Consider the following 115,343-nt stretch of genomic DNA (forward strand, 5'->3'; position numbering starts at 1 on the left):
TCCTCGACCGCGCAGACCGTCCAGCCGGTGCTCGGCGACGCCGGCGTCGTGCAGGTCTCCCCGGGCAACACGAACGTCTCGCTGACCCGCGGCGCGAACCCGGTGACCGCCCCGCTGCGGCAGTACCAGACGTACTTCCGCGTGGTGGCCTCGGACGCCGTGCAGGGCCCGGCCGCGGCCGACCACCTCGCGGCGCTGGGCCGCACCCGCGTCGCCGTGGTCAGCGACGGTCAGACCTACGGCGAGGGCATCGCCGACGAGTTCACCAAGCAGTTCGCGACCCGCGGGGGAGACGTCGTCCTCCGGACGACGCTGCCCGCGGGGTCGTCGCCCACGGCCGCCGTCGCCGCCATCGGGCGCAGCAACCCGCAGGCGGTCTTCTACGGCGGTGAGTACCCCGACGGCGCACCCCTCTCGCGGGCGCTGGCCGGCCTCGGCGTCCCGCTCATGGGCGGGGACGGCATCGTCGACCCGGACTACGCCACGGAGGGGGGTCGCGACGGCGATCTCGGCACCTCCGTCGGGCCCCCGACCGAGACGCTGCCCGGCGCGAAGGCCTTCCTCGACGCCTACCGCGCGGCCGGCTACCGCGAGGGGTACGGCCAGTACGGGGCGTTCAGCTTCGACGCCGCCAACGTCGTGCTCGGGTCGGCCGGCACCGTCGTGGCCAACCGCGGTGGCGGAGAGTGGTCGACGGCGCTGCGACCGGCCGTCGTCCAGGCGGTCCAGGCGTACGACGCCGACGGGATCACCGGGCCCATCTCGTTCGACCGGTTCGGCGACGTCGGTTCGGACGCGGTGACCATGTATCGCCTGGTCGGCGGCCGTTGGATCCCCGACCGCGCGCAGCCCTGACACCACCTCGCCAACCCGGTCCCGTCGTGACCGGACGGTGACGACACACCGCGCACTCCCACTGGACTGCACCTGTTCATGGCAGGGATTTGGGTCTATCTTTCCCACCCGACCGGACGAGTTTGGAACTTCGTCGGTCGCTCTGCGAGCACATGCACAGGAGGTTCGTTCAGTGGTCCGACGTCGGCTCGCCGCCGCGGGTGCCCTGGTCGCGGCAGCGGCCCTGGTGCTCTCCGGCTGCGCCAACCAGGGCGGAGGTGGCGCTGCGCAGACGAGCCAGGCCCCCGCCCCCGCCCAGCCCAACAATGCCGCCCTCCCCGCGGGCAACGGCCAGGGCAAGTGCGCGCCCGGCACCTCGATCGCCTACGTCGGCACCCTGGCCGGCCAGAACGCCGCCCTCGGGCAGGCGATCGCGAACGCCACCGAGCTGGCGGTCAACCAGCACAACCAGGCCAACCCGGGCTGCCAGGTCACGCTGGTCAAGTCCGACTCGGGCGGCACGCCCGACACGGCCGTCGGCCCGACGCAGGCCGTGATCAACAACCCGGCCGTCCTCGGCATCGTCGGGCTGCCGTTCTCCGGCGAGTCGAAGGCCGTCGGCCCGGCGCTCAACGCCGCGGGCCTGGTCAACATCACCCCGTCGGCCACGAACCCGAGCCTGACCACCAACGGCTGGACGAACTTCTTCCGCGGTCTGGGCAACGACGCGGTGCAGGGTCCGGCCGCGGCCAAGTGGATCAAGACGAAGTTCAACCCGCAGTCGGTCTGCGTCATCAAGGACGACTCGGACTACGGCATCGGGCTCGCGACGGCCGTGACCCAGGCGCTCGGCCCGGCCGCGGCGTGCCAGGGCAACGTCAAGACGAACCAGAAGGAGTTCTCCGCGACGGTCGGCCAGGTCCAGCAGGCCAACCCGCAGGTGATCTTCTACGCGGGCTACTACAACGAGGCCTCGCCGCTGGTCCAGCAGCTGCGTGACGCCGGCGTACAGACCACGTTCGTCGCGCCGGACGGCGTCAAGGACCCCGAGTTCGTCAAGAACGCCGCCGGGGCCGCCAACGGCGCGTACCTGACCTGCCCGTGCGTGCCGCAGGAGGGCTTCACCGCCTTCACCCAGGCCTACCAGCAGGCCTACGGCACCCCGCCGCAGACCTACTCGGCCGAGGCCTACGACGCCACGACGATCCTGCTGTCCGGGATCGACAAGGGGATCAACAGCCGGCCGGCGCTGCTGAACTACGTCAAGACCTACAACGGCCAGGGTCTGACGAAGAAGTTCGCGTGGCAGCCCAACGGGGAGCTCACCGACACCCCGGTCTACGTCTACCGCGTGGACGGGCAGAACATCGTCACGGACTCGCCGATCTAGCCGATCTCCCACGACGACGGCCGCGCCCGGTCACCCCGGGCGCGGCCGTCGTACGTCATCCCGGTCCGCACCGACCGCCCGGCCCGGCCGCCCACCCCCGCGGCCCCCGGCGCCCCCAGGGAGCGCGTCATCCACACCGTCATCGCCGTCACGGACCTGCTCACGCAGGACACCGGGCCGTGGATCAACTTCGACGTCGGGTTGTTCCTCGACCGGTTCTGGGCCAACACGATCAACGGCCTGGCCTACGGGAGCATCTACGCCCTCATCGCGATCGGCTACACCCTCGTCTACGGGGTCCTGCAGCTGATCAACTTCGCCCACTCCGAGATCTTCGTGATCGGGGTGTTCGGCGTGTACTTCACGTTCCTCGCCCTGGGCTTCCAGCCCGGCGCGGCACCGAACCTCCCGATCGGCGGCATCATCGCCGACCTCCTCCTCGCCGGCGTCGTGGGCATGGTCCTCGCGGGCGCGGCGGCGGTGGTGCTCGAGCGCGTCGCCTACCGCCCGCTGCGGCGGCGCAACGCGCCCCGCCTGGCGTTCCTGATCACCGCGATCGGGGCGTCGTTCGTCGTCCAGCAGCTCTTCCGGATCTTCCGCGGGTCCAACCCCGAGGGCACCATCCGGCTCCTCCAGCCCGAGCCGGTGTTCCGGGTCTTCGACGCGCCGGTGACCAACCTGCAGATCATCATCGTGCTCGCGTCGATCGCGATGTTCTTCGCCGCCGACGGGTTCGTGAACCGCACCCGCCTCGGCCGGGGCGTGCGCGCCGTGGCGCAGGACCCGGCGACGGCGACGCTCATGGGCGTCAACCGCGAGCGGGTCATCGTCATCACGTTCCTGCTCGGCGGCGTGCTCGCCGGCGCGGCCGCGCTGTTCTACCTCATGACGATCCCGCAGGGCGCCGTGTTCAACGGCGGCTTCCTGCTCGGGATCAAGGCCTTCGCGGCCGCCGTCCTCGGCGGGATCGGCAACCTGCGGGGCGCCCTGCTCGGCGGGCTGATCCTCGGGGTCGTGGAGAACTACGGTCAGTCGCTGTTCGGGGGCGACTGGCGCGACGTCGTCGCGTTCGTCCTGCTGGTCGGCGTCCTGATGTTCCGTCCCACGGGGATCCTGGGCGAGTCGCTCGGGAAGGCGCGGGTATGACGACGACCATCCGGACCCGCCGTGGCCCGTCGTCGGGATCCTCCGGGTCGACGATGCGGGACCGCTGGGCGGAGGTCTCCCGCTGGTGGAACGCCCGCAGCCGCCCCGAGCAGTGGGGCCTGCTCGTGCCGGTCGTGGTGCTCATCTACTTCCTGCCGGTGATCAACCCGCCGATCATCACGACGGAGCCGGCCACCGACTTCTCCATCGCGCTCTTCAACGCGGCGGTGTTCGCCCTGATCGCGATCGGGCTGAACGTGGTCATCGGCCAGGCGGGCCTGCTGGACCTCGGCTACGTCGGGTTCTTCGCGATCGGGGCCTACTGCGCGGCGCTGCTGTCCTCGCCGGACTCCGAGCTCGGCGTCCGGTTCCCGTGGCTGGCCATCGTCCCGATCGCCATGGTCATCACGATGATCTCCGGGGTCATCCTGGGGACGCCGACGCTGCGCCTGCGCGGCGACTACCTCGCGATCGTCACCCTCGGGTTCGGTGAGCTCGTCCGGCTGCTGGCCGACAACATCGACCCGCTGCGCGGCAACCGCGGCTTCCAGGACATCGCCCGGCCCGGCGGCAGCTACCCCGACGGCACCCCGCTCTTCACCCAGACCGACGCCCAGGGCTTCTACTGGCTCGCCGTCACGATCATCATCATCGTGCTGTTCCTCATGGGGAACCTCGAGCGGTCCCGGGTGGGGCGCGCCTGGATCGCGGTGCGCGAGGACGAGGACGCCGCCGAGCTCACCGGCGTCCCGACCTATCGCTTCAAGATCTGGGCGTTCGCGATCGGGGCCGCGGTGGGCGGACTCTCGGGCACGCTCTTCGCCGCGCAGGTCGGCTTCGTCAACAACCAGCGCTTCGACGTCACCACCTCGATCCTCTACCTCGCGGCGGTCGTCCTCGGCGGGCAGGGGAACAAGGTCGGCGTCATCGTCGGCGCCTTCCTCGTCTCCTACATCCCGGACCGGTTCCAGTTCGAGCCCGAGTACCGTTTCCTGGTCTTCGGGCTCGCGCTGATCATCCTGATGATCTTCCGGCCGCAGGGGCTCCTCGGGATGCGCCAGCACCTGCTGGCCTACGGTCGGCAGGCCTACCAGAAGCTGTTCGGGGCCGGCACCGGCGTCGCGCCGACCGGGCTCACGGCCTCGTCCCGTGGTCGGGGCGACCCGTCGGAGACGACGCCCGACGACCACGCCGGCACCTCGCCGCGGGGAGGTGGCGAATGACGACGCCCGACGAGGGCCTGCTCGAGGCCCTCGACCAGATGGACGAGTCGGCGCGGGCCGAGCACGAGGCCGCCGTCGAGGCGACCGTCGCGCCCGACCGGGAGTTCGCGGCGTCGGCCGGCGAGACGCTGCTCTCCGTCGACCACCTGACGGTGCGCTTCGGTGGGCTGACCGCGCTCGACGACGTCTCCTTCGACGTCCGGCGAGGCGAGATCCTCGGCCTGATCGGCCCGAACGGGGCGGGGAAGACGACCTGCTTCAACATCATGACCGGGGTGTACCGCCCGTCCGAGGGCGACGTCCGCCTCGACGGCGAGTCGCTCGCGCGCATGAAGCGCTACCGCATCATCCGCGCCGGTGTCGCCCGGACCTTCCAGAACATCCGGCTCTTCGGCGCCATGACCGCGCTGGAGAACGTCGTCGTCGGCGCCGACGCGCGGCACCGCACCTCGGTGCCCGGCGCGCTGCTGCGGTTGCCGCGGCACCGTCGGGAGGAGCGCGAGGCGACCGACAAGGCCATGGCCCTGCTCGAGTTCGTCGGGATCGCCCACCGCGCCGCGGACAAGGCGACGGCCCTGCCCTACGGCGACCAGCGCCGGCTCGAGATCGCCCGCGCGCTCGCGACGGAGCCCAAGCTGCTCTGCCTCGACGAGCCCGCGGCCGGGTTCTCGGCCGTGGAGAAGGACGCGCTGTCCGAGCTCATCCTCAAGATCCGCGACGACGGCTACACGGTGGTGCTCGTCGAGCACGACATGCGGGTGGTGCTCGGGGTGACCGACCGGCTCGTCGTGCTGGACTTCGGTCGCAAGATCGCCGACGGCGAGCCCGACGTGGTGCGCCGGGACCCCGCCGTCGTCGCGGCCTACCTGGGAGGGGCGGTGGAGGAGTGAGCCTGCTCGAGCTCTCCGACGTCAACGTCGCCTACGGGCGCATCCAGGCGCTGCGCGGGATCACGCTCTCGGTCCAGGAGGGCCAGATCGTCTCGCTGATCGGGGCCAACGGCGCCGGCAAGACGACGACGATGAAGACGATCTCCGGGCTGCTGGGCCTGCAGTCCGGGCGCATGACCTTCGACGGCGAGGACCTGACGAAGGTCCGGGCCGACCTGCGCGTGCGCCGCGGCATCTGCCAGGTGCCAGAGGGCCGGGGGATCTTCCCGGGCATGACGGTGCTCGAGAACCTGGACATGGGCGGGTTCGTGCGCAGCGACCGGCGCTCGCCGGAGTTCGCCGCGGACCTGGAGCGGGCGTTCACGCTCTTCCCGCGGCTCGCGGAGCGGCGCACCCAGGTCGGGGGGACGCTCTCCGGCGGCGAGCAGCAGATGCTGGCCATCGGGCGGGCCCTCATGGCCCGGCCCCGGCTACTGCTGCTCGACGAGCCCTCCATGGGGCTCGCGCCGCAGTTCATCGCGCAGATCTTCCGGGTGATCGAGGAGATCAACGCGGAGGGCGTGACGGTGCTGCTCGTGGAGCAGAACGCCACCCAGGCCCTCGGGCTGGCCCACCAGGCCTACGTGCTCGAGACCGGGGAGGTCACCCGCTCCGGGCCGGGCTCGGAGCTGCTGGCGGACCCGTCGATCCAGGACGCGTACCTCGGCGTCTCGTAGGGCGGGTCGGGGGAGCGAGGCAATGGCACGTTCCTGTCATGGGACGCGAGGACGGTGCCGTTCGCTCGTGGCGGTGCGGCCGGCCCCGGGCGGAGGCAATGGCACGTTCCTGTCATGGGACGCGAGGACGGCGCCGTTCGCCCGTCGCGGTACGGCCGGCCCCGGGCGGGGGCAATGGCACGTTCCTGTCATGGGACGCGAGGACGGTGCCGCTCGCCCGTCGCGGTGCGGCTCCGTCCGGCCGAGCGCGGCACGTCGGGCGGCCACCCTCCGAGCCGCGACCCTGGGGGTCCGATCGCCCGGGCTCGAGTGGACCTCCGCGGTCGTTGCGGCAGCCCTGAGGGTCCACTGGGTGGGCGCCGGGTTCGGCACCCGCGTCGAGTGGGCTCCGGTGGTCGTTGCGACAGCCCTGGAGGTCCACTGGGTGGGCGCGGGGTTCGGCCCCGGTGTCGACTGGGCTCCCACGGCTGCGGCCACAGCCCTCTGGGTCCACTCGGCGAAGGCCCCTACGTCAGCGGCGTGCTCGACCGGTAGAGACAGGTGAGCTTGGCCGTGCAGACGCGCCGCCCGTCGTCGTCGGAGATCACGATCTCGAAGGTCCCGACGGTCCGGCCCACCGACAGCGGCGTGCACACCGCGGTGACGTGGCCCGAGGTCGCGGAGCGGTGGTGGGTGCAGGAGAGCTCGAGCCCGACGGGGCGCAGGTCGTCCTTGCGGTTCAGGTAGGCCGCGGTGGAGCCCAGGGTCTCGGCCAATACCCCGTTGGCCCCGCCGTGCAGCAGGCCGAACGGCTGCCGGTTCCCGGCGACGGGCATCGTCGCGACCATCCGCTCCGGCGCCCACTCGGTGACCTCGATGCCCATCCGCACCGCGAGCTGCTCGTCGGGGTAGGCCACCGAGAGATCGGGGACCGCGGTCTGCTCGGGTGCGTCTGCCACGGCGATCATGCTAGGGGACCGGCCCGGAAGCGCCGGGGAGACTGTCGGACCCCCCTGGCAGACTCGGGTCCGTGGTGGCGACGACGCAGGACCGGTCGGCTGGAAGCAAGCGGAAGACCCAGGGTGCTCCCGGTGAGGAGGCCGGCGGCGCGCGCCTGCTGCTGCTCGACGGGCACTCGCTCGCGTACCGGGCGTTCTTCGCGCTGCCCACCGAGAACTTCACGACGACGTCGGGCCAGACCACCAACGCCGTCTACGGCTTCACGTCGATGCTGATCAACCTGCTGCGCGACGAGGCGCCCACGCACGTCTGCGTGGCCTTCGACGTGTCCCGGCAGAGCTTCCGCGCGGAGACCTACGCGGCGTACAAGGCGAACCGCAGCTCCACGCCCGACGAGTTCCGCGGCCAGATCGACCTCATCAAGGACATCCTGGCCACGCTGAACATCCCGGTGGTCAGCCGCGAGGGCTTCGAGGCGGACGACGTCATCGCCACCCTCACCACGCAGGCCACCGCGGAGGGCATGCAGGTCTCGATCTGCACCGGGGACCGTGACGCCTTCCAGCTCGTCACCGACCAGGTGACGGTGCTCTACCCGCGCAAAGGCGTGTCGGACCTCGTGCGCTACACCCCCGAGGCGGTCGAGGAGCGCTACACCCTCACCCCGGAGCAGTACCCGGACTTCGCGGCGCTGCGGGGCGACCCCAGCGACAACCTGCCCAGCATCCCGGGGGTCGGGGAGAAGACCGCGCAGAAGTGGATCCGTGAGTTCGGCTCCCTCGACGCGCTGGTCGAGCGGGTCGACGAGGTCCGCGGCAAGGCCGGGGACGCGCTGCGCGAGCACCTGTCCTCGGTGGTGCTCAACCGGCAGCTCACCGAGCTGGTGCGCGACGTCGAGCTCGAGGTCGCGCCCGCCGAGCTCGAGGTCCGCTCCTGGGACCGCGACGCGGTGCACCGGCTGTTCGACGAGCTCGAGTTCCGGGTCCTGCGCGAGCGCCTCTTCTCCACCCTCACCGCCGCCGAGCCCGAGGCCGAGGAGGGCTTCGAGCTGCACGGGGTGGTGCTGGAGCCCGGCTCGGTCGGCGACTGGCTCGACGCGCACGCCCGCGACGGCGGCCGGGTCGGCATCTCCTTCCGCGGCACGTGGGGGCAGGGCACCGGCGACCTGGCGGGGGTGGCGCTCGCGGCGGCCGACGGCGAGGCGGCGTCGGTGGACGTGCGCGCGCTCAGCCCGGAGGACGAGACCGCGCTCGCGGCCTGGCTCGCCGACCCCGAGCTGCCCAAGGCCGGCCACGAGGTCAAGGGCCCGAGCCACGCGGTGCGTGCCCGGGGCTGGCAGCTCGAGGGCGTCACCAGCGACACCGCGCTCGCGGCCTACCTGGCCCGCCCGGGCGAGCGCAGCTTCGACCTCGCCGACCTCGTGCTGCGCTACCTGCGCCGCGAGCTGCGGGCCGAGGAGGCCGACGCCGGCGGGGAGCAGCTCACCCTCGACGGCGGCGAGGAGGAGGCCGACGAGACGGCGGCGCAGACCGAGATGCTGCGGGCCCGGGCCGTGGCCGACCTCGCGGACGCCCTCGACGCCGACCTCGCCGAGCGCGGCGGCACCGCGCTGCTGACCGAGCTCGAGCTGCCGCTCCTGCGCGTGCTGGCCGACCTCGAGGCCGCGGGCGTGGCGGTCGACATCAGCGCGCTGCACGAGCTCGAGGCGGAGTTCGGCGGGCGGGTGTCCTCGGCGGCGCAGTCGGCGTACGACGTGATCGGCAAGGAGATCAACCTCGGGTCGCCGAAGCAGCTGCAGGTCGTGCTGTTCGACGAGCTGCAGATGCCGAAGACCAAGCGCACGAAGACCGGCTACACCACCGACGCCGACGCGCTGCAGACGCTGAACGAGTCCAACCCGCACCCCTTCCTCGAGCACCTGCTCGAGCACCGCGACGCCACGCGGCTGCGGGTCACGGTGAAGGGGCTGCTCGACAGCGTCACCGACGACGGGCGCATCCACACCACCTTCAACCAGACGATCGCGCGCACCGGCCGGCTCTCGTCCACCGAGCCGAACCTGCAGAACATCCCGGTCCGCACCGAGGCCGGGCGGCGGATCCGCGACACCTTCGTCGTCGGGGCCGACTCCGCGGACGGCGCCTACGCCGAGCTGATGACCGCGGACTACTCGCAGATCGAGATGCGGATCATGGCCCACCTCTCGGTGGACGCCGAGCTCATCGACGCCTTCAAGAGCGGCGTCGACTTCCACTCCGCCACGGCGGCCCGGGTGTTCGGGTGCGCCGAGAACGAGGTCAGCCAGGGGCAGCGCGCCAAGATCAAGGCGATGAACTACGGCCTGGCCTACGGCCTGTCCGCCTACGGGCTCTCCGCGCAGCTGCGCACCTCCACCGAGGAGGCGAAGGAGCTCATGGAGGAGTACTTCGCCCGGTTCGGCGGGGTGCGGGACTACCTGCGGCAGGTCGTCGACCAGGCCCGCAAGGACGGCTACACCAGCTCGATCCTCGGCCGCCGCCGCTACCTGCCGGACCTCACCACCGACAACCGGCAGCGGCGCGAGATGGCGGAGCGGATGGCGCTCAACGCGCCGATCCAGGGCAGCGCCGCCGACATCGTCAAGGTCGCGATGCTCGGGGTGCACGCCGCGCTGCGCGAGGAGGGGCTGCGCAGCCGGATGCTGCTCCAGGTGCACGACGAGCTGGTGCTCGAGCTAGCCCCGGGCGAGCGGGAGCAGGTGACCGAGCTGGTGCGCCGTGAGATGGGGGCGGCGTTCGCGCTCGACGTGCCGCTCGAGGTCTCCGTGGGGTACGGCCGCTCCTGGGACCAGGCGGCGCACTGACGCCCGAGCCGGTGACACCCACGACGAGGGCTGGTACGTCGCGGTACCGGACGGTAGGCTGGTACGTATGAGTACCGATGTGGGCGTGCCGGCCGGGGCGACGGGGACCGACCACGGGGGCGAGCCGGAGCACCTCGACGTCGTCATCGTCGGAGCCGGGCTGTCGGGCATCGGCACCGCCTGCCACCTCGAGCGGGAGCAGCCGGGGCACTCCTACGCGCTCCTCGAGGCCCGCGACGACCTCGGCGGCACCTGGAGTCTGTTCCGCTACCCGGGCATCCGCTCCGACTCCGACATGCACACGCTCGGGTTCGCCTTCCGGCCGTGGCCGGACACCGTCGCGCTCGCCGACGGGCCGTCCATCCTGGAGTACGTGCGCGACACCGCGCGGGAGTACGGCGTCGACCAGCACATCCGCTACGGCACCCGCGTGACCCACGCCGCCTGGTCGAGCGAGGACCAGCGCTGGACGCTCACCCTCACCACGGCGGCGGGAGAGCGGCACCTGACCTGCTCGTTCCTGCTCTGGTGCTCCGGCTACTACCGCTACGACGAGGGCTACACCCCGCAGCTGCCCGGGATCGAGCAGTACGGCGGCACCGTCGTGCACCCGCAGCACTGGGACCCCGAGCTCGACTACGCCGGCAAGCGCGTGGTGGTCATCGGCTCCGGGGCCACCGCGGTCACGCTCGTCCCGGCCATGACCCAGGGCGAGGGTCGCGCCGCCCACGTCACCCAGCTGCAGCGCACGCCGAGCTACGTGCTCTCGATCGGGCGCACCGACCCGGTCGCGGAGTTCCTCGGCCGGTTCCTCCCGGCCCGCGTGGCCGACCCGATCGTCCGCGCCAAGAACATCACCCAGCTCATCGCGCTCTACCAGATCTCGCAGCGGTTCCCGCGCTTCATGAAGGGCGTCCTGCGCAAGGCCGCAGCCGCGCAGCTGCCCGAGGGCTACGAGGTCGACACCCACTTCAACCCGCCGTACGACCCGTGGGACCAGCGCATGTGCATGGTCCCCGACGGCGACCTCTTCAAGGCCATCCGCCGCGGCGACGCCGACATCGTCACCGACGGCATCGAGACCTTCACCGAGACCGGCATCCGGCTGCGGTCGGGTCGGGAGCTCGAGGCCGACATCGTGGTCACGGCGACGGGGCTCAACCTGCAGATGTTCGGTGGGGCCGGCCTGGAGGTCGACGGCGAGCCCGTCCACCTGCCCGACACCATGGCCTACCGCGGCATGATGCTCTCGGGTGTGCCGAACCTGGTCTTCATGATCGGGTACACCAACGCCTCCTGGACGCTCAAGGTCGACCTGGTCGCCGAGTACTTCTGCCGGCTGCTCGGCTGGATGGAGGCCCACGGGCAGGGGGCTGCCGTGCCGCAGCGCGACCCGTCGGTGGGGGAGCGCCCGCTGCTCGACTTCGACGCCGGCTACGTGCAGCGCTCCATCCACGAGCTGCCCAAGGGCGGGGACCGCGCCCCGTGGACGCTCGCGATGAACTACGCCATCGACGCGGTCGCCCTGCGCCGCGCCAAGGTGGACGAGGGGATGCGGTTCGAGCCCGCCCGCACCCGCGCCCGGGCGTGACGTGACGACCGTCGGGGTCGTCGCCCCCGGCGCGATGGGTGTCGCCCTCGGGCGTTGCTTCGCCGCCGGGGGGCACGACGTGCTCATGACGGCGGCCGGTCGCTCGGCGGCGACGGCCCGTCGCCTCGCGGAGGCGGGGATCGACGACGCCGGGTCGATCGACGCGGTCACCGGGGGAGCATCGGTCGTCATCAGCGTCGTCCCGCCCGCGCAGGCCCGGGCGACCGCGGAGGACATCGCGGCCGGCGCCCGCCGCACCGGCGCCCACCCGCTCCTGCTGGAGGCGAACGCGGTCGCGCCGGCGACGGTGGCGGACGTCGCCGCGACCGTCGGGGCCGCTGATCTGGACGTGGTCGACGCCGCGATCTCGGGGCCGCCGCCCCGTCCCGACGCCGAGCAGCCCACGAGGATCTTCCTGGCCGGTCCGCGGGCGCACGAGATCGGCGCGCTCGGGGTCCCCGGGGTGCGCTGGGTCGGGCTCGCCGCCGACCTCGGCGCCGCGAGCGCTGCCAAGATGTGCACCGCCTCGGTGCGCAAGGGGCACCAGGCGCTGCTCGCGCACGCCCTGCTCACCGCCGAGCACCACGGCGTCCTCGCGACGGTGCTCACCGACCTCCAGCTCGACTTCCCGCACGACGACGTCCCGCACGCCGCCGCCGCGGCGACCAAGGCGTGGCGCTTCGTCGACGAGATGACCGAGATCGCCGCGACCCAGGCCGGCGCCGAGCTGACCCCGGAGCTGTTCGCCGCGATGGCCGAGGTCTACCGCCGCCTCGCGACGTCGGAGTGGGGGGCGCGGCGCCCGGAGGACGTGCCCGCCGACCTCGCCTCGCCCGCCGGGCTGCGTCCGCGTCCGGCCGGCGACTGACCCGCCGGACGCGGGACCCGTTCCCGCACGGAGCGCGAAATGCTCCGAACAGACAGCGTTCACGTCCGGACGGCCTATTCTTGGCGCCCGGGCCGCGCATTCATCCCACCCGGTATCGGCGACCTGCCGCGCCGGAGCACGGCCGTTTTCCGGTGATCGCCACCGGCTGATCACCGCCGTGACGGACGATGCGGCACGAATTGCCGACGGTCCCGTTCCCGGGCGGTGAGGGGTCTGCGGATGTCCTCCGAACGAGGTGTACGTTGCCGCTCGACCATTCCGGTGTGGGGGATTCCGCCGGTTTCGGCGAATGGTCCCGCGCGGGGTCCGCGTTCGGGGCAGGACGATGCAGAGGACGGTGTGATCCCCCGATGGACCGGGTGCTCGACCACCTGCCGCACGGAGATCTCGTCGACGACGAGCAGTGGGGCCGGCGCCACCAGTTCCTGCTCTGGGTGCTCGCGTCGCTGTGTCCCGCGCTCCTCGTCTTCGGGTTCGCGGTCGGCAACGGACCGGCGCTGACGCTCGGGGTCGCGCTGGTCCCGGCGCTCACGGCGCTGGGCGGCCGGCTCACGCGCGGGAACCGCACCGCGGGCTCACTGTTCGTCGCCGTCGGGCTCTCCGCGTCCAGCGCCGGTCTGGTGATCCTCTCCGGCGGCTACATCGAGGCGCACTTCGCGTTCTTCGTGATCATCGGGTTCCTGGCGCTCTACCAGAACTGGCTCCCGTTCGTCGTCACCATCGCCGTCACCACGCTGAGCCACGGCCTCGGCTCCCTGCTGGTGCCGGGCCTCATGTTCAACCACCACATGGGACAGGCCGACCCGTGGCTGTGGTCGTTCATCCACGGCGCGGCCGTACTCCTCGCCTGCGTCGGCGTGTCCGTCTTCTGTCGGATCACCGAGGACGAGCAGCGGGCCCGGGCCGAGCTGACGAAGGAGCTCGCGGCCGCCGAGGTGGAGCAGCAGCAGTTCACCTCGGACCTGCTGCTGAACCTGGCCCGCCGCAACCAGAGCATGTTCCACCGCCAGCTCGAGATCATCAACGACCTCGAGGAGCGCGAGCGCGACCCCGACGCGCTCGCCGACCTCTTCCGGCTCGACCACCTCGCCACGCGCGTGCGGCGCAACGCCGAGAGCCTCCTCGTGCTCTCCGGCGAGCAGCCGGCGCGCGTCTGGTCGGCGCCGGTGCCGCTGCGCGACGTCGTCCGCGCGGGCATCGCCGAGACCGAGGACCTCGAGCGGGTCTCCTTCGCGATCGACGAGGGCCCGCGGCTGGTCGGCGTCGTGGTCGCCGACCTCACGCACATGATCGCGGAGCTGACCGAGAACGCGGTGCGCTCGTCGCCGCCCACCACGACGGTCACCATCCACAGCCGCGCCTACCACCGCGCCCGCGGCGCCCACCTGCTGATCATCGAGGACAGCGGCGTCGGGATGCCCTACGACGAGCTCGGGGCCGCCAACCGGTTGCTGGCCGGCCCGCAGGAGGTCGACGTGTCGGCCTCCCGGCGCCTCGGCTTCCACGTGGTCGCGCGCCTCGCCGCGCGCCACGGCATCGGGGTGTCGCTGACCCCGACACCGGGCTGCGGCCTGACCGCGGTGATCGTCCTCCCGGCGGCGCTGTTCGCCGACCCGGTCGAGCCCGCGCCGGCGCCCGGGTCGCACCGCGGCCCCGTCCCGGCGCCCCGCGACTGCGCCCGGCCGCCGGTGGCGGGAGGCGCCGCCGACGGCCGCCACTCCTGGCCGGGGCGCGCCTCGGGCGGGGTCGAGGGCGGGGCCGGTGTCGAGGGCGGGGCCCGGGTCGAGATCGGGGCCGGACGGGCCGCCACCCTGGTCGACGAGACCGGTCCGGACACCGTGCCCGGCCTCGCGACGACGCCGCGCCACGCGGATCCGGACCCGGACCCGGCCCCCGCACCCGTCCCCGCCGCCCTCCGGCGGACTTCCACCCTCATCCACCCGACCGTCGTGCCTGCCCCCGGCGGCGCGGTGCCCTCGGCCATGCCCTCGCCGTCGCCTGCCACCCGCGCCGAGGGCGGCGCGCCCGCACCGCGCAGCCCCCACTCCTCGGAGCTGCCGGTGCTCACGCGCCGCGTCCCGCAGACCCACCTCGCGCGCGAGCTCGTCCGCCCCCGGCCCGCTCCCGACCCCGACGTCCCCGTGAGCAACGGCGACGTCGGGACCGGCGCCGGTGGGACGGCCGACGGCCACCCCGCCCCGGGAGCGGGGGGCGCGCCCAGTGCTGTCGGTGCCCTCGGGGCGCTCTCGCAGTACCAGGCGAGCCGGCGGGCCGCCCACGACGCCCTGGCCCGGGACCCCGTCGGGGACGCGAGCGCCCCCGACCACCCCGACCACCCCGACGGAGGACGCTCGTGACCGCTCCGACCGGAGCCCTCGACTGGCTCGTCTCCGACTTCGCCGCCTCGACGCCGGGGGTGCGTCACGTCCTGGTGGTGTCCGCCGACGGGCTGCGCCTCGCGGTCAGCCAGGGCGTCGGCCCGGAGCTCGCCGACCAGCTGTGCGCCGCCACCTCCGGGCTGGTCAGCCTGGCCCGCGGGACCGCGGCGCTGCTCGAGGCGGAGCCGGTGAGCCAGACCATCGTCGAGATGGCGGGCTGCTTCCTGTTCGCCACCGCGATCAGCCTGGGATCGACCCTCGCCGTCGTGACCGACCGGTCCGCCGACCTGGGGCTGGTCGGGTACGAGACGACCATGCTGGCCGCGCGGGTCGGCCACGCCCTGACCCCGGACGCCCGGGCGCGGGTCGAGGGATGACACCGGACCGCCGCGCGGGTCCATCCCCGAGGGACGGCGGACGGGTCGTGCCGAACTACGCGCTCACCGCCGGGCGCACCCGGTCCGCGCGGATGGATCTTCCGATCGAGGCGCTGGTGACGGTCACCGAGCTCGGCCTCGCGCAGCGCCCCGGCCTGTCACCGGAGCAGCGGACCATCCTCGACGCGGCCGCCGAACCGCTGTCGCTGGCCGAGATCGGCAGCCTGCTCGGCGTCCCGATCGGGGTGGCCCGCGTGCTGGTCGGCGACCTCGCCGCCGACGACTACCTCGCCGTCCACCTCCCGCTGGTGGGGACCGACGGCCGCCCCCGCCGCGAACTCCTGGAGAGGCTGCTCGATGGACTCCGCGCCCGCTGAGCGTGCGCCCGCCCCGGCCGCCGCCCGCGACGGGCTGCTCCCGCTGAAGATCCTCGTCTCCGGGGGGTTCGGCGTCGGCAAGACGACCCTGGTGCGCTCGCTGTCGGAGGTCGCGCCGCTGTCGACCGAGGAGGGCATGACCAGCCTGTCCGACGGCGTCGACGACACGCGCGTCGTCCCCGGGAAGTCGACGACCACCGTGGCCATGGACTTCGGTCGCATCACCGTCGACGACCGGATCGTGCTCTACCTCTTCGGCACGCCCGGCCAGTCCCGCTTCTGGTTCATGTGGGACGAGCTGGCCCGCGGCGCGGTGGGAGCGGTGATCCTGGTCGACCTGCGCCGGATCGGCGACTGCTTCGCCGCGATCGACTACTTCGAGAACCGCGGCCTGCCCTTCGTGGTCGCCGTGAACGACTTCCCGGGCACCGCCGGCGTCGACGACGACACGGTGCGGGACGCGCTGGCGCTCCCGGCGGACGCGCCGCTGACCCGGGTCGACGCCCGCGACGGCGGGTCGTGCACCGCCGCGCTGGTCACGCTCGTGGAGTACGCCCTGGCCCGCAGCGGCTGAGGCCGCCGGTCAGCGCAGCCCGCCGGCGGGACGGACCTCCCAGAGCGTCCACAGCGGCGCGTAGCCGGCCCGCGGCCAGAACACCGAGGACAGCGGGTTGGGCGGGTTGTAGTAGAGGTAGGTGCCGCGCACCGGCCCGCCCGACGTGCCCGCCTCGAGCGCCGCGATCGCGGTCGCCGCGAGGTGCGCGCCCACCCCGCTGCCGCGCTCGGCCGCCGTCACCGACGCGCAGTTGACGTACCCCCACCGCCCGGCCGGCAGGAGGTTCGCCAGCCACGTGCCCGGAGCGGCGTCCGCGTGGCCGCACTCGATCATCCCGACGACGGCCCCGTCCCGCTCGGCGAGCCACGTCGGCTCGCCGCGGCCCAGCCGGTCGCGCAACATCGTGCGCTTGACCGCCTCGGCGTCGGGCCGCACCAGGGAGCCCCCGACCTGGCTCGAGTAGGCCAGCTCCTCGAGCGCGAGCCGCACGCACGCGTCGAGGTCGGCCGGCTCGGCCCGCCGCAGCACGAGCCCCCGGTCCGGCGCGGGCGTGCGCACCGCGGCGAGGCCGCGCACCGCCAGCACGGCGAGGGGCAGCAGACCGTGGTCGAGGAAGACCCGGGTGGCGACGACGTCGCGGCTCGGCCAGGTCACGACGGCCGCGGAGTCGTCGTCGCGGAGCACGGCGGGCAGGACGTGGCCCCGCCACGCCTCGACGAGCGCGTGCAGCGGCCCGTGCCCGGCGGCGCCGACCACCGGGTGCAGCTCGGTGACCTGCGCGGCCGACCACAGCAGCGGGCCGCTGCCCGCCGGCCACGCGTGGTGGGTCACGACGCCGGCCGCGCGGTGCGGCGGGGTCCCGACGACGAGCACGTCGCCGGGCGGCGGGGCCGCGGCGGGCGGCAGGCGCGGGTCGAGGGCGGCGAACCGGCGACGCTGGACCTCCAGCAGGTCGGCGAGGACCTGCGCGGGGGAGTCCGGGAGCGCGGCCCGCGGCCCGCCGGTCACGGCCGGCGCCCCGCCCCGGCGACCGGGCCCCACCCGTCGTCGGGACCCGGTCCGGGCTTGCGGCACCGGAAGATCGCGGTCCCGGGGAACAGGGCGCCGCGCAGCGGCGACCACTGGCCCCACACGTCGTCGAGGTCCGGCGGCCACTCCGGCTCGACCAGGCCCTCGAGGACCAGCCCGGCCCCGACGACGTCGGCGACGCGGTCGCCGAGCGTGCGGTGGTGCTCGACGTAGGTGATGCGGCCCTCGTCGTCGGCCTCGGCGTAGGGCGACCGGTCGAAGTAGGACTGGGTGACGTGCAGGCCGTCCTCGCCGGGGTCGTCCGGGAAGATCCAGCGCATGGGGTGGTTCACCGCGAACACCCACCGCCCGCCCGGGCGCAGCACACGGGCGACCTCGGCGGTGAGCGCCGCGGTGTCGGCCACGAAGGGCACGGCGCCGAAGGCCGAGCAGGCGAGGTCGAAGGTCGCGTCGGGGAAGGGGAGCCGGGAGGCGTCGGCCTGGACGAGGGGGACGGCGACCCCGGAGCGGGCGTCGGCGGCGCGGGCCTCACGGAGCATGCCGGCGGAGAGGTCGAGGCCCACCGCGTCGGCGCCGCGGTCGACCAGCCAGCGTGAGCAGGACGCCGCGCCGCACCCGACCTCGAGCACGCGGGCGCCGACGAGCGCCGCCGGCGGGCCGAGCAGCGCGGCGTCGGCCTCCCGGAGCCGCTCCGGACACCAGACGAAGTCGACGTCGCCGAGGAAGGCCCCGTGCTCGGCCTGGTACCCGGCGGCCTCGTCGTCCCACCACGACCGCGAGGCGGCCACCGACTCCGCCGGCCCGACCGGCCACGCGACGGTGCCGGGGACGCCCGCCGGGCCCTCCGGCCCGGGCGGCGGCATCGCGGCGCCGGCGCTCATGCGGGGCATCCTGACACGCCGCGCGAGGAGGGCCGACAGCCGCCGACACGGTCCGCGACACGCCGGGCGAGGGCGCGGTCTGCCCCGTTTGCCGGACGCGATCGACGATGGATACGATGGAGGTCCACGTCAGTGGTCTCGCCCTGTCCGGATCTCCTCCGGTGGGCAGCGATCCCCTCGGTCCCCCCGGGTGCCGATCACGCGTCAGGACGACGTCCGCCCTCGTGGGAAGCGCCCACCCGACCGAGACCTGCCCATTCCCGGAGCCGTCCACCGTATGTCCATCGACACCCACACCGCCCCGAACACGACCAGCCCTCAGGTGGCTGTGAACGACATCGGGTCGGAAGAGGACTTCCTCGCTGCCATCGACAAGACGATCAAGTACTTCAACGATGGCGACATCGTCGAAGGCACCATCGTCAAGGTCGACCGCGACGAGGTCCTCCTCGACATCGGCTACAAGACCGAGGGCGTCATCCCCTCGCGTGAGCTGTCCATCAAGCACGATGTCGATCCCCACGAAGTCGTCGCCGTCGGCGACGAGGTCGAAGCCCTCGTCCTCCAGAAGGAGGACAAGGAGGGCCGGCTGATCCTGTCCAAGAAGCGCGCCCAGTACGAGCGCGCCTGGGGCACGATCGAGCAGCTCAAGGACAACGACGAGCCGGTCAAGGGCACCGTCATCGAGGTCGTCAAGGGTGGTCTCATCCTCGACATCGGCCTCCGCGGCTTCCTCCCCGCCTCCCTGGTCGAGATGCGCCGCGTCCGCGATCTCCAGCCGTACGTCGGCAAGGAGATCGAGGCCAAGATCATCGAGCTCGACAAGAACCGCAACAACGTGGTCCTGTCGCGTCGTGCCTGGCTGGAGCAGACCCAGTCGGCGGTCCGCAGCGAGTTCCTCAACCAGCTCGCGAAGGGCCAGATCCGCAAGGGTCAGGTCTCGTCGATCGTCAACTTCGGTGCGTTCGTCGACCTCGGCGGGGTCGACGGTCTGGTCCACGTCTCCGAGCTCTCCTGGAAGCACATCGACCACCCGAGCGAGGTCGTCGAGGTGGGCCAGGAGGTCACGGTCGAGGTCCTCGACGTCGACCTGGACCGCGAGCGGGTCTCGCTGTCGCTGAAGGCGACGCAGGAGGACCCGTGGCGCCAGTTCGCCCGGACCCACCAGATCGGCCAGATCGTGCCCGGCAAGGTCACCAAGCTGGTGCCGTTCGGTGCGTTCGTCCGCGTCGACGAGGGCATCGAGGGCCTGGTCCACATCTCGGAGCTGGCCGAGCGCCACGTCGAGGTGCCCGAGCAGGTCGTCCAGGTCGGCAACGACGTCATGGTCAAGGTCATCGACATCGACCTCGACCGTCGCCGCATCTCGCTCTCGCTGAAGCAGGCGAACGAGGGCATGACGCCGGAGACCGAGTTCGACCCGGCCCTGTACGGCATGGGCGCCGAGTACGACGACGCCGGCAACTACATCTACCCGGAGGGCTTCGACCCCGACTCCGGGGAGTGGCGCGAGGGCTTCGAGTCCCAGCGCGAGGAGTGGGAGCGCCAGTACCAGGCGGCCTACGCCCGCTACCAGCAGCACATCGCGCAGCTGCAGCGCACCGCGGAGCAGGAGGCGGAGGCCGCCGAGGCGGCCCCGGCCAACTACTCCTCGGGCGGTCCGGCCTCGGCCTCCGAGGACGGCGACGAGGACGACGAGGCCGCGGCCGCGTCGTCGAACGACCCGGGTCAGGGCCCGCCGTCCGCCTCCGGCGGCGGCGCGCTCGCCAGCGACGCCCAGCTCGCCGCGCTGCGGGAGAAGCTCTCGGGCAACTGAGTCCGGCACGTACCGACGGGCCCTCACCCCTCCCGGGGTGGGGGCCCGTCGTCGTTCCGGGCGGGACCGGCCCGACGCGCCGCGAGCCGCGTTGACCACAGACACCACATCGTTATCCTGCGTCACACCAGCACCACGGACGCGGGGGGATGAGATGGCCTGGGGACGACGTCGTCACGGGGGTCGGCACCGTCTGGGAGCCGCCGGACTGACCTGGTGCGGCGAGTACGTCACGGTAGCCACCACCCTCGGCGGTCCGGCGGTCGCTCGCCGGGGACTGTTCGAGACGCTCTTCGCGACCGCGCGGCACGCGGTCGGCGCCCCCGCCTGATCCGCGGCCCCGGTCGTCATCCGGCAGACTGCGCGCCGTGCTGCGCGTGGGACTGACCGGTGGGATCGGGGCGGGCAAGTCGACGGTCGCGGCGGAGCTCTCGCGGCTCGGCGCCGTCGTCGTGGACGCGGACGCGATCGCGCGCGAGGTCGTCGAGCCGGGGACCGACGGGCTCGCCGAGGTCGTGGCGGCGTTCGGCGAGGAGGTGCTCGACGACGAGGGCCGGCTGGACCGGCCCGCGCTCGGCCGGGTCGTGTTCGCCGACGACGAGGCCCGCACCCGCCTCAACGGCATCCTGCACCCGCGCATCGGCGCCCGGACCGCCGAGCTGATCGCGGGCGCGCCGGACGACGCCGTCGTCGTGCACGACGTCCCGCTGCTCGTCGAGAACGGCATGGGCGCGGCGTTCGCGCTGGTGGTGGTGGTCGACGCCCCCGAGGACGTGCGCGTGCAGCGGCTCGCCGAGACCCGCGGGATGGGCGAGGACGACGCCCGGGCCCGCATTCGCGCCCAGGCGAGCGAGGAGGACCGCCGGGCCGCCGCCGACGTGTGGATCGACAACGTCGGCGACGTCGAGGAGGTCCGCGACGAGGTGCGGGCGCTGTGGTCGGACCGGATCGTGCCGTTCGAGACCGGCGTGCGCGAGGGCCGGGCCGTGCCGTGGCCCGACGAGGACGTCGACCCGGACCCGACGTGGCCGGCGCAGGCGCAGCGGGTGGCGGCCCGGGTGGAGGTGGCGGGGGAGGGTCGCGTCACCGGGGTGGAGCACGTGGGGCCGACCGCCGAGGGGCGGCCCGCGCCCGATGTCCTGGACCTGGTGGTGCGCACCCGGCGCGGGGACCGGACCGGGGAGCTCGCGGCGGCACTGGCCGGGGCCGGGTTCCCGCGGGTGGACGACGGCCTGCACGGCAGCGCGGATCCGGGGCGGCCGGTGCGCCTGGAGATCTCCAAGGCCACCTAGATCCAGTCCAGCACCACCCCACGCGTGGCCAGCCAGGCGTCGAGGTCGTGCCCGTGCTCGGCGATGCCCGCGTGCACCGTCGACGCCGTCGTGAGGGCGCGCTCCGCGGCGTCCGGGGCGAGCACACCCGCGGCGACCGCCTCGACGTACTCGTCGACATCGAGCAGCTCGGTGCGCTGCCCGGTGTGCACCACGAGGTCGAGGTAGTGGTCGACGGTGGTCCAGACGGCGCCGTCGCGGTGCACGTCGGCGATGTCGACGTAGTAGTCCTGCCGCCGCTCGTGGCCGGGCCGGAACCGGAAGTCGGTGACGCGGATGCCGAGCCCCGGGAGCAGCCACGACCGCATGTGGTCGAGCGTCGGGTGGTTCGGCATCGGGCGGGACAGGTAGAGGCCGAACGGTTCCTCGCGGTAGAGGTCGACGGCCCGGACGAAGCCCTTCGGGTCGGTGTTCGTGCCCTCGTCCACGGCGAAGGTCTCGACCTTCGGGGGATGCAGCGCCACGGCCCGGGACCCTAACCAGCGGGGCCGCCCGCGGCCGAGGTGTCGGCGGGCGGCGCGCCGGGGTCGCTCCGGCAGGGACCGGTGGGGTAGCCCGAACGGCCGCTGGCCGGACACGGAGGGCGACGACGATCATGGCGCGGTGTTCGGGTTCCTCCGTCCTTGTCGGCATCACCTCGCCCCCGAGCTGCACGCGCGGTGGTCGGCGCACCTCTGCGGGCTGTGCCTCACCCTGCGTGACGAGGCCGGCCAGCTCGCCCGGACGACGACCCACGTCGACGCCCTCGTGGTGTCGGTCCTGGCCGAGGCCCAGGGGGTCGGCGGCCGGCGCCGGGCCGGGCCCTGTCCGCTGCGCGGGATGCGGCCGGCGGCGGTCGTCACCGGCGACGGTGCCCGGCTCGCCGCCTCCACCGCGCTGCTGCTGGCCGCGGACGCGGTGAGCGACCACGTCGAGGACGGCGACGGCGTGTTCGCCCGGCGCCCGGTGGCGTCCGCGGGGTCGCGGGTGGCGACGACGTGGGCCCGCGCCGGGAGCACGACGGCGTCCGTGGTCGGCTTCGACCCGGTCGACCTGCTCGCCGTGCCCGCCCGGCAGCGGGCGGCGGAGTCGGTGCCGGGCGCGTCGCTCACGGCGGCGACGGCGCCAACGGAGGCGGCGGTCGGCTCGGCGCTCGCCCACACCGCCGTGCTCGCGGGCCGGCCGGGCAACGTCGCGCCGCTCGACGAGGCGGGTCGCCTGCTGGGGCGCCTGGCGCACCTGCTCGACGCGGTCACCGACCTCGACGACGACGCCGCCCGCGGCCGGTGGAACCCGCTGACGGCGACCGGCACGGGCCGGGCGGGGGCGCTCGCGGCCTGCCGCGCCGCCGTGGCCGGAATCCGGGGGGCGCTGGGCCGGGTGTCGTTCGACGACGGGGCGGGGACCGCGCGCCGGCTGGTGCACCAGCTGCTGGTGCACGAGGCCGGGCGGGCGGTGGACCGGGCGGCGGGGACGGGCCCGGGGGAGCGGCCGCTGCCGCCGTGGGACCCGGCGACGCCGGTGGGGGACCCGGACGAGGACGAGGAGCCGGACGAGACCGAGCACGACGAGCCCGAGGACGACGGCCCGGCGCGGCCGTCGCACCCGTCCCGGGGGCTGCTCGGTGGGTGCGTCGCGGCCGTGGGGCTGTGCTGCACCGGCCAGGTGTGCTGCACCGACGAGTTCGTCGGGCCGTGGTCGGGGAAGCCGCGCCAGACCTGGTGCGGGACGTGCACCGACGGCTGCGAGTGCGGGTGCGACTGCTGTGACTGCTGCTCGGACTGTGACGGGTGCTGCGACTGCGGCTCCTGATCGCGGGCGGTCCTGAGCTGGGGATCCGCGACCGGGAACAGACTGTCGGGGGGTCGGGTTAGCCTCGGTGACATGGCGTTCGCGACCGAGGTCCCCGGTGCTGCCCGTGATGCCCACGAGGCCCACCCGGGCACGCTGCTGGACAACCCCGAGGGCCTCCCGGACGACGCGCTGGCCGAGTCCGAGTTCCGGCCGATCAGCGAGATCGAGCGCACGGGCGAGCCGTTCAAGGTCGTCAGCCCGTACCAGCCGGCGGGTGACCAGCCCGCGGCCATCGACGAGCTCGAGCGCCGGGTCAAGGCGGGGGAGCACGACATCGTGCTGCTCGGCGCCACCGGCACCGGCAAGTCGGCCACCGCGGCGTGGCTCATCGAGCGGGTGCAGCGGCCGACGCTCGTGATGGCCCCGAACAAGACGCTCGCCGCGCAGCTGGCCAACGAGCTGCGGGAGCTGCTGCCGAACAACTCCGTCGAGTACTTCGTCTCGTACTACGACTACTACCAGCCCGAGGCGTACATCGCGCAGACCGACACCTACATCGAGAAGGACTCCTCGATCAACGAGGACGTCGAGCGGCTGCGTCACTCGGCCACGTCGAACCTGCTGCTGCGCCGGGACACCGTCGTGGTCGCCTCGGTGTCGTGCATCTACGGCCTGGGTACGCCGCAGTCCTACCTCGACCGCTCGGTGAAGCTCGAGGTCGGCGAGGAGATCGACCGCGACCAGCTGCTGCGGGCGCTCGTCGACGTGCAGTACACCCGCAACGACATGGCGTTCGCCCGCGGCACGTTCCGGGTGCGCGGGGACACCGTCGAGATCATCCCGGCGTACGAGGAACTGGCGATCCGCATCGAGTTCTTCGGTGACGAGATCGAGGCGCTCTACTACCTGAACCCGCTCACCGGTGACGTGGTCAACCAGGTCGAGGACGTGCGCATCTTCCCGGCGACGCACTACGTGGCCGGCCCGGAGCGCATGGAGAAGGCGATCAAGGGCATCGAGCAGGAGCTCGAGGAGCGCCTCGCGGAGCTGGAGAACCAGGGCAAGCTGCTCGAGGCGCAGCGGCTGCGCATGCGCACGAGCTACGACATCGAGATGATGCGCCAGGTCGGGTTCTGCTCGGGCATCGAGAACTACTCGCGCCACATCGACGGCCGTGGCCCCGGCACCGCCCCGGCCACGCTGATCGACTACTTCCCGAACGACTTCCTGCTGGTCATCGACGAGTCGCACGTGACGGTGCCGCAGATCGGCGGCATGTACGAGGGCGACATGTCGCGCAAGCGCAACCTCGTCGAGTACGGCTTCCGGCTCCCGTCGGCCACCGACAACCGGCCGCTGACCTGGGAGGAGTTCGCCGACCGCATCGGGCAGACCGTGTACCTGTCGGCGACGCCGGGCGACTACGAGATGCGCCAGGCCGGCGGCGAGTTCGTCGAGCAGGTCATCCGGCCGACGGGCCTGGTCGACCCCGAGGTGGTCGTCAAGCCGACGAAGGGCCAGATCGACGACCTCGTCGCCGAGATCCGCGCCCGCGTCGAGAAGGACGAGCGCACGCTGGTCACCACGCTGACCAAGAAGATGGCCGAGGACCTCACCGACTACCTGCTCGAGCTCGGGATCAAGGTCCGCTACCTGCACTCCGAGGTCGACACCCTGCGCCGCGTCGAGCTGCTGCGCCAGCTGCGCTCGGGCGAGTACGACGTCCTGGTCGGCATCAACCTGCTCCGCGAGGGCCTCGACCTGCCCGAGGTGTCGCTGGTCGCGATCCTCGACGCGGACAAGGAGGGGTTCCTGCGCAGCGAGCGGTCGCTGATCCAGACGATCGGCCGCGCGGCCCGCAACGTGTCCGGTCAGGTGCACATGTACGCGGACACGGTCACCGAGTCGATGCAGTACGCCATCGACGAGACCAACCGGCGTCGCGAGAAGCAGATCGCGTACAACACCGAGCGCGGGGTCGACCCGCAGCCGCTGCGCAAGAACATCAACGACATCCTCGACCGCGTCTACCGCGAGGCCGAGGACACCGAGGTCGAGATCGCCGGTTCCGCGCGCAACGCCTCCCGCGGGCGCCGGGCCGCCGGCGAGGCGGGCGGCACCCGGGGCCACTCGGGTGTGGTGGAGCACCGCGACACCAGCGGCATGGCCCGCGCCGAGCTCGCCGACCTCATCCAGCAGCTCACCGACCAGATGATGGCCGCGGCCCGCGACCTGCAGTTCGAGCTCGCCGGGCGGCTGCGCGACGAGATCGCCGACCTCAAGAAGGAGATGCGCGGGATGGACGCGGCCGGCGTGAGCTGACTGCTCCGTCGAGGAGCTCAGTCGAGGAGCTGCGCGGCGGTGCGGAGGTCCTCGACGAAGCCGGCGCGCATCTCGTCGGCGTCCTGCCCGCGGTCGGGGTCGGCGCGCAGGATCGCCGACGGATGGATCGTCGGGACCAGCGTCGAGCCCTCCCACGGGCGGGGCTGGCCGCGCTCGGCGGTGATGCGGAACGACGAGCCGAGCAGCGCCTTGCCCGCGGTTGCCCCGAGAGTGACGAGCACGTGCGGGCGCACCAGGGCGAGCTCGCCGTCCAGCCACGGCCGGCAGGCGCGGATGTGCCCGGCCTTGGGCGTCTGGTGGATGCGGCGGTTGCCCTGCCGGCGGAACGAGAAGTGCTTGACGGCGTTCGTGACGTAGGCGTCCTCGCGGGCGATGCCCGCCTCCACCAGCGCCTCGTCGAGCAGGCGACCGGCCGGCCCCACGAACGGCTCCAGCTTCCGGTCCTCCTGGTCGCCGGGCTGCTCGCCGACGAACATGACGCGCGCGGTGGTCGGGCCGACCCCGAAGACCGTGCCGGTCGTGCCCTCGTGGAGCTCGCAGGCGGTGCACGCGGCGGCGCGCTCGCGCAGCGTCTCGAGGTCCGGGGCCTCGGTGGGGGCGGTGGCGTCGGCGACGGTGCCCGGGGTGTCGGCGTCGTCGGTGGTGGAGAAGAGGTCGAGCGGTTCGGTCACGGGCGGGGGTGCCCGGGAACCCGTCGAGCGACCCCACCTCGGACGGCGCTCGTGGCCCGGCGCCGAGTGGACCCGGACGGCTGCTCGGCCGACCGTAGGAGTCCACTCGGGGTTGGCCGAGACGTCGAGTGGACCCGGACGGCTGCTCGGCCGACCGTAGGAGTCCACTCGGAGTCGTGCGGGTCGAGGGTGAGCCCGCGAGGGGCACGTGGGGCAGAACCGCGCGACGCTGGGCTGCCTGCAGTGCTCGTGATCATGACCCGGCCACCCCGAGCCCTCCACGAGTTCTGCCGACGGCGGCCCTCCCCGCCGGGTTATGCTCCCGGTCACAGGGAGGGCGGCCCTGGCGGAGGTGCGCGTGGTGGACGACGACGTCTGCGCGGTGACGCGGACGACGGACCTGCGCCGACACGCGCGCCTGCTCCACCAGGCCCACGACGCGCGGCTGTCCGGCTCACGGCCCCAGGCGTCGCTGCGCCGCGTCGTCAGCCGCTCCTGGGACCGGGTCCTCTCCTACGGCGTCGCCCCGGACGGCCGCACCCTCGACGACCCGGCCCGGCCCGACGTCATCGAGCGCCGACGTGCGCAGTCGCCCATCGCCAACGTCCTGCCCCAGCTGCGGGCCAGCCTCACCGCGGTGGCCGAGGACGCCGAGCACATCATGGTGATCACCGCCGCCGACGGGTTCGTGCTGTGGCGCGAGGGTGCGGTCAGGGTCGGGCGGCTGGCCGACGACCTGGGGTTCCTCCCCGGCGCGGACTGGACCGAGGCCGCCGTCGGGACCAACGCCATCGGGACCGCCCTGGCCGAGCACGCCTCGGTCCAGCTCTTCTCCGCCGAGCACTTCGTGCGGGCCCAGCACCCGTGGACGTGCACGGCCAGCCCGATCCACGACCCACGCACCGGCGAGATGCTCGGCGTCGTCGACCTCTCCGGGCCCGCCCCGACGGTGCACCCGACCACCGTCGCGCTCGTCCAGACCGCGGTGCGGCTCGCCGAGTCCGGGCTGTGGACCCAGCACGAGGCCCGGCTCGACGGGCTGCGCGCGGTCGCCGCCCCGCTGCTGGCGCGCGAGCGCGGCCCGGCCCTCGTCGTGGACGACCACGGGTGGGTCGCCGCCCTGACCGGACTCGCGCCCCGCGAGCGGGTCGCGGTCCCGGCCGCGGGGGAGGCCCTCCTGGTGCACGGGCTCGGGGCCTGCCTGCCCGAGCGCGTGCCGGGCGGCTGGATGCTGCGCCCGAGCACCGCGGGCGAGGGTGTCACGCGACTGCGCCTGGACCCCGACGGCGACCCACCGGGCGCCGTCGTCGAGGCCCGCGAGCAGTGGCGCCACGCGCTCTCGCTGCGCCACCAGCAGATCCTCGCCCTGCTCCTGTGCGCCGGCTCCGCCGGGCTCGACGCCGCCTCGCTGTCCCGGGCGCTGTACGACGACGCCGACCACCTCGTCACCGTCCGGGCCGAGCTCTCCCGGATGCGGCGGGTGCTCGGCGGCCTGATCGCCGCCCGGCCCTACCGCATCGCCCCCGGCGTCGAGGCCGTCCCGCCGGACCGCGAGGTGCTCACGCGCCTCCTCGGCCCTGCAACACCGCTGCAACCCTGGCCGTGACCGGCCTCACTCCCGTGGGATGGGGTCCTCCGAGCCCAGGGAGGACCCATGAAGGCCGCGCGCTTCCACGGACGGGGTGACGTCCGCATCGAGGATCTCCCCGAGCCCCACCCGGGGCCGGGTCAGGTCCAGATCGCCGTGCAGTGGTGCGGCATCTGCGGCACCGACCTGCACGAGTTCCTCGACGGCCCGATCTTCGCGCCCACCCCCGCCAGCCCGCACCCGCTCACCGGCGGCGGCGTTCCCATCACCCTCGGGCACGAGTTCTCCGGGGTGGTCGCCGAGCTCGGCCAGGGGGTGACCGGGCTGTCCGAGGGCGACCGCGTGGTGGTCGAGCCCTACGACGTGTGCGGCGAGTGCACCGCCTGCCGCGACGGCCGCTACAACATCTGCCGCAAGCTCGGGTTCATCGGGCTGGACGGTGACCAGGGCGGCTTCGCCGAGCGGATGGTCGTCGACCAGCGCTGGGTCCACCGCATCGACGGCCTGACCCCGGAGCAGGGCGCGCTCGTCGAGCCGCTCGCCGTCGGCTACCACGCGACGAAGCTCTCGGGGCTGCCCGAGGGCGGGACGGCGGCCGTGTTCGGCTCCGGCCCGATCGGGCTCGTCACCGCGGCCGCGCTGCGGGCCACCGGGGCGGGCCAGGTGATCGTCGTCGAGCCCGCCGACGCCCGGAAGGCCAAGGCCCCCGGCGCCGGCGCCGACCACGTCCTCGACCCCACCGAGGTCGACGTGCCCGACGCCATCCGGGAGCTCACCGGCGGCCGCGGCGCCGACGTGACCTTCGAGTGCGCCGGGGTGGACGAGGTGCTCGCGGCTGCCGTGGCCAGCACCCGGCCCGGCGGCACCTGCGTCAACGTCTCGATCTGGGGCCACCCCGCGACCTTCGACGTCAACTCGCTCGTGTTCTCCGAGATCTTCCTCGTCGGGTCGCTCGCCTACGCGAACCGGCACGAGGAGGTGATCGAGCTGATCCGGTCCGGCACGGTCGACGTCGACCAGTTCATCACCGGCCGCATCGGGCTCGACGACATCGTGGACCGGGGCTTCCGCGAGCTCATCGACCACAAGGAGTCCAACGTCAAGATCCTGGTGCAGCCGTGAGCCGGACGGGTGGAGGGTCGACGCAGCGGCGGGATCGCCGTGGTCCGGGGGTGTCCGCTTGCGCTCCCGGGTGCCCTGGGTAACATCGTCGACATGATCGCGCGCCTCGGAGAGGTAGTACCCCGGCGCGTCGGGTGAGCCAGGCTCCCGGCGCGCAGCGGCACCTCGCGCGACCGTGGGCCACGCACGACCCCCGAGACCTGGCTCGGATTCCACCCCGCGGATCCAGTTCCACCAGGAGTACGTCGTGACCACGCTCGAGCCCGCCCGCACCGCCACCCCCTCGACGGCCGACGTCGAGCGCGCCGTCAACGGGCCGGGCCGCCGCCCCTCCCGCCTGCCCCGCCCGTGGACGATCGTCACCACCGGCGGTATGCCCGGCGTGATGACGCTGGCCTCGTCGCTGTGCGAGCTCGGCTACCGGGTCCCCGACTTCTCGGTCGACGTCCACGAGGGCGTCTCCTGCTCCAGCGTCTCCTGCACGGTCGCGCTCACGACGGGCGAGTGCAGCGAGTTCGCCGAGCAGCTCCGCCTGCTCCCGGGCGTCCTGTCCGTCGAGCCGTACTGACGGCGGCCGGACCGACCGAGACCGGAACGACCGAGACCGGAACGACCGACACCTCGGCGTCACGCCCCGGAAACCGGTCGCGCCGCCGCACGGCCGGCGCCTAGCGTCGGGCGCGTGATCCCACGCCCCGATTCTTGAGTCCCGCCGCGACAGGACCCGCGACGCCCCTACCCGGCGCCCTCGCTCCGCTTGCCCGCGCGACCGACGCCGGGCGGCTTCCTGCGCGCGATCCTGCGCGCGCGCCCGTGGCTCGCCACGGCCACCGTCGTCGTCGGGACGCTGTGGCTGGCGCCCGCCGCGGTGATCCCGCTGGTCGCCGGGGCGGCCGTCGACGCCGGGGTGTCGCGCGGCGACACCGGCGCGCTCCTGCGCGACGTCGCGGTGATCCTCGCCCTCGGCCTCGCGCAGATGGCGAGCGGTGGGCTGCTGGACTTCCTGGGGCACGCCCTGTGGCTGCACGCCGCGTCGGCGACCCAGCGGACCGTCAGCGCCCACGTGCTGGGCCTGGGCGCGTCGCTCGCGCCGCAGGCCGAGTCCGGCGACGTCACCGCGGTCACGACCTCGGACGTCGGCCGGATCGGCAACCTGTTCGAGACCGCCGGTCGCCTGGTCGGCTCCGTGGTCGCGTTCGGGGTGGTCGGGGCGGGCCTCGTGGCCCGGTCGCCGCTGCTCGGCGCGATCGCGCTCGTCGGGGTGCCGCTGGCGGTCGTCGGGATCGGCCCGCTGGTCGCGCCACTGCAGCGGCACCTCGACGACCAGCGCCGGGAGCTGACCGCGGTGAACGCGCTCGCGGCCGACATCGTCGCCGGGCTGCGGATCCTCCGCGGGGTCGGCGGCGAGGCCCGTTTCGCCGCCCGGGTCGGCGACGCCACCCAGCGCGTGCGCCGCGCGGGCGTCCGTGTCGCGCGCAGCACCGCCGCGCTCGCGGCCGCCGAGGTGCTGCTGCCCGGCGCGGTCCTGGTCACCCTGACCTGGCTGGGCGCGCGGCTCGCCGTCGCCGGCACCATCACCGCCGGCGAGCTGGTGGCGGTCTACGGGGCCTCGGCGTTCCTCGTCGTCCCGGTCAGCACCGCGACGGAGACGGTCGGGTCGCTCGCCGCGGCCCGGGCGGCCGCCCGCCGGGTGGTGCGGCTCCTCGCCCTGCGCCCGGTGCTGACCTCGCCGGCCGACCCGGTCCCGGTCCCGCCCGGCGCCCCGGACCTGCACGACCCGGTCACCGGCCTCCACGCGCCCGCGGGCGCGCTCACGGTGGTCGACGCCGGACCGGCCGCGTCCGCGCTGGCCGTGCGCCTGACGCGGTCGGTCGGTCCCGACGACGGCGAGGCGGTGCGGGTGGGCGGGGTCCCGGTCGACCGGGTCGAGCTCGCCGCGCTGCGCCGGCGGGTCGTCCACGCCCACCCCGAGGACCTGTGGTTCTCCGGCCGGCTGGGCGACGAGCTCGTGGTGCACGGCGCCCTCGACGTCGCCGCGGCCCTCGAGGCGGCGGCCGCCACCGAGATCGTCGACGGGTTCCCGGCCGGTCTCGACGAGGTGCTGGGGGAGCGCGGCCGGGAGGTCTCGGGCGGGCAGCGGCAGCGGCTGGGGCTGGCCCGGGTGCTGCTCACCGACGCCGACGTCCTGGTGCTCTCCGAGCCGACCTCCGCGGTGGACGCGCACACCGAGGCGTGGATCGCCGCCCGCGTCGCGGTGCTGCGCCGCGGCCGCACCACGGTCGTCCTGTCGCAGGGACCGCCGTGGCGCCACGTCGCCGACCACGTCGTCGACCTGACCCGGAGTCCCGAAGACAGCCTGGAGAGGAGCCCGTCGTGACCGCCGTCCTCGGCTACGCCACCCCGCGCGAGGCGTGGGCGTGGTCGCGGGGAGTGCTGCGCGCGCACCGCGGCCAGGTCGCGGTGACCTCGGCCTGCTTCCTCGCCGCCACCGGCGCGGGCCTGGTCGGGCCGCAGCTGCTCGGGATGCTCGTCGACGAGGTCGCGGGCGGCGGGCGCTCCACCACCCGCATCGACCTGCTCGCCCTCGCGTTCCTGGGCGCGCTCGTCGTGACGGCGGTCCTGCGCCGGTCCGCCCGGTGGCGGGCCGGGGTGCTGGGCGAGGAGCTGCTCGCCGCCAACCGCACCGGCCTCGTCACGCGGGCCCTGGCCCTGCCGCTCGCGACGGTCGAGGCGGTCGGCACCGGTCCGCTGCTCTCCCGCGCCACGACCGACCTCGACCGCGTCGACCACGCGCTGCGCCAGGGCGTCCCCGAGGTCCTCACCGCGGCGGTGACGGTCGCGCTCACCGTCGTCGCGATGGTGGTGACGTCGCCGCTGCTCGCGGCGGCGCTGCTGGTCGCGGTCCCGACGGTCGTCCTCCCCACCCGCTGGCTGTGGCGCCGGCTTCCGGGGGCGATGCAGCGCATGCTCGACGCCTGGGCCGCCCTCACCGCCCGGGTGCACGAGTCGACGGCGGGCGCCCGGACGCTCGAGTCGCTCGGCCTCGTCGAGCGCCGGACCGCGGGCGACGACGCGGCCCTCGTCGCCGCGGTGGACCGCGAACGGGACCTGCGCGCGCTGCACGTCCGCTGGACGCCGTGGCTGGAGATCTCCCACGTGCTGCCGGTGGCCGCGACCCTCCTGCTCGGGGCGTGGGCCCACGGCGCCGGGCTGGCCTCGCTGGGGGAGGTCACGACGATGGTCGTCTACGTCCAGGCCCTCGCCACCCCGGTGGACGAGGCGCTGTGGTGGGTGGAGGACCTCGTGGTCGCCGTCGTCGCGCTGCGCCGCGTGCTCGGGGTCCGGGCGCCCGACGGGGTCCGCGCCGAGCCGCTGCCCGCCGTCGCCGACGAGCGGGGACTGCACCTCGAGGCCGTCCGGTTCGCCTACCGCGCCGACCGGCCCGTGCTGCGCGGGGTCGACCTCCACGTCCCACCCGGCGAGCGGCTCGCCGTCGTCGGCGGATCGGGAGCCGGGAAGTCGACGCTGGCGCGGCTCGTCGCCGGGATCTCGGCGCCGTCGTCGGGGTCGGTCCGCCTCGACGGCCGCGAGGTCGGCACGCTCGACGACGACGTGCTGCGCGGCGAGGTGCTGCTGCTCACCCAGGAGCACCACGTGTTCACCGGCACCGTCCGCGACAACCTGCTGCTGCCCGCCGTCGACGTCGGCGACGACGACCTGCGGGGGGCGCTCGCGCTGGTCGGGCTCGGCGACTGGCTCGCGGGCCTGCCCGACGGGCTCGCGACGGCGGTCGGGTCCGGGGCGCTGACGGTGCCGGCGGCGGTGGCCCAGCAGCTCGCGCTCGCCCGCGTGGTGCTCGCCGACCCGGGCACCGTCGTGCTCGACGAGGCCACCTCGCTGCTCGACACCGCCGCGGCGCGGCGGGCCGAGGGCGCGCTCGACCGGGTGCTCGCGGGCCGGACCGTCATCGCGATCGCGCACCGGCTGCACACCGCGGCCGGGGCCGACCGGGTGGCGGTGATGGCGGACGGCGAGATCGTCGAGCTGGGGCCGCCGGCCGAGCTCCTGCGCGCCGGCGGGCCCTACGCGCGGTTGGTGGCGGCGGCGGCCTGACCGGACGGGCACGACCGGCGTCGCGCGGGCACTCTGGAGGACACCACTTCTCCAGGAGGTCACGTGCCCGACCCCCACGACGAGGACCGCGACCGGCCCGCGTCCTCCCTGCTCGACGGGATCGTCGGCCGGCTCGTCGACCTCGACCTCGGGCTGCTCTTCGGCGAGCCCGACGACGCCCGCCGCGACGAGCGGGACGCGCGCCGCGACCCGCCGTCGGGACCCGGTGAGGGACAGGGGCAGGGGCAGCGCACCGGCACCGCCTCGTCGTCGGGACCCTCCCGCCCGCCGCGGCGGACTCCGACCCTCGACCGCCACGGCCACGACCTCACCGCGGACGCCCGGGCGGGGCGGCTCGACCCGGTGATCGGGCGGGACCCGGAGATCGCGCAGGTCGTCGAGGTGCTCGCGCGCCGGAGCAAGAACAACCCGGTGCTGCTGGGCGAGCCCGGCGTCGGGAAGACCGCCGTGGTCGAGGGCATCGCGGCTCGCGTCGTCGAGGGGACGGTGCCCGAGGCGCTGCGCGGGGTGCGGGTCGTCGCGGTCGACCTGGCCGGGATGGTGGCGGGAACGAAGTACCGCGGCGAGTTCGAGGAGCGGCTGACCGCGGTGCTCCGGGAGGCGGCGCACCCCGACGTCGTGCTGTTCGTCGACGAGCTCCACCTGATCGTCGGGGCGGGCGCGGGCCACGAGGGCACGATGGACGCGGCGTCGATGCTCAAGCCGGCGCTCGCCCGCGGGGAGCTGCGGCTGGTCGGCGCGACGACCACGGCCGAGTACCGCCGCCACGTGGAGCCCGACGCCGCGCTCGCCCGCCGGCTGGCGCCGATCACCGTCGAGGAGCCGACACCGGAGCAGGCGCTCGCCGTGCTCGACGGGGTCGTGGGCCGGTACGAGGCGCACCACCGCGTCGTCCTCCCGCCGGCGACCCGCCGCGCGGCCGTCGACCTCACGTCCCGGCACGTCCACGACCGCCGGCTGCCCGACAAGGCGCTCGACGCGCTGGACCGGGCGGCGGCCCGGGTCCGGACCCGGATCTCGGGGGACGAGGCGGCCCCGACGGTGACCCCGGCCGACGTCGCGCAGGTGGTCGCCGACACCACCGGCATCCCGGTCGCCGACCTCACCGACGACGACCGCGCCCGCCTGGGGACCCTCGACGCGACGCTGCGGGCGCGGGTCGTCGGGCAGGACCCGGCGGTGGCGACGGTGGTCGACGCGGTCCTGGCCGGGCGGGCGGGCCTCGCCGACCCGGGCCGGCCGCTGGCGTCGTTGCTGTTCGTGGGCCCGACCGGGGTGGGGAAGACCGAGCTGGCGCGGGCGCTGGCGTCGGCGGTGCACGGGTCGGACGAGCACCTGGTGCGGTTCGACATGGCCGAGTTCGCCGAGGCGCACACGGTCTCGCGGCTCACCGGCGCGCCGCCGGGCTACGTCGGGCACGACCGGCCGGGGGAGCTCACCGAGGCGGTGCGGCGGCGGCCGTCGAGCGTGGTGCTGTTCGACGAGATCGAGAAGGCGCACGCCGACGTGGTGGCGGTGCTGCTCGGGGTCCTCGACGCGGGCCGGCTCACCGACACCCACGGCCGGACGGCGTCGTTCACCGACACCGTGGTGATCATGACGTCGAACCTGGCGGCGGCCGAGCTGAAGGTCGCGGGGGAGGACGTCGAGGCCGCGCGGGAGCCGGTGATGGCGGTGCTGCGGCGCGCGCTGCGCCCGGAGCTGCTGGGCCGCATCGACGATGTCGTGCTCTTCCGGCCGCTGTCGAGCGAGCGGCTCGGGGAGGTGGTGGAGCTGCAGCTGTCCGCGACGAGGCAGCGGCTGGCCGAGCGCGACGTCGCGCTGCGGGTGACTCCGGCCGCGGTGGCGCTGCTCGCGGGGCGGGCCGACCGGCGCTCCGGCGCGCGGGGCCTGCGCCAGGTGGTGGCCCGCGAGGTGGAGCGTCCGATCGCGCGGCGGATCGTGGCCGGGGCGGTGCCGAGCGGGTCGGAGGTCGTGGTGGACGCGCACGGCGAGACGGTGACGTTCGAGGTAGGTGGCTTCGCCTCGTGAGCAGAAAGTGCCGCTATAGTGGCATGTGCTGTCTCAGCACATCCAAGACAGGTCTGTCTCAGCGCATCGGAGACAGGTTGGTGGTCCGCTGGTAGCGGACGCTGCGGTCGAGGGTAAGGCTGGCGGCGACGGCGTCATCGATGAGAACGGTGACGCGGTCGCCTTGCCAGAACACCCCGGCGGTGGCGCCGGCGTGGCGTCGCCCGAGGCCGATGGAGGCGCCGCTGAAGCGGATCACGCCGGTGGCTGAGACGGTGCGGGTCAGGTGCCCGGCGATGCGCGGGGCGGGTCCGACGGGGCGGGCGCGGTCGCTGGCGTGGAAGCGCTGGTAGGGGGTGTCACCGCCGAGGGCCTGGTGGCGCCGGTGGTTGTAGCCCTGCCGGTAGGCATCGAGCAGCGTCTGCAGCTCGGCCAGGGTGCCCGGGGCGGGGCGGGCCGTGAGCCACTGCTGCAGGGTCAGGTGGGCGCGTTCGTTTTTCCCGCAGGTCTGGGGGTGTCCGATCGAGGACACGATGGTGGTGATCCCGAGCTGGGCCAGGCCTCGTTCCATCTCGACCAACGGCCAGTGGCGGCGCTTGCCGGAGAACGCGGTGCCGTTGTCGGAGAGCACGCAGGCCGGGTGGCCGTAGTCGGCGAAGCCGGCGCACAGCGCCGCCCACACGTCGTGGCTGTTCTCGCTGCGCGCTGCCCGGCAGGCGATATCGAGGCGGGAGTGGTCGTCGAGGATCTGCACGACGGTGACCCGGGTGCCATCGGCGAGCTCGAGGTCGGTGCCGTCGATCTGCCAGACCGCGTTCGGGGACGGGTGCACGAACCGTCGCCCGGGCTTGGGGCGCTTGCGCGGCTGCGGGGTGACCTGGCCGCGCGCGACGAGCAGGCGGTGGATGGTGGCCCGCGAGGGCACCACCGCCAGCTCGAGTACCGGCCCGCCGGTGGGGTGCACGCCGCTGCGGGCGATGTCGAGCAGCCGCCAACGGATCGACTGCGCCCCGTTGTCCCAGCCCTCATCGGCGAGCTCCTTGCGGGCCCGCACCACCGCCTCGCCGACATGGTCGGGGGTGCGGGTCGGGTGGGAGTGCGGGGCCCGCGAGCGCGGCGCCAGCCCCGCGCTGCCCTCGGCCTGGAACCGGGCGAGCTTGACGTAGAACCCAGCCCGGGACACCCCCGTCTCCCGGCACACCCGACTGACGTTGATCTTCTCGCCGGCGGCGGCCCGTGCGACCGCGGCAACCAGCACTGGATCCATCTCGAACCCTGTCCTGCCCACACCCGAGCAGGCTGGTCACCACCGTGACCAGCCCACCCGGCGGGCCTGCTCAGTGTCCGCGATGTGCTGAGACAGGAACTGTCTACGAAGTCCTGAGCACAGACATGCCGCTATAGCGGCACTTTCTGCTCACGAGGCCGCAGGCCACCTATTCGACCGTCACCGACTTCGCCAGGTTCCGCGGCTTGTCGATGTCGCGTCCGAGCGCGGCCGCGCAGTGGTAGGCCAGCATCTGCAGCGGGACGCCGAGCAGGATCGGGTCGAGCTCGGGCTCCAGGCGCGGCACCCGCAGCACGGCGTCGGCGAGGCCGTCGGGGAGGTCGGCGTTGGTCACCACGATCACCGGGCCGCCGCGGGCCTTGACCTGCTCGATCGTCGAGATGTTCTTCGCGACGAGCTCGTCGTCGGGCACCACCACCACGCAGGGCATGCTCGCGTCGACCAGCGCCAGCGGGCCGTGCTTGAGCTCGGCCGAGGGGTACGCCTCGGCGTGCACGTAGGAGATCTCCTTGAGCTTCTGCGCGCCCTCCCGCGCGACCGCCGACCCCCGCACCCGACCGAGGTAGAACATCGACCGCGCGTCGGCGTACTTCCGTGCGACCGCCGCCACCTCGTCCTCGCCGGCCAGGGTGTGCTCCACCGCGTCGGGCAGCCGCCGCAGCCCGTCGACCAGCCGCGTCCCGTGCGCCGCCGAGAGGTCCCGGACCCGTCCCAGCAGGAGGGCGAGCAGCGCGAACGAGGTCACCATCGAGCTGAACGCCTTGGTCGAGGCCACCGAGACCTCCGGCCCGGCGTGCAGGAACATGCCGGCCCCGCACTGGCGGGCGATCGCCGAGCCGATGACGTTGACGCAGCCGACCACCCGCCCGCCCTTGCGCTGCAGCTCCTCGACCGCCGCGAGCGTGTCGATGGTCTCGCCGGACTGGCTGACCGCGACGTAGAGCGTGTCCGGGTCGACCAGCGGGTTGCGGTAGCGGAACTCGCTGGCCTGCTCGGCGTCGGCGGGGACCCGGGCCAGCTCCTCCACCAGCGCCGCGCCCATCTGGCCGGCGTAGAGCGCGGAGCCGCAGCCCAGGAACGTCACCCGCCGGATGCTGCGCAGCTCGCGCGGGTCGAGGCGCAGCCCGTCCAGGCGCGCCGTCGCGAACCGGGTGTCGAGACGTCCGGCGAGCACCCGCCGCAGCGCCGCGGGCTGCTCGTGGATCTCCTTGGAGAGGAAGTCGGGGTGGCCGTCGAGGGCGTAGTCGTCGTCCTCGACGTCGACCGTAGTCGGCGGGCTGAGCCGGGACCCCTCGTAGCCGGTGGCGGTGATGGTGGCGAGCTCGCCGTCGGCGAGGAACACCACCTGGCGGGTGTGCCGGACCAGGGCGGCCACGTCGGAGGCGACGAACATCTCGCCGTCGCCGAGCCCGAGCACGATCGGGCTGCCGTTGCGGGCGACGACGAGCTCGTCCGGACGACGGGCGTCGAGCACGACGAGCCCGTAGGTCCCCTCGACCACTCGCAGCGCCTCGCGCACCGCCTCCTCCAGCGAGCGCGACTCGTCCTCGGCGGCCGCCCGGGCGATGAGGTGGGGGAGGACCTCGGTGTCGGTGTCGCTGGCGAAGGTCACGCCGTCCGCGGTCAGCTTGGCCCGCAGCTCCTCGGCGTTCTCGACGATGCCGTTGTGCACCACCGCGATCCGGCCGGCGGTGTCGGTGTGCGGGTGGGCGTTGCGCTCGCTGGGCTCGCCGTGGGTGGCCCAGCGGGTGTGGGCGATCCCGATCCGGCCGGCGCCGGGCTCGTCGCCGATCGCCGCCCGGAGGTCGTCGACGCGGCCCACGGCCCGCGTCGTGCGCAGCGCCTTGCGGTGCGCCACCGCGAGACCGGCGCTGTCGTACCCCCGGTACTCGAGCCTCGCGAGCCCCTCGACCAGGATCCTCGACGCCGGACGGTTCCCGACGTACCCCACGATGCCGCACATGGCCTGCCCCTTCAGCCGTAGACGATGCGTCGCAGGCGCCGCTCGCTGACCGGTCCGGACGCGACGGGTCGCCGGGTGAGCTCGTCGGCGATCACGGTCCAGATCTCGGCGTTGCGCTTCTCGCGGGCCTGCAGCTCCCGGTGGCGCCGGCGCACGTACTCCTCGGTGGTCTCGGAGAAGTACGCGACGACGTCGGCCACCACCCGCGCGGCGACCGGTCCGGGCAGACCCGTCGACGTCGCGACGTGGGCGACGAGCTCGGGGTCCATGACGGCGAGCCTGCCCGGCGGCGACGATTCGGGCCAGTTTCCTGCCCGCGGGCGGGCAGGATCGGCGGGTTGGAAGCGGCGAACGGCGCGTTCCGGGGGCTGCGGTCCTTCGTCGCACGAGGGGAACCCTCGGGTGCCTAGAGCGGCGACATCTTCCCCTCGCCGCGATCAGCGCGGTGCGCGAGGGGAACATCCGGTCGCTCTAGTGGCACGAGGGTTCCCCTCGCGCGGGGGATGGACGGTCCCTACGACGGCGACGGACCCACGTAGCGCGCCGAAGGCCGGATGATCGTCGACGAGCCCGCCTGCTCCAGCACGTGCGCGCACCACCCCACGACCCGGCTCACCGCGAACGTCGGCGTGAACATCTCCCGCGGGATGCCGGCGAGCAGCATCACCACGCCCGCCCAGAACTCGACGTTGACCCGCAGGTCGCGCCCGGGCCGGTACTCGGCGAGCAGGGCCTCGGTGCGCTCCTGCACGGTCTCGGCGAGCCCGACGATCTCCCCGCCCGGCCGGTCCCGCAGCTCCCGCGCCACCTCGCGCAGCAGGCCCGCGCGGGGGTCGGCGGTGCGGTACACCGCGTGCCCGAAGCCCATGATCCGGTCGCCGGCCGCGAGCTTGGCGCGGACGTAGTCGTCGACCCGCTCCGGCGAGCCGATCTCGTCGACCGCCTCCAGGGCGCGGTCGGGCGCTCCGCCGTGCAGCGGGCCGGCGAACGTGCCGAGTGCCGCGACGACCGCGGACGCCACGTCGGTGCCGGCCGAGGCCGCCACCCGCGCCGTGAAGGTCGAGGCGTTGAACCCGTGGTCGATGGTGGCGACGAGGTAGCGCTCGACGGCGGCCGCGGCCTGCGGCTCGGGCTCGGAGCCGGTGAGCAGGTGGAGCCAGGCGGCGCCGCCGTGCAGGTCGTCGCGGGGCGCCACCGGCTCCAGGCCGTGCCGCAACCGGTGGAGGGCGGCGAGGATCGTCGGGGTCGCGGCGACGACCCGCAGCGCGTCGGCCCGCCGGTCCCGCGGGGCGGCGCCCCAGGTCGGCGCGAAGCCGTCGGCGGCGCCCAGCGTGGACAGGGCGGCCCGGAGCCCGGCGAGCGCGGCGAACTCGGTGCCCGCCGTCGCGAGGGTGGGGAGCACGGCGTGCACGGCGGCGGGGAGCTCACGGCGGTCCGCGAGCTCGGCGCGGAACCGCGCCCGGCCGACGTCGTCGGGGAGCTCGCCGTCGAGGACGAGCGCGGCGGCGTCGTCGAACGTGGCGGTGCGGGCCAGCTCGACCGCCGAGCGACCCCGGTAGTGGTAGTAGCCCTCGGTCCCGAGGACGTCCCCGATGGCGGTGTCGCTGACGGCCACCCCGCGCAGGCCGGCGGGGACGGTGTCGATGGTCATGGCCCGACGATGCGCGCAGCCGATCAATGCAGTCAATCTTGATACAGTCAACCTCGTGCCACGACGGTCGAGCCGGATGACGACGGCGGAGGCGGCGGCGCGTCTCGGGGTGAAGGCGGAGACGCTCTACGCCTACGTGAGCCGCGGCCTGCTCACCTCCGAGCGCGGCACCGGCGGCCGGGCCAGCACCTTCGACGCCGCCGAGGTCGAGGCCCTCGTCGCGACCCGGGGCGCCACCCGGCGCCCGACCGGCGTCGCGGAGACGATCACGACGCGGCTCACGCTCCTGGCCGACGACGAGGTGTACTACCGCGGGCTCCGCGCGACCGACCTCGCGCGGACCGAGACCCCCGAGCGCGTCGCCGCGCTGCTCTGGCTCGGCGACCGCGACGCCGGCATCGACGAGCCGGACCTCGGGGGCGTCGTCGAGCCGGTCCGGGAGATCGTGGCGCACCTGCCCGGGCGACCGCGCCCCACCGACCGGCTCCGGGTCGCCGTCGCCACCCTCGCCGCCCTCGACCCGTGGCGGTTCGACCTCGAGCCCGCGGCCGTCGTCGCGACCGCGATGCGGTGCTGGCGGGGGATGGTCGGTGCCCTGGGCGAGGGTGGGCTGTGGCCGGCGCTCGCCGACGACCCGACGACACCCGAGCCGCCGGAGGTGCTGCGGACCGCCCTGGTGCTGCTCGCCGACCACGGGCTCGCGGCCTCCACGATGGCCGCGCGGGTGGCGGCGAGCGCGCGGGCCCATCCGTACGCGGTGGTGTCGGCGGGGCTGGGCGCCCTCGACGGGCCGGTGCACGGGACGGCGAGCACCGCGGCGCACCGGTTCCTCGGCGAGGCGCTGCGCGATCCCGAGGCCGCGGTGGCCGAGCGGCTGCGCGCCGGGGAGCGGCTGCCGGGCTTCGGGCACTCGATCTACCGCGAGCGCGATCCGCGCGCGGCGGTCCTGCTGGCGCTGATCCCGGGCAGCGAGGAGGCGGCCGTCGTCGAGCGGCTGGCGGCGGCGGTGGCGGGCCGGCCGGGCGTCTTCCCGAACGTCGACCTGGCCATGGCGGCGGTGCAGCGCGTGTACGGCCTCCGCGCCGAGGCGGGGGAGGCGATCTTCGCCGTGGCGCGCACCGTCGGATGGATCGCGCACGCGCTGGAGCAGTACGCGGACCCCGGGCTGCGGTTCCGGGTGGAGGGCGCCTATGTGGGCCTTCGGCCCTCGTGAGCACTAAGTGTCGCTATACCGACCTTTAGTGCTCACGAGGCCGAAGGCCACCTAGGAGATGTCCTTCCGCCGGAACCACCACACGGCCGTCACCCCGAACGCCGTCGCCCACACCAGACCGGCCAGCACGCCGCGCACCACGTCGGTCGCGTCGACGTCGACCGTGAGCAGGTCCGACCAGGCGAAGGCGTAGTGGGTCGGCAGCGCGTCGCGGACCGAGCCGAGCGCGTCGATCGAGTCGAGGATCTGCGACAGGATCGAGATCAGGACCGCCCCGCCGACGGCGCCGAGCGGCGCGTCGGTGGCCACCGAGAGCAGCGTCGAGACCCCCGCGACCCACGCCAGGTACAGCGCGAGGTAGACCACGCAGAGCAGCAGCCGCACGATCGCCGCGCCGTAGGGCAGCGTCTCCCCGGTCGGCGAGCTGTACGCCCCGTCGCCGTAGACCAGCGTCCCGAGCGCCAGCGACACCAGCGGCAGCACGACGAGCGCCGCGGCCGACAGGATGCCGGCGACGATCACCTTCTGGCGCAGCAGCCGCACCCGCGGCACGGGGATCGCGAGCAGGTAGCGCAGCGAGGACCACGACGCCTCGCTCGCGACGGTGTCGCCGAAGAACAGCGCCACGAGCACCACGAACAGGAAGCTCGCCGAGGAGAACAGCGCGAACGCGGTGAAGTTCGGCCCCGAGGTCTGCGCCAGGTCGGTCAGCGACACCCCGGCCTGCCCCGGTGGCGAGGACCGCCCGACGGAGAACGCGATCCACAGCACGAACGGGAGCACGACGGCGAGCCCGAGCGTGATATGCGTCCGACGGCGCCGCAGCTGGCGCAGCAGCTCGACCCGCACCGGCAGCGTCGCCCCGGGCGACGCGAGCCGCGGCCCGAGCCGGTGGTCCTGCAGGCTCACGACGGGCCCCCTTCCTCCCCGATCAGCGCCAGGAACGCGTCTTCCAGGCGGCGCCGCGGCCCGACCCCGACGACGTCGATCCCGGCGTCCACCAGCGCCCGCACCACCGCGGAGCGCTCGGCGGGCCCGGCGTCGCGGCCCACGTCGACCACGACGACGTCGTCGCGCTCGCGGTCGGCCTCGGCGGCGTGCTCACCGGCGGCGACCACCGCCACCGCCCGGTCCCGCTGCGCCGGCGGCACCGTGACCGCCAGCTGCCCGCCGGCGACCAGCTCCGCCACCTCGCCGGTGGCCACCACCTCGCCGTGGTGCATGACGACGACGTGGCTGCAGGTCTGCTCGACCTCGGCCAGCAGGTGGCTCGACACCAGGACGGTCCTGCGTGACCCACCGTCCGGGCTCTCCGCCGCGTACCGCCGCAGCACCTCCCGCATCGCGTGGATCTGCGGCGGGTCGAGCCCGTTGGTCGGCTCGTCGAGCACCAGCAGGTCGGGCATCCCCAGCATCGCCTGGGCGATCGCCAACCGCTGGCGCATCCCCTGCGAGTAGGTCTTCACCACCCGGTCGATCGCCGTCCCCAGCCCCGCGATCTCCATCGCCTCGTCCATCCGGGCCTCGGGCAGCGGCCGCCCGGTCGCGGCCCAGTACAGCTCCAGGTTGGACCGGCCGGACAGGTGCGGCAGGAACCCGGGGCCCTCGACGAACGACCCGAGCCGCCCCAGCACCGGCGCCCCCGGCACCACCCGCACCCCGAACACCCGCAGCTCGCCCGCGGTCGGGCGGACGAGGCCCATGAGCATCCGCAGCGTCGTCGTCTTCCCCGCCCCGTTGGGGCCGAGCAGCCCGAGCACCTGCCCGCGCTCGACGCGGAAGGACACGTCGCGGACCGCCACGAACCCGTTGCGGTAGGTCTTCGCGAGGTCGCGCACCACCAGCGGGACGTCGACGAGCTCCGGGTCCACCGCGAGGTCGCCGCCGGGTTCGAGGTCCCGACGACGACGGCGGGCGGCCACCAGCCGCCCGACGACCACCGCCACGACGACGGCCGCCAGCAGCAGCCCGATCGCGACGACCGGCCCGAGCGGCACGCTGGTCCCGCCCGTCTCGGTGCCGGCCACGGAGGGCAGCGAGAGCGCCGCCGGGACCGAGCGGTCGAGGTCCACGCGGTAGACGGCCGGGTCGGGCGGGGACGCGAAGCCCTGGTCGGTCGTCGCGAGCGCGACCTCGAGCCGGTGCCCGGCCGCGACCGTGGCGACGACGCCGGGCAGCGTCACCGTCACCGCGACCGGCGACCCGTCGCCGGGCAGCGCGGGCAGGCGCACCGGCGCGACGGCCGAGCCCAGCAGCGTCCGGGTGGGCGGGGCGCCGTTCTGCCCGGGCGCGACGTCGTAGACCTTGCCGAAGAGCACCGGCGACGTCGTCGGGCTCGTGACGCCGGGCTGCGTCGCCGTCGGGGGCGCGGCCACCGTCACGCGGACCTGCGGCGAGCCCGAGACGACGGTGCGGGTGGCCATCGGATCGGTGGTGAAGGTGGCGGCCTGGCCGGGCAGGTCGGAGGCCAGCCGGCCGAGCAGCGCCGACGCACCGCCGGACCCCGACCCGGAGGATCCCGAGGACCCGGACGATCCCGACGACCCCGAGGAGCCGGCCGCGCCCCCCGCGAGCGCGGTCAGCCCCGGCACGCTCGAGATCGACCCCGGCACCCCGCCGGCGGGGGAGACCACGGTCTGCGCGGCCCCCGAGAGCGGCAGCGACGTCCGCGGGGTGGGCGCGGCGCCGGACAGGCCGGGGTAGGCGGGGGCGGTCGCGAGCCGCGACGTGGGCGTGGCGCGGCTGCGCACCCCGGAGGGCAGCACGTAGGTGAAGGTGGTGGGCGGCACCGATCCGACGCCCTGCAGGTAGTGGTCCAGCCACCCCGCGATCCGCGCGTTCGTGCGCTGGTCCGGGGACCCGCCGTCGTGCCCGCCGTTGAACCAGGCGACGGCGACGGTGCCGCCCCCGGCCGCGATCTGCCGGGCGGTGGCGTCGGCCTGGTCCAGCCCGAAGAGGGTGTCGTTCTCGCCCTGCACGAGCAGCGTCGGGGCGGTGATGCGGGAGGCCACCGACGCGGGGGAGGCGCGCGCGAGGAACGCGGCGAGCGCCGGCGGTTCGCGCCCGGTGCGCACCGCGTCGACGTAGCCCGCGCAGACCTCGGGGAGGAACCGGCCGCACACGTCGGGACCCTGCCGGGGCGCGTTCTGCCCGATCCCGAAGAACAGCGAGGCCCAGGAGCGCTTGAACACCCCGTCGGCGCCGCCCGCGCCGGGGGCGGGGGTCCCCGCGCTCACCGGGGTCGCGGACCCGTCGTTCGGGAACAGCGCCTGGCCGAGGTCGTTCCAGGTGATCAGCGGGACGGTGGCGTCGACGCGGTGGTCGTAGGCCGCGAGCAGCAGGGACAGCGCCCCGCCGTAGGAGCCGCCGGTGACCCCGACGCGCGGGTCGCCGGGGCCGTCGAGGCGGACCTCGGGGCGGGTGGCGAGCCAGTCGACGAGCTGGGAGGCGTCGGCGACCTCGTAGTCCGGGCTGTCGAGCGCGATCTGCCCGGTGCTCGCCCCGAAGCCCCGCGCCGACCAGGCGAGCACCACGTACCCGCGGGCGGCGAACGAGCGAGCCTCGTCGGCCACCGAGTCCTTCGTCTGCCCGAACCCGTGCGCGAGCAGCACCGCCGGGGCCGGGGTGCGCGCGGGCAGGTAGAGCGTGGCGTCCAGCGACTGCGGCTGGGTGCGGCCCGGCCCGTCGCGGACGTCGATGCGCAGGGCCTGTTCGCGCGTGCCCCCGGAGTCCTGGGCGGACGCGGCCGGGGCGGCGGGGACCCCGAGCAGCAGCAGCGCCACGAGGGACACCACGGCGGCCGCGAGGGCACGGGGGCGCGTCACCCGCGAAACCCTAGGTCGGCGCGGTGTGCTCGGCGTGCGGAGCGGCCCGTGACCACGCTGGGGGTGGGATGGGACACGCGTAGTGAACGCCTGTGCCATGATGCCCCGCGGAGGGGAGTATCCCCAGACGGCCTGCGGGCGCCTCGTCAGCACGACAGCGGAAAGATGTCCGGGGCGCCCAGGCGCCACCGCCCGTTCCCGGGCCGGTGGCGCCGGGAGAGACCTCCGGTGTGGATGAGAGCTACCCACCGGAGGAGAAGTGCGCCTCGTGCTCCCCGCAGCGCCCCCCGTGCCCCCGCCGCCCCTGCCCGGTTCGGCCCTGCCCGCCCCGAGCCTGCCGACGTCCGGCGGCGAACCGTTCTGGCTGTGGGGGCTGACCCTCGTCGGCCTGGTCGCGATCTTCGCGGTCGACCTGTGGTCGGGACGACGACCCCGTGAGGTCACGCTGCGCGACGCCTGGCGGGGTGTGGCGATCTACGTCGGGCTCGCGGTGCTGTTCGCGGCGGGCCTGATGGTGTTCGGGGGACGGCACGAGGCGACGGCGTTCATCGCGGGCTACGTCACCGAGTACTCGCTCTCGGTCGACAACCTGTTCGTCTTCCTGCTGATCATGACGGCGTTCGCGGTGCCCAAGGAGTTCCAGCACCGCGTGCTGCTGGTCGGCATCCTCGTCGCGCTGGTGATGCGCGGCGGGTTCATCCTCGCCGGGGCGGCCGTCGTGTCCCGGTTCTCGTGGGTGTTCTACCTCTTCGGCGCGTTCCTGCTGCTCACCGCGTGGCGGGTGTTCCGGGGCGACGACGACGGCGAGTACCGCGAGAACGTCCTGGTGCGCGCGCTGCGCCGGGTCCTGCGCGTGACGGACGAGTTCCACGGGGAGCGCCTGACCGTCGTGCAGGGCGGCCGGCGGATGGTCACCCCGATGCTCATGGTGATGCTCGCGCTCGGCCTCACCGACCTGTTCTTCGCGCTCGACTCGATCCCCGCGATCCTCGGGCTGACCAAGGACGCGTACATCGTGTTCACCGCCAACGCGTTCGCGCTGCTGGGGCTGCGCCAGCTCTACTTCCTGCTCGACGGCCTGCTCTCGCGGCTGGTGTACCTGCAGTACGGCCTGGCGGTGATCCTCGGCTTCATCGGCCTCAAGCTGGTGCTCGAGGCGCTGCACACGAACACGGTGCCGTTCGTCAACGGCGGCGCCCCGGTGCCGGTGCCGTTGATCGGCATCGAGCTCTCGCTGGGGGTCATCGTGGGTGTGCTGGTGGTCACCACGGTGGCGAGCCTGCTGCGCACGCGCCTGCGCGGCGGCGCCGCGGTCTGAGACCCCACGCCGCGTTCACGGCGCTCCCGCGTCCGCGCTGGCACCCTCGACGGGGAGGTCCGGGGCAGGCGGGCCGTCGGCGGCACGAACGGAGCGCGGGTGGCAGCTGTTCTCGATCGGCCCCCGTCGGCGCCCCCACCGGGCCCGTCGCCGATCGCGGCCGTGCGGCGGCGCCGCTGGGCCGTCGTCGCGGGCGTGCTGGCGCTCGTCCTCGCGATCCCGGTGGTCATCGCGTCGTGGCCGGTCGACCCGGCCCCGGCGCTGACCCCGGCGCAGCTGCGTGACCGGGTCACCGCGTCCGCCGACGTGCCCTGGAGCGGCTACGCCGAGGCGTCCGGTGGGCTCAACCTCCCCGACGTCGCCCAGTTCTCCGACGTCACGACGCTGCTCTCGGGCACCTCGCGGCTGCGGGTCTTCTATGCCGCCCCGGACACCAGCCGGGTCGACCAGCTCTACCCGACCGGCGAGCGCAGCCGCTACGTCCTGCCGACCGGCCAGGCGGTGTGGGACTACGGCGCCCAGCTGCTCACCTACGTGCGGCGCGACCCGACGGTGCGCCTGCCGCGGCCCGACGACCTCCCGCCCCCGCAGCTGGCCCGCCGCCTGCTCTCCGGCACCGCGCCCGACGACGCCCTGACGCCCCTGCCCGCGCGGCGCCTCGCCGGGGTCGACGCCGCCGGGTTCCGCGTCACGGTCGCCGACCCGCGCACCAGCGTCGGCGCCCTCGACGTGTGGGCCGACCCCGCGAGCGGGCTGCCGGTGGCGGTGGAGGTCCGCACCAAGGACGCGGCCGGGCGCCTGGCCGCCGGACCCGTCGTCGTGAGCACGATGCTGGAGCTCGAGCAGGCCGGCCCCGACCCGTCCCTGTTCGTCCCGCGGGCCGGTCCGGGCGCGGGGGTCACGCGCAGCCCCACCTCCGACCTGTTCGGTGTCCTCGGGCGGGGCAGCCCGTCCTCGGTGCCCGACCGGATCGACGGCGTCGGCCGGGAGCGCCCGCAGCGCGGCTTCGCCGCGATCGGCCAGTACGGCACCTCGCTGTCCCAGCTCGTGGTGGTGCCGCTGCCGCCCGACCTCGCGACCTCGCTGCTCGCCAACATCGGCCGCGCGGGGTCGGCGAGCCGCACGATCGCCGTCTCGGCCCCGTCCGCGGCCCTCGGCCGGGCCGGCAGCGCGCAGGCCGGCGCGCTGCAGTCGCCGCTGCTCCAGCTGGCGATCGTCCGGGTCGGCGGGCGCGCGTGGGCGGTCGGCGGGCTGGTCCCCGACGCGGTGCTCGACCGCGCCGTCACCGACGTCGCCCGGAGCGCCCGGTGAGCGCCCACCACGAGGCCGCCGCCGACGAGGTCCCCGGTGTCGCCGAGCCGCTGCCCGCCCCGCGTCGGCCCGGTCCGCGCCCGGTCGCGGCGCCGGCGGCCGGCGAGCCGCTGGTCATCGAGACCCGCGGGCTGACCAAGCGCTTCGGGTCGCGCACCGCCGTGGACGACGTCGACCTGCACGTCGCGCGCGGCGACCGCTACGGCTTCCTCGGCCCCAACGGCTCCGGGAAGACGACGCTGGTCCGGATGCTGCTCGGGCTCGTCTACGCCACCCGCGGCGAGATCCGGGTGCTCGGCCACGAGGTCCCGCGGCACGTCCACCAGGTGCTGCCCGCGATCGGGGCGATGGTCGAGGGCCCGGCCGCCTACGGCCACCTGTCCGGGCGGGCCAACCTCGACCTGCTCGACGCCTCGGGCCCCGGCCGCCGCGCCGGGCGGCGGCACCGGGTGGGCGAGGCCCTGGAGCGGGTCGGGCTCGGCGGCATCGACCGCCGGCCGGTGCGCACCTACTCGCTGGGGATGCGCCAGCGCCTGGGGCTCGCGGGCGCCCTGCTGACCACGCCCGAGCTGCTGGTCCTCGACGAGCCCACCAACGGCCTCGACCCGCACGGCATCCGCGAGATCCGCGAGCTGCTGGTGGAGCTGAACGAGGCGGGCACCACGGTGTTCCTCTCCAGCCACCTGCTCGCCGAGATCGAGGCGCTGTGCACCCGGGTCGGGGTGGTCGACCACGGCCGGCTCGTGCTCGAGGAGCCGCTCGACGCCGTGCGGCGCGCCACCGGCCGCATCGTCGTCACCACCCCCGACGTCGAGCGCGCGCTCACCGTCCTCGGCCGGGCGGTCGTGGACCGCACCGACGACGGCGGGCTCGTCGTCGTGCCCGCCGACGGCGACGGCCCCCGCGGGCTCGCCCGCCACCTCGTCGCCCACGACGTCCGGCTCGACGCCCTCGAGCCGGAGCGGGTGAGCCTGGAGGACGTCGTCGTCGACCTGACCGGGCCGGGGAACGACAGTGCCACGGGCCCCCGCGGGAGCCGCCGGTGATCGTCGTCGAGCTCCGCAAGCTCTTCCGGCGCCCCCGCACGTGGGTGACGATCGGGCTGCTGTGCCTGCTGCCCGCGATCGTCGCGGCGTTCCTGGCCTCGACCCGGATCGCCCCGCCGCCCGGGCAGGGCGCCGCGTTCCTGTCCGCGGTGCTGCAGTCCGGATCGCTCTACCCGGCCGCGGCGCTCGCGCTGGTGCTGCCGATCTTCCTGCCGGTCGCGGTCGCCGTCGTCGCCGGGGACGCGGTGGCGGGGGAGTCGGGCGCGGGGACGCTGCGCTACCTGCTGGTGCGCCCGGTCCGCCGGACGGCGCTGCTGGGCGCGAAGCTCGTCTCGGTCATCGTGTTCGTGGTGGTGACGGTCGCGGCGGTGGCCGGGTCGTCGTACGTCGTGGGGGTGGCGCTGTTCGGGGCGGGTGACCCGGTCGCCGTCGTGAACGCGATCCCGCAGATCAGCGGGCCGGGCGGTGGCGGGAGCGGGGACGCGGGCTCATCGGGCTCGGCGGGGTCGTCGGGGACCGCGAACGGCCCGGCGGCGGCCGCGCCGGCGGCGCCCGGGGCGTCGCCGCCCGCGTCGGGGACGCCGGGCACCGGCTCGACCACCACGAGCGACCCGACCGAGGCCCGCGACCGGGCGCAGGACTCGGTGTCGTCCCTGTCCGGGGCGCCGCTCTCGCCGGGCGACCTGGCGCTGCGGCTGCTCGGCGCGATGGGCTACATCACGATCTCGATGCTGGGCGTCGGGGCGATCGCGCTGTTCCTCTCGACGGTGACGGCGTCCTCGCTGGGGGCCACGCTCGGGGCGCTCGCCGCGCTGATCACGTCGCAGGTGCTGGTCACCCTGGACGCCGCCGCGTCGGTGACCCCCTACCTCCCGACCCGCTACTGGCTGGCCTGGATCGACTTCTTCCGCGACCCCATCTTCCTGCGCGACATCCGCGCCGGGGTGCTCGTGCAGCTCGCCTACGTCGTGGTGCTCATGGCCGCGGCGTGGGCCAACTTCACGACGAAGGACGTAGGTGCCTGACGGCATGTGAGCAGAAAGTGCCGCTATAACAGCACTTACTGCTCACGAGACCGGAGGTCACCTTGGCCATCGTCCAGTCCGGCATCCTCGCGCTCGGGACGTCGTCCCACGCCTACCTCGAGTTCGACCGGCGGCCCGGCACCGACGACGCCGCGCTCGTCGCGGCGGTCGCCGAGCTCGCGGCCACGGTCAAGACGACGGGCGCGACGGGGCTCGTCGTCGGGCTGCGCCCCGAGCTGTGGGCGGCGGTGGTCCCCGAGGAGGCCCCCGTCGTGCACGGCTACGACGAGGCCGTCGTCGGCCCGGACGGGTTCACCATGCCCGCCACGCAGCACGACGTCGGGATCTGGCTGACCGGCGGCGGCCGCTCGATCGTCTTCGACGCCACCACGCACGCCGTGTCGACGCTGGCCCCGGTCGCCGCGCTCGCCGACGAGACCGTCGCCTGGTCGCACCACCACGACCGCGACCTCACCGGGTTCGAGGACGGCACCGAGAACCCGCCCGCGGCCGAGGCGGTCCGCGTCGTCGCGGTCCCCGACGGCCGGCCGGGCGCGGGCGGCTCGGTGCTGCTGCTGCAGAAGTGGGTGCACGACAGCGCGCAGTGGGACGCGCTGGACCGCGGCACCCAGGAGGACGTCATCGGCCGGACCAAGCCCGACAGCGTCGAGCTCGACCCGAAGCCCGAGGACGCCCACGCCGCCCGCACCGACCAGGACACCTACGGCCACGTGTTCCGGCGCAACACCGCGTGGGGAGACACGTCCGCGCACGGGACGATGTTCGTCGGCTTCTGCGCCGAGCAGGGCCCGCTCGCGGCGATGCTCGACGCGATGGCCGGCAAGGACGGCCCGCGGGACGCCCTGACCCGCTACACCCGGGCGCTGACCGGGGCCTACTACGTGGTGCCGCCCGCCGACGCCCTCGCGGGACTCGCGCCCGCGGCGGGCTGACGCCTCGCGGGTGGCTAGGAGGTGCCCGTCAGCACCGGTCGGCCGACGCCCTCGGCCTGCAGCTTCGAGCAGTCGCCGGGGACGGGGACCGGGAGCGGCCTGGTCCCCAGCGCCCGCAGCACCAGCCCGTCCGTCAGACCCGCCGTCGGGATCTGCCCGTGGTTGATCAGGATGCCGTCGCACACCGACTGGAGCCGGATCGAGTGCACGCCGGGCAGGGCCGCGGACTGCGGCGGGGTGACGACGTCGTCCTGGTCGGTCCACAGCGAGAGCCACGGGATGTCCGGGCGCGGGCCGGCGTCGAGCCGGGTGAGCAGGGCACTGCCCGGCGCGAGCTCCTGACAGGCGCGGGGGCACGCGCCGGGGACGAGCGCCCCGCCCGCGGCGGCGATGTCGGCGCCCTGGAGCGGGGACCCCAGGGTGACGAGGCGGCGGATCGCCGGGGCGGTCGTCCCGGTCTCCAGGTAGAGCCACGACGCCACCCCGCCGGCGGAGTAGCCGACGAGGTCGACGCTGCGGGCCCCGTTGTGGCGGATGAGGTCGCGGACGGCGTCGTCGATGGCCGCGGCCTGGCCGGAGAAGTCGCCGGTCCCGCCGTCGGGGAGGGTCACGACGACGGCCGGGCGCCCGATGACGCGCAGCCGCAGCGCGAGCGCCTGCAGCGCCTGGGTGTTGCCGCCGAAGCCGGGGACGAGGACGACCGGCCCCATCTGGTTCGGGTCGGCCTTCGGTGGGACGGCGTACTCCCGGGCCACCGACACGGCCACCAGCGCCGAGACCGCCAGCACGGCCGCGGCCACCACCAGCACGAACAGCCGGCGGCGGGGGGCGAGACCGCCGAGCGGGGCGCGGTCGGGCCAGCGGGTCACCGTCCCAGTGTGCCCGCGGGCGGCTGGGGGAGGCGTTAGCGTGCGCGGCGTGGAGCCCGCTGTGATCGACCCCCCGGCCGTGTCCCGCCTCGCGCGCCGCCTCGAGCCCCTGCACTCGATGATCTACTTCGCGCCGGAGGTGGGTTCCGAGCTCGGCGAGCTCGGCATCGGGCACCCGCGGGCGCAGTACTTCGCGCAGCGGTCGGCCGCGATGGGCGCGGTCGGGCCCGGGGTCGTGGCGGCGACCTACTACAACTTCAACCCAGCGCTGATCGCGCGCTTCGTGCCGATGGTGTGGACGGCGGCGGCGCCCGCCGACGTGCTCAACGCCCGGCTGCGGGCCGCCGACGGGGCGCTGCGCCGGCTGCTCGGCTCCGAGGTGTCCTCGCGGGGGTGCGAGCGCGCGTCGGTGCTGGCCCGCCGGGCGACCGAGGCGTGCCGCCCGGAGGACCGCGCGCTCTACGCCGCGCACGCCGACCTCCCCTGGCCCGACGAGCCGCACCTGGCGCTCTGGCACGCCGCGACGCTGCTGCGCGAGTACCGCGGCGACGGCCACCTGCACGCGCTGCTGGGCGCCGGGGTCACCGGGCTCGAGGCGCTCGTCCTGCACACGGCCACCGGGAAGGGGTTCGTCGTGGAGGTGGCGCAGAAGACGCGCGGCTGGTCGCCGGAGCAGTGGGGGGAGGCGTCGGCCCGGCTGCGCGAGCGCGGGCTGCTCACCGCCGACGGCGGGCTCACCGACGCCGGCGCCGCGTTCCGGGACGGGACCGAGGCGGAGACGAACCGGCTGTCGACGGCGCCCTACGCCTCGCTGGGCGACGACGACGCCGCCGAGCTCGCGGAGCTGGCCGGAGGTCTCACGCGGACGATCCTCGCGGCGGGCGCGTTCCCGGATGGAGTGTTCGCGTCGGGGTCGGATCGGGCGACGGCGCGGGGCTGACCGTCAGGAACGCCTCGTTGCAGACACTGGACGTCCGGACACCGGCGTTGATCTTCGACCGCGTCGGGGGCGGTGCGCGGATTCAGCGGCGCCGCGCCGACGGGGCGATGCGACGCGCCACCGACATCGACCGCGGGCGGGGGCGAGCCGTGCGGCGCGCCGACCCGCTGCGCCGCCACCGAGTCGCCGCGACGCGGTCACTCCGAAGTGGTCGCGGTCCGGGCCCCGAGGGTCGGCGCACCCAGGGAGTCACTGTGCGTCGAGCGGATCTCCGTCGGGCGTGCAGTGACTCCCTGATCGTGCTGGCCGTCTGACCGGCGGCATCAACGCGAGGCGGGCTGGCGAGCCAGGTACACGAGGTCGCGCGCTATGGCGTCCCGGTAGGGATCATCACGGATGTAGCAGGCCGCCTGATCCGCACCGCGGATGCACGCCAGGATGTCCGCCTGTGCCGAGTCGCCCAGCCGGTTCCAGCCGGAGCGGGCAGCAAGGAGGGCGTAGTACTGCTCGTTGCCGTTCGCGGAGTCGAGCACGCTCTGCACGACGACGTCCGGGTCCGTGAGCTCGGGGTGGCCGATCATCGCGGCAAGTGCGACGACCCGGCCGGTGTCGCCGCTCGCCACCAGGTCCTCGACATCTGCGTTGGTGAGCCGCAGTCCAGGGCCCCGGTGGATCAGGGGCGCAAGGGCGTCGTCCATCGCGGCGATCCTCTCCGGGCCGGGTGACGACTCCCGGGAACGGGCCAGATCGTCGACCGCATCAGCAAGGCCGACGCGCAGCTCCCGCACCGAGTGTTCGAGGGCCTGCTGGAGATAGAAGAGCGGTGCCACGAGCAGGAGCGTCGTACCGACGTTGACCAGGACGCTCTGGCCCCAGTCGTCGGGCACGAAGTACGCCCACACCACGAGCGCTACGCCGACGGCCGCCGCACTCGACGTGATCGTCACTCGATGGCGCACGAGAAAGTCCGACATCAGCTCAGCCCCCCGACCGGCCGCGAGAGGCCGGAGCGGCCCTCGTCACGGAGAGAGTGTGCCGAACGGGGGTAGGAGTACGGCCATCCGCTGAACGGGCGTTCCCTGCTCATGCCTCGATGTCGTGTTGGCGCCCGCTGATGTTGCGACGGCTCCTCTGACCGACTCCGCGCGGCACCGAGGGAGTCACTGTGCGTCGAGCGGATCTCCGTCGGGCGTGCAGTGACTCCCTGATCTCCGCCGCGCGCCGCGCCTGCCCACGCTCACGGCAGCCGCTGCGCCTCGTCGGAGGACCCCACCTCCCCGCGCGACCCGGCCCGCTTGGCGAGCCAGATGCCGCCGCCGATCACGAGCGCTCCCGCGATCACCCACCCGAGCGCCCCGAGCAGGAAGTGCACGAGCGGGATCACGACCCCGCCGAGCAGCACGAGCGCACCGATACCGACCAGGACCCACACCACGATCTTCATGACGTCGAGCGTGCTCGCGCTGCCGGGCCGCGACATCGGGGTGCACCCTGATTTCCGGCTCAGGGAACTCCGACCCGGGGAGGGTCATGAAGGTCACCGTCGTCGGCGCCGGCATCGTCGGGCTCGCGACGGCGGACGCGCTCGTCCGCCGCGGTCACGACGTCATCGTGCTCGAGGCCGACCGGCCGATGGGCGCCCGCAGCGCCGGCTCGTCGCGGATCTTCCGGCTCGCCCACGGCGACCCGGCCCTCGTCGCGGCGGCGGCGACGGCGCGGGACCTCTGGGAGGGGTGGTCGCAGCGCGCCGGCCGCCCGCTCGTGGGGACCGAGGGCACCGTCGTGTCCGGGCCGCGGGTCCCGCAGTGGGCCGAGGCGATGGCGGCCGCGGAGGTCGGGCACCGGGTCGGCGAGCCCCCCGCCGGGCTCCTGGGCAAGGTCGACGGCCCGGTGCTCGTCGACCCCGGCGGCGGCGCCCTCGACCTCGCCGGCGCCGGCCGGATGCTCACCGAGGCGCTGCGCGCGAACCTGCGGCCGGGCCGCGTCGTCGACGTCGACGAGCTCCTCGGCGACGCGGTGGTCGTGACGGCGGGCGCGGGCACGGCGGAGCTCGTCGCCCCGCTCGGGATCGAGGTCCCGCACCGGCTCTGCCACCACCTGCGGTTCTCGTTCCGCCTGCGCACCGCCCCGGGCACGGTCCCGCCCACCCACCTCGACGGCACCCTCGGACCGGCGCTCGGGTCCACCTACCAGCACCGCACGCCCGAGGGGCACTGGGCGATCGGCGGCCACCTGCCCGACGAGCTGACCACCACCGACCACCCCTTCGACGAGGTCCGGCGCCGCTCCCGCGAGGCCGTCACCGCCCACGTTGCCGAGCGGATCCCCGAGCTGGATTTGGAACCGGTCGGCGAGCTGCCCTGCACCCCGACGGCCGGGGGAGCCGACGGCGTGCACACCGCCCGCGTCGGGAACGTCCACGTCCTCTGGGGCGAGAACCTCGCGAAACTGGCGCCGCTCCTCGGTGAACGGTTGGCGGACGCCGTCGAGATGTGAGCGGTCGAACGCGAGGCGAGGCACTCCTCCGGCACGGGCCGCGGATCACGGTCGGTAAACTGGAGGAGACCATCACCTCGGCAGGAAGCACCCTCCACGTGACCACGACCGCACCCGAGCGGCCCGGGTCCGCCGATCGCACGCTGCGCACCGACCTGCGCAACATCGCGATCGTCGCCCACGTCGACCACGGCAAGACCACCCTCGTCGACGCCATGCTCCGCCAGTCGGGAGCCTTCTCCGCGCGCGCCGAACTCGTCGACCGGGTCATGGACTCGGGCGACCTCGAGCGCGAGAAGGGCATCACGATCCTGGCGAAGAACACCGCCGTGCACCGCGACGGCGTCACGTTCAACATCATCGACACCCCCGGCCACGCCGACTTCGGCGGCGAGGTCGAGCGCGGGCTGTCGATGGTCGACGGGGTCGTGCTGCTCGTGGACGCCTCCGAGGGCCCGCTGCCGCAGACGCGGTTCGTGCTGCGCAAGGCGCTCGCGGCCCGCCTGCCGGTGATCCTCGTGGTCAACAAGACCGACCGGGCCGACGCGCGCACCGCCGAGGTCGTCGACGAGTCGCTGGAGCTGCTGCTCGAGCTCGCCACCGACCTGGGTCTCGACGACGACGCGGTGGGCGAGCTGCTCGAGCTGCCCGTCGTCTACGCCAGCGCCCGCGCCGGCAAGGCCTCCCTGGAGCGGCCCGCCGACGGCGAGGTGCCCGACTCCGAGGACCTCACGCCGCTGTTCGACCTGCTGCTCACCCAGGTGCCGCCGCCCGCGGACGACCCCGAGGGCACGCTCCAGGCGCACGTCACCAACCTCGACGCGAGCTCCTACCTGGGCCGCATCGCGCTCTGCCGCATCCGCTCCGGGCGCCTGCGCCGGGGCCAGCAGGTCGGCTGGTGCCGCGAGGACGGCAGCGTCACCCGCGTCAAGATCACCGAGCTGCTGCGCACCGAGGCGCTCGAGCGGGTCTCGACGGAGCTGGCCGAGGCCGGCGACATCGTCGCCGTCGCCGGGATCGCCGAGGTCACCATCGGCGACACCCTCGCCGACCCGGACGACCCGCACCCGCTCCCGCGGATCACCGTCGACGAGCCCGCCATCGCGATGACGATCGGCATCAACACCTCGCCGCTGGCCGGCCGTGACCCGAAGCCGGGCAGCAAGCTCACCGCGCGCCTGCTGAAGAACCGGCTCGACGCCGAGCTGGTCGGCAACGTGTCGATCCGCGTGCTGCCCACCGAGCGCCCGGACGCCTGGGAGGTCCAGGGCCGCGGCGAGCTCGCGCTGGCCGTGCTCGTCGAGACGATGCGCCGCGAAGGCTTCGAGCTGACCGTCGGCAAGCCCGAGGTCGTCACGAAGACGGTCGACGGCAAGCTCCACGAGCCGTTCGAGCGGCTCTCGGTCGACGTCCCCGACGAGCACCTCGGCGCGGTCACCCAGCTCCTCGCCGCCCGCAAGGGCGAGATGCTCGAGATGGTGCACTCGCCGTCGTCGGGACACGTGCGCATGGAGTTCCGGGTGCCCTCGCGCGGGCTCATCGGGTTCCGCACCGAGTTCCTCACCGAGACCCGCGGCACCGGCATCGCCAACCAGCTCTTCGACGGCTACGGCCCGTGGGTCGGCGAGCTGCGCGCGCGGATCACCGGCTCGCTCATCGCCGACCGCTCCGGCCCCGTGACGCCCTACGCGGTCGGGCTGCTCTCCGAGCGCGGCGAGCTCTTCGTCGGGCCGACCACGCAGGTCTACGCGGGCATGATCGTCGGCGAGAACGCGCGTGCCGACGACATGGAGGTCAACATCGTCCGCGAGAAGAAGCTGACCAACATGCGCTCGTCCACCGGTGACGAGCTCGTGCGGCTGACCCCGCCGCGGATCCTGTCCCTGGAGCAGTCGCTGGAGTTCTGCGCCGAGGACGAGTGCGTCGAGGTGACGCCCTCGGCAGTGCGGATCCGCAAGGTCGAGCTCGACTCGCACCTGCGCAACCGGCAGCGGATCCGGGCCAAGCAGGGCCGGGCCTAGCCCCGGGGCCGGACCTCCACCGGCATCGTCGCCAGCACGTCCAGCGCCCGCATCTCCCGCTTGGCGGGGGAGCGGGCGAAGAACAGCAGGTCGAGCGGGTACCACAGCCCGATCCAGGCGATGACGAGGAAGACGCCGTTGCCGAGGACGTCCTGCAGGAACTGCGGGACGTCGGGGTCGAGGAAGTTCGTCGAGAGCACCAGCCCGACGACGAACAGCGCCACGCCGCCCCGCAGCGACCACAGGCCCTGACGCCACAGCGACCGGCTCTCGCGCTCGACGCGCTCGGTGCGGGCCGCGCACCAGCGCCGCAGGCCGGCCTCGAGCCGCGCGGCGACGCCGTCGTCGGCGAGGGCGGCGGGGGGCAGCGTGAGGACCACGCGGCGTGGCCGACGGATGCGGGGCCGGCCGAGGAGCTCGCCGAGGAGCTCGTCGACGCCGGGCATCCCGCGCACCTTCTCGCCGGGGGCCGCGTGGAGCGGGGCGAGCGGGTCGACGGCGAGCAGCTCGTCGGGCGCGCCCAGGTGGACCACGATCTCCTCGCGCGGTCCTGCTGTGGTCGCGGTGTCGGTCGTGCTCATCGGGCCCACCTCGGATCTCTCGTGAAGGCGACGACGACGGAGCGCTCGTGGCCGAGCGCGGCGAGTCGGTCGTGCAGGTCGGCGCGCACCTCGTCGCAGTCGGCCACGGTCTGCACCGTCGAGGAGTCGTCGACCACGAAGTCGACCTCGACGTCGACCCGGGACCCGACCTGCGACGCGCGCACGAGGCCCTCGGGCATCCGGTAGCGCTCGCGGACCGCGTCGACGGCGTCCTGCAGGGCGGTCATCGTCTCCTCGGGCGGCGACATCGCCAGCAGTTCGCGCATCCCGCGCGCCACCAGTCCGGCCGGCACCCGCAGGAACAGCAGCGACACGAGCACGACCATGCCGGGGTCGACGTAGGCGGCGAGGTCGGCGCGGCCGGCGGCGACCAGGCCGGCGGCGATCCCGAACCCGGCGAGGACCCCGACCGAGAGCAGCGTGTCGCCCTGCCACTCGGCGGCCTCCGCCCGGACGAGGCCGCCCTGACCGCCGCGGCGCAGTACGAGGGTGACGACGGTGCCGCCGAGGGTCGCGACGACGGCGTAGGCCAGGGCCCAGCCCGTGGCGACCTCCCGACCACCGGCGAGCAGGTCGGTGACCCCGCCGACGACGGCGTAGACCGACAGCGCGCCCAGGGCCAGGGCCTTCACGACGACGGCGACCGGCTCCACCTCCTCGCGTCCCCACGGGTGGGCGTCGTCGGGTCCCCGTCGGGAGATCCGCAGCGCGGCCACCGCGAGCAGCGACAGACCGATGGAGGCGAACGAGTACAGGCCGTCGAAGACGATCATGGACGAGCCGGTGAAGACCCCCCACACGCAGGAGACGACGGCGAACGCGGCCGAGGCCCACACCGAGACCAGCAGCAGCCGGTGATCACGCCTCGTGTCCTCCGTCATCGGCACACAGGTGATCGTGGCGGTTCCGTGCGCGGAGGTCGAGAGCGATCAATCCGTGACCTGCAACGATCTCGCGTCCGCGCGCCACGTCGGTCACCCTGGGTCGTCGACGACCTGGAGGGCCCCCGGATGGACGTGAACCTCGACTTCGGCGTGGACGACACGCGTCTCACCGCGGCCTGGATGCTCGGGTCGTTCCTCGTGGTCTTCCTGGTGACCCGGGTGATCACCCGGCTCATCCGCGCTGGTCACGGGCCGTTCCGCGACACCAAGGTCGGCGGCGTGCACGTCCACCACCTCGTCCACGGGATCGTGCTCATGCTGCTCGCGGGCTTCGGCGAGTTCCTCTACCGGCCCGAGGGGGTGTGGCAGGTCGTGCTCGCCGTGGGGTTCGGGGCGGGGGCGGCGCTGACGCTCGACGAGTTCGCCCTGTGGCTGCGCCTCGAGGACGTGTACTGGACCGAGAAGGGGCGGGCCTCGGTCGACGTGGTGCTCGTCGTCGCGGCGGTCGGCGGACTGCTCGTGCTCGGGCTGAACCCGTTCGGCGCCGCGGGTGAGGACGACGCGCCGACGGTGCTCGGGCTGGCCGCCGTGACGGTGGCGTTCGCGGTGGTCGCCGCGATCAAGGGGAAGCCGATCCTGGCCGTGCTCGGCCTGGTGGTGCTGCCGTGTGCCGTCGTCGGGGCCATCCGGCTCGCCCGACCGGGCTCGCCGTGGGCGAACCGGCGCTACCGGGAGGGGTCGAGCAAAGACGTCCGGGCCCGGGCCCGGTTCCCGGAGGGCAGGCGCACCCGGTGGGACGCGCTCGTCGACGCGGTCGGTGGGGTGCCCCGAGGTGCCTCCGGCTCGTGAGGCGCGCTCGGGCCGACCGCCGCGCCGAGTGGACCGCCACGGCGGCCGGGGCAGCCCCGGAGGCCCACTCGACGGCGGGTCCGGCCACCGGGCCCCGTCGAGTGGACACTCCTGGCCGCCGGAGGAGCCGTGGAGGCCCACTCGAAGGCCGGTCGGGCACCTACGCCTCGGACTCCGCCCGGTCGTCCGTCGCCCACGCGGTGTGGAAGGTCCCGGCCTTGTCGACGCGCCGGTAGGTGTGCGCGCCGAAGAAGTCCCGCTGGCCCTGCACCAGGGCGGCGGGCAGGCGCTCGGCCCGGATCCCGTCGTAGTACGACAGCGCCGAGGAGAAGCCCGGCGTCGGGATCCCCAGCTGCGCCGACGACGCGACCACACGGCGCCAGGAGTCCTGCGCCCCGCCGATGGCCTCCGTGAACGAGGGGTCGGTGAGCAGCGTCGTCAGGCCCGGCTCGCGCTCGTAGGCGGCGGTGATCTCGTTGAGGAACTTCGCGCGGATGATGCAGCCGCCGCGCCAGATCTTCGCGACCTGCCCGAGGTCGATCGACCAGTCGTACTCGGTCGCCCCGGCCTGGATCTCGTTGAACCCCTGCGCGTAGGCCACGATCTTCGACGCGTAGAGCGCCTGCTCGATGTCGTCGACGAAGCCCTCGGCGGCGGCGCCCTCGAGCTTGGCGCGCGACACGCCGGGCAGGCCGCGGGCGGCGTCGCGCAACGTGCGGTTGCCCGAGAGCGAGCGGGCGAAGGTCGCCTCGGCGATGCCGGTGACCGGGACGCCGAGGTCGAGCGCGGCCTGGACGGTCCAGCGACCGGTGCCCTTCTGCTCGGCCTCGTCGGCGACGACGTCGACGAACGGCCTGCCCGTCGCGGCGTCGTCGTGCGCCAGCACCTGCGCGGTGATCTCGATGAGGTAGGAGTCCAGCCGGCCCCGGTTCCAGGTCGTGAAGACGTCCGCGATCGCGGCCGGATCCATGCCCAGTCCCGACCGCAGCAGGTCGTACGCCTCGGCGATGAGCTGCATGTCGGCGTACTCGATGCCGTTGTGGACCATCTTGACGAAGTGGCCCGCGCCGTCGGCGCCGATGTGGGTGCAGCACGGGTCGCCGTCGACGTGCGCCGAGATGTCCTCGAGGAGCGGTCCCAGCGACGCGTAGGCCTCGTCGGGACCCCCGGGCATGATCGAGGGCCCGTTGAGGGCTCCCTCCTCGCCGCCCGAGACGCCCATACCGACGAAGTTGAGGCCCGCCTCGCGCAGCGCCTTCTCCCGACGGCGGGTGTCGGCGAAGTGCGCGTTGCCGGCGTCGATGATCACGTCGCCCTGCTCGAGGAGCGGGGTGAACTCGTCGATGACGGCGTCGGTGGCCTTCCCGGCCGGCACCATGAGCACGATCCGGCGGGGCCGCTCCAACGAGCGAACGAAGTCCTCGGCCGAATAGCTGGGTACGAACGTGCCCTCGTCGGAGAACTGGTCGACCAGATCCTTCGTGCGCTTCTCGGTCCGGTTGTGCAGCGCGACGGCGTGGCCGTGGCGCGCCAGGTTGCGTGCGAGGTTCCGGCCCATCGTGGCGAGGCCGCTGACGCCGATCTCCGCTGTCTGACTCACGGGCACAGCATGCCCGACGTCCGGGGGCTGCCCACCCTCGACGGAGTGACTTTCCGGCCCGCGTGCTAACGACTGCGTCACCCCCCGCGAGGAACGGACCGAACCGCCGCGGCGCTCCGCCCCGGCGCAGGTCACGGGGGGAACGACGAGATCATGACGGACCAGACGAGTGTCGTCGGGGGACGGGCCGCGGTGCGCCGGGCGGCCGCCCGCGCGACCCGCCGGACGCGGTACCTGGTCGCGGCCGGGATGGCGGTGGCGGTCACACTGGGCACGGTGCTGGTCGGCAACGCGGTGTCCTCGGCGGCGACCGCACCGACGGCGCCCACCTACGCGCAGATCTGTGACCAGTTCGGGTCGGCGCCCGTCGCGGCCGGCAAGTACCTCGTGCAGAACGACCGCTGGGGCGCGACGACGACGCAGTGCATCACGCCGTTCGACACCGGCTTCAACGTCGACACCGCGCTGCACACGAACAACACGGGCCCGGCGGGCTACCCGTCGATCCTGCGCGGCTGCAACTACGGCTACTGCACCGCCGCCTCGCCGTTCCCCGCGCAGGTGTCCTCGCTGGGCACGGTGCGCTCGAGCTGGTCGACGAAGGGCCCCACGGCGGGCGGCACGCAGCAGTACAACACCGCCTACGACATCTGGTTCGACCCGACGAAGACCAACACCGGCCGCAACACCGGCGCCGAGATGATGATCTGGCTGAACCGCACCTCGTGGGTCCAGCCGATCGGCAAGCCCTACTACGACGTCAGCATCGGCGGGACGACCTGGACCGTCTGGTACGGCAAGACCGACCTACCGGTCATCTCCTACGTCCGCAAGACCGCGACGACGTCGGTGACCAACCTGCCGATCGAGGCGTTCACCCGCGACGCGATGCTGCGCGGGGTCGTGAAGTCCAGCTGGTACCTCACGAGCGTGCAGGCCGGCTTCGAGCCCTGGACCGGCGGCACCGGGCTGCGCACCAACTCGTTCTCGGTGACGCGCAACGGGGCCTGACGTCCGGGTGCCCCCGTGCCCCGTGCCAGCGGAGCGTCGTTGCTTGCGTCCCACGCAAGCAACGACGCTTCGCTGGCATCCCGGGACTGGCATCCCGAGGCCGGCACCCCGTGGCTCAGCGCGACCCGCGCAGCCCCAGGATCTCCAGCCACGACGAGAGCCCGTCGAGGGCGGCCTTCGCGCCGGCCTCGGTCTCCGGGGCGGCGTCGAAGATCCGCGCCTCGCCCTCGCCGGAGACCCGCTGGCCCGCGAACGGGATCGGCACCGTGCCGGCGACCACCATCTGCAGCCCCACCACCACGGGGACCAGCGCCTCGGTGGCCCGGGCGCCCGCGGCGACGCCGCCGTACCCGATCAGCACGACCGGCTTGCGGGCCCACTCCTGGTTGAGGTGGTCGAGGGCGTTCTTGATGGCGGCGTTGTAGCTGTGGTTGTACTCGGGGTGGACGATCGCGAACGCGTCGGCGCGGGCGATCGTCGCGCTGAACGCCTTCGTCGAGTCCAGCGTGTAGCGGCCCAGCCGCGGGTGCTCCGGCTCGGCGAACATCGGCAGGTCCACCTCGGCGAGGTCGACGATCTCGACGTCGAACGCCTCGGAGGACCGCGCGTAGTCGGCGAACCAGTGCGCGATCGGCTCCCCGACCCGCCCGGGCCGGGTGCTGGCCACGATGATCTGCAGGAGGGGGCGGCGTACGGGCTCCGTCATGGGGCTCCTCGGCTCGGATGGTTAGTTGTTCTCACAACCATCGTGCCCCCGACGACGGCTCCTCCGCTGTCGGGGAGCCCGTTTAGGCTGGTCCCCGTGGCCGAGACGACACCCCTGCTGACGCGATCCGACCTGCGGGACGGCGTGCCCGCCGCCGCGGCGCTGCGCGCGATGCTGCCGCGGGCGGAGATGGACGTCGACGCGGTCGTCGAGCGGGTCCGCCCGATCCTCGACGCCGTGCGCGAGCGCGGGGTGGAGGCGGTCCTGGAGTACGGCGAGCGGTTCGACGGGGTGCGCTCGGAGTCGGTGCGGGTCCCGACGGCGGCCCTGCGCGAGGCCCTCGACGGGGTCGACCCCCAGGTGCGGGCCGCGCTGGAGACCTCCATCGAGCGGGCGCGCGCCGTGCACGCCGACCAGCGACGCACCGACACCACCACGCAGGTCGTCCCCGGCGGCACCGTCACCGAGCGGTGGGTCCCGGTGTCCCGGGTCGGGCTGTACGCGCCGGGCGGGCTCGCCGTCTACCCCTCCAGCGTCGTCATGAACGTGGTCCCGGCGCAGGCCGCCGGGGTCGAGGGCCTCGTCGTCTGCTCGCCGCCGCAGCGGGAGTTCGGCGGGCGGCCGCACCCGCTGATCCTCGCGGCCGCCGCGCTGCTCGACGTCGACGAGGTGTGGGCGGTCGGCGGGGCCCAGGCCGTGGCGCTGCTGGCGTACGGCGGCACCGACACCGACGGCGCCGAGCTCGAGCCGGTCGACATGGTCACCGGCCCCGGCAACGTCTACGTCACCGCCGCGAAGCGCAGCCTGCGCGGGCGCATCGGCATCGACTCCGAGGCGGGCACCACCGAGATCGCGATCCTCGCCGACGCCTCGGCCGACCCGGTGCACGTCGCGGCCGACCTCATCAGCCAGGCCGAACACGACCCGGCGGCCGCCTCGGTGCTGGTGACCACGAGCCCGGAGCTGGCCGACGCGGTCGACGCCGAGCTCACCACCCAGGTCGGCACGACGAAGCACGACGAGCGCATCCGCACCGCCCTCGCCGGCCCGCAGTCCGGGACGATCCTCGTGGCCGACCTCGACGCCGGGGTGCGCGTGGTCGACGCCTACGCCGCCGAGCACCTGGAGATCCAGACGGCGGACGCGGCGGGTGTGGCGGCGCGGATCCGCAACGCCGGCGCGGTCTTCGTGGGGCCGCACAGCCCGGTCTCGCTCGGCGACTACTGCGCCGGGTCCAACCACGTGCTGCCGACGGGCGGCTGCGCCCGGCACTCCAGCGGGCTGTCGGTGCAGACGTTCCTGCGCGGCATCCACGTCGTCGACTACTCGGCCGACGCGTTGCGCGAGGTGGCCGACCGCGTCGTGGCGCTCGCCGACGCCGAGGACCTGCCGGCGCACGGGCAGGCGGTCGCCGCCCGGTTCGGGGCCCGGCGCGAGTACCCGGGGACCGGCGCATGACCGACGCCGTCGAGCCGGCCCGGGCCACCATCGGCGCGGGCGTCACCCTCGACGCCCTGCCGCTGCGCGACGACCTCCGCGGCCGCAGTCCCTACGGCGCACCGCAGCTGGCCGTGCCGGTGGCGCTCAACACCAACGAGAACCCGTTCCCGCCGCCGCCCGCGCTCGTCGACGACGTCGCCACGGCCACCCGCGAGGCCGCGGCGAGCCTGCACCGCTACCCGGACCGCGACCACGTCGCCCTCCGGACGGCGCTCGCCGACTACCTCACGCGCGCGACCGGCGTGCCCCTCGCGACGGAGAACCTGTGGGCGGCCAACGGGTCGAACGAGGTGCTCCAGCAGCTGCTGCAGGCCTTCGGCGGGCCCGGCCGGCTCGCTCTGGGCTTCGAGCCGAGCTACTCGATGCACCCGATCCTCGCCGCGGGCACCCGCACCGAGTGGGTGCCGGCTCCCCGCCGGGACGACTTCTCGCTCGACGCGGCCGCCGCGGTCGACGTCGTGCGCGAGCGCCGGCCCGACGTGCTCTTCGTGACCACGCCGAACAACCCCACCGGCCAGTCGATCGAGCTCGCCGAGCTCGCCGTGATCGCCGACGCCGCGCCCGGCCTCGTCGTCGTCGACGAGGCCTACGTCGAGTTCTCCTCCGGCCCGTCCGCGTGCGAGCTCCTCGAGACCCACGGCCACAAGCTGGTGGTGAGCCGCACGATGTCGAAGGCGTTCGCGTTCGCCGGAGGTCGGCTGGGCTACCTGGCCGCCGCCCCCGCCGTCGTCGACGCCCTCATGCTCGTCCGGCTGCCCTACCACCTCTCGGCGCTGACCCAGGCGGCCGCGCTCGCCGCCCTGCGCCACGCCGACGAGACGCTCGCCCTGGTCGACACGCTGTCCAAGGAGCGGGACCGGATCGCCGCGGCGCTCGACTCGATGGGCTACGCCGTCGTCCCGAGCACCGCGAACTTCCTGCTCTACGGCGGCTTCCCGGAGCGCTTCGCCGACGCGCACGCGGTGTGGCAGGCCTACCTCGACGAGGGCGTGCTGATCCGAGACGTCGGGATCCCGGGGCACCTGCGGGCCACCGTCGGGACCCCCGAGGAGAACGACCGGTTCCTCGAGGTGAGCCGGCAGCTCCGCTAGGAGCCCGAGCGGGTCCGGACGTGGGCCCGCTCGCCCTGCGGGCCGAAGAGGTTGAGGATCTCGGCGGGCTGCGCGAAGGGGTTGGTGACCGCGTGGGGGAGGTGGGTGTCGAACTCCACCACCTCGCCGGGCACCAGCACCGTCTCCTGGTCGCCCAGCAGCAGCCGGACCTTCCCGGAGAGCACGTACATCCACTCGTAGCCCTCGTGGGTCTGCGGCTCGACCTCCCGGTGCGGGTAGCCGGCCGGCAGGATCTGCTTGAACGCCTGCACCCCGCCCGGGCGCCGGGTGAGCGGCACGAACGTCGCGCCGCCGCGGACGAACGAGGGCATCCGCACCCGCGGGTCACCGGTCGGCGGGGCGTCGACGAGCTCGTCGAGCGCCACCTGGAAGGCCTGGGCGAGGGGCAGCAGCAGCTCGAGGGTCGGCTTGCGCTGCCCGGACTCGAGCCGGGAGAGCGTGGAGAGCGAGATCCCGGTGGAGCCGGCCAGGTCGGTCAGCGTGAGGTTCCGGGCGGTGCGCAGGGCCCGCAGCCGGGGACCGACGCCGTCGAGCACCGCCGCGACGTCGTCCATGAGCGCCATCTTGCCACTTCGGCAAGATGGTTTGCCACCTTGGCTCTCCTCGACGCACGGTGGGCGCCATGAGCGGACAGACGTGGGACGTGGTGGTCGTGGGTGGCGGGGCGGGCGGGCTGGCGGCGGCGCTGACCCTGGCGCGATCCCGACGGCGGGTGCTGGTGGTCGACGCGGGGGAGCCGCGCAACGCCCCGGCGGCGGGCGTGCACAACTACCTCGGCCGGGAGGGCACCCCGCCGGCCGAGCTGACGGCGATCGGCCGCGCCGAGGTCGAGGCCTACGGGGGCGTGGTGCGGACGGGGCGCGTGGTGTCGGCCTCGTCGTCGGCCGACGGCGGGTTCGCGCTCGGCCTCGACGTCGGCGAGGCGCTGCGGACCCGGCGCGTGGTCCTCGCGACGGGCGCGGTGGACGAACTGCCCGCCGTCGCGGGGCTGGCGCAGCGGTGGGGCCGCGACGTGCTGCACTGCCCGTACTGCCACGGCTGGGAGGTGCGGGACCGCCGCGTGGGGGTGCTCGCGGCGGGCCCGACGGCGATGCACCACGTCGGGCTGATGCGCCAGCTCACCGAGGACGTCGTGCTCCTGACGGCCGACGCGTTCGTCCCCGACCGCCCGGCGGCCGACGAGCTGGCGGCGTGGGGCGTGGAGGTCGTGACCGGGGCGGTGTCGGCCGTCGAGGTCGCCGACGACGCCCTGACCGGGGTCCGGCTGGCCGACGGCACCGTCGTGGGCCTGGAGGCCCTGCTGGTGCCGACCGTGGGCCGCGCCCGCGCGGAGGTGGCGAGCATGCTCGGCGTCGCCACCACCGAGCAGCGCCTGGGGGAGGTGCTCGTCGGGGAGGTGCTCGAGGTCGACCCGCGCGGCGCGACGACGGTGCCCGGCGTGTTCGCCGTGGGCAACGCGACCGACGTCTCCGCCACCGTGATCGCCGCGGCCGCCGGCGGGATGAAGACCGGGGCCGTGGTCAACGCCGACCTCGTCGCCGAGGACGGACGCCTCGCGGTCATGGCCGCACGTGATGGGAGCCCTCGGTTCTGGGAGCGCTTCTACGCCGAGCGGGACCAGGTGTGGAGCGGGCGCCCCAACCCGGTCCTCGCCGCCACCGCCGCCGACCTCGCTCCGGGGACGGCCCTCGACCTCGGCGCCGGCGAGGGCGGCGACGTGCTGTGGCTCGCGGGCCGGGGCTGGAAGGTGACCGCGGTCGACGTCGCGCAGACCGCGTGCGACCGGATCGCCGACCGGGCCGGAGAGCTGCCGGTGCGCACCGAGCGCCACGACCTCACCGCGACGTTCCCCGAGGGGACCTACGACCTGGTCAGCGCCCAGTACCTGCACTCGCCGGCCCCGGACTTCCCCCGCGCGGCGATCCTGCGCCGCGCGGCGGAGGCGGTCGCGCCGGGCGGGACGCTGCTGGTGGTGGGGCACGGGCGGCTCGCGCCGTGGTCGTGGGACCCGTCGCTGCGGATGCCGACGGCACCCGAGGTGCTGGCGTCGCTGGAGCTCGACGACGCGGCCTGGGACGTCGTGCGCTGCGACTCGCTCGAGCGCGCCGCCACCGGCCCGGACGGGCAGGAGGCGACGATCACCGACGAGATCCTCCAGGTGCGGCTCCGCCGCTCGTGAGCACTCGATGCCGGTATAGCGGCACTGAGTGCTCACGAGCCGGAGGCACCTAGAGTGGACGCATGAGCCGGACCGGACGCGTGGAGCGGGTGACCAAGGAGTCGAGCGTCCTCGTCGAGGTCGACCTCGACGGGAGCGGGCGCACCGAGGTCGCCACCGGCGTGCCGTTCTTCGACCACATGCTGGACGCGCTGGGCAAGCACGCGTCGTTCGACCTCGTCGTCCGCGCCACCGGCGACGTCGCGATCGACGCCCACCACACCGTCGAGGACGTCGCGATCGTGCTCGGGCAGGCCCTCAGGCAGGCCCTCGGCGACAAGTCGGGGATCCGCCGGTTCGGCGACGCCTGGATCCCGATGGACGAGGCCCTGGCGCAGGCGGTCGTCGACGTCTCCGGCCGGCCCTACTGCGTGCACACCGGCGAGCCGGAGACGATGGCCGGGTTCGTCGTCGGGGGGAACTACCCGACGGTGCTCAACCGGCACGTCTTCGAGTCGATCGCCTTCCACGCCGGCATCGCGCTGCACGTGCGCGTCACCGGTGGCCGCGACCCGCACCACATCACCGAGGCCGAGTACAAGGCGATCGCCCGGGCGCTGCGGGCCGCGACCGAGACCGACGCGCGGCTCGCGGGCGGGACGGCCTCCACCAAGGGCGTCCTGGAGTCGTGAGCGGCGCCGAGCTGCTGGGGCTCGGGCTGCTGGTGCTCGGCGGGTTCCTCGTCGGCGGTGTGATCTCCTTCGCCCGCGACCGGCGCTGGATCCCGGCGACGGTCATCGCGCTGCTCGCCGCGCTCGCCCTCGTCGCCGGCGTCCTCCGGCTGATCCCCACCTGACCGGCCAGGACGTCGGGTGGCCCACGGTTGAGAGACTCCCGGCGGGGAACCACCGTGGCGACCGGCGGGCGGGAGTGGTGGTGGCGGACCGACAGGGCGGGACGGCGACGTGGACGGCGCGGGCCCACGCCCTCGCGACGGCACCGGAAGCGCGTGAGCTCTACGACGCGTGGGCCCCGACCTACGACGACGACGTCACCGGGCCCCACGGCGACGACTACCCGCTGCCCACCACGGTCGCCGAGGTCGTGGCCCGCCTCGGCGGACCCGGCACCGACGTCCTCGACGCCGCCTGTGGCACCGGCCTCGTCGGCGAGGCGCTCGCGCGCCTCGGCTTCCGCTCGATCGACGGCCTCGACCTCTCCCCGAAGATGCTCGCCCGTGCCCGCACCCGCGGCGTCTACCACGACCTCGGACCGGCCGACCTGAGCCAGCGCCTCCCCGGCGCCGGCGACAAGTTCGGCGTCGTGACCTGTGTCAACGCGTTCGAGCCCGGGCACCTGCCACGCTCGGCGCTCGTCGAGTTCGCCCGGGTCGTGCATCGGGGCGGGCACCTCGTGCTCACCGTCGGGGCGCAGCGGCGCGCCGAGATCGAGCGGTACCTCGAGCAGCTCGCCCGGCGCCAGATCGTGCGCGTCGCCGAGACCTTCGAGGCGCTGCTGCACCCGTCCACCGGGGAGTGCCACCTCGTCGCCGTCCTCGAGGTCGCCGCGACGACCTCACCGAGGGGGCCGCGGCAGTGACGGCCGTGCTGCGTCCCGCGCCGCCTCGGTAGCGTGGGCGGTATGCCGGGAACCCCTTCGGTCGTCGTGCTCGACTACGGCTCGGGCAACCTGCGCTCCGCCGAGCGCGCCCTCGAGCGCGCCGGCGCGAAGGTCGAGGTGACCGCCGACGCCCGCGCGGCGCAGGAGGCCGACGGCCTCGTCGTGCCCGGGGTCGGCGCGTTCGCCGCGTGCGCCGCCGGGCTGCGCGCCGTCGGCGGCGAGCGGATCCTCGAGCAGCGCCTGGCCGGGGGCCGGCCGGTGCTCGGCATCTGCGTCGGGATGCAGGTCCTCTTCGAGCGCGGTGTCGAGTTCGGCGAGGAGGCCGAGGGCGCGGGCCAGTGGCCCGGCACCGTCGAGAAGCTGCACGCCGAGGTGCTCCCGCACATGGGCTGGAACACCGTCCGCGCGCCGGCCGACTCGGTGCTCTTCGCCGACATGCCCGACGACGAGCGGTTCTACTTCGTGCACTCCTTCGGCGCCCGCCGGTGGGAGCTCGACCGCGGCGAGCCGTTCCTCCCCGCGAAGGTCACGTGGGCCCACCACGGCGAGGACTTCGTCGCCGCGGTCGAGGACGGGCCGCTCGCGGCCACCCAGTTCCACCCCGAGAAGTCCGGCGAGGCCGGCCGGCGGCTGCTGGTGAACTGGCTCGAGAGCCTCTAGAAAATCCCCGGGCGCGGTGTCGAAGACCGCCGACCCCGTTCGACGCGCTGGTGACGGCCGGGGAGGAGCCCCGGCCCCGCAGACCCCGGGAGGGTCCGATGCGCTACATGATGATCATGCAGGCCCCCGAGACGATGAACGTCGGCGCGGCCGACGGCCCGCCGCCGGAGGAGGTCTTCGAGGCGATGGGCCGCTTCAACACCGACCTCGTCGAGGCCGGCGTCCTGCTCGCCGCCGAGGGGCTGGCCCCGTCGTCGGAGGGGTTCGAGCTCACCACCGACGGCGAGACCCCGACGGTCACCGACGGCCCGTTCGCCGAGGCCCGGGAGCTGGTCGCCGGGTTCTGGATCCTCGACGTCGCGACGCGCGCCGAGGCCGAGCAGTGGGCGCGCCGCTGCCCGATCGGGCCCGGGGTGCGGCTGGAGGTGCGGCGGATCCCCGACATGCGCGAGTTCGAGGGGGTCGCGCCGGCGGAGGTGCTCGACGCCGAGGCCGCGCTGCGGGCCCGCGTCGCCGAGCGTGCGGCCCAGTACGAGCGTTCCTGACGGGGGAGTGGAGACGATGGCGCGGTACATGCTGGTCCTGACCTACGACGAGGCCACGGCGCTCGCGACGCCGCCCGACCCGGCGGTGTTCGAGGAGATGGGCCGCTTCAACGCGGCGATGGTCGACGCCGGGGTGCTGCTCGCGGGCGAGGGGCTCGCGCCGAGCTCCCAGGGCGCCGTCCTCACCTTCCCCGACGGCGAGGGCGACGGCGACGGGCCCACCGTCAGCGACGGGCCCTTCACCGAGGCGCGCGAGCTGATCGGCGGGTTCTGGATCCTGAAGGTCGACTCGCTGGCGGAGGCCGTCTCCTGGGCGCGCCGGGCGCCGTTCCGGCAGGGCGAGCGCATCGAGGTCCGGCGCGTCACCGAGGCCGAGGACTTCGAGGGTCTCGCCCCCGAGGGGGTGCTCGAGCAGGAGGCCGAGCTGCGCGAGCGGGCCGCGCAGCAGCACGGCGGCTGATCGTCCGGGGCGAGCGGAGCGACGGGAGGGAGCGCCGTGGCCGACGCCTTCGCCGTCCTCGACGCCGTCTGGCGGGCCGAGTCGGCGCGGATCGTGGCCGGCGTCGCGCGGGTGGTGCGCGACGTCGGCCGCGCCGAGGAGCTCGCCCACGACGCGCTGGTCGCCGCGCTCGAGCAGTGGCCGGCCGAGGGCGTCCCGGACAACCCGGGGGCCTGGCTCGCGGCCACCGCCCGCCGTCGGGCGATCGACCTGGTCCGCCGCGAGCAGACCTTCGCGCGGAAGGCCGAGCAGGTGGGCCACGAGGAGTCCACGCGCACGGCCCCGGACGCCGCGGAGGTGGTGGCCGACCCGGTCCGGGCGGTCGGTGACGACGTCCTCGCGCTGCTGTTCGCGACGTGCCACCCGCTGCTCGCGCGGGAGTCGCGGGTGGCCCTGACGCTGCGGCTCTTCGGCGGCCTCACCACCGACGAGATCGCCCGGGCGCTGCTGATCCGGTCGACCACGGTCGGCCAGCGGATCTCGCGCGCTAAGAAGCGGCTCTCGGCGGCGGGGGTGGACCTCGAGATCCCGGCGGGGGACGAGCTGGAGGGCCGGCTCGGCGCGGTCCTCGAGGTGGTCTACCTGGTGTTCAACGAGGGCTACGCGGCGACGACGGGTGCCGACTGGGTCCGCGTCGACCTCTGCGACGAGGCCATGCGCCTGGGCCGGCGGCTGGCGGCGCTGCTGCCGGAGCGCCCCGAGGTGCACGGGCTGCTCGCGCTGATGGAGCTGCAGGCCTCCCGGCTGCGGGCCCGGGTGGGTCCCGACGGCGAGCCGGTGCTGCTCGCCGACCAGGACCGCGGGCGCTGGGACCACCTGCTCGTGCGCCGCGGGCTCGCGGGGCTGGCGCGGGCGGAGGCCGCGGTGCCGCCCGGTCGTCGTCGGGACCACTACACGCTGCAGGCCGGGATCGCGGCCTGCCACGCGCGGGCCGGCTCGGTGGAGGACACCGACTGGGCGGCGATGGCCGCCCTCTACGCCGAGCTCGCCGTCGTGACCCCGTCGCCGGTGGTGGAGCTGAACCGGGCCGTCGTCGTGGGGCGGGCCGAGGGCCCGGCGGCCGGGCTCGCCGTGGTCGACGCGGTCCGCGACGACCCCGCGCTCGCCCGCTACCACCTGGTCCCCGCGGTCCGGGCGGACCTGCTGCTGCGGCTCGGCCGGCGGGACGAGGCGGCCGCCGAGCTGGAGCGGGCCGCCGCGATGGCGACGAACGAGGCCGAGCGGGCGCTGCTGCACCGTCGGCTGGAGGACCTGCGGGAGGCCGCCCTCGGCCGGGGGTGACCCACCGGCCCTACGATCGGGCCCGTGAGCTTCGACCTGCTGCCCGCCGTGGACGTCGTCGACGGCCAGGCCGTGCGCCTCGTCCAGGGCGAGGCCGGCACCGAGACCGGCTACGGCGACCCGCTGGACGCCGCCCGCGCCTGGGTCGACGACGGCGCCGAGTGGATCCACCTGGTCGACCTCGACGCGGCCTTCCGGCGCGGCTCGAACGCCGCGCTGCTGGCGTCGCTGGTCGAGAGCGTGCCGATCAAGGTCGAGCTCTCCGGCGGCATCCGCGACGACGACTCGCTGCGCCGGGCCCTGGACACCGGGTGCGCCAGGGTCAACATCGGGACGGCCGCGCTCGAGGACCCGGCGTGGTGCGCGAAGGCCATCGCCGAGTTCGGCGACCGCGTGGCGGTCGGCCTCGACGTGAAGATCCGCGACGGCGAGCACCGGCTCGCGGCGCGCGGCTGGGTCTCCGACGGCGGCGACCTCTGGGAGGTCCTGGCCCGCCTCGACGAGGAGGGCTGCGCGCGCTACGTGGTGACCGACGTCGGCCGCGACGGCACCCTGACCGGCCCCAACACCGACCTGCTCACCGCCGTGTGCGAGCGGACGTCGGCCCCCGTCGTCGCCAGCGGCGGCGTCGCGACGCTCGACGACGTCCGCGCGCTCGCGGCGCTCGCCCCCGCCGGGGTGGAGGGCGCGATCATCGGCAAGGCGCTCTACGCGGGTGCCTTCACGCTGCCGCAAGCGCTCGAGGCCGCGGCCCGGCCCGCTCAGTAGGCTGACCGGCATGGGAGTGGCCGTCCGCGTGATCCCCTGCCTGGACGTCGACGCCGGGCGGGTGGTCAAGGGCGTCAACTTCGTCGACCTCCGCGACGCGGGCGACCCGGTGGAGATGGCCCGGCTCTACGACGCCGAGGGCGCGGACGAGCTCACCTTCCTCGACGTCAGCGCCTCCTCCGGCGAGCGGGAGACCACCTACGACGTGGTCCGTCGCACGGCCGAGCAGGTGTTCATCCCGCTGACCGTCGGCGGCGGGGTGCGCACCAACGAGGACATCGACAAGCTGCTGCGGGCCGGGGCGGACAAGGTCGGGATCAACACCGCAGCGATCGCCCGCCCGGAGTTCCTCGCCGAGTCCAGCCGCCGGTTCGGCTCGCAGTGCATCGTGCTGTCGGTCGACGCCCGACGGGTGCCGGCGGACGGGCAGCCCACCCCGAGCGGCTTCGAGGTCACCACCCACGGCGGCCGGCGCGGTACCGGCATCGACGCGCTGGAGTGGGCACAGCGCGGCGCCGAGCTCGGCGTCGGGGAGATCCTGCTGAACTCGATGGACGCCGACGGCACCAAGAACGGCTTCGACCTGGAGATGCTGCGGAAGGTGCGCGCGCTCGTCGACGTCCCGGTGATCGCGAGCGGTGGTGCGGGCGCCGTCGAGCACTTCGCCCCGGCGGTCGAGGCGGGGGCCGACGCGGTGCTCGCGGCGAGCGTGTTCCACTTCGGGATCATGCGGATCGGCGAGGTCAAGGACGCGCTGCGCGCGACGGGGGTGGAGGTCCGGTGACGGGGGAGACGCAGCGGAACGGAGCTCGACCGTGACGACCGCCCCGGTGCTGGATCCCGCGCTCGCCGCCCGGCTCACGCGCACCCCCGACGGGCTGGTGTGCGCGGTGGTGCAGCAGTACGACACCCGCGAGGTGCTCATGGTCGCGTGGATGTCCGACGAGGCCCTCGCCCGCACGCTCGCCACCCGCGAGGCCACCTACTGGTCGCGCTCCCGGCAGGAGCTCTGGATCAAGGGCGCCACCAGCGGGCACACGCAGGCCGTCCGCGAGGTCCGGCTCGACTGCGACGGCGACACCCTGCTGGTCCTCGTCGACCAGCAGGGCGCGGCCTGCCACACCGGCGACCACACCTGCTTCGACGCGGACGTGCTGCTCTCCGCGGGCGGGGCGTCCTGAGCCGGACGGCCGGGGCGCAGGACGCGGGACGAGGAGGTCGCATGGCGTCGTACGAGTACAAGGTGGTCGAGCTCCGCGAGGGCCTGATGGGCGGGAAGATGTCCGGCAGCAAGCTGGAGAAGATCCTCAACGAGCACGCGGGCCAGGGCTGGCAGCTCAAGGCCATCACCGGGGTCGAGGTGAAGGGCCGCATCGGTCCCGGTGGCGTGGACGGCGTGCTCGTGACCTTCGAGCGACCGCGGGCCTGAGCGACCGCGGGGCTGAGCGACCGCGGGGCTGAGCGACCGCGGGGCTGAGCGACCGCGCCGGACCTGCGCGCCGCGCACACACCTCGTCCGGGGTGGCTCACGTGCCCCGGCCGACCGACGCGCCGCGCACACACTCCGTCGACGCGGCCCTTCCTCGTGTCCGGGTCCGGCCGGTGATCGGTTTCCGGTAGCGCATCCGAGGCCAGGGCGGCCGGATCCGCCACCGGAAGAAGATCATGGACCGAGGGGGAGCCGGACGGGCGCGGGGCTCCGTCCGACCCCCGTGAGCGTTCGACGGTTCCTGGCCACGCGGGGACGCCGCACACGCCGGGCGCTCCGGGGCTCCCGCGTCCACGAGCCCGGTATCGGGTCGTCGTGTGTGGCGCGCGCAGGTCCCGCCAGGTCCGGATGCGTCGCCCGGGGTGTGTGTGGCGGGCGCAGGTCCCACCCCGGGAGCACCTGACGGCCGCTCCCGCGGCGGCGGCAGGACACGTTCTAGGCGGAGGCGACCGGCGTCCGGGGTGGGATCCGGGCGTCGGCCGTGGCCCGGAACGCCCGCACGGCCGCCCGGACGGCCGGCGTCTCGCGGTCGGTGCGCCAGACCGCGTCGACGGTGCGGGCGAGCACCGGTTCCGTCGCGACCATGCGCACGCCGGTCGGGATCGCGGGCCGGGCGAGCCGCGGGATCATCGCGGCGAGGCCCGCGCCCGCCACGAGCTCCAGGTGGATGGCGAACCCGCAGATCAGGCACGTCACGCGGGGCTCGACGCCCTCCCGGCGGAGGCGCTCGACCAGCCAGTCGTGGGCCCGCGTGCTGCTGGTGTCGGCGACCCAGGTGAGGTCGGCGCCGACCAGGTCGGAGAGCGCGACCGTGCCCGACGCCGCCAGCGGGTGCTCGCGGGGGAGGGCGAGGTCGAGGATGTCGTCACAGAGCTGGGTGCGGCTGGTCCGGGCGGGCACCGGCGCCGGGAGGCCGTCCCAGTTCTCGACGACGGCCAGGTCCAGGTCCCCGTTCACGAGCGCGGGGAGGGTCTGCTCGGCCTCGCCGTCCTCGAGCAGCACCACGAGGTCCGGGTGGGCCTGCCGGAGCCGGGCCAGGCTCGCCGGGGCGAGGGCGTGCACCGTCGTCGGGATCGCGCCGATCCGCAGCGGACCGACGACGTCGTCGTCGAGGCGGTCGAGGTCGCGGCGCGCGGTGGCGAGGCGGTCGAGGACGGCCGCGGCGTGGTCGGTGAGCACCAGCCCGGCGGGGGTCAGCCGGATCCCGCGGCCCGCCGGCTCGGTGAGCGCCGTCCCCGCCTCCCGCTCGAGCGCGGCGAGCTGCTGCGACACCGCCGACGGCGTGAGGTGCAGGCTCGCGGCGGCCCTCCCGACGGTGCCGTGGGTGGCGACGGCGTGCAGCGCCTGCAGGCGCCCGGTCCCGAACACATCAGAGAACCTAACGGTTCCCGGCCAGAACAAGTCGCTGGTCCTGAACGATCGGCGGCTTCACGCTGGAGCGCGTGACGATGTCCGCCTCCACCGACGCCTCCGCCACCACCGGCCGTCGCCAGGTCGACCCGCGGCTCCTCGCCGTCGCCGGCAGCCTGTGCATCGCACTCTCGCCGATCCTCATCGCGCTCTCCGGGACCTCGCCGGGCACCGCGACGTTCTTCCGCTGCCTGCTCGGGCTCCCCGTGCTCGTCCCCATGGCGCTGCTCGAACGGCGGCGGCTCCGCCCGGTGGACGGCCTCGGCGGGGTGCCGCGCGGCCGCCCCTGGCTGATCGTCGTCGGCGGTCTGCTGCTGGGGTTCGACATGACGCTGTGGACCGGCGCGATCCACGCGGTCGGCGCCGGGGTGTCGACGGTGCTGGTCAACGTGCAGGTCGTGATCCTGCCGCTGCTCGCGTTCCTGGTCCTGCGGGAGCGGGTGCGGCCGTCGTTCCTGCTGGCGGTGCCGGTGATGCTCGGCGGGGTCGCGCTCGCCGGCGGGCTCGCCGACGGCGGAGGGGGCGCCGCCCACCCCGTCCTCGGCACCGTGCTGGCCCTGCTCGCGGCGTGCGCCTACGCGGGCTACCTGCTGTTCCTGCGGATCGGGTCGGCACCCGGTCAGAAGTCGGGGCCCGTCGCCCTCGCGACCGCGGCGGCCGCGGTGAGCTCCTTCGTCCTCGGCAGCTTCTGGGAGGGCGTCGACCTGACGCCGGGCTGGGAGGCGCTGGGGTGGCTCGCGCTGCTGGCGCTGATCGGGCAGTGCATGGGGTGGGTGCTGATCGCGGGCGGCATGGCGCGGCTCCCGTCCTCGACCGGCGCGTCGATCCTGCTCCTGCAGCCGGTCGGCGCGGTGCTGCTCGGGATGCTCGTGCTGGGCCAGTTCCCGACGACGTGGCAGCTGGCCGGCTGCGTCGTCGTCATCGGGGCGGTGGCGTTCGCGGCGCGCACGCGGGCCGAGCCGGCACCGGAGGAGGCCGTGACGTCCTGAGGCCGCCGGACGACGCTGTCGGTGGGGGCGTCCACAATGGGCGGCGTGTCCGTGACCGACCAGCCGATCAGCCTCGGGACGGTGTTCCCCGACCGGGCGCGCTTCCACGAGCTCGCCGCCCACCACCGCGTCATCCCCGTCGTGCGGCGCCTGCTGGCCGACGACGAGACGCCGGTCGGGGTCTACCGCAAGCTCGCGGGGCGGCGGACGGGGACGTTCCTGCTCGAGTCCGCCGCCCACGGTGAGTCCTGGTCGCGGTTCTCGTTCGTCGGCGCGCACAGCGCGGCGGCGCTCACCGAGCGCGGCGGCCGGGCGCACTGGACGGGCACGCCGCCGGTCGGCCTGCCCGGGACGGCGGACGACCCGACGGACGATCCGCTGGTCGCGCTGCGCGAGACGCTCGAGCGGCTGCGCACCGATCCGCTGCCGGGCCTGCCGCCGCTCACCGGGGGGCTGGTCGGCTACGTGGGGTACGACGCGGTGCGTCGCCTGGAGCGCCTTCCCGAGCACGCCGAGGACGACCTCGCGATCCCCGAGCTCGTGATGCTGCTGGCCACCGACCTCGCGGTGCTCGACCACCACGAGGGCACCGTCACGCTCATCGCCAACGCGGTGAACTGGGACGACAGCCCCGAGCGCGCCGACGCCGCGTACGACGACGCCCTCGCCCGGCTCGACCGGATGACCGCGGAGCTCGGGGCGCCGGCGGAGTCCACGGTCGCGTCGTACGACCCGCTGGCCGGGCGCTCGCCGACGGTCCGGCGCCGGTTCGACCGCGACCGCTACCTCGCCGCCGTCGAGACCGCCAAGGAGCGGATCCGGGCCGGCGACGCGTTCCAGGTCGTCGTCAGCCAGCGCTTCGAGTCGGAGACCGCGGCCGACGCCCTCGACGTCTACCGCGTCCTGCGGGCCACCAACCCGAGCCCGTACATGTACCTGCTGCGCCTCGCCGACGCCGAGGAACGCCCGTTCGAGATCGTCGGCTCCTCGCCGGAGGCGCTGGTGACGGTGCGCGACGGCGTCGCCACCACGCACCCGATCGCCGGGACGCGCTGGCGGGGCGCCGACGCCGAGGAGGACGTCCTGCTGGAGAAGGACCTCCTCGCCGACGAGAAGGAGCGTGCCGAGCACCTCATGCTCGTCGACCTCGGGCGCAACGACCTGGGCCGGGTCTGCGCGCCGGGCACGGTGAAGGTGCACCGCTTCTTCGACATCGAGCGCTACAGCCACGTCATGCACCTGGTCTCGACGGTGTCCGGGCGCCTCGCCGAGGGCCGCACCGCGTTCGACGCCGTGGCCGCCTGCTTCCCCGCGGGGACGCTCTCCGGGGCGCCCAAGCCGAAGGCCATGGAGATCATCGAGGAGCTGGAACCGACCCGCCGGGGGCTCTACGGCGGCATCGTCGGCTACCTCGACTTCGCGGGCGACGCCGACACCGCGATCGCCATCCGCACCGGCCTGCTGCGCGACGGGGTCGCGCACGTGCAGGCGGGCGGCGGGATCGTCGCCGACTCCGACCCGGCGGCGGAGGACACCGAGGCCACCAACAAGGCCCGCGCCGTCCTCGCGGCCGTCGCCACCGCCGGCACGCTCGCGCCACCCGAGGGCGTGTCGGGCGACCGGGACGTCCCGTGAGCGGCCCCGCGGCCGCCGAGCGGGCTCCCCGCCGGCCGGGCTCGCGGCTGCTCGGCCTCGCCGTCGTCGGGCTGGTGCTGGCGGCGGCGTCGCTGTGGGGGGCCTCGCGCGGGACGTGGCTGACGGCGACCTGGGACGTGCCGCTGCGCGGCCGGGTGGTGGCGACGGCGGTCGGCGCCGACACCGAACCGGTGCTGGTGCCGTGGGCGCTGCTCGCCCTCGCCGCGATCGGCGGGCTCTTCGCGACGTCCGGCTGGGGCCGGCGCGCGGTCGGCGTCGTCGTCGGGGTGGCCGGGCTGTGGGCGCTGCTGCGGGCGGTGTCCGGGCTGGCCGCGCCCGCGCCGTCCCAGCTGCCCGCGTCCGCCCAGCAGGCGGGCCGGGCGCTCGGCGTCCAGGTCACCCTCGCGTGGCCGCTGCTGGCCGCGCTGGGCGCCGTGCTCCTGCTCGCGGTGGGCGTGCTCGTGGCGGTCCGGGGCTCGGTCATGCCCCGCCTCGGGGCGCGCTACGACGCGCCCGGCGCCCGGCCCCGCGACCGTCCGGCCGACGACGAGCGCGGCCTCTGGGAGGCCCTCGACGCGGGGGAGGACCCCACAGCGGCCCCGCGTGCGGACGAGCCCTCCGCCGAGGGTCCGGACGCCGGGCGAGAGGGCCCGCGGGGGCCCGCCGCGGGGAGGGCGCCGGACCGGGCCGAGGGAGGACGGGGTTAACATGGAGCGAACTCGGCCCACGGGACCGGGCCGGAGTCCGGGGGCCCGGTGAGCACGACCGACGATCGCCCGAGGAACGGGGGCAGCAGCCGCGTGAGCGTCCTGGAGAAGATCCTCGAGGGGGTCCGAGCCGACCTCGCGGACCGCGAGGCCGCCGTCCCGTTCGACCAGGTCAAGGCCGCCGCGGCCGCGGCGCCGCCGCCCAAGGACGCGCTCGCCGCGCTGCAGGGCCAGGGCATCGGCGTCATCGCGGAGGTCAAGCGGGCCTCGCCCTCGCGGGGCCACATGGTCGACATCCCCGACCCGGCCAAGCTCGCCCGCCAGTACGTCGAGGGCGGCGCGCGGGTGATCAGCGTCCTCACCGAGCAGCGCCTGTTCGAGGGGTCGCTGACCGACCTCGACGAGGTCCGCGCCGCGGTGGACATCCCCGTGCTGCGCAAGGACTTCGTCGTCGGGACCTACCAGGTGCACGAGGCCCGCGCGCACGGCGCGGACCTGGTGCTGCTGATGTGCTCGGTGCTCGAGCAGAACGCCCTCGACGCCCTGGTCGACCGTGTCCACTCGCTCGGGATGACGGCGCTGGTCGAGATCCACGACGAGTTCGAGGCCGACATGGCGCTGCAGGCGGGCGCCAAGCTGGTCGGCATCAACGCGCGGGACCTCAAGACCCTCGAGGTCGACCGCACCGTCTTCAGCCGGCTCGCCCCGGGCCTGCCCGGCGAGGTGCTGCGCGTGGCCGAGTCCGGGGTGCGCGGGCCGGGCGACCTCATGACCTACGCGGGGCTGGGCGCCGATGCGGTGCTGGTCGGGGAGTCGATGGCCACGGCCGAGGACCCCCGCGCCGCCGTGCGCCAGCTGGTGACGGCCGGGTCGCACCCGGCGTGCCCGAAGCCCGCCCGCTGACGGCGCGCCACCGGAGAGGGACCCCAGCATGAGCACCACCCCCGGCGGACTGCCCCCCGCGAGCGCCGGTCTCGCCGAGCACGGGCACAACCCGGACGCCGGCGGCCACTTCGGCCGCTACGGCGGACGGTTCATGCCCGAGGCGCTGATCGCCGCGGTCGACGAGGTGGCCGCGGAGTACGACAAGGCCCGCCACGACCCGGAGTTCCTCGCCGAGCTCGACCGGCTGCAGCGTGACTACGCGGGACGGCCCAGCCCCGTCACCGACGCGCGCCGGCTCTCCGAGCACGCGGGCGGTGCCCGCGTCCTGCTCAAGCGCGAGGACCTCAACCACACCGGCTCCCACAAGATCAACAACGTGCTGGGCCAGGCGCTGCTCACCAAGCGCATGGGCAAGACGCGGGTGATCGCCGAGACCGGCGCGGGCCAGCACGGCGTCGCGACCGCGACCGCCGCGGCGCTGCTCGGTCTCGACTGCGTGGTCTACATGGGCGAGGTCGACACCGAGCGGCAGGCCCTCAACGTGGCCCGGATGCGGCTGCTCGGCGCCGAGGTCGTCCCGGTCACCACCGGCTCGCGGACCCTCAAGGACGCGCTCAACGAGGCCTACCGCGACTGGGTCGCGAGCGTCGAGCACACCCACTACGTGCTCGGCACCGCCGCCGGTCCGCACCCGTTCCCGATGATGGTCCGCGACTTCCACCGGGTGATCGGGCTCGAGGCGCGGGCCCAGGTCCTCGAGCAGTACGGCCGGCTCCCCGACGCGGTGCTCGCCTGCGTGGGCGGCGGGTCGAACGCCATCGGCATCTTCCACCCGTTCCTCGACGACACCGCGGTGCGCCTCGTGGGGTGCGAGGCCGCCGGTGACGGCGTCGACACCGGCCGCCACGCGGCCTCGATCACCGGCGGCAGCGTCGGCGCGCTCCACGGCGCGCTCACCTACGTGCTGCAGGACGAGGACGGGCAGACCATCGAGTCGCACTCGATCTCGGCGGGCCTCGACTATCCCGGCGTCGGGCCGGAGCACTCGTTCCTGCGCGACGTCGGGCGCGCGGAGTACGTCCCGGTCACCGACGCCGAGGCGATGGACGCGTTCCGGCTGCTCTGCCGGACCGAGGGCATCATCCCCGCGATCGAGTCGGCGCACGCCGTCGCCGGCGCCGTCCGGCTCGGCCGGGAGCTCGGCCCCGACGCGACGCTGCTGGTGAACCTCTCGGGCCGCGGCGACAAGGACGTCGACACCGCCGCCCGGTGGTTCGACGTCGTCGACCCGGCGTCGCTGCCGACCGAGGAGCCGCCCGCGGACGACGCCGGCGCGGGGGAGCGGGAGCTGTGACCGTCACCCAGCCGGGCGGCAGCACCGGGCTCACCGTCCTCGACGAGGTCTTCACGACGGCGCGGGCCGAGTCCCGCGCCGCGCTCATCGCCTACCTGCCCGCCGGCTACCCGACGGTGGCCGGCTCCACCGGGCTGCTCACGCAGGCCCTCGACGCCGGCGCGGACCTCGTCGAGGTCGGCCTGCCCTACTCCGACCCGGTACTCGACGGCCCGGTGATCCAGCACGCGGTCGACACCGCCCTGCGCGGGGGGGTGCGCGTGCGCGACACGCTCTCCGTGGTCGAGACCCTCGCCGCCCGGGGCGGACGCGCGGTCGTCATGACCTACTGGAACCCGGTGCTGCGCTACGGGCCCGAGGCGTTCGCGCGCGACCTCGCGGCGGCCGGCGGGCTCGGGGTCATCACCCCCGACCTGGTGCCCGACGAGGAGCACGGCTGGCTCGCGGCGACCGAGGCCCACGGGATCGCCCCGATCTTCCTGATCGCGCCGTCCTCCACCGAGCAGCGGATCGCCTCCACGACGGCGGTGACCCGCGGGTTCCTCTACGCGGCGTCGACGATGGGTGTCACGGGCGCGCGCGACGCCGTCTCCGACACCGCCCGCACGCTGGTGGAGCGGGCGCGGCGGCACACCGACCTGCCGGTGGGGGTGGGGCTCGGCGTGCGGTCGGGCGGCCAGGCCGCCGAGGTCGCGTCGTTCGCGGACGGGGTGATCGTCGGGTCGGCGCTGGTGTCGGCGGCCGAGCACGGGCGGGCCGCGGTGGCCCGGCTGACCAGCGAGCTCGCCGCCGGGGTGCGGGGCAACCACACCGGCCGCTGAGCGGGGACTCGGTCCCGCCCACCCGCCCTCGATCAGGAGCTCGGGAGGCACCTCCGGGCGGCGCGTGACCTGCGTGTTGTGCCCCTCGCGGCCCGGACACCGAGGCAGGCCGCCCCGCACGCCCGGCCGCCCCGCCGACCCCGCCTCACCGCGGATGTCGGGGTGCCCCGATAGCCTCGGGCCGTGCTCGCAGCGATGCTCCCGGCGACGATCCCCAGCCCGCCCCAGGGCGTGTGGCACGTCGGCCCCGTCCCGCTGCGGGCCTACGCGCTCTGCATCATCGTCGGGATCCTCGTCGCGGTCTGGCTGACCGACCGGCGGTTCGTCGCCCGCGGGGGCGCGCCCGGCTTCGTCGTCGACGTGGCGGTGTGGGCGGTGCCGTTCGGGCTGATCGGCGGGCGGCTCTACCACCTCGCGACCGACTGGCGCACCTACTTCGGCCCGGGCGGTGACCCGGTCGCCGCGCTCTACGTCTGGAACGGCGGCCTCGGGATCTGGGGCGCGATCGCGCTCGGCGCCGTAGGTGCCTGGATCGCCTGCCGGCGCCGCGGGGTGCCGCTCACGGCCTTCGCCGACGCGGCCGCGCCCGGGATCGTGCTGGCGCAGGGGATCGGTCGACTGGGGAACTGGTTCAACCAGGAGCTCTACGGCGCCCCGACCACCCTGCCGTGGGGCCTGGAGATCTACCGCCGGGTCGACCCGGTCACCGGGGCGCCGGACAACCTCGGCGGCGTCGCGCTCGACCGCACGCCCGTCGAGATCGTGCAGCCGACCTTCCTCTACGAGCTCGTCTGGGACGTCCTCGTGGCGATCCTCGTCGTGGTGCTCGACCGTCGCCTCACACTCTCCCGCGGCCGCGCCTTCGCGCTGTACGTCGCGGGCTACACCGCCGGGCGCTTCGTCATCGAGCTGCTGCGCACCGATCCCGCCACCCGGGTGTTCGGCGACGTGCGGATCAACGTCGTGGTCGCCGGGGTCGTGTTCGTCGTGGCCCTGGTCTACCTGCTCGTCGTCCGCGGCCCGCGGGAGGACCTGTCCGCGTCGATGGGGCCGGAACCCGGTTCGGCGTCCGGGGGGTCGGGTACGCCCGGGCATGTGAGCGCCGACCACCAGCACGCCGGGCCCGAGACCGATGACCGCCGCGGACCCGACGACGCGCAGAGCGCTCGGGAGAACCGGCAGGACGCCGCGGCGCCGGACAAGGACACCAGCCACGGCGCGGGGGAACCCTCCGGGGTCGACGCCGAGCCCGAGGGGACCATGGACCAGGAGGACGCCCCGGCCGAGCCACCGTCGGCCGCCCGCGGCTGACCCCGCGGAACACCCCCGGGACGCGGAGGTCACGCTCCGCGTCCGGGCCCTCCGGGCTCCCGGAGGGCTAGACTCGATCGACGGTGCGGAACGTCGGGGTCCCGCACCGATCCCGCCGGTGTCCGGGTCCTCGAGGACCCGTTCCGCCGCGGCGTCTCCAGGGCCATCGTCGTCCCCGGGCACCCGTCGAGCCAGACCACCTCCCGGCTCGCCGTCCCACCACCGGCTCGCGACGACCGTGGCGGACCGAGCTCCGCCCTGCTCCCACCGAGGAGGCGCCCACCGTGCTGTTCTCCACCAACCCCGGCCCGCAGGGGCTGTACGACCCGGCGTTCGAGCACGACGCGTGCGGGGTCGGCGCGGTCGCGAGCACGACGGGGCGTCGCAGCCACGCGATCGTGGCCGACGCCCTGCAGGTGCTGCACAACCTGGACCACCGGGGGGCCGCCGGCAGCGAGCCCACCAGCGGTGACGGCGCGGGCATCCTGGTGCAGCTCCCCGACGAGCTGCTGCGCGCGACCGTCGGGTGCGCCCTGCCCGAGCCGCGCCCCAGCGAGGACGGCGGCGCCCCGGTGCACGCCTACGCCGCCGGCGTGGTCTTCCTCCCGGCCGACGACGACGGGCACGCCAAGGCGGTCTCGCTGTTCGAGCGGATCACCGCCGAGGAGGGCCTCGAGGTCCTGTGCTGGCGGGACGTGCCGACCGACCCCGAGGGCGCCGACGTCGGCTCCGTCGCCCGGTCGGCGATGCCCCGCTTCGCCCAGGTCCTGGTCGCGCACCCCGAGCGGGCGCTCGCCGGCATCGAGCTCGACCGCATCGCCTACCTCGTGCGCAAGCGCGCCGAGCGCGAGTCCGGCGAGCAGGGCTGCGGGCTCTACGTCGCGTCGCTGTCCAGCCGGACGATGACCTACAAGGGCATGCTGACGACCGACCAGCTGCCGCTGTTCTTCCCGGACCTGCGCGACGAGCGGCTGGTCAGCGCGATCGCCGTCGTGCACAGCCGGTTCTCGACCAACACCTTCCCGAGCTGGCCGCTGGCGCACCCGTACCGGACCATGGCGCACAACGGCGAGATCAACACCGTCCGCGGCAACCGGAACCGGATGCGGGCCCGCGAGGCGCTGCTGGGCACCGACCTCTTCCCCGGCGATCTGCAGCGGGCGATGCCGGTGTGCCCGGAGGACGCCTCCGACTCGGCGAGCTTCGACGAGGTGCTCGAGCTGCTCTCGCTGGGCGGGCGCACGCTGCCGCACGCGGTGATGATGATGATGCCCGAGGCGTGGGAGAACCACGCCGAGATGCCCACCGACCAGCGGGACTTCTACCGGTTCCACTCCAGCCTCATGGAGCCGTGGGACGGGCCGGCGGCGGTGGTGTTCAGCGATGGCACGCTGCTGGGCGCCACCCTCGATCGCAACGGCCTGCGCCCGTGCCGCTGGTGGCACCTGGCCGACGACCGCGTCGTGCTCGCCAGCGAGTCCGGCGTGCTCGACGTCGAGCCCGCGCAGGTCGTGGCCAAGGGCCGCCTGCGCCCGGGCCGGATGTTCCTGGTCGACACGCGGGCCGGCGGCATCGTCGACGATGACGCCTACAAGTCCGAGCTGGCCGCCGAGCACCCCTACGGCGAGTGGCTGCACGCCGGTCTCGTGCGCCTCGAGGAGCTCCGCGAGCGCGAGCACGTGGTGCACACCCACGAGTCGGTGGTGCGCCGCCAGCAGACCTTCGGCTACACCGAGGAGGAGATGCGGATCCTCCTCGCGCCGATGGCCACCACCGGCGCCGAGCCGCTCGGCTCGATGGGCACCGACACCCCCACCGCCGCGCTCTCCCGGCGCTCCCGGCTGCTCTACGACTACTTCGTCCAGCTGTTCGCGCAGGTCACCAACCCGCCCCTGGACGCGATCCGCGAGGAGCTCGTCACCTGTATGGCGCGCCCCATCGGCGCGGAACAGAACCTCTTCCACCCGGGCCCGGCGTCGTGCCGCCAGATCGTGATGCCCTCCCCGGTCATCGACAACGACGAGCTCGCGAAGCTCATCCACATCGACGACGACGGCGACATGCCCGGCTTCGCCGCGACGGTCATCTCGGGGCTCTTCGAGGTCGACGGCGGCGCCGACGCCCTGGGCGAGGCGCTGGACCGGGTGCGCCGCGAGGCGAGCGAGGCGATCGCGGCGGGCAAGCGGATCCTGGTCCTCTCCGATCGCGACTCCGACGTCCGGCGGGCGCCCATCCCGGCCCTGCTGCTGGTCTCGGCGGTGCACCACCACCTCGTCGCGACCCGGGAGCGCACCCAGGTCGCGCTCGTCGTCGAGTCCGGCGACGCCCGCGAGGTCCACCACATGGCGCTGCTGCTCTCGTTCGGGGCCGCCGCGATCAACCCCTACCTCGCGTTCGAGTCGATCGAGGACATGATCACCTCGGGACAGCTGGAGCATCTCGAGGTGGACCAGGCGATCCGGAACTACGTGAAGGCCTGCGTCAAGGGCGTGCTCAAGGTGATGTCCAAGATGGGCATCTCCACCGTCTCGGGCTACACCGCCGCGCAGGTCTTCGAGGCCGTCGGGCTCTCCCAGGAGTTCGTCGACGAGTACTTCACCGGCACCGCCTCGAAGCTGGGCGGGGGCGGCCTCGACGTCGTCGCCGAGGAGGCGGCGATCCGGCACCGGACGGCCTACCCGCCCAACCCGAGCGAGCGGGCGCACCGCGGGCTCGACGTCGGCGGGGAGTACGCCTACCGGCGCGAGGGCGAGCAGCACCTGTTCACCCCGGAGACGGTGTTCCTGCTCCAGCACTCCACGCGGACCAGGCAGCGCGACGTGTTCCGCCGCTACACCGCCGAGTGCGACCGCATCGCCGCGGAGGGCGGCCAGCTGCGGGGACTGCTGCGGTTCCGCTACGAGGACCGCACGCCGATCGACATCGACGAGGTCGAGCCGGCCACCGAGATCGTCAAACGGTTCGCCACCGGCGCGATGAGCTACGGCTCGATCTCCGCCGAGGCGCACACCGACCTCGCGATCGCGATGAACAACATCGGCGGCAAGTCGAACACCGGCGAGGGCGGCGAGGACCCGGTCCGGCTGTACGACCCGTCGAAGCGCTCCGCGATCAAGCAGGTCGCCTCGGGCCGTTTCGGGGTCACCAGCGAGTACCTCGTCAACGCCGACGACCTGCAGATCAAGATGGCGCAGGGCGCGAAGCCGGGCGAGGGCGGCCAACTGGCAGGCAAGAAGGTGTACCCGTGGATCGCCGAGGTCCGGTACTCGACGCCGGGCGTCGGGCTGATCTCCCCGCCACCGCACCACGACATCTACTCCATCGAGGACCTCAAGCAGCTCATCCACGACCTCAAGAACGCCAACGACCGCGCCCGGGTCCACGTCAAGCTGGTCAGCTCGGTCGGGGTCGGGACGGTGGCCGCCGGGGTGAGCAAGGCCCACGCCGACGTCGTGCTCATCTCCGGCTGGGACGGCGGGACGGGCGCCGCCCCGCTGACGAGCCTCAAGCACGCCGGGGCGCCGTGGGAGATCGGGCTCGCCGACACCCAGCAGACGCTCATGCTCAACGGCCTGCGCGACCGCATCTCGGTGCAGGTCGACGGCGGCATGAAGACCGGGCGCGACGTCCTCGTCGGGATGCTGCTCGGCGCCGAGGAGTACGGTTTCTCGACCGCGCCCCTGGTGGTCAACGGCTGCATCATGATGCGCGTCTGCCACCTCGACACCTGCCCGGTCGGCGTGGCCACGCAGAACCCCGAGCTGCGCAAGCGCTACACCGGCAAGCCGGAGTTCGTCGAGAACTTCTTCTGGTTCGTCGCCGAGGAGGTCCGCGAATACCTCGCGGCGCTCGGCTTCCGCACCGTCGACGAGGCGATCGGCCACACCGAGCTCATCGACGCCGGGCAGGCGGTCGACAACTGGAAGGCCAAGGGCATCGACCTGGCGCCGCTCTTCACGGTGCCCGAGGTCCCCGAGGGCGCCTCGACCGACCGGCGCCGGACGAAGTCCCAGGACCACGGCCTGGACAAGGCGCTCGACCGCACGCTGATCCAGCTGGCGGAGGGCGCGCTGGACGACGCGGTCCCGGTGCGCCTGGAGATGCCGGTCCGCAACGTCAACCGCACCGTCGGGACCCTGCTCGGATCCGAGGTGACGCGCCGCTACGGCCGGGAGGGGCTCGCGGAGGACACGATCCACGTCGAGCTGACGGGGTCGGCCGGCCAGTCGTTCGGCGCGTTCCTCCCGCCCGGGATCACCCTGGACCTCGTCGGCGACGCCAACGACTACCTCGCCAAGGGCCTCTCCGGCGGCCGGGTGATCGTCCGGCCGCCCGAGGGCGCCCCCTTCACCAGGACGTCGAGCACCGGGACGTTCGAGGAGCTCGGGCACGACGAGGCGCACACCATCGCCGGCAACGTCATCGCCTACGGCGCCACCGGGGGCGAGGTCTTCCTGCGCGGCCAGGTGGGGGAGCGGTTCTGCGTCCGGAACTCGGGCGCGCTGGCCGTCGTCGAGGGCGTCGGCGACCACGCCTGCGAGTACATGACCGGCGGCCGGGTCGTCGTGCTGGGGGCGACGGGGCGCAACCTCGCCGCCGGCATGTCCGGGGGCATCGCGTTCGTCCACGACCTCCCGGAGGTCCGGGTGAACGCCGAGATGGTCGACCTGCTCGAGGTCGACGGCGAGGACGCCGAATGGCTGCGGCACGTCGTCGAGCGCCACCTCGAGTACACCGACTCGCCCAAGGCGGCCCGGCTGCTCGACGACTGGGACACCCAGGTCCGGCACTTCACCAAGGTCATGCCGACCGACTTCCAGCGCGTCCTCGACGCGACCCAGCGCGCCCAGACCGAGGGCCGCGACCCCAACGAGGTGATCATGGAGGTGGCGGGTGGCTGACCCCCGCGGGTTCCTCACCCACGAGCGCGAGGACAACCCCAAGCGGCCCGTCGAGGAGCGCCGCGCCGACTGGCACGAGGTCTACGCGCCGGTCACCGACCCCGACGTCGAGGCCGAGACGCGCCGGCAGGCGGCGCGCTGCATGGACTGCGGCATCCCGTTCTGCCACTCCGGCTCGGCGGGCTGCCCGCTGGGCAACCTCATCCCCGAGTGGAACGACTTCGTCCGGCTCGGTGAGTGGGGCCGGGCCTCGGAGCGGCTGCACGCCACCAACAACTTCCCGGAGTTCACCGGCGCGCTGTGCCCGGCGCCCTGCCAGGAGGCGTGCGTCCTCTCGATCACCGAGCAGCCCGGGTCGGTGGCGATCAAGCGGGTCGAGTGGTCGATCGCCGAGGTCGCGTGGCGTGACGGCCACGTCGCCCCGCAGCCGGCCACGGAAGCGTCGGGCAAGCGGGTCGCCGTCGTCGGATCCGGCCCGGCCGGGCTCGCGGCGGCGCAGCAGCTCACCCGCGCCGGTCACGAGGTGACGGTGTACGAGCGCGACGACCGCCTCGGCGGCCTGATGCGCTACGGCATCCCCGAGTTCAAGTTCGAGAAGTGGGAGCTCGACCGGCGGCTGGAGCAGATGCGTGCCGAGGGCACCCGCTTCGTCGTGAACTGCGAGGTCGGCGGCGACGGGGCGTCGGCCCTGCCCGTGGAGCGGCTGCGCGCCGAGTACGACGCGGTGGTGCTCGCCGTCGGCTCGCTGGCCGGGCGCGACGACCGCACGATCGAGGGCCGCGACCTCGAGGGCATCCACCTCGCGATGGACTACCTGACGCCGGCCAACCGCGAGTGCGAGGGTGACGGCCCGTCCTCGATCACCGCGCGCGGCAAGAACGTCGTCGTCATCGGCGGCGGCGACACCGGCGCCGACTGCTACGGCACGGCGACCCGCCAGGGGGCGATCGGGGTCCACCAGCTCGACCAGTACCCGGCGCCGCCGGTCCTGCGGGACCCCTCGACGTCGCCGTGGCCGACCTGGCCCTACGTGTTCCGCACCCCGCCCGCGCTCGAGGAGGGCGGTGAGCGCCTGTTCGCGACCGCGGTGCGCCGCTTCGTCGGCGACACCCGCGGTCACGTCCGGTCGGTCGAGCTCGTCTCGGTCGAGGTGCGCAAGAACGACGACGGCTCCCGCGAGGTCGTGCCGACCTCGGAGGAGATCCACGAGGTGCCGGCCGACCTGGTGCTGTTCTCGATCGGGTTCACCGGACCCGACGACATGGCGCTGATCCCCGGGCTCGGGATCGAGCGCACGAAGAAGAACACGATCGGGTGCGGCTCGGACTGGCAGACCGACGCGCCCGGCGTCTTCGTCTGCGGCGACGCCCACCGCGGCGCCTCGCTCATCGTGTGGGCGATCGCCGAGGGCCGCTCCGCCGCGGCCGCCGTCGACACCTACCTCTCGCCGGACGGGCGGACCGACCTGCCGGCGCCGGTGCACCCGGGGGCGCTGCCGCTGAGCGCCGCGGGGGCGTCCGCGACCTGAGCCGCCTGGTCCGTGCCGTCAGCCCTGGACCTGGGCCTGGGTGATCTGCACCGGGAGCTTCGGCTTGCCGTCGCCGTCGCCGTTGGAGTTGTCGCTCCCGGCGGCGGCGACCTTGTCGAGCACCGCGAGCCCGGCGTCGCTGATCCGCCCGACGACGGTGTACTGCGGCGGCAGCGCGGAGTCGGCGTACACGAGGAAGAACTGGCTGCCCGTCGTGTCGGGCTGCGAGGTCTTGGCCATGGCGACGAGCCCGCGGGAGTAGTCCGAGGCGCCCTGGCCCTGCGGCGACGGCGGCAGGTTCGTCGGCGGCTCCTCGGCGTAGCGGAAGCCGGGGCCGCCCGAGCCCGAGCCCGTCGGGTCTCCGCACTGCAGGACCTTGAGGCCCTCGCCGGTGGTGAGCCGGTGGCACGGGGTGTCGTTGTAGAAGCCCTGCTGGGCCAGCGACGTCACGGCGTTGACCGCGCACGGGGCCTGCGCCCGGTCCAGGGTCATCGGGATCGCGCCCTGCGAGGTCTGGAGCGTGACGTTGACGGTGCCGGTGCGGGCCGGGTTCGCGTCGGGGGCCTGGACGGGCTTGGAGGCCTGCCCGTCGGGGATGTACTGGCAGGCGCCCGACGCCGCCGCCGGCGCGGCCTCGGAGGTGGACGGCCGCGTCGCGAGGTAGATCCCGACGGCGGCCGCGACCACCACGACGACGGCGACCACCGCGCCGATCGTCAGTCGCTGCCGACGACGGCGGGCGCGCTCGGCACGCCGCTCGATCTGCCGCTCCAGCTTGCGCTTGGCCGCCTTCCGGCGCTGCTCGTTCGTCGGCACGGCGGCATCCTAGGAAGTCAACGCGAGGTGAGTTCGGGCAGGTCAGGTCCGGGCGCGGGTGACCCTCGGTGCGCGGGGCCGCACGGACCGCGAGATCGCCTCCGCCGGCGCTGTCGCCTGGGTCGGCGACAACCAGCGACCACTAGGGTGGTCGGGACGCCCACCCGAGGGAGGACTGAGGACGTGCTGGTCGCCGGGTTCCCGGCCGGGAGCTTCCAGACGAACTGCTTCGTGGTCGCACCCGAGGAGGGCGGCCCGTGCGTGGTCGTCGACCCCGGGCAGGACGCCGAGGAGCCGCTGCGACAGGTCCTGGCGCAGCGGCGGCTGACGCCGGTCGCGGTGCTGCTGACCCACGGCCACCTCGACCACATGTGGTCGGTGACCCCGGTCTGCGACGGCGACGACATCCCCGCCTGGATCCACCCGGAGGACCGCTTCATGCTCGCCGACCCGCTCCGGGCGGTCGGCGAGATGGGCGCCCAGCTCGCGGCGATGTACCCCGGGCTGGAGTTCCGCGAGCCGGGGCGGGTCGAGACCCTCGACGACGGCGCCACCCTCGAGCTCGCGGGCCTGGAGCTCACCGTCGACCACACCCCGGGGCACACCCGCGGCTCCGTCGTCTTCCGCAGCGCCACCGACGAGGGGGCGCCGTTCGTGCTCGCCGGGGACACCCTCTTCCAGGGCAGCATCGGGCGCACCGACCTCCCCGGCGGCTCGCTGCAGGAGATGATGACGAGCCTGCGCGACAAGCTCCTCGTGCTGCCCGACGAGACGGCGGTGCTGCCCGGGCACGGGCAGCCGACCACGATCGGCGACGAGCGCCACACCAACCCGTTCCTGCAGGGCACGCCGAACGCGCCCGGCCGGAACCTGTAAGAGGACACATGGCCGAGATTCCGCAGGGCGGGTTCACCGCCCCGAAGGGCATCCCCGAGTACGTCGGGCCCGAGTTCACCGCGGTGCGCGACACCCTCGTCCGCGAGGCCGACCGCGCCGGCTACGCCCACCTCGAGCTGCCGGTGTTCGAGGACACCGCGCTCTACGCCCGGGGCGTCGGCGAGTCCACCGACGTCGTGTCGAAGGAGATGTACACCTTCGCCGACCGCGGCGGCCGCACCGTGACGCTGCGGCCGGAGGGGACCGCCGGCGTCGTGCGCAGCGTCATCGAGCACGGGATGGACCGCGGGACGCTGCCGGTCAAGCTGCGCTACCAGGGGCCCTTCTTCCGCTACGAGCGCCCGCAGGCCGGCCGGTACCGCCAGCTGCAGCAGGTCGGGATCGAGGCGATCGGGGTGGACGACCCCGCACTCGACGCCGAGGTCCTCGCCGTGGCCGACGCCGGGTTCCGCGCGCTCGGCCTGACCGGCTACCGCCTGGAGATCACCAGCCTGGGCGACGCGACGACCCGGCCGGCCTACCGCGCCGAGCTGCAGCGGTTCCTCGAGAAGCTCGACCTCGACGAGGACACCCGCGAGCGGGCCCGCATCAACCCGCTGCGGGTGCTCGACGACAAGCGGCCCGAGGTGCGCGAACAGCTCGCCGGGGCGCCGCTCATGGTCGACCACCTGTCCGACGAGGCCGCGGCCCACCACCGCAAGGTGCTGGGCTACCTCGACGACCTCGGGGTCGCCTACACCGAGAACCCGTGGATGGTCCGCGGCCTGGACTACTACACGAAGACGACCTTCGAGTTCGTCCACCCGGGGCTCGGCTCGCAGTCCGGGATCGGCGGCGGCGGGCGCTACGACGGGCTCATGGCCGAGCTGGGCGGCCCGGCGCTCTCCGGGGTGGGCTTCGGCATCGGTGTCGACCGCACCCTCATGGCCTGCCACGCCGAGGGGCTGGAGGTCGCGCCGGCGCGGCGGGTCGAGGTCTTCGGGGTGCCGCTGGGGGAGGCGGCCCGGGACCGGCTCGTCGGGATCGTCGGGCAGCTGCGCCGCGGCGGCATCCGCGCCGACCTCGCCTACGGCGGGCGGGGGCTCAAGGGGGCGATGAAGGCGGCCGACCGGTCCGGGGCGCGCTACGCGCTGGTGCTGGGCGAGCGCGACCTCGACGGGGGCGTGGTCCAGCTCAAGGACCTCTCCGACGGCTCGCAGACCGAGGTGCCGCTCGACGGTGCCGTCGCCGCCGTCGACCGGGCCCTCGGCTCCTGACCCGCGGCTAGCTCCGCCGCGGGTACTCCTCGGGCGGGGTGACCCGGATCGGCGTCGTGCGGTCGTCGGCGGGGGAGCCCGCCGAGGTCACCCGCATGGGGACCGGTGACGGCTTCCGGGTCGGGGCCGCGGACCGCTCGACCGCCTCGCGCGCCGCCCGCTCCGTCGCCGCCTGCAGCGTGCGGGCCATGACGCGCCGCGCGAGCAGTACGCACAGGTGGCAGAGCGCGACGTAGGCCAGGAACTTCACGACGTCCTCGGCGTGCCCGAGGAACGTCGCGAGCGGCGGGATGCGGTCCTCGAAGAAGTCCTCGGCCTCGTCCCCCACGAGCGACCCGCCCAGCAGCGCGAGCCCCGCCAGGAAGGTCAGGCCCAGCCGCTCGCGCCGCAGCGGGCCGAACGCCCACGCGACCAGCGCGATGCCGACCACCGCGTACACCGCGAGCCCGGCGGTCTCCGGGATGCCCATCCCGGGGAGCACGGCGTCGTGGACCATCATCATGTCGTCGAAGCCGAGCCAGACGCAGAGGATCGCGACGGCCAGCCCCGCGGTCTGGGCGGGCGACGTCGCACCCTCGTCCCCGGTGTGCCGCGACCACGCGCGGGACACGACGAGCGAGCCGATCGCGATCCCGGCGCAGACCATGAGCGCGCTCGAGAACATGATCGTGAAGAGCCCGGAGTACTCGGAGTCCTCCGGGAAGCGGTCCTGCAGCACGATCGTCAGGTCGTGCCCGGTGCCGCCGTAGACGGCCAGCGCCAGGCACAGCAGCACCCCGGCGGGGAGGACCGAGCGCAGGAGCATCCGCCCCGCCTCGGCCAGGTCGGTCCGTTCGGCCGGCACCGGACCGGCCGGGTGGTCGGTGCTCGGTGCCGCGCGTGTCGTGGTCGGTGTCGTCACAGTGGTCAGGCCCCCTGCCCGCGTCACGTGCCGGAGCGGCCCTGTCGCCCCCAACAAGGCCCGTCGCTGCGGCAACGATGAAGTGAACGGGAGGGTAATGAGGACCCCACGGAAGAGCGATGTCGGGTCGTGACCTCGACGTTTTCGGACAGATCCCGTGCGCCTGGTGGACAGCGCCGGCCGGTCGGGGCAGGCCGGCGCCGTCACGCCCCTAGGATCGCGGCCCCGGACCGGAGCGGCCGGGCGCCGACCCCGATCCGGAGATCCCCGTTGACCGTGCCCCGGCCCGTGCGCCACGCGGCGCTCGCCGTCGTCGTCACCGGGGCCCTCGCCGCGTGCGCGGGCCCGGTGCCCGCGGCCGACGTCGCGCCCGTCGCCACGTCGGCCGTCACGACGACGCCCGCGCCGCCCCGGCCCACGACCACCCCGCCGCGGCCCGCGCCGCCACCGCGGCTGCGCATCCTGCTCACCGACGACGACGGGTACGACGCCGGCGGCATCCGGGCGGTCCGGGCCGCGCTCACCCGGGCCGGCCACGACGTCGTCGAGGTCGCGCCGGAGGACAACCGCAGCGGGGCGGGCGCCGACACCAGCGGCGAGCAGGACCTCCGGGACACCGACGACCCGGGCGTGCGCACCGTGTCCGGCACCCCGGCCGACGCCGTGCTCGCGGGGCTCGCCGCGATGCGCGCGGACGGCGGAGGACCCGACCTCGTCGTCTCCGGGACCAACCTCGGCCGCAACACCGGCTCGGGGATCACCGAGTCGGGCACCGTCGGGGCGGCGGTGACCGCGGCGCACGCCGGGGTCCCCGCCGTCGCGGTGTCCACCGACCGGGCCCACGACGAGGACGACTGCGCGTCGACGGCGCAGTTCGTGGCCCGGCTCGTCGGCGCGCTGGCGACGACCCGCCCGCCGTTCGCGGCGGGCCTCGTGCTCAACGTCAACCACCCGGCCGGCCGCTCGTCGGGCCTGGAGTGGCTGCCCCCGGCGGACATCTCGCTCGACGGTGACCGGATGGACCTCGACGGCGACGTCGGGGACGACGACGGCGGCCTCGGTCGCGGCCGGACCACGATCACCGAGCTCCACCTCGACGGCAGCTCCCCGGCGTCGGTCCGCGACCGCCTCGCGGATCTCGCCCCCTGACGGGAGCGGGGTCCGGGAGGCACGCTGTCCGGGTCACCGAGGAGCACCGGCCGGGAGGACGGCGATGGAGCCCAGCCAGATACTCAGCGACCCGCTGCGCACCAAGGGCACCGCGTTCACCGAGGAGGAACGCCGGGACCTGGGCCTGCTCGGGCTCCTGCCCCACGCGGTGACCAGCCTCGACACCCAGGTCCGGCGCTCCTGGAACGAGGTCCACCGCATGGCGACCGACCTGGACCGCTACGTCTACCTGCGCTCGCTGCAGGACCGGAACGAGCACCTCTTCTACTCGGTGCTCGCCGCGGACGTCCCCACCGCGCTGCCGCTGGTCTACACCCCGACGGTCGCCGAGGGCTGCCGGCGGTTCTCCGAGATCTGGCGGCGCCCGCGCGGGCTGTACCTGTCGTACCCGGACCGCGCCGACCTGCGCGCGATGCTGCGCAACCGCCCGCACACCGAGGTCGACGTCATCGTCGTCACCGACGGGCAGCGCATCCTGGGCATCGGCGACCAGGGCGTCGGCGGGATGGGCATCCCCGTCGGGAAGCTCTCGCTCTACACCCTGATCGGCGGGATCGACCCGGCCCGCACGCTGCCGATCCTGCTCGACGTCGGGACCGACAACGCCGACCTGCTCGACGACCCCTTCTACCTCGGCTGGCGCCACCGTCGCATCCCCGACGACGAGTACTTCGCCTTCGTGGAGGACTTCGTCGCCGCCGTCGCGGCCGAGCTCCCGGACGTGCTGCTGCAGTGGGAGGACTTCGCGACGCCCCACGCCGCCCCGATCCTCGCCCGCTACCGCGACCGGCTGCTGACTTTCAACGACGACATCCAGGGCACCGCCGCGGTCGCCCTCGGCGCGCTGCAGGGTGCCACGGCCGTCGCCGGCACGCGGCTGCGCGACCAGCACGTCGTCATGCTCGGCGCGGGGTCCGCCGGCATCGGGGTCATGGAGATGGTCCGCCAGGAGATGGTCGACGAGGGCGCTTCCGACGACGAGGCCCGCGCGCGCTGCTGGGTGGTCGACGTCCGGGGGCTGCTCACCACCGACCGCGAGGACCTGGCCGACGACCAGCGGGCGTTCGCGCACGACCCGGCCGACGTGGAGGGCTGGAAGGTCAGCCATGAGGAGGGCAGGACGAGCCTGCCGGGCCTGGCGGACGTCGTCGAGCACCTCGACGTGGGGGTGCTGCTCGGGCTGTCCACCGCGCAGGGCGCGTTCACCGAGGAGATCGTGCGGACCATGGCCGGCAAGGTCGACCGGCCGATCGTCTTCCCGCTGTCCAACCCGACGGCCAACGCCGAGGCGCGTCCCGCCGACATCGACGGCTGGACCGACGGCCGGGCCCTCATCGCCACCGGCTCGCCGTTCCCGCCGCTGGCGCGGGAGGACGGCGAGGACATCCCGGTGGCGCAGTGCAACAACGTCTACGTCTTCCCAGCCGTCGGGCTCGCCGTGACCGCCGCCCGGGCCACCCGGGTCACCGACGCGATGATGCGCGCCGCCGCCCGGGCCCTCGGGAGCGCCTCGCCCGCGCTGCGCGACCCGCGCGCCCCGCTGCTCCCGTCCTGGGCCGACGTCCGCGACGTCGCCGACGACCTCGCGGTCGCGGTGGCGGTGCAGGCGGTGGCGGACGGGGTGGCCCCGGAGGCGGGCGAGGACGAGCTCCGCGCCGCGGTCCACCGGACCCGCTGGACGCCGGGGTACCGGGCGTGACCTCGCCGTCACCCATGCGGCGCCGCCGGGCGCCAGGCTGGCCACCATGAGCTGGACGGCCACCGTCGGCGGGCACTCGTACCGCTTCACCGACCTGCGCGACCTGCTCGCCAAGGCCTCGCCCGCGCGCTCGGGGGACGTCCTGGCCGGCTGCGCGGCGGGCTCGGCCGCCGAGCGCGTGGCGGCCCGCACGGCGCTCGCGGACCTGCCGTTGGCGCACTTCCTCGACGAGGCCGTCGTCGCGTACGAGGACGACGACGTGACCCGGCTGATCGTGGACACCCACGACGCCGACGCGTTCGCCCCGGTGCGCTCGCTGACGGTCGGCGGGTTCCGGGACTGGCTGCTCTCGTGGGAGGCCGACACCGCCGCGCTCACCGCGCTCGCGCCCGGCCTCACCCCGGAGATGGTCGCGGCGGTCTCGAAGACCTGCCGGGTCGCCGACCTCGTCGCGATCGCCGCGAAGACGCGCGTTGTCACCGGGTTCCGCACGACCCTCGGCCTGCCCGGCCGGCTCGCGACCCGGCTGCAGCCCAACCACCCGACCGACGATCCCGTCGGCATCACCGCGAGCATCGTCGACGGCCTGCTCCACGGGTCCGGGGACGCCGTCGTCGGGATCAACCCCGCGACCGACCGGCCGTCGACCGTCCGCGGCCTGCTCGAGCTGCTCGACGACGCGCGGCAGCGCCTCGACGCGCCGATCCAGTCCTGCGTGCTCACCCACGTGACGACCACGCTCGAGCTCCTCGAGCAGGGCGCCCCGGTCGACCTGGTGTTCCAGTCCGTGGCCGGCACGCAGGCGGCCAACCGCGGGTTCGGCGTCACCCTCGAGCAGCTCCGCGACGCCCGGGAGGCGGCGCTCGCCCTCGGCCGGGGCACCGTCGGGAACCAGGTGACCTACTTCGAGACCGGGCAGGGCTCGGCGCTCTCCGCCGACGCCCACCACGGGGTCGGCGGCCCCGTCGACCAGCAGACCCTCGAGGCCCGCGCCTACGCGGTGTGCCGGGCGTTCGACCCGCTGCTGGTCAACACCGTCGTCGGGTTCATCGGCCCGGAGTACCTCTACGACGGCAAGCAGATCCTGCGCGCCGGCCTGGAGGACCACGTCTGCGGCAAGCTCCTCGGCGTCCCGATGGGCGTCGACGTCTGCTACACCAACCACGCCGAGGCCGACGCCGACGACATGGACACCCTGCTCACGATGCTCGCGGCGGCCGGGTGCTCGTTCGTCATCTGCGTGCCGGGCGGGGACGACGTGATGCTGGCCTACCAGTCGCTGTCGTTCACCGACGTCCTCGGCGTCCGTGCGGTTCTCGGGCTGCGGCCCGCGCCGGAGTTCGAGGCGTGGCTCGCGTCGGTGGGGCTGCTCGACGACGCCGGGCGCGTCCCGCCGCTCGACCCCGGCGCCCTGCCGGCGCTGACCACCGGGATGGGCGCGTGAGCACCGCCGACGCCTGGCGGGTGCTGCGCGAGGCGACCCAGGCCCGCGTCGGGCTCGGGCGGGCCGGCGACGCGCTGCCCACCGCGGAGATCCTGCGCCTCGACGCCGCCCACGCACTGGCCCGCGACGCCGTGCACGCGCCGCTCGACGTCGAGGCCCTCGTGACGGACCTGCGCGGGGCGACCGGGCTCGACGTCGTGCGCGTGGCGAGCGAGGCCGGCGACCGGACGGAGTACCTGCAGCGCCCGGACCTCGGGCGGCGGCTCGCCGACGGTGCCGAGCTGACGGCGGGGGAGTGGGACCTCGCCGTCGTCGTCGCCGACGGCCTGTCCGCCCGGGCGGTGCAGGCGCACGCCGCCGGCCTGCTCGCCGCGCTGCTGGCGCGGCTGGAGGGCTGGGCCGTCGCGCCGCCCGTCGTCGCGACCCAGGCCCGGGTGGCGCTCGGCGACGACGTCGGGTCCCGGCTCGGCGCGGCCCTGGTGCTGGTGCTCATCGGGGAGCGCCCGGGCATGTCCGCGCCGGACTCGCTCGGCGCCTACCTGACGTGGGGCCCGCGGCGCGGGCGGGCCGACGCGGAGCGCAACTGCGTGTCGAACGTCCGCCCGCCGCACGGCCTGTCGTACGAGCGGGCCGCCGACGTGCTCGCCGCGCTGCTGACCGAGTCCCGCCGCCGGCAGCTGTCCGGGGTCGGGCTCAAGGACACCGGGGAGGCGCTGCCGCCGGCGGACTAGCCCTCGACGGCCTTGGCGGACCGGCGGCCGGCCGGGAGCCGGTCGACCAGCCGGCCGAGGCGCTCGGTCGTGCCCTGCAGCGGCGCGAGGGCGTCCGCGAGGACCTTGATCTGCCCGTCGAGCTCCTCGATGCGCCCGGCGACGGTGCGCAGGTCCGGGGCGACCTTGACCAGCTCCGTCGCCGCGACGGAGAGCTGCTGGTCGAGGCTGTCGAGCCGCGGGGGCAGGTCGGGGAAGGTCGTGTCGGCGTGGCGGGCGAGCACCTCGACGTGCCCGATGGCCCCGGTGAGCTTCTCGACCTCGGGCACGGCCTCGACCAGCGACCGGATCAACGGCACCCCGTCGGCGATCTGCTGCGCGGTCGGGACGGCGTCGGCGAGGCGCTCGAGGGTGGGCACGGCCGCCGCGAGGTCCTCGACGGTGCCGGTGGCGTCGGCGATGCGCTGCACGACGGGGACCGCGGCCGCGATCTGTTCGACGGTCCCGACGGCGCCGGCGATCCGCTCGATGGTCGGCACGGCTGCCGCGATCTGTTCGACGGTGCCGACGGCCTCGGCGATCCGCTCGACCGTCGGGACCGCGGCGGCGATCTGCTCGAGCGTGCCGAGGGCGCCGGCGATGGTGCTGACGTCGGCGGTGGCGGCGGCGAGGCGCTCGAGGTCGTCGACGGCGCCGGCGAGCCGGCCGAGGGACTCGACGGCCCCGGTGAGCTCGCGGATGTCGCCCGCGGCGCCCCCGATCTGCTGGAGGGCCGGGACCGCGTCGCGCAGGGCGTGGATGTCGTCGGCGGCCGCGCCGAGCTGCTGGAGGGCGGGGACGGCGGCGGTGAGCGCGTGGATGTCGTCGGCCGCGCCGCCGAGCTGTCGGAGGGCGGGGACGGCGGCGGTGAGCGCGTGGATGTCCTCGGCCGCCCCGCCGAGCTGCTGCAGCGCCGGGACGGCCTCGGCGAGCGCGTGGATGTCCGGGGCGGCGGAGGCGAGCGCGTCGAGGGAGCGCTGGAGGTTCTGGGCGAGCGGGAGCAGCGACTCGAGGACGACGGCCACCCGCGGGACGGCCCGGAGCGCGTCGACGACCAGCGGGCTGAGCTCGACGGTCGCGGTCCGGGCGGCCGAGGCGATGCCGCGCACGATCTGGGGGCCGTTGAGGGTGAGCTCGACGGCGGTGCGGGCCGACGCGGCGGCGAGGGCGTAGACGGTGTCCAGCACGCCGCCCGGCGCGGCCGGTCCGGTGCCGGACGACGCGGGGGCGGGCGGCCTCGACGTCGAGGACTCCGTCATGGGCTGCACCTCGGGCTCGGACCGGCGGCGGACTCGGGGGACGACCCTAGAGGGTCGCCGCCCGCGCCGCCCCGTGTGATCACCGTCCCGGGGACGCGAGCCGGCCGCCGAGCTCCAGGACGGACTGGGGGGCGTGCTTCGCGAGCTTCATGAACACCTCGCCGGCCCGGGCGCGGGCGAGCGACCCGTGCCCGAAGCGGCGGGAGAGCCCGCCGTGGTCGCCCGGGAGCTGGTGGTGCTGCGGGCCCTTGGCGGCCTCGGTGGCGAGGGTCCGCCCGATCACCATCCGCTGGATCTCGCTGGTCCCCTCGAAGATCGTGTAGAGCTTCGCGTCGCGGTACCACTTCTCGACGGGCAGGTCGGACACGTAGCCCCAGCCGCCGCAGACCTGCACGGCCTGCTCGGCGGCGCGCACCGCGACCTCCGAGGCCTTGAGCTTCGACATCGAGCCCTCGGCGAGGTGGAAGGGGACGCCGTTCGCCGCCATCCAGGAGGCGCGCCAGCAGAGCAGGCGGGCCGCGTCGATGTCCGCGGCGAGGTCGGCGAGCGGGAACGCGACGCCCTGGTTCTCGATGATCGGGCCGCCGAAGGCCTCCCGGCGCGAGGCGTAGTCGCAGGCGTACTCGAACGACGCGCGGGCCACGCCGAGCGCCATGGCCGCGACCATCGGCCGGGTCTGCTCGAAGGTCCCCAGCGCCGCCGAGTCGCCCTCGCCGCGGCGGGCCTTGTCGAGCTTGTGCTCGAGCTTGTCGTCGCCGCCGAGCAGGTTCGCGCCCGGGATGCGGCAGTCGGTGAACGAGAGCTCGGCGGTGTGCGACGCCCGGTGGCCGAGCTTGTCCAGACGCCGCACCTGCTCCATGCCCGGCGTGCCCCGGGGGACGACGAACATGGCCTGGCCCTTGGTGCCGAGGTCGGGGTCGACGACGGCGTTCACCACGGTCACGTCCGCGATCCCGCCGTTGCCGATCCAGATCTTCGTGCCGTCCAGCACCCAGTCGCCGCCGTCGCGGCGCGCCCGGGTCTGCAGGTTCGCGACGTCGGAGCCGCCCTGCGGCTCGGAGACCGCCAGCGCGGCGAGCTTGATGTCGCCGGGCTCGCCGAACATCTCCGGGGCCCACGTGGCGATCTGCTCGGGGGTGCCCGCCTGGTTCAGCGCGGAGAGGGCGAGCGCGGGCAGCACCGTCGTCAGCCCGATCCCCGCGCAGCCCCAGAAGATCTCCTCGAGGAACAGCGGGAGGGAGAGGCCGGTGGGGTCGGCGATGAGGTCGGCGTAGAACAGCGCGTTGTAGAAGCCCGCCCGGGCCGCCTCGTCGACGACGTCCCAGGGGCACTCCTGGAGCTGGTCGTACTTCGGTGCCGCCGGGCGGATCACGTCCTCGGCGAACGCGTGGGCCCGCCGGACGAGCTCATGGTGCGCCGGGGTCAGTTCCAGGGTGAAGCTGCTCATCGGTCACGTCCTCCTGCCGCAGAACCTGTGACAGCCATTACCGCGTACCGACGGTACCGAAACCTCGGGTACCGCGGTTGCCTCTCATGCGAACACGTGTTCGAATGAAGGGCATGCGATGGGCCGGGCAGCAGGTGGACGACGACGGGGCGCTCCCCGGGATGCCCGCGCTGAAGGGCCTCGTCCGCAGCGTGCGGACGCCGGAGTTCGCGGGGGTGACCTTCCACGAGGTCCGGGCCCGCTCGGTGCTCAACCGGGTGCCCGGCGCCTCGCCGATGCCGTTCTCCTGGACCGTCAACCCGTACCGGGGCTGCTCGCACGCGTGCACCTACTGCCTCGTCGGGTCCACGCCCGTCCTGCGCGCCGACGGCGGCACGACGCTGATGGCGCAGCTGCGGGTGGGCGACGCGGTGGTGGGCAGCGTCGTCGAGGACGGCCTGCGGCGGCTGGTGCGCACCACGGTCACCGCCCACTGGTCGCGCACCGTGCCGGTGGTGCGGGTGCGCCTCGCCGACGGCACCGCGGTCGACGCCGGCCCCGAGCACCGGGTGCTCACCACGGTCGGCTGGCGCCACGTCGTGCGCGAGGGCTGCGCCGGCGACGACGGGGTGTGGCTGGTCCCCGGCGACGTGCTCGTCGGCGCCGAGACGCTGCCCGCCCCCGGCCTCGCGGGGGTGCGCGACGTGCTGGCCGACTCGCGCGGCGCCGACCGCACCGTGGTCTCGGTGGAACCGGCGGGCCGGGAGACGGTGTACGACGTCACCACCGGCACCGGGGACTACGTGGCCGCCGGGCTGCTCCACCACAACTGCTTCGCCCGCAACACCCACACCTACCTCGACCTCGACGCGGGCGAGGACTTCGACCGCCAGGTGGTCGTCAAGCTCAACGCCCCCGAGGTGCTCGCCCGCGAGCTGCGCTCACCGCGGTGGACCCGCGAGCACGTGGCGATGGGCACCAACACCGATCCCTACCAGCGGGCCGAGGGCCGCTACCGGCTGATGCCGGGGATCGTGCGGGCGCTGCGCGGGTCGGGCACGCCGTTCTCGATCCTCACCAAGGGCACGCTGCTCGCCCGCGACCTCCCGGAGCTCGTCGCCGCGGGTGCCGACGTGCCGGTCGGGGTCGGCGTCTCGCTCGCGCTGCTCGACCCCGACCTGCACCGCTCGGTCGAGCCGGGCACCCCGACACCCCGGGCGCGGCTGGACCTGGTGCGCCGGATCGCCGACGCGGGCCTGCCCGTCGGGGTCTTCGTGGCGCCGGTCCTGCCCGGCCTCACCGACTCCGACGCGGCCCTCGACGCGCTCCTCGGCGAGATCGCCGCCGCCGGCGCGGCCGGGGCCACCGTGCTCGCGCTCCACCTGCGGCCCGGCACCCGCGAGTGGTTCCACGGGTGGCTCTCCCGCGAGCATCCCGAGCTGCTCGAGCGCTACGCCGAGCTCTACCGCCGGGGGGCGTACGTGCAGAAGGCCTACCGGGAGGACCTCACGGCGCGGGTGCGCCCGCTGCTGCGGCGGCACGGCCTCGACGGCGGCGGACACCACATGGGTGGCCGGTCCGGCGGGCGGGCGGGGACACCGGAGCCGGAGGCGAACCCGGAACCGTGGCCGGCGGGGGCGCTGCCGCGGCTGCCCGAGCGGGTGGTCACGGAGACCACCGCGGAGCAGCTCTCCCTCCTCTGACGCCTGTCCGGGCAACAGGTTGCTTCTCGTGCGCACCCGATGTCCGACGAACGCACCAACTTCCGATCCGGGCGGGCCGCCGGTGCGGACGCCTGGTCGTGAGCGCATCGACCGATCCGGACGTGGACCCCCTGGCGGCGCTGCCCCTGCTGCGCGAGGCCGGCGTGAGCGTGTCCTGGCAGGCCCTCGACGGGCGTACCGCGTGGGTGGCCGACCCGGCCACCCGGCAGGTGTGGATCTCGCGCAGCGTGCCGCGGGAGCTCCTGCTGCACTGTCTGGTCGAGGCCCTGGGGGTGCTCGACGCGGCGGAGCCGGCCCCGCCCGCGCCGCGTCGGGCCCCGCTCCGGCTGGTCCACGCGGGACCGGGGGACGGCGGGCCCCCGGACCGGAGCCGGAGTCGCGGGGCCGCGCTGCGGGTGCTCGACGGCGGCTGAGGACCCGGTCGTGGCCGGTCGATAGCCTGGTGTCCGGTGTCGGATCCAGGCACCGGACGGCGACGACCAGGAGATCCACCCCCGATGATGCGCACGCACCCCGCCGGCACGCTGCGCGCCGAGCACGTCGGCGCCACCGTCACCCTCGCCGGATGGGTGGCCCGCCGCCGCGACCACGGCGGCGTGGTGTTCATCGACCTGCGCGACGCGTCCGGCGTCGTCCAGGTGGTGTTCCGGTCCGGGGACGTCGCCGAGGCCAGCCACCGGCTGCGCTCGGAGTACTGCGTGCAGGTCACCGGCACCGTCGAGGCACGTCCGTCGGGCAGCGAGAACACCGAGCTGGCCACCGGCGCGGTCGAGATCAGCGCCACCGAGCTGACGGTGCTCTCGGAGTCGGCGCCGCTGCCGTTCCAGATGGACGAGACGCCCGGCGAGGACGTCCGGCTGCGCTACCGCTACCTCGACCTGCGCCGCGAGGGACCCGCGCACGCCATCCGGCTGCGCAGCGACGCGAACAAGATCGCGCGGGACACCCTGCACGACCGGGGGTTCGTCGAGATCGAGACCCCGACGCTGACCCGCTCCACCCCCGAGGGCGCTCGCGACTTCCTCGTCCCCGCCCGCCTGCGCCCGGGCAGCTGGTACGCCCTGCCGCAGTCGCCGCAGCTGTTCAAGCAGCTGCTCATGGTCGCGGGCATGGAGCGCTACTTCCAGATCGCGCGCTGCTACCGCGACGAGGACTTCCGCGCCGACCGGCAGCCCGAGTTCACCCAGCTCGACATCGAGGCGAGCTTCGTCGACCAGGACGACGTCATCGCGCTCGGCGAGGCCGTCGTCACCGCGCTGTGGTCGCGGCTGGCGGGCCACGAGATCACCACCCCGATCCCGCGGATGACCTACGCCGACGCGATGGCCCGCTACGGGTCGGACAAGCCGGACCTGCGGTTCGGCCTCGAGCTCACCGAGCTGACCGACTACTTCGCCGACACGCCGTTCCGGGTGTTCCGGGCGCCCTACGTCGGCGCGGTGGTCATGCCCGGCGGCGCCTCCCAGGCCCGCCGCACGTTCGACGGCTGGCAGGAGTGGGCCAAGCAGCGCGGCGCGCGCGGGCTGGCCTACGTCCTCGTCGGCGACGACGGGCAGGTCGGGATGGGCGGCCCGGTCGCGAAGAACCTCTCCGACGCCGAGCGCGAGGGCCTCGCCAAGGCCGTCGGCGCGAACCCGGGCGACTGCGTCTTCTTCGCCGCCGGTCCCCGCAGCGAGGCGCGGGCCCTGCTCGGCGCGGCCCGCGGCGAGATCGCCCGGCGCCTCGACCTCATCGAGCCCGGCTCCTGGTCCTTCGTGTGGATCGTCGACGCGCCGCTGTTCGAGGCCGCCGACGAGGCCACCGCGGCGGGCGACGTCGCGGTCGGCTCGGGCCAGTGGACGGCGGTCCACCACGCCTTCACCTCGCCGACCCCGGAGTGGGTCGACCGGTTCGAGGAGGACCCGGCCCACGCGCTCGCCTACGCCTACGACCTCGTCTGCAACGGCAACGAGATCGGCGGCGGGTCCATCCGTATCCACCGCCAGGACGTCCAGGAGCGGGTGTTCGCGCTCATGGGGCTCTCGCCGGCCGAGCAGCGGGAGAAGTTCGGGTTCCTGCTCGACGCGTTCTCGTACGGGCCGCCGCCGCACGGCGGGATCGCGTTCGGCTGGGACCGCATCTGCGCGCTGCTCTCCGGGGTGGACTCGATCCGCGACGTCATCGCCTTCCCGAAGACCGGCGGCGGCTACGACCCGCTGACCGGCGCGCCCGCGCCGATCACGGCGCTGCAGCGCAAGGAGGCCGGCGTGGACACCCCCGACAAGCCGGCGAACCCGGTGAAGCCGCAGGAGCGCCCGGTCGACGACCCGGGCGACGGGGCGGGCGGCACGGGCTCGGGGTGAGCCCGTGATCCGCGTCCGGACGCTCTGCCCGACGCACCGGACCGGTGACGTCGTCGAGCTGCTGCGCGCGGAGCCGGGCGCGACCCACGTCGTCGTGCTGCCCGGGGCGGCGGTCGAGCCGGCCGGCGACCTCGTCGAGGCCGACGTCGCGCGGGAGTCCGTCGACGGCCTCGTCGAGGCGCTGCGGGCCCTCGGCATCGAGCGCGACGGCGGGATCGAGCTGGCCCTGCTGGAGACGGTCCTCTCGCGGGCGGCCGACCGGGCCGAGGAGGAGGCGCCCGGCGAGGCCGCGGACGCCGTCGTCTGGCAGGAGCTGCTGGCCCGCACCGGGCAGGAGGCGCGGCTGACCGTGACCTTCACGGTGATGCTGACGATCGCCTGCGTGCTGGGCGCCGTCGGGGTGGTCACCGACTCCACGGTCACCGTGGTCGGCGCGATGGTGCTCGGTCCCGAGTTCGGGCCGCTCGCGGCGCTCGCCGTCGCCGCGGTGCGCCGCCGCCCGGCCCTCGCGCGCGAGGCCGCCGCGGCGCTCGTCGTCGGGTTCGCGGTCGCGCTGCTGGTGACGACGGCGGGCGCGGCGGTCGGGCGGGCGGTCGGCGCGATCAGCGGGACGGCGCTGAGGGACCTGGACCAGACCGCCTTCGTCTACCAGGTCGGTCCGGTCAACCTCCTCGTCGCGCTGCTCGCCGGGGTGGCCGGGATGGTGGCGCTGCTCGCCGGATCGGGCACCGGGGTGCTCGTCGGCGTGTTCATCTCGGTGACGACGGTGCCCGCGGCCGGGTTCGCCGCGGTGGCGGTGGTGCTCGGGGCGTGGCCGCAGGCCCTGGGGTCGCTCGCCCAGCTGGCCGTCAACGTCGTCTGCATCGTCGCCGCGGGGATCGCCGTCCTGCTCCTCGCGGACCGCCGGAGGCGCGCCGCGGCGGCCCGGATCCGGCCGCAGAAGCCGCACGCTGGGTGATCGCGCACGATCGGACCGTGGCCGACAGGACTCGGTCGTGCATCGATTCCGACTCCGTCACGTTCCGGCTACTCGCGGGTAGTGAACCTGGCGACGGGTAGGGTCCAACGTCTGATGACCCCGCTCACGGCCGACGACTCCGACGTCCCGTCCCCGCTCGACGACTCCTCGCACCCCCGCGGTGAGGACGAGGTCGACCGGACGGTGGCCCTCGCCGAGGACCTCCTCACCCGCCGCAGCGGGGCGCGGGTACGGCTCGCCGACGCCGAGGATCTCGGCGGCAGCACCCGCTCGCGGGTGGTGCGCGTCCGGGTCGCCGAGAACCCGTTCTCGCTGCCCCGCACGCTCGTCGTCAAGCACTACCTCGCGCCGCCGGACACCGATGCCGACCGGCCCGAGCGCGTCGACCCGTTCCCGTACGAGGCCGCGAGCTGCCAGCTGTTCACGGCGCTGCCGGCCGAGGACCGGGCGACGCCGACGCTCTACGCGAACGACCCCGAGCAGCGCCTCCTCGTCCTCGAGGACCTCGGGCGCTGCGCGAGCCTGGCGGACAAGCTCGACGGCGACGACCCCAAGGCCGCCGAGCGCGCGCTGCTCGGCGCCGCCCGCGCGCTGGGGAACCTGCAGGCGGTCACGGCGGCCCGGGAGGGCGACTTCGGGGCGCTGCTGCGCCGCTCCGGGGTGCGCCACTGGCGCGACCCGCTCGCCGACGACGCCCGCTCGGCCCTCGCCGAGATCCCCGACCTGCTCGCGCACCTGCTGCGGGTGGAGGCCGCGCCCGCGGCGGTCTCGCACGCCCGCTCGGCGGCCGGCCTGCTCGGCGGGACCCACTACCGTGCGTTCAGCCCGTCCGAGGTGTCCCCGGAGAACTGCCTGCTCACGGGGGCCGGGGCCCGCTTCCTCGACTTCGAGTGGGGATGCTTCCGCGACGTCGCCCTGACCGCCGCCTCGGTCCGGTTGCCGTTCCCCGGCTGGGGACGCCCCGCCGTCCTGCCGTCGGGCATGGCCGAGGCGATGACCGCGGCGTGGCAGTCGGCGGTCGCCGGGGTGTGGCCCGAGCTGGCCGACCTCGCCGTCTCCGGTCCACGTCACCTGGCCGCGACGACGCTGTGGGTGTGGGTCTGCACGCGGTCGCTGCTGCCCGGCGTCGTCGGGAAGGGCAACGGGCCGGAGCAGGTCGTCGTCGGGCGCCCGCCGCAGCACGCGGCGGCGGTGCTCGCGAGCTACTGGCGCCGCCTGCGCACCGACGCCGAGCGCCAGCGCGAGGAGGCGACGGCCGAGCTGGCCGACGCCGTCGTCGCCGCCCTCGAGCCCTACGGCGGCGACGAGCCGCTGCCGTTCTTCCCGGCGTTCTCCACCTGCCGGCGCGGTCAGGAGGCCTGACCGCGCGCGGCGGCGCTGACCCGGCCCAGTGAGCGGTCGGCCAGGGTGACCACGACGAACAGCGCGGCCGCCCCGAGCATGAACCACGCGAGGTCGTGCATGCCCGGGGTGTCCGCGCGCGGGGTGAGGAAGACCCCGCCGGCCGTCGACGCGACGATCGCGCCGAGGTAGTAGAAGGTCCGCAGCAGCCCGGCCGACGACCCGATCCGCTCGGGCGTGGCCTGGTGGTACACCGCGTTCTGGTTCGCCAGGTTGTTGAGTCCCTGCGGCACGCCCGCGACGAGGGCGACCACGACGACGAGCCAGAGCGCGCTCGTCGCGTCCAGCGTCAGCAGCAGCAGCGCCACCACGACCTGCGTCACCGCCCCGACCAGCAGCTTGCCGCGGATCTCCGGTCGGCGGCCGGTGAGGGTGGAGACGAGGATGCCGGTGCCGAACACCGGGAGCAGGACCAGCCCCGCGACCGAGGGGTCGAGACCCCGTCCCTCCTCGAGCCACTGCGTGTAGCCGTAGAGCAGCGCGTACGACGACACCGCGGTGAGGAGCGACCGGGCGTAGGTGGCGAGCAGCGGGCCGTTGCCGCCGAGCAGGCGCAGGTCGAGGAACGGCGACGACGCCCGCAGCTCCCACCACACGAGCGCGGCGCCCGCGGCGACCGCGAGCACGGGCAGGAACCACAGCCGCGCCTCGGGGTGGACGAGGAAGAGCAGCAGCGCCACCAGGGTCGCGGTGAAGAGCACGATCCCGGCGAGGTCGATCCGCGTCGCGAGCCCGGTCCGGGCGCTGCGCTCGGCGAGCGGCGCGCGCGGCAGCCGCCACGCCCCGAGCGCCAGGCACGCGAGGGCCAGCGGGACGTTGACCGCGAACGTCGCGTGCCAGCCCCCGACGGCGATGAGCAGCCCGCCGAGCGTCGGCCCGATGACGGCCACGGTCTGGGTGGAGACGGCGAGGACCGTGAGGATCGTCTGCGGGCTGTCCCGGCCGGTGCGCTCCGCCTCGCTGCGGATGAGGTGCATCGCCGCCGGATAGCCCGAGCAGGTGCCGAAACCGATGAGGACGCGGGCGACGACGAGGACGCCGAGCCCGGGCGCGAGGGTGCCCAGCACCCCGCCGACGCCGATGAGCACCGCGCCCACGAGGTAGAGCCGCCGCGGGCCGTACAGGTCGATGAGCCGGCCGACCACGGGCTGGCCGACGGCGGTCGCGAGGTAGAGGCCCGTGACCAGCCACGACGTCTCCGACGCCGGGGCCCCGAACGCGATCCCGATCGGCACCAGCGCGACGGCGAGCATCGTCGAGTTGATCGGGTTGAGGATCGCGCCGAGGATCATCGGCACGATCAGGCGGCGGTCGAAGGCCTCGTCGGGCCGGTCGGTCGCACGCCGCCGCAGGAAGGCGGTCATCGGGTGGGGCTCCCCACCGGGGTCGCCCGGTCGCGGCCGGTCGCCCCACGTCGTTGTCCAGAGCAACGATCCTAGGGGCGATCCGCCCGGTCGACACCGTGACGCGGGCGACCGCGTCAGGCGATGAAGCGGGCGATCCGCTCGAGGGCCTGCTCGAGCTGGGGGAGCGCGGTGGCGTAGGAGCACCGGACGTGGCCGTCCCCGGAGGGGCCGAAGACGTCGCCGGGCACGACGGCGACCTTCTCCTGCTCCAGCAGCCCCTCGGCGAACTCCTGCGAGGTCATCCCGGTCGAGCGGATCGAGGGGAAGACGTAGAAGGCGCCGCCCGGCTCGGGGCAGGTGAGGCCGAGCTCGTCGAGCCCCTTGGCGAACAGGCGACGGCGACGGTCGTAGTCGGCGACCATCTCCTCGACGTCGTCCTGCGCGGTGCGCATCGCCTCCAGCGCCGCGACCTGGGACATGTGGGGGGCGCAGAGCATCGTGTACTGGTGGATGCGGTGCATGAGCTGGGCCAGGGGCTCCGGGGCGCAGACGTAGCCCACGCGCCAGCCGGTCATCGCGTACGACTTCGAGAACCCGCCGAGCAGCACCGTCCGCTCCCAGGCGCCCGGCGCGGCGGAGGCCGGCGTGTGGGTGCCGTGGTAGGTCAGCCGGTCGTAGATCTCGTCGGAGAGCAGCCACAGGTCGTGGGAGACGGCGAGGGCGGCCATCGCCGCGAGGTCGCTCGCGCTCTGCGCGGAGCCGGTGGGGTTCGACGGCGAGCCGAACAGCACCGCCTTCGTCCGCTCGGTGACCGCCGCGCCGATGCGCACCGGGTCGAGCCGGTACGCCTCGGCCGGGTCCAGCGCGACCGGCACGGGGGTCCCGCCCGCGAACGCCACGCACGGCGCGTAGGCGACGTAGCAGGGCTCCGGGACGATCACCTCGTCGCCGGGGTTGAGCAGCGCCCGCAGCGTGAGGTCGAGGCCCTCGGAGACCCCGGACGTGATCAGGCACTCGTCCTCGGCGCGGTAGCGCACGCCGTAGCGGTCGGCGAGGTCGGTGCACACCGCCTCGCGCAGCGCGAGCAGGCCCGAGTTGGACGTGTAGGTCGTCGCGCCGTGCTCGAGGGCGTGGATCGCGGCTTCCCGGGCGCTCCACGGCGTCGGGAAGTCGGGCTCGCCGACGCCGAGCGAGATGACCCCCTGCATGCCCTGGGCGAGGTCGAAGAACTTGCGGATCCCCGACGGCGGGACGGCCCGGACGATCTCGGAGAACGGCTTGAGCGGCGGCATCAGGGGGACACCGCCAGCCGCTGGTCGGGCTCGGGGTCGGTGAGGAGCTGCCCGTCGTCCTTGTAGCGGCGCAGCAGGAAGTGGGTGTCGGTCGCCGTGACGCGGTCGATGCCGGAGAGCTTCTGCGCGACGAAGTCGGCGACCTCCTTCATCGACGCCCCCTCCACCTCGACCCGCAGGTCCTGCGCGCCCGAGACCAGGTGGACGTTCCGGATCTCGCGGAACCGGGCGATGCGCTCGGCGACGTCGTCGAACCCGCGCCCGCGCTCCGGCGCGACGGTGACGTCGACGAACGCGGTCACCCGCTCGTCGCCGAACCGGTCCCAGTCGACCACGGTCTTGTAGCGGCGGATCACCCCCGACGCCTCCCACGCCGCGATCTGCTCCCGCACCGCGGCCTCGTCGAGCCCGGTCAGGGTCGCGATGCGCTCGACGCTCGCGTGCGCGTCGGACTCCAGCACCGTGAGGATCTCCCGCATGGTCATCGACCCTATCCGGCGGTGCGGCCCGAATCCGGCGCGAGGGGAACCCCCGGTCGCCTAGAGCGACGCGATCCTCCCCTCGCGCGGGCGGGGGCGTGTGGCGGGCCGCCTGGGGGGATTCGCGCGAGGGGAACCCCCGGTCGCATAGAGCGACGCGATCCTCCCCTCGCGCGGACGGGGGCGTGTGGCGGGCCGGTCCGTCGCGGTTTCGAGCGAAGGGCACCCTCGCTCGGGTAGATCGGCCGTGGGCGCCCCACGCCGGGGTCGGCGCCGTCCCGGCCCGGCCGCTCCCATGATCACCACGAGTGTGACGGACCGTTCGGTCCCCGCCTGCCTCCGTCACACCGTTCGTGATCACGAGCCCCACGACGCCCGGTGGACCCGGCGTGTCGGTGGTGGGCAGTAGCGTCGGGGGTGTGAGCGAGGGCAGCCCGGGGGAGGACTTCAGCCTGTTCGAGGTCGCGGCCCCGGAGCCGGAGCGGCCCGCGGGGGAGGACCTGCGGCCGGTGACCCGCGGCGTCGTCGAGGACCGGTGGGAGACGCAGCGCAGCGGAGCCCGACCCTCGGACGGGGCGCCCCACGGCGACGTCCGGCCCCCGCTCGCCGTCCGGATGCGCCCGGCGAGCCTCGACGAGGTCGTCGGCCAGGACCACCTGCTCGCCCCCGGCGCCCCGCTGCGGCGGCTCGTCGAGGGCGCCGCCCCCGCCTCGGTGCTGCTCCACGGCCCGCCCGGTACCGGCAAGACCACCCTGGCGCGGCTCATCTCCCAGGCCACCGGCCGGGCGTTCGAGGCCCTGTCGGCCCTGTCCGCCGGCGTCAAGGAGGTCCGCGGGGTCATCGAGGTCGCCCGTCGGCGCCTGGCCGCGGCCGAGCCGCGGCGCACCGTGCTGTTCATCGACGAGATCCACCGGTTCAGCCGCACCCAGCAGGACGCGCTGCTCGGCGCCGTGGAGGACCGCGTCGTCCTGCTCGTGGGCGCCACCACCGAGAACCCCAGCTTCTCGGTCGTCGCGCCGCTGCTGTCCCGCAGCCTCGTCCTGGGCCTGCACGCGCTCGACGACGAGGCGGTCGGCACGCTGCTCGACCGCGCGGTCGCCGACCCCCGCGGCCTCGCCGGCGCCGTCACCCTCACCGCCGAGGCCCGCGAGCACCTGGTGCGGCTCGCGGCGGGCGACGGGCGGCGCAGCCTCACCGCGCTCGAGGCGGCCGCCGACGCCGTGGACGATCACGGCGAGATCACCCTCGCCGTCGTCGAGCAGGTCGTCGACGAGGTCGCGGTGCGCTACGACCGGGCGGGCGACCAGCACTACGACGTCATCTCGGCGTTCATCAAGTCGATCCGCGGGTCCGACCCGGACGCCGCGCTGCACTACCTGGCCCGCATGATCGTCGCGGGGGAGGACCCGCGGTTCATCGCGCGGCGGCTGGTGGTGCACGCGAGCGAGGACGTCGGGCTGGCCGACCCCACCGCGCTGCAGGCCGCCACCGCCGCGGCCCAGGCCGTGCAGCTCATCGGCCTGCCCGAGTGCCGGATCGCGCTGGCCCAGGCGACGATCCACCTCGCCACCGCGCCGAAGTCGAACGCCGTGATCACCGCCATCGACGCCGCGATGTCCGACGTCCGGCAGGGCGCCGCCGGCCCGGTCCCGCCGCACCTGCGCGACGGGCACTACGCGGGCGCGGAGAAGCTGGGCAACGCGGTGGGCTACCGCTACCCGCACGACGACCGCGCCGCCGTCGTCGCCCAGCAGTACCCGCCGGACGAGCTCGTGGGCCGGAACTACTACGAGCCGTCGGGGCGCGGCGAGGAGCGGGCGATCGCCGAACGGCTGGCCCGGCTGCGGGACGTGGTGCGGGGCTGAACGGACCCCGGGGCCCGGCGCGGCGATCATGGTCATCCGGGTAGCCTTCCGCCACCGCGCGGCGCGTCCGGTCCGTCCCGGCCCTCGTCAGCGGAAGACCATCGACCCCAGCCGAAGGGGAAGTGACCGTGTCGGTCGGGCAGATCGCGGCGATCGTCGCCGCGGTGGCGTTCGTGATCCTGGTGCTGCTGCTCGCGGTGCCCCTGCTCAAGCTCGGGCGCACGCTCGACGAGGCGACGATCGCCATCCGCAAGGCGCACGAGGGCTCGGCCCCGCTGCTGGACGACGCCCAGGTCACGCTGACCACGGTGAACACCCAGCTCGAGCGGGTCGACGGCGTCACCGCCAGCGCCCAGGCCGTCGCCGCGAACACCCGCGCGCTGAGCTCGCTGTTCACCGCGACGCTCGGCGGCCCGCTGGTCAAGGCGGCGGCGCTGTCCTACGGGCTGCGGAAGGCGAGCCAGGCCCGGAGACTGAAGAACGCACCGCCGGCGAAGCGGTCCAACGGCAAGCGGAGTGCGCGCGGATGAAGCGACTGTTCTGGATGGGGATCGGCGTCGCGGTCGGTGTCGGCGCCACCCGCAAGGTGTCCCAGGCCGCCCACCGCGCGAGCCCGGCGGGGGTCGGCGCGAGCCTCGGCGAGGGCCTGCGCGAGCTCGGCGCCGGGCTCGGTGCCTTCGGCGCCGAGGTGCGCGCGGGAATGGCCGAGCGCGAGGACGAGCTGTACTCCTACGTGGAGGACACGACCCGGATCCCGGTGCGGCCCGCGGCGCCCGCGGCCCTGCCGGTCGCCGACGACGCGCACCCGGGTCGGCACGCGCGAGCGCCCCGGCGGGGGTCCGCGCGCCGCTGAGCCCCGCTCGGCGGCCGTCGCGGCGGCGCCCCGCACCCCAGCCTGGAGGAGACACCCCGGAGCCGGTCGGGCCCGACCGCTTCCCGACACCCACGAGCAGGACTCCACGTGCAGACCCACGAGATCCGCCGACGCTTCCTCGCCCACTTCGAGGACGCCGGCCACACCCCCGTCCCCAGCGCCTCGCTGATCCTCGACGACCCGACGCTGCTGTTCGTCAACGCCGGGATGGTGCAGTTCAAGCCGTACTTCCTCGGCGAGGCCCCGCCGCCCTACGCCACGGCCACCTCCATCCAGAAGTGCGTGCGCACCGGCGACATCGAGAACGTCGGGCACACCACCCGCCACAACACGTTCTTCCAGATGGCGGGCAACTTCTCCTTCGGCGACTACTTCAAGGAAGGCGCGATCCGGCACGCCTGGTCGCTGGTCACCGGCTCCCAGGACGACGGCGGGTTCGGCTTCGACCCGGAGCGCATCTGGGTCACCGTCTACGAGAACGACGACGAGGCCGAGCGCCTGTGGCAGGAGGTCGCCGGGCTGCCGCCCGAGCGCATCCAGCGCCGCGACGGCCGCGACAACTACTGGGACATGGGCATCCCCGGTCCCGGCGGGCCGTGCTCGGAGATCTATTACGACCGGGGCCCGGAGTACGGCGTCGAGGGCGGGCCGGTCGCCGACGAGGACCGCTACCTCGAGATCTGGAACCTCGTCTTCATGCAGGACGTCCGCGGGGAGCAGAGCCCGAAGTACGGGGCGTCCCCGATCGGTGAGCTCCCGCAGAAGAACATCGACACCGGCCTCGGCGTCGAGCGCGTCGCCTTCCTGCTCCAGGGCGTCGACAACGTCTACGAGACCGACCTGCTGCGCCCGACGATCGACCGGGTGCAGGAGCTGTCGGGCCGCTCCTACGACGAGGGCTCCGAGGAGGACGGCGTCCGCTTCCGCGTCATCGCCGACCACGTGCGCACCGGAGCGATGCTCATCGGCGACGGCGTGGTGCCCGGCAACGAGGGCCGCGGCTACGTGCTGCGCCGGCTGCTGCGCCGGGTGATCCGCAACGCCCGCCTGCTCGGGATCACCGAGCCGGTGCTGGTCGATCTCGTCGGCGTGGTCCGCGACGCGATGAGCCCGTCGTACCCGGAGATCGCGACGAGCTACGAGCGGATCGCCGCCGTGGTGCGCCGCGAGGAGGAGGCCTTCCTCGCCACGCTGGCCACCGGCTCGCGGATCTTCGAGTCGGCCGTCGCGGAGACCCGCGCCGCGGGGTCGACGACCCTGCCCGGCGAGAGCGCCTTCGCGCTGCACGACACCTACGGCTTCCCGATCGACCTCACCCTGGAGATGGCCTCCGAGGCCGGGCTCGCGGTCGACGAGGGCGCCTTCCGGCTGCTCATGGACGAGCAGCGGGCCCGCGCCAAGGCCGACGCCGCCGCCCGCAAGCACGGCGGCGCCGATGCCACCGCCTACCGCGAGATCCTCGAACGGGCCGGCCTCACCGACTTCCTCGGCTACACCGACCAGCGCGCCGACGCGACGGTGGTCGGGCTCGTCGTCGACGGGGTCGGGGTGCCGGCCGCGACCGAGGGCGACGACGTGGAGGTCATGCTCGACCGCACGCCCTTCTACGCCGAGGGCGGCGGCCAGCAGGCCGACACCGGCCGGCTGTTCGGGGACGGCTTCACCGTCGACGTCACCGACGTGCAGACGCCGGTGCCCGGGCTCTCGGTGCACCGCGGCCGCGTCGTGCACGGCGAGATCACCCGCGACGCCCCGGTGTCCGCGCAGATCGACATGGAGCGCCGGGCCGCCATCTCGCGCTCGCACACCGCCACCCACCTCGTGCACGCCGGCAT

Annotated in this window: 100 protein-coding genes (2 of these 100 cut by a window edge); 72 read left to right on the forward strand and 28 right to left on the reverse strand. The window is 74.6% G+C overall.

Annotated elements, in window-relative coordinates; translation table 11 throughout:
• Together HH311_RS07050 and HH311_RS07055 are read left to right on the forward strand one after the other, a co-directional pair.
• Positions 1-855: the 3' portion of a branched-chain amino acid ABC transporter substrate-binding protein gene (locus HH311_RS07050; RefSeq protein ID WP_169182915.1), read on the forward strand. Its footprint begins 354 nt before the window's first position; only the last 855 of its 1,209 coding nucleotides appear in the window; its start codon lies beyond the left edge, outside the window; the stop codon is at positions 853-855.
• Between the two features lie 172 nt (positions 856-1,027).
• The gene (locus tag HH311_RS07055; RefSeq protein ID WP_169182916.1) at positions 1,028-2,224 is read left to right on the forward strand and encodes a branched-chain amino acid ABC transporter substrate-binding protein; all 1,197 of its coding nucleotides are present in this window, start codon (positions 1,028-1,030) and stop codon (positions 2,222-2,224) included.
• Here HH311_RS07055 and HH311_RS07060 read toward each other — a convergent pair.
• Positions 2,221-2,388, reverse strand: a complete 168-nt coding sequence (locus HH311_RS07060; protein ID WP_169182917.1) for a hypothetical protein — start codon at positions 2,386-2,388, stop codon at positions 2,221-2,223. The genes HH311_RS07055 and HH311_RS07060 overlap by 4 nt on opposite strands.
• A gap of 37 nt (positions 2,389-2,425) precedes the next feature.
• Here HH311_RS07060 and HH311_RS07065 point away from each other — a divergent pair, with 37 nt between their 5' ends.
• Genes HH311_RS07065 through HH311_RS07080 form a run of 4 tightly spaced genes read left to right on the forward strand, consistent with a single transcriptional unit; the run spans position 2,426 to position 6,199 of the window.
• Entirely contained in the window at positions 2,426-3,370 is a 945-nt protein-coding gene (locus HH311_RS07065; RefSeq protein ID WP_211189768.1) for a branched-chain amino acid ABC transporter permease, read from the forward strand.
• Entirely contained in the window at positions 3,367-4,593 is a 1,227-nt protein-coding gene (locus HH311_RS07070) for a branched-chain amino acid ABC transporter permease (RefSeq protein ID WP_211189769.1), read from the forward strand. The genes HH311_RS07065 and HH311_RS07070 overlap by 4 nt, the downstream gene beginning before the upstream one ends.
• Positions 4,590-5,483 (forward strand): ABC transporter ATP-binding protein, encoded by an 894-nt coding sequence (locus HH311_RS07075; protein WP_169182918.1) that lies wholly within the window; start codon positions 4,590-4,592, stop codon positions 5,481-5,483. Before HH311_RS07070 ends, HH311_RS07075 begins: the two co-directional genes overlap by 4 nt.
• A gap of 2 nt (positions 5,484-5,485) precedes the next feature.
• A complete protein-coding gene (locus tag HH311_RS07080; RefSeq protein WP_211189813.1) occupies positions 5,486-6,199 on the forward strand; it encodes an ABC transporter ATP-binding protein in 714 nt (237 codons plus the stop codon).
• 506 nt (positions 6,200-6,705) lie between these two features.
• On the opposite strand, the gene HH311_RS07085 is transcribed toward HH311_RS07080, so the two are convergent.
• Entirely contained in the window at positions 6,706-7,146 is a 441-nt protein-coding gene (locus HH311_RS07085; protein WP_169182920.1) for a hotdog fold thioesterase, read from the reverse strand.
• A 146-nt stretch (positions 7,147-7,292) separates the two neighbouring features.
• Between HH311_RS07085 and polA the strand changes: the two genes are divergently transcribed.
• The 7 genes from polA (at position 7,293) to HH311_RS07120 (ending at position 16,166) form a co-directional block, all read left to right on the forward strand.
• Positions 7,293-9,980, forward strand: coding sequence for a DNA polymerase I (gene polA / locus HH311_RS07090; protein WP_211189814.1), 2,688 nt, complete (start codon positions 7,293-7,295; stop codon positions 9,978-9,980).
• A 67-nt stretch (positions 9,981-10,047) separates the two neighbouring features.
• Positions 10,048-11,571, forward strand: a complete 1,524-nt coding sequence (locus tag HH311_RS07095) for an NAD(P)/FAD-dependent oxidoreductase (protein WP_169182921.1) — start codon at positions 10,048-10,050, stop codon at positions 11,569-11,571.
• A gap of 1 nt (position 11,572) precedes the next feature.
• Positions 11,573-12,439, forward strand: a complete 867-nt coding sequence (locus HH311_RS33170) for an NAD(P)-dependent oxidoreductase (protein WP_169182922.1) — start codon at positions 11,573-11,575, stop codon at positions 12,437-12,439.
• Positions 12,440-12,810: 371 nt separating this feature from the next.
• Positions 12,811-14,817, forward strand: coding sequence for an ATP-binding protein (locus HH311_RS31475; RefSeq protein WP_169182923.1), 2,007 nt, complete (start codon positions 12,811-12,813; stop codon positions 14,815-14,817).
• Positions 14,814-15,215 (forward strand): roadblock/LC7 domain-containing protein, encoded by a 402-nt coding sequence (locus HH311_RS31480; RefSeq protein ID WP_169182924.1) that lies wholly within the window; start codon positions 14,814-14,816, stop codon positions 15,213-15,215. Before HH311_RS31475 ends, HH311_RS31480 begins: the two co-directional genes overlap by 4 nt.
• 47 nt (positions 15,216-15,262) lie before the next feature.
• Positions 15,263-15,592 (forward strand): DUF742 domain-containing protein, encoded by a 330-nt coding sequence (locus HH311_RS07115; RefSeq protein WP_169182925.1) that lies wholly within the window; start codon positions 15,263-15,265, stop codon positions 15,590-15,592.
• Positions 15,573-16,166: an ATP/GTP-binding protein gene (locus tag HH311_RS07120; RefSeq protein ID WP_169182926.1), complete on the forward strand. Its 594-nt coding sequence runs from the start codon at positions 15,573-15,575 to the stop codon at positions 16,164-16,166. The genes HH311_RS07115 and HH311_RS07120 overlap by 20 nt, the downstream gene beginning before the upstream one ends.
• A 9-nt stretch (positions 16,167-16,175) precedes the next feature.
• On the opposite strand, the gene HH311_RS07125 is transcribed toward HH311_RS07120, so the two are convergent.
• Both HH311_RS07125 and HH311_RS07130 read right to left on the reverse strand, forming a co-directional pair.
• Positions 16,176-17,156 (reverse strand): GNAT family N-acetyltransferase, encoded by a 981-nt coding sequence (locus HH311_RS07125; RefSeq protein ID WP_169182927.1) that lies wholly within the window; start codon positions 17,154-17,156, stop codon positions 16,176-16,178.
• On the reverse strand, positions 17,153-18,058 hold the full coding sequence (locus tag HH311_RS07130) for a class I SAM-dependent methyltransferase (protein WP_169182928.1): 906 nt from the start codon (positions 18,056-18,058) through the stop codon (positions 17,153-17,155). Before HH311_RS07130 ends, HH311_RS07125 begins: the two co-directional genes overlap by 4 nt.
• 277 nt (positions 18,059-18,335) lie before the next feature.
• On the opposite strand from HH311_RS07130, the gene rpsA reads away from it, so the two are divergent.
• Both rpsA and coaE read left to right on the forward strand, forming a co-directional pair.
• Positions 18,336-19,874 (forward strand): 30S ribosomal protein S1, encoded by a 1,539-nt coding sequence (gene rpsA, locus HH311_RS07135; RefSeq protein WP_169182929.1) that lies wholly within the window; start codon positions 18,336-18,338, stop codon positions 19,872-19,874.
• A 368-nt stretch (positions 19,875-20,242) separates the two neighbouring features.
• A complete protein-coding gene (gene coaE / locus HH311_RS07140; RefSeq protein ID WP_169182930.1) occupies positions 20,243-21,166 on the forward strand; it encodes a dephospho-CoA kinase in 924 nt (307 codons plus the stop codon).
• Here the strand turns inward: coaE and HH311_RS07145 are convergent.
• Complete coding sequence (locus HH311_RS07145; RefSeq protein ID WP_169182931.1) at positions 21,163-21,669, reverse strand: DUF402 domain-containing protein; 507 nt, start codon at positions 21,667-21,669, stop codon at positions 21,163-21,165. The genes coaE and HH311_RS07145 overlap by 4 nt on opposite strands.
• A gap of 139 nt (positions 21,670-21,808) precedes the next feature.
• Between HH311_RS07145 and HH311_RS07150 the strand changes: the two genes are divergently transcribed.
• Together HH311_RS07150 and uvrB are read left to right on the forward strand one after the other, a co-directional pair.
• Entirely contained in the window at positions 21,809-22,996 is a 1,188-nt protein-coding gene (locus HH311_RS07150) for a DUF5685 family protein (protein WP_169182932.1), read from the forward strand.
• A 72-nt stretch (positions 22,997-23,068) separates the two neighbouring features.
• A complete protein-coding gene (gene uvrB, locus HH311_RS07155; protein ID WP_248292256.1) occupies positions 23,069-25,300 on the forward strand; it encodes an excinuclease ABC subunit UvrB in 2,232 nt (743 codons plus the stop codon).
• 17 nt (positions 25,301-25,317) lie between these two features.
• Here the strand turns inward: uvrB and HH311_RS07160 are convergent, their stop codons facing one another.
• The gene (locus HH311_RS07160) at positions 25,318-25,992 is read right to left on the reverse strand and encodes a UdgX family uracil-DNA binding protein (protein ID WP_169182933.1); all 675 of its coding nucleotides are present in this window, start codon (positions 25,990-25,992) and stop codon (positions 25,318-25,320) included.
• Between the two features lie 361 nt (positions 25,993-26,353).
• On the opposite strand from HH311_RS07160, the gene HH311_RS07165 reads away from it, so the two are divergent.
• The 6 genes from HH311_RS07165 to HH311_RS07190 all read left to right on the forward strand — a co-directional run bounded on the left by HH311_RS07165 (position 26,354) and on the right by HH311_RS07190 (position 34,867).
• Positions 26,354-27,598, forward strand: a complete 1,245-nt coding sequence (locus HH311_RS07165) for a GAF domain-containing protein (RefSeq protein WP_312029983.1) — start codon at positions 26,354-26,356, stop codon at positions 27,596-27,598.
• Between the two features lie 48 nt (positions 27,599-27,646).
• Positions 27,647-28,702 carry a 2,3-butanediol dehydrogenase gene (locus HH311_RS07170; RefSeq protein WP_169182935.1) on the forward strand — a complete coding sequence of 352 codons (1,056 nt, stop codon included), beginning with the start codon at positions 27,647-27,649 and terminating at the stop codon, positions 28,700-28,702.
• 247 nt (positions 28,703-28,949) lie between these two features.
• Entirely contained in the window at positions 28,950-29,270 is a 321-nt protein-coding gene (locus HH311_RS07175) for a hypothetical protein (RefSeq protein ID WP_169182936.1), read from the forward strand.
• Between the two features lie 189 nt (positions 29,271-29,459).
• A complete protein-coding gene (locus HH311_RS07180; protein ID WP_211189770.1) occupies positions 29,460-31,079 on the forward strand; it encodes an ABC transporter ATP-binding protein in 1,620 nt (539 codons plus the stop codon).
• The gene (locus HH311_RS07185) at positions 31,076-32,815 is read left to right on the forward strand and encodes an ABC transporter ATP-binding protein (protein ID WP_169182937.1); all 1,740 of its coding nucleotides are present in this window, start codon (positions 31,076-31,078) and stop codon (positions 32,813-32,815) included. The genes HH311_RS07180 and HH311_RS07185 overlap by 4 nt, the downstream gene beginning before the upstream one ends.
• A 63-nt stretch (positions 32,816-32,878) precedes the next feature.
• On the forward strand, positions 32,879-34,867 hold the full coding sequence (locus tag HH311_RS07190) for an AAA family ATPase (protein WP_169182938.1): 1,989 nt from the start codon (positions 32,879-32,881) through the stop codon (positions 34,865-34,867).
• 58 nt (positions 34,868-34,925) lie between these two features.
• Here HH311_RS07190 and HH311_RS07195 read toward each other — a convergent pair whose 3' ends face one another.
• The 4 genes from HH311_RS07195 to HH311_RS07210 form a co-directional block, all read right to left on the reverse strand.
• Complete coding sequence (locus HH311_RS07195) at positions 34,926-36,113, reverse strand: DDE-type integrase/transposase/recombinase (RefSeq protein WP_169182939.1); 1,188 nt, start codon at positions 36,111-36,113, stop codon at positions 34,926-34,928.
• A gap of 169 nt (positions 36,114-36,282) precedes the next feature.
• A complete protein-coding gene (gene glmS / locus HH311_RS07200; RefSeq protein WP_169182940.1) occupies positions 36,283-38,097 on the reverse strand; it encodes a glutamine--fructose-6-phosphate transaminase (isomerizing) in 1,815 nt (604 codons plus the stop codon).
• 11 nt (positions 38,098-38,108) lie between these two features.
• Entirely contained in the window at positions 38,109-38,366 is a 258-nt protein-coding gene (locus HH311_RS07205; protein WP_169182941.1) for a hypothetical protein, read from the reverse strand.
• 245 nt (positions 38,367-38,611) lie between these two features.
• On the reverse strand, positions 38,612-39,748 hold the full coding sequence (locus HH311_RS07210; RefSeq protein WP_169182942.1) for a citrate/2-methylcitrate synthase: 1,137 nt from the start codon (positions 39,746-39,748) through the stop codon (positions 38,612-38,614).
• Between the two features lie 76 nt (positions 39,749-39,824).
• Here HH311_RS07210 and HH311_RS07215 point away from each other — a divergent pair, with 76 nt between their 5' ends.
• Positions 39,825-40,961 (forward strand): citrate/2-methylcitrate synthase, encoded by a 1,137-nt coding sequence (locus HH311_RS07215; protein WP_211189771.1) that lies wholly within the window; start codon positions 39,825-39,827, stop codon positions 40,959-40,961.
• 51 nt (positions 40,962-41,012) lie between these two features.
• On the opposite strand, the gene HH311_RS07220 is transcribed toward HH311_RS07215, so the two are convergent.
• Together HH311_RS07220 and HH311_RS07225 are read right to left on the reverse strand one after the other, a co-directional pair.
• Entirely contained in the window at positions 41,013-41,870 is an 858-nt protein-coding gene (locus HH311_RS07220) for an ABC transporter permease subunit (protein ID WP_169182944.1), read from the reverse strand.
• Positions 41,867-44,785 (reverse strand): alpha/beta fold hydrolase, encoded by a 2,919-nt coding sequence (locus HH311_RS07225; protein WP_312029984.1) that lies wholly within the window; start codon positions 44,783-44,785, stop codon positions 41,867-41,869. The genes HH311_RS07220 and HH311_RS07225 overlap by 4 nt, the downstream gene beginning before the upstream one ends.
• 268 nt (positions 44,786-45,053) lie before the next feature.
• Between HH311_RS07225 and HH311_RS07230 the strand changes: the two genes are divergently transcribed.
• From HH311_RS07230 to HH311_RS07250, 5 genes are all read left to right on the forward strand, one after another.
• Positions 45,054-46,103, forward strand: coding sequence for a TerC/Alx family metal homeostasis membrane protein (locus tag HH311_RS07230; protein WP_312029985.1), 1,050 nt, complete (start codon positions 45,054-45,056; stop codon positions 46,101-46,103).
• A gap of 99 nt (positions 46,104-46,202) precedes the next feature.
• A complete protein-coding gene (locus HH311_RS07235) occupies positions 46,203-47,414 on the forward strand; it encodes a hypothetical protein (RefSeq protein ID WP_169182946.1) in 1,212 nt (403 codons plus the stop codon).
• A gap of 110 nt (positions 47,415-47,524) precedes the next feature.
• Positions 47,525-48,460, forward strand: coding sequence for an ABC transporter ATP-binding protein (locus HH311_RS07240; protein ID WP_169183107.1), 936 nt, complete (start codon positions 47,525-47,527; stop codon positions 48,458-48,460).
• A complete protein-coding gene (locus HH311_RS07245) occupies positions 48,457-49,485 on the forward strand; it encodes an ABC transporter permease (protein ID WP_169182947.1) in 1,029 nt (342 codons plus the stop codon). Before HH311_RS07240 ends, HH311_RS07245 begins: the two co-directional genes overlap by 4 nt.
• A 62-nt stretch (positions 49,486-49,547) precedes the next feature.
• Positions 49,548-50,438, forward strand: a complete 891-nt coding sequence (locus HH311_RS07250; protein ID WP_169182948.1) for a Dyp-type peroxidase — start codon at positions 49,548-49,550, stop codon at positions 50,436-50,438.
• A 14-nt stretch (positions 50,439-50,452) separates the two neighbouring features.
• Here the strand turns inward: HH311_RS07250 and HH311_RS07255 are convergent, their stop codons facing one another.
• Positions 50,453-51,307, reverse strand: a complete 855-nt coding sequence (locus HH311_RS07255) for an alpha/beta hydrolase (RefSeq protein ID WP_312029987.1) — start codon at positions 51,305-51,307, stop codon at positions 50,453-50,455.
• Between the two features lie 49 nt (positions 51,308-51,356).
• On the opposite strand from HH311_RS07255, the gene HH311_RS07260 reads away from it, so the two are divergent.
• Positions 51,357-52,247: an SCO6745 family protein gene (locus tag HH311_RS07260; RefSeq protein ID WP_396027426.1), complete on the forward strand. Its 891-nt coding sequence runs from the start codon at positions 51,357-51,359 to the stop codon at positions 52,245-52,247.
• A 323-nt stretch (positions 52,248-52,570) separates the two neighbouring features.
• Here the strand turns inward: HH311_RS07260 and HH311_RS07265 are convergent, their stop codons facing one another.
• Together HH311_RS07265 and HH311_RS07270 are read right to left on the reverse strand one after the other, a co-directional pair.
• The gene (locus HH311_RS07265) at positions 52,571-53,221 is read right to left on the reverse strand and encodes a hypothetical protein (RefSeq protein ID WP_169182949.1); all 651 of its coding nucleotides are present in this window, start codon (positions 53,219-53,221) and stop codon (positions 52,571-52,573) included.
• 263 nt (positions 53,222-53,484) lie between these two features.
• Positions 53,485-53,727 (reverse strand): hypothetical protein, encoded by a 243-nt coding sequence (locus tag HH311_RS07270; RefSeq protein WP_169182950.1) that lies wholly within the window; start codon positions 53,725-53,727, stop codon positions 53,485-53,487.
• A 50-nt stretch (positions 53,728-53,777) separates the two neighbouring features.
• On the opposite strand from HH311_RS07270, the gene HH311_RS07275 reads away from it, so the two are divergent.
• A complete protein-coding gene (locus HH311_RS07275) occupies positions 53,778-54,743 on the forward strand; it encodes an FAD-binding oxidoreductase (protein ID WP_169182951.1) in 966 nt (321 codons plus the stop codon).
• A 98-nt stretch (positions 54,744-54,841) separates the two neighbouring features.
• Positions 54,842-56,764, forward strand: coding sequence for a translational GTPase TypA (gene typA / locus HH311_RS07280; protein WP_169182952.1), 1,923 nt, complete (start codon positions 54,842-54,844; stop codon positions 56,762-56,764).
• Here typA and HH311_RS07285 read toward each other — a convergent pair.
• Positions 56,761-57,345, reverse strand: a complete 585-nt coding sequence (locus HH311_RS07285) for a hypothetical protein (RefSeq protein ID WP_169182953.1) — start codon at positions 57,343-57,345, stop codon at positions 56,761-56,763. The two genes, typA and HH311_RS07285, sit on opposite strands and share 4 nt — an antisense overlap.
• The gene (locus HH311_RS07290) at positions 57,342-58,247 is read right to left on the reverse strand and encodes a cation diffusion facilitator family transporter (RefSeq protein WP_211189829.1); all 906 of its coding nucleotides are present in this window, start codon (positions 58,245-58,247) and stop codon (positions 57,342-57,344) included. The genes HH311_RS07285 and HH311_RS07290 overlap by 4 nt, the downstream gene beginning before the upstream one ends.
• A 129-nt stretch (positions 58,248-58,376) precedes the next feature.
• Here HH311_RS07290 and HH311_RS07295 point away from each other — a divergent pair, with 129 nt between their 5' ends.
• Positions 58,377-59,099 (forward strand): hypothetical protein, encoded by a 723-nt coding sequence (locus HH311_RS07295; RefSeq protein ID WP_169182955.1) that lies wholly within the window; start codon positions 58,377-58,379, stop codon positions 59,097-59,099.
• Positions 59,100-59,259: 160 nt separating this feature from the next.
• On the opposite strand, the gene gndA is transcribed toward HH311_RS07295, so the two are convergent.
• Positions 59,260-60,699, reverse strand: a complete 1,440-nt coding sequence (gene gndA, locus HH311_RS07300; RefSeq protein ID WP_169182956.1) for an NADP-dependent phosphogluconate dehydrogenase — start codon at positions 60,697-60,699, stop codon at positions 59,260-59,262.
• A 153-nt stretch (positions 60,700-60,852) separates the two neighbouring features.
• Here gndA and HH311_RS07305 point away from each other — a divergent pair, with 153 nt between their 5' ends.
• Complete coding sequence (locus HH311_RS07305; RefSeq protein ID WP_169182957.1) at positions 60,853-61,710, forward strand: GH12 family glycosyl hydrolase domain-containing protein; 858 nt, start codon at positions 60,853-60,855, stop codon at positions 61,708-61,710.
• A 115-nt stretch (positions 61,711-61,825) separates the two neighbouring features.
• Here HH311_RS07305 and HH311_RS07310 read toward each other — a convergent pair whose 3' ends face one another.
• Positions 61,826-62,416: an NADPH-dependent FMN reductase gene (locus HH311_RS07310; RefSeq protein WP_169182958.1), complete on the reverse strand. Its 591-nt coding sequence runs from the start codon at positions 62,414-62,416 to the stop codon at positions 61,826-61,828.
• A 114-nt stretch (positions 62,417-62,530) separates the two neighbouring features.
• Between HH311_RS07310 and hisD the strand changes: the two genes are divergently transcribed.
• On the forward strand, positions 62,531-63,874 hold the full coding sequence (gene hisD / locus HH311_RS07315) for a histidinol dehydrogenase (protein WP_169183110.1): 1,344 nt from the start codon (positions 62,531-62,533) through the stop codon (positions 63,872-63,874).
• A complete protein-coding gene (locus HH311_RS07320; protein ID WP_169182959.1) occupies positions 63,871-65,007 on the forward strand; it encodes a histidinol-phosphate transaminase in 1,137 nt (378 codons plus the stop codon). The genes hisD and HH311_RS07320 overlap by 4 nt, the downstream gene beginning before the upstream one ends.
• Here HH311_RS07320 and HH311_RS07325 read toward each other — a convergent pair.
• Positions 65,004-65,582: a helix-turn-helix domain-containing protein gene (locus HH311_RS07325; RefSeq protein ID WP_211189772.1), complete on the reverse strand. Its 579-nt coding sequence runs from the start codon at positions 65,580-65,582 to the stop codon at positions 65,004-65,006. The two genes, HH311_RS07320 and HH311_RS07325, sit on opposite strands and share 4 nt — an antisense overlap.
• Before the next feature lie 68 nt (positions 65,583-65,650).
• On the opposite strand from HH311_RS07325, the gene HH311_RS07330 reads away from it, so the two are divergent.
• From HH311_RS07330 to HH311_RS07385, 12 genes are all read left to right on the forward strand, one after another.
• Complete coding sequence (locus HH311_RS07330) at positions 65,651-67,207, forward strand: FAD-dependent oxidoreductase (RefSeq protein WP_169182961.1); 1,557 nt, start codon at positions 65,651-65,653, stop codon at positions 67,205-67,207.
• 62 nt (positions 67,208-67,269) lie between these two features.
• Positions 67,270-67,878, forward strand: coding sequence for an imidazoleglycerol-phosphate dehydratase HisB (gene hisB, locus HH311_RS07335; protein WP_169182962.1), 609 nt, complete (start codon positions 67,270-67,272; stop codon positions 67,876-67,878).
• Positions 67,875-68,042: a hypothetical protein gene (locus HH311_RS07340; protein WP_169182710.1), complete on the forward strand. Its 168-nt coding sequence runs from the start codon at positions 67,875-67,877 to the stop codon at positions 68,040-68,042. Before hisB ends, HH311_RS07340 begins: the two co-directional genes overlap by 4 nt.
• An 80-nt stretch (positions 68,043-68,122) precedes the next feature.
• The gene (locus tag HH311_RS07345) at positions 68,123-68,785 is read left to right on the forward strand and encodes a class I SAM-dependent methyltransferase (RefSeq protein ID WP_169182963.1); all 663 of its coding nucleotides are present in this window, start codon (positions 68,123-68,125) and stop codon (positions 68,783-68,785) included.
• Positions 68,786-68,827: 42 nt separating this feature from the next.
• Positions 68,828-69,466 (forward strand): imidazole glycerol phosphate synthase subunit HisH, encoded by a 639-nt coding sequence (gene hisH, locus HH311_RS07350; protein ID WP_169182964.1) that lies wholly within the window; start codon positions 68,828-68,830, stop codon positions 69,464-69,466.
• Between the two features lie 98 nt (positions 69,467-69,564).
• Positions 69,565-70,011, forward strand: coding sequence for a YciI family protein (locus HH311_RS07355; RefSeq protein ID WP_169182965.1), 447 nt, complete (start codon positions 69,565-69,567; stop codon positions 70,009-70,011).
• Positions 70,012-70,027: 16 nt separating this feature from the next.
• Entirely contained in the window at positions 70,028-70,471 is a 444-nt protein-coding gene (locus HH311_RS07360; protein ID WP_169182966.1) for a YciI family protein, read from the forward strand.
• A 36-nt stretch (positions 70,472-70,507) separates the two neighbouring features.
• Positions 70,508-71,791, forward strand: coding sequence for an RNA polymerase sigma factor (locus HH311_RS07365; RefSeq protein WP_169182967.1), 1,284 nt, complete (start codon positions 70,508-70,510; stop codon positions 71,789-71,791).
• 24 nt (positions 71,792-71,815) lie between these two features.
• Positions 71,816-72,559 carry a bifunctional 1-(5-phosphoribosyl)-5-((5-phosphoribosylamino)methylideneamino)imidazole-4-carboxamide isomerase/phosphoribosylanthranilate isomerase PriA gene (gene priA, locus HH311_RS07370; protein WP_312029988.1) on the forward strand — a complete coding sequence of 248 codons (744 nt, stop codon included), beginning with the start codon at positions 71,816-71,818 and terminating at the stop codon, positions 72,557-72,559.
• 10 nt (positions 72,560-72,569) lie between these two features.
• Positions 72,570-73,343: an imidazole glycerol phosphate synthase subunit HisF gene (gene hisF / locus HH311_RS07375; protein WP_169182968.1), complete on the forward strand. Its 774-nt coding sequence runs from the start codon at positions 72,570-72,572 to the stop codon at positions 73,341-73,343.
• 31 nt (positions 73,344-73,374) lie between these two features.
• Positions 73,375-73,740, forward strand: a complete 366-nt coding sequence (gene hisI, locus HH311_RS07380) for a phosphoribosyl-AMP cyclohydrolase (RefSeq protein ID WP_169182969.1) — start codon at positions 73,375-73,377, stop codon at positions 73,738-73,740.
• Between the two features lie 41 nt (positions 73,741-73,781).
• Complete coding sequence (locus HH311_RS07385) at positions 73,782-73,988, forward strand: DUF4177 domain-containing protein (protein ID WP_169182970.1); 207 nt, start codon at positions 73,782-73,784, stop codon at positions 73,986-73,988.
• Between the two features lie 495 nt (positions 73,989-74,483).
• Here HH311_RS07385 and HH311_RS07390 read toward each other — a convergent pair whose 3' ends face one another.
• The gene (locus HH311_RS07390; RefSeq protein WP_169182971.1) at positions 74,484-75,416 is read right to left on the reverse strand and encodes a LysR family transcriptional regulator; all 933 of its coding nucleotides are present in this window, start codon (positions 75,414-75,416) and stop codon (positions 74,484-74,486) included.
• Positions 75,417-75,496: 80 nt separating this feature from the next.
• On the opposite strand from HH311_RS07390, the gene HH311_RS07395 reads away from it, so the two are divergent.
• The 9 genes from HH311_RS07395 to HH311_RS07435 all read left to right on the forward strand — a co-directional run bounded on the left by HH311_RS07395 (position 75,497) and on the right by HH311_RS07435 (position 89,589).
• On the forward strand, positions 75,497-76,447 hold the full coding sequence (locus HH311_RS07395) for a DMT family transporter (RefSeq protein ID WP_169183112.1): 951 nt from the start codon (positions 75,497-75,499) through the stop codon (positions 76,445-76,447).
• Positions 76,448-76,483: 36 nt separating this feature from the next.
• Entirely contained in the window at positions 76,484-78,082 is a 1,599-nt protein-coding gene (locus HH311_RS07400; protein WP_169183113.1) for an anthranilate synthase component I, read from the forward strand.
• Complete coding sequence (locus tag HH311_RS07405; RefSeq protein WP_169182972.1) at positions 78,079-78,789, forward strand: Trp biosynthesis-associated membrane protein; 711 nt, start codon at positions 78,079-78,081, stop codon at positions 78,787-78,789. The genes HH311_RS07400 and HH311_RS07405 overlap by 4 nt, the downstream gene beginning before the upstream one ends.
• A gap of 93 nt (positions 78,790-78,882) precedes the next feature.
• Positions 78,883-79,692 (forward strand): indole-3-glycerol phosphate synthase TrpC, encoded by an 810-nt coding sequence (gene trpC, locus HH311_RS07410; protein WP_169182973.1) that lies wholly within the window; start codon positions 78,883-78,885, stop codon positions 79,690-79,692.
• Positions 79,693-79,720: 28 nt separating this feature from the next.
• Entirely contained in the window at positions 79,721-81,028 is a 1,308-nt protein-coding gene (gene trpB / locus HH311_RS07415; protein WP_169182974.1) for a tryptophan synthase subunit beta, read from the forward strand.
• Positions 81,025-81,849, forward strand: coding sequence for a tryptophan synthase subunit alpha (trpA, locus tag HH311_RS07420; RefSeq protein ID WP_169182975.1), 825 nt, complete (start codon positions 81,025-81,027; stop codon positions 81,847-81,849). Before trpB ends, trpA begins: the two co-directional genes overlap by 4 nt.
• Positions 81,850-82,044: 195 nt before the next feature.
• The gene (gene lgt, locus HH311_RS07425) at positions 82,045-83,160 is read left to right on the forward strand and encodes a prolipoprotein diacylglyceryl transferase (RefSeq protein WP_169183114.1); all 1,116 of its coding nucleotides are present in this window, start codon (positions 82,045-82,047) and stop codon (positions 83,158-83,160) included.
• A gap of 284 nt (positions 83,161-83,444) precedes the next feature.
• Positions 83,445-88,061 carry a glutamate synthase large subunit gene (gene gltB / locus HH311_RS07430; RefSeq protein ID WP_169182976.1) on the forward strand — a complete coding sequence of 1,539 codons (4,617 nt, stop codon included), beginning with the start codon at positions 83,445-83,447 and terminating at the stop codon, positions 88,059-88,061.
• Complete coding sequence (locus HH311_RS07435; RefSeq protein ID WP_169182977.1) at positions 88,054-89,589, forward strand: glutamate synthase subunit beta; 1,536 nt, start codon at positions 88,054-88,056, stop codon at positions 89,587-89,589. Before gltB ends, HH311_RS07435 begins: the two co-directional genes overlap by 8 nt.
• Before the next feature lie 18 nt (positions 89,590-89,607).
• Here the strand turns inward: HH311_RS07435 and HH311_RS07440 are convergent, their stop codons facing one another.
• Positions 89,608-90,405 carry a peptidylprolyl isomerase gene (locus HH311_RS07440; protein ID WP_169182978.1) on the reverse strand — a complete coding sequence of 266 codons (798 nt, stop codon included), beginning with the start codon at positions 90,403-90,405 and terminating at the stop codon, positions 89,608-89,610.
• Between the two features lie 183 nt (positions 90,406-90,588).
• Here HH311_RS07440 and HH311_RS07445 point away from each other — a divergent pair, with 183 nt between their 5' ends.
• Entirely contained in the window at positions 90,589-91,281 is a 693-nt protein-coding gene (locus HH311_RS07445; RefSeq protein ID WP_169182979.1) for an MBL fold metallo-hydrolase, read from the forward strand.
• A gap of 8 nt (positions 91,282-91,289) precedes the next feature.
• Positions 91,290-92,558: a histidine--tRNA ligase gene (gene hisS, locus HH311_RS07450; RefSeq protein WP_169182980.1), complete on the forward strand. Its 1,269-nt coding sequence runs from the start codon at positions 91,290-91,292 to the stop codon at positions 92,556-92,558.
• 7 nt (positions 92,559-92,565) lie between these two features.
• On the opposite strand, the gene HH311_RS07455 is transcribed toward hisS, so the two are convergent.
• Positions 92,566-93,402, reverse strand: coding sequence for a hypothetical protein (locus HH311_RS07455; RefSeq protein WP_169182981.1), 837 nt, complete (start codon positions 93,400-93,402; stop codon positions 92,566-92,568).
• 333 nt (positions 93,403-93,735) lie between these two features.
• Here HH311_RS07455 and surE point away from each other — a divergent pair, with 333 nt between their 5' ends.
• From surE to eutC, 4 genes are all read left to right on the forward strand, one after another.
• Positions 93,736-94,608 (forward strand): 5'/3'-nucleotidase SurE, encoded by an 873-nt coding sequence (gene surE / locus HH311_RS07460; RefSeq protein ID WP_169182982.1) that lies wholly within the window; start codon positions 93,736-93,738, stop codon positions 94,606-94,608.
• 64 nt (positions 94,609-94,672) lie between these two features.
• The gene (locus HH311_RS07465; protein ID WP_169182983.1) at positions 94,673-96,328 is read left to right on the forward strand and encodes an NAD-dependent malic enzyme; all 1,656 of its coding nucleotides are present in this window, start codon (positions 94,673-94,675) and stop codon (positions 96,326-96,328) included.
• Positions 96,329-96,374: 46 nt separating this feature from the next.
• The gene (locus HH311_RS07470) at positions 96,375-97,772 is read left to right on the forward strand and encodes an ethanolamine ammonia-lyase subunit EutB (RefSeq protein ID WP_169182984.1); all 1,398 of its coding nucleotides are present in this window, start codon (positions 96,375-96,377) and stop codon (positions 97,770-97,772) included.
• Positions 97,769-98,503 carry an ethanolamine ammonia-lyase subunit EutC gene (gene eutC, locus HH311_RS07475; protein WP_169182985.1) on the forward strand — a complete coding sequence of 245 codons (735 nt, stop codon included), beginning with the start codon at positions 97,769-97,771 and terminating at the stop codon, positions 98,501-98,503. The genes HH311_RS07470 and eutC overlap by 4 nt, the downstream gene beginning before the upstream one ends.
• On the opposite strand, the gene HH311_RS07480 is transcribed toward eutC, so the two are convergent.
• Both HH311_RS07480 and HH311_RS07485 read right to left on the reverse strand, forming a co-directional pair.
• Positions 98,500-99,780 (reverse strand): hypothetical protein, encoded by a 1,281-nt coding sequence (locus HH311_RS07480; RefSeq protein ID WP_169182986.1) that lies wholly within the window; start codon positions 99,778-99,780, stop codon positions 98,500-98,502. The two genes, eutC and HH311_RS07480, sit on opposite strands and share 4 nt — an antisense overlap.
• Before the next feature lie 79 nt (positions 99,781-99,859).
• A complete protein-coding gene (locus HH311_RS07485) occupies positions 99,860-101,227 on the reverse strand; it encodes an acyl-CoA dehydrogenase family protein (RefSeq protein WP_169182987.1) in 1,368 nt (455 codons plus the stop codon).
• A gap of 104 nt (positions 101,228-101,331) precedes the next feature.
• Here HH311_RS07485 and HH311_RS07490 point away from each other — a divergent pair, with 104 nt between their 5' ends.
• From HH311_RS07490 to HH311_RS07510, 5 genes are all read left to right on the forward strand, one after another.
• Positions 101,332-102,909 carry an Rv2578c family radical SAM protein gene (locus HH311_RS07490; RefSeq protein WP_248292258.1) on the forward strand — a complete coding sequence of 526 codons (1,578 nt, stop codon included), beginning with the start codon at positions 101,332-101,334 and terminating at the stop codon, positions 102,907-102,909.
• 98 nt (positions 102,910-103,007) lie between these two features.
• Positions 103,008-103,343, forward strand: coding sequence for a hypothetical protein (locus HH311_RS07495; RefSeq protein ID WP_169182988.1), 336 nt, complete (start codon positions 103,008-103,010; stop codon positions 103,341-103,343).
• An 84-nt stretch (positions 103,344-103,427) separates the two neighbouring features.
• Positions 103,428-105,272, forward strand: a complete 1,845-nt coding sequence (aspS, locus tag HH311_RS07500; protein ID WP_169182989.1) for an aspartate--tRNA ligase — start codon at positions 103,428-103,430, stop codon at positions 105,270-105,272.
• A gap of 4 nt (positions 105,273-105,276) precedes the next feature.
• A complete protein-coding gene (locus HH311_RS07505; protein ID WP_169182990.1) occupies positions 105,277-106,230 on the forward strand; it encodes a DUF389 domain-containing protein in 954 nt (317 codons plus the stop codon).
• Between the two features lie 114 nt (positions 106,231-106,344).
• Positions 106,345-107,613 carry a hypothetical protein gene (locus HH311_RS07510; RefSeq protein ID WP_169182991.1) on the forward strand — a complete coding sequence of 423 codons (1,269 nt, stop codon included), beginning with the start codon at positions 106,345-106,347 and terminating at the stop codon, positions 107,611-107,613.
• On the opposite strand, the gene HH311_RS07515 is transcribed toward HH311_RS07510, so the two are convergent.
• The 3 genes from HH311_RS07515 to HH311_RS07525 form a co-directional block, all read right to left on the reverse strand.
• Positions 107,601-109,016, reverse strand: a complete 1,416-nt coding sequence (locus HH311_RS07515) for an MFS transporter (RefSeq protein WP_211189773.1) — start codon at positions 109,014-109,016, stop codon at positions 107,601-107,603. The two genes, HH311_RS07510 and HH311_RS07515, sit on opposite strands and share 13 nt — an antisense overlap.
• Positions 109,017-109,132: 116 nt before the next feature.
• Positions 109,133-110,290 (reverse strand): aminotransferase class I/II-fold pyridoxal phosphate-dependent enzyme, encoded by a 1,158-nt coding sequence (locus tag HH311_RS07520; protein ID WP_169182992.1) that lies wholly within the window; start codon positions 110,288-110,290, stop codon positions 109,133-109,135.
• Positions 110,290-110,769, reverse strand: a complete 480-nt coding sequence (locus tag HH311_RS07525) for an Lrp/AsnC family transcriptional regulator (protein WP_169182993.1) — start codon at positions 110,767-110,769, stop codon at positions 110,290-110,292. The genes HH311_RS07520 and HH311_RS07525 overlap by 1 nt, the downstream gene beginning before the upstream one ends.
• Positions 110,770-111,188: 419 nt before the next feature.
• On the opposite strand from HH311_RS07525, the gene HH311_RS07530 reads away from it, so the two are divergent.
• The 4 genes from HH311_RS07530 to alaS all read left to right on the forward strand — a co-directional run.
• Entirely contained in the window at positions 111,189-112,634 is a 1,446-nt protein-coding gene (locus HH311_RS07530; RefSeq protein WP_169182994.1) for a replication-associated recombination protein A, read from the forward strand.
• Positions 112,635-112,762: 128 nt separating this feature from the next.
• Positions 112,763-113,164 carry a DUF948 domain-containing protein gene (locus tag HH311_RS07535; protein ID WP_169182995.1) on the forward strand — a complete coding sequence of 134 codons (402 nt, stop codon included), beginning with the start codon at positions 112,763-112,765 and terminating at the stop codon, positions 113,162-113,164.
• Entirely contained in the window at positions 113,161-113,487 is a 327-nt protein-coding gene (locus HH311_RS07540) for a hypothetical protein (RefSeq protein WP_169182996.1), read from the forward strand. The genes HH311_RS07535 and HH311_RS07540 overlap by 4 nt, the downstream gene beginning before the upstream one ends.
• Positions 113,488-113,595: 108 nt before the next feature.
• Positions 113,596-115,343, forward strand: partial view of an alanine--tRNA ligase gene (gene alaS, locus HH311_RS07545; protein WP_169182997.1) — the 5' portion only. The gene runs 949 nt beyond the window's last position; 1,748 of the gene's 2,697 nt are visible here — the first part of the coding sequence; its start codon is at positions 113,596-113,598; its stop codon lies off the right edge, out of view.

The sequence above is a fragment of the Actinomycetospora sp. TBRC 11914 genome, assembly GCF_012933465.1.
GTDB lineage: Bacteria > Actinomycetota > Actinomycetes > Mycobacteriales > Pseudonocardiaceae > Actinomycetospora.

Bases quoted from the DNA above. Each gene is read 5' to 3' on its own strand.
- HH311_RS07070 (WP_211189769.1), top strand. From the start codon at position 3,367: ATGACGACGACCATCCGGACCCGCCGTGGCCCGTCGTCGGGATCCTCC.
- HH311_RS07075 (WP_169182918.1), top strand. From the start codon at position 4,590: ATGACGACGCCCGACGAGGGCCTGCTCGAGGCCCTCGACCAGATGGAC.
- HH311_RS07085 (WP_169182920.1), bottom strand. From the start codon at position 7,146: ATGATCGCCGTGGCAGACGCACCCGAGCAGACCGCGGTCCCCGATCTC.
- HH311_RS07095 (WP_169182921.1), top strand. From the start codon at position 10,048: ATGAGTACCGATGTGGGCGTGCCGGCCGGGGCGACGGGGACCGACCAC.
- HH311_RS31475 (WP_169182923.1), top strand. From the start codon at position 12,811: ATGGACCGGGTGCTCGACCACCTGCCGCACGGAGATCTCGTCGACGAC.
- HH311_RS07120 (WP_169182926.1), top strand. From the start codon at position 15,573: ATGGACTCCGCGCCCGCTGAGCGTGCGCCCGCCCCGGCCGCCGCCCGC.
- HH311_RS07130 (WP_169182928.1), bottom strand. From the start codon at position 18,058: ATGAGCGCCGGCGCCGCGATGCCGCCGCCCGGGCCGGAGGGCCCGGCG.
- rpsA (WP_169182929.1), top strand. From the start codon at position 18,336: ATGTCCATCGACACCCACACCGCCCCGAACACGACCAGCCCTCAGGTG.
- uvrB (WP_248292256.1), top strand. From the start codon at position 23,069: ATGGCGTTCGCGACCGAGGTCCCCGGTGCTGCCCGTGATGCCCACGAG.
- HH311_RS07170 (WP_169182935.1), top strand. From the start codon at position 27,647: ATGAAGGCCGCGCGCTTCCACGGACGGGGTGACGTCCGCATCGAGGAT.
- HH311_RS07195 (WP_169182939.1), bottom strand. From the start codon at position 36,113: ATGGATCCAGTGCTGGTTGCCGCGGTCGCACGGGCCGCCGCCGGCGAG.
- glmS (WP_169182940.1), bottom strand. From the start codon at position 38,097: ATGTGCGGCATCGTGGGGTACGTCGGGAACCGTCCGGCGTCGAGGATC.
- HH311_RS07205 (WP_169182941.1), bottom strand. From the start codon at position 38,366: ATGGACCCCGAGCTCGTCGCCCACGTCGCGACGTCGACGGGTCTGCCC.
- HH311_RS07210 (WP_169182942.1), bottom strand. From the start codon at position 39,748: ATGACCATCGACACCGTCCCCGCCGGCCTGCGCGGGGTGGCCGTCAGC.
- HH311_RS07215 (WP_211189771.1), top strand. From the start codon at position 39,825: ATGACGACGGCGGAGGCGGCGGCGCGTCTCGGGGTGAAGGCGGAGACG.
- HH311_RS07265 (WP_169182949.1), bottom strand. From the start codon at position 53,221: ATGTCGGACTTTCTCGTGCGCCATCGAGTGACGATCACGTCGAGTGCG.
- HH311_RS07270 (WP_169182950.1), bottom strand. From the start codon at position 53,727: ATGTCGCGGCCCGGCAGCGCGAGCACGCTCGACGTCATGAAGATCGTG.
- HH311_RS07275 (WP_169182951.1), top strand. From the start codon at position 53,778: ATGAAGGTCACCGTCGTCGGCGCCGGCATCGTCGGGCTCGCGACGGCG.
- HH311_RS07285 (WP_169182953.1), bottom strand. From the start codon at position 57,345: ATGAGCACGACCGACACCGCGACCACAGCAGGACCGCGCGAGGAGATC.
- HH311_RS07290 (WP_211189829.1), bottom strand. From the start codon at position 58,247: ATGACGGAGGACACGAGGCGTGATCACCGGCTGCTGCTGGTCTCGGTG.
- HH311_RS07295 (WP_169182955.1), top strand. From the start codon at position 58,377: ATGGACGTGAACCTCGACTTCGGCGTGGACGACACGCGTCTCACCGCG.
- HH311_RS07305 (WP_169182957.1), top strand. From the start codon at position 60,853: ATGACGGACCAGACGAGTGTCGTCGGGGGACGGGCCGCGGTGCGCCGG.
- HH311_RS07310 (WP_169182958.1), bottom strand. From the start codon at position 62,416: ATGACGGAGCCCGTACGCCGCCCCCTCCTGCAGATCATCGTGGCCAGC.
- HH311_RS07320 (WP_169182959.1), top strand. From the start codon at position 63,871: ATGACCGACGCCGTCGAGCCGGCCCGGGCCACCATCGGCGCGGGCGTC.
- HH311_RS07325 (WP_211189772.1), bottom strand. From the start codon at position 65,582: ATGGACGACGTCGCGGCGGTGCTCGACGGCGTCGGTCCCCGGCTGCGG.
- HH311_RS07330 (WP_169182961.1), top strand. From the start codon at position 65,651: ATGAGCGGACAGACGTGGGACGTGGTGGTCGTGGGTGGCGGGGCGGGC.
- hisB (WP_169182962.1), top strand. From the start codon at position 67,270: ATGAGCCGGACCGGACGCGTGGAGCGGGTGACCAAGGAGTCGAGCGTC.
- hisH (WP_169182964.1), top strand. From the start codon at position 68,828: ATGCCGGGAACCCCTTCGGTCGTCGTGCTCGACTACGGCTCGGGCAAC.
- HH311_RS07355 (WP_169182965.1), top strand. From the start codon at position 69,565: ATGCGCTACATGATGATCATGCAGGCCCCCGAGACGATGAACGTCGGC.
- HH311_RS07360 (WP_169182966.1), top strand. From the start codon at position 70,028: ATGGCGCGGTACATGCTGGTCCTGACCTACGACGAGGCCACGGCGCTC.
- hisF (WP_169182968.1), top strand. From the start codon at position 72,570: ATGGGAGTGGCCGTCCGCGTGATCCCCTGCCTGGACGTCGACGCCGGG.
- HH311_RS07385 (WP_169182970.1), top strand. From the start codon at position 73,782: ATGGCGTCGTACGAGTACAAGGTGGTCGAGCTCCGCGAGGGCCTGATG.
- HH311_RS07395 (WP_169183112.1), top strand. From the start codon at position 75,497: ATGTCCGCCTCCACCGACGCCTCCGCCACCACCGGCCGTCGCCAGGTC.
- HH311_RS07400 (WP_169183113.1), top strand. From the start codon at position 76,484: ATGGGCGGCGTGTCCGTGACCGACCAGCCGATCAGCCTCGGGACGGTG.
- trpB (WP_169182974.1), top strand. From the start codon at position 79,721: ATGAGCACCACCCCCGGCGGACTGCCCCCCGCGAGCGCCGGTCTCGCC.
- lgt (WP_169183114.1), top strand. From the start codon at position 82,045: ATGCTCCCGGCGACGATCCCCAGCCCGCCCCAGGGCGTGTGGCACGTC.
- hisS (WP_169182980.1), top strand. From the start codon at position 91,290: ATGGCCGAGATTCCGCAGGGCGGGTTCACCGCCCCGAAGGGCATCCCC.
- HH311_RS07465 (WP_169182983.1), top strand. From the start codon at position 94,673: ATGGAGCCCAGCCAGATACTCAGCGACCCGCTGCGCACCAAGGGCACC.
- HH311_RS07470 (WP_169182984.1), top strand. From the start codon at position 96,375: ATGAGCTGGACGGCCACCGTCGGCGGGCACTCGTACCGCTTCACCGAC.
- HH311_RS07480 (WP_169182986.1), bottom strand. From the start codon at position 99,780: ATGACGGAGTCCTCGACGTCGAGGCCGCCCGCCCCCGCGTCGTCCGGC.
- HH311_RS07485 (WP_169182987.1), bottom strand. From the start codon at position 101,227: ATGAGCAGCTTCACCCTGGAACTGACCCCGGCGCACCATGAGCTCGTC.
- HH311_RS07490 (WP_248292258.1), top strand. From the start codon at position 101,332: ATGAAGGGCATGCGATGGGCCGGGCAGCAGGTGGACGACGACGGGGCG.
- aspS (WP_169182989.1), top strand. From the start codon at position 103,428: ATGATGCGCACGCACCCCGCCGGCACGCTGCGCGCCGAGCACGTCGGC.
- HH311_RS07510 (WP_169182991.1), top strand. From the start codon at position 106,345: ATGACCCCGCTCACGGCCGACGACTCCGACGTCCCGTCCCCGCTCGAC.
- HH311_RS07515 (WP_211189773.1), bottom strand. From the start codon at position 109,016: ATGACCGCCTTCCTGCGGCGGCGTGCGACCGACCGGCCCGACGAGGCC.
- HH311_RS07520 (WP_169182992.1), bottom strand. From the start codon at position 110,290: ATGCCGCCGCTCAAGCCGTTCTCCGAGATCGTCCGGGCCGTCCCGCCG.
- HH311_RS07525 (WP_169182993.1), bottom strand. From the start codon at position 110,769: ATGCGGGAGATCCTCACGGTGCTGGAGTCCGACGCGCACGCGAGCGTC.
- HH311_RS07540 (WP_169182996.1), top strand. From the start codon at position 113,161: ATGAAGCGACTGTTCTGGATGGGGATCGGCGTCGCGGTCGGTGTCGGC.